At 47.5% G+C, this 107,432-nt stretch carries 123 protein-coding genes and 3 pseudogenes; 52 read left to right on the top strand and 74 right to left on the bottom strand.

Annotated elements, in window-relative coordinates:
* Positions 1-195: 195 nt before the first annotated feature.
* Together ACESSO_RS14465 and ACESSO_RS14470 are read left to right on the top strand one after the other, a co-directional pair.
* Entirely contained in the window at positions 196-2,265 is a 2,070-nt protein-coding gene (locus ACESSO_RS14465; protein WP_373166226.1) for a CapA family protein, read from the top strand.
* A 23-nt stretch (positions 2,266-2,288) separates the two neighbouring features.
* Positions 2,289-2,933 carry a YitT family protein gene (locus tag ACESSO_RS14470; protein WP_373166228.1) on the top strand — a complete coding sequence of 215 codons (645 nt, stop codon included), beginning with the start codon at positions 2,289-2,291 and terminating at the stop codon, positions 2,931-2,933.
* 48 nt (positions 2,934-2,981) lie between these two features.
* Here ACESSO_RS14470 and ACESSO_RS14475 read toward each other — a convergent pair whose 3' ends face one another.
* Positions 2,982-3,323, bottom strand: coding sequence for a phenylpyruvate tautomerase MIF-related protein (locus ACESSO_RS14475; protein WP_373166229.1), 342 nt, complete (start codon positions 3,321-3,323; stop codon positions 2,982-2,984).
* Between the two features lie 243 nt (positions 3,324-3,566).
* Between ACESSO_RS14475 and ACESSO_RS14480 the strand changes: the two genes are divergently transcribed.
* Positions 3,567-4,463, top strand: coding sequence for an alpha/beta fold hydrolase (locus ACESSO_RS14480; RefSeq protein ID WP_373166230.1), 897 nt, complete (start codon positions 3,567-3,569; stop codon positions 4,461-4,463).
* 39 nt (positions 4,464-4,502) lie between these two features.
* Here ACESSO_RS14480 and ACESSO_RS14485 read toward each other — a convergent pair whose 3' ends face one another.
* Both ACESSO_RS14485 and rpe read right to left on the bottom strand, forming a co-directional pair.
* Positions 4,503-5,126, bottom strand: coding sequence for an HAD family hydrolase (locus ACESSO_RS14485; RefSeq protein ID WP_373166231.1), 624 nt, complete (start codon positions 5,124-5,126; stop codon positions 4,503-4,505).
* Between the two features lie 61 nt (positions 5,127-5,187).
* Positions 5,188-5,871 (bottom strand): ribulose-phosphate 3-epimerase, encoded by a 684-nt coding sequence (rpe, locus tag ACESSO_RS14490; RefSeq protein WP_373166233.1) that lies wholly within the window; start codon positions 5,869-5,871, stop codon positions 5,188-5,190.
* Positions 5,872-6,167: 296 nt separating this feature from the next.
* On the opposite strand from rpe, the gene ACESSO_RS14495 reads away from it, so the two are divergent.
* From ACESSO_RS14495 to ACESSO_RS14525, 7 genes are all read left to right on the top strand, one after another.
* Complete coding sequence (locus tag ACESSO_RS14495) at positions 6,168-6,734, top strand: RNA polymerase sigma factor (RefSeq protein ID WP_373166234.1); 567 nt, start codon at positions 6,168-6,170, stop codon at positions 6,732-6,734.
* Positions 6,652-7,662 carry a hypothetical protein gene (locus tag ACESSO_RS14500; protein WP_373166235.1) on the top strand — a complete coding sequence of 337 codons (1,011 nt, stop codon included), beginning with the start codon at positions 6,652-6,654 and terminating at the stop codon, positions 7,660-7,662. The genes ACESSO_RS14495 and ACESSO_RS14500 overlap by 83 nt, the downstream gene beginning before the upstream one ends.
* A gap of 176 nt (positions 7,663-7,838) precedes the next feature.
* On the top strand, positions 7,839-11,570 hold the full coding sequence (locus tag ACESSO_RS14505; protein ID WP_373166236.1) for a phosphoribosylformylglycinamidine synthase: 3,732 nt from the start codon (positions 7,839-7,841) through the stop codon (positions 11,568-11,570).
* 145 nt (positions 11,571-11,715) lie between these two features.
* Positions 11,716-12,300, top strand: a complete 585-nt coding sequence (locus ACESSO_RS14510) for a helix-turn-helix domain-containing protein (RefSeq protein WP_373166238.1) — start codon at positions 11,716-11,718, stop codon at positions 12,298-12,300.
* A gap of 163 nt (positions 12,301-12,463) precedes the next feature.
* The gene (locus ACESSO_RS14515) at positions 12,464-12,904 is read left to right on the top strand and encodes an acyl-CoA thioesterase (protein WP_373166239.1); all 441 of its coding nucleotides are present in this window, start codon (positions 12,464-12,466) and stop codon (positions 12,902-12,904) included.
* 213 nt (positions 12,905-13,117) lie between these two features.
* Positions 13,118-13,993 (top strand): dipicolinate synthase subunit DpsA, encoded by an 876-nt coding sequence (locus ACESSO_RS14520; RefSeq protein WP_373166241.1) that lies wholly within the window; start codon positions 13,118-13,120, stop codon positions 13,991-13,993.
* Positions 13,990-14,580 (top strand): dipicolinate synthase subunit B, encoded by a 591-nt coding sequence (locus ACESSO_RS14525; protein ID WP_373166242.1) that lies wholly within the window; start codon positions 13,990-13,992, stop codon positions 14,578-14,580. The genes ACESSO_RS14520 and ACESSO_RS14525 overlap by 4 nt, the downstream gene beginning before the upstream one ends.
* A 104-nt stretch (positions 14,581-14,684) precedes the next feature.
* Here ACESSO_RS14525 and ACESSO_RS14530 read toward each other — a convergent pair whose 3' ends face one another.
* The 3 genes from ACESSO_RS14530 to ACESSO_RS14540 form a co-directional block, all read right to left on the bottom strand.
* On the bottom strand, positions 14,685-15,590 hold the full coding sequence (locus tag ACESSO_RS14530) for a diacylglycerol kinase family protein (RefSeq protein ID WP_373166370.1): 906 nt from the start codon (positions 15,588-15,590) through the stop codon (positions 14,685-14,687).
* A gap of 46 nt (positions 15,591-15,636) precedes the next feature.
* A complete protein-coding gene (gene htpG, locus ACESSO_RS14535; protein WP_373166244.1) occupies positions 15,637-17,544 on the bottom strand; it encodes a molecular chaperone HtpG in 1,908 nt (635 codons plus the stop codon).
* 164 nt (positions 17,545-17,708) lie between these two features.
* Entirely contained in the window at positions 17,709-18,878 is a 1,170-nt protein-coding gene (locus tag ACESSO_RS14540; RefSeq protein ID WP_373166245.1) for an AI-2E family transporter, read from the bottom strand.
* 280 nt (positions 18,879-19,158) lie between these two features.
* Here ACESSO_RS14540 and ACESSO_RS14545 point away from each other — a divergent pair, with 280 nt between their 5' ends.
* From ACESSO_RS14545 to ACESSO_RS14585, 9 genes and pseudogenes are all read left to right on the top strand, one after another.
* On the top strand, positions 19,159-20,697 hold the full coding sequence (locus tag ACESSO_RS14545; protein ID WP_373166246.1) for a D-alanyl-D-alanine carboxypeptidase family protein: 1,539 nt from the start codon (positions 19,159-19,161) through the stop codon (positions 20,695-20,697).
* 222 nt (positions 20,698-20,919) lie between these two features.
* A complete protein-coding gene (locus ACESSO_RS14550; protein WP_373166248.1) occupies positions 20,920-21,837 on the top strand; it encodes a CAP domain-containing protein in 918 nt (305 codons plus the stop codon).
* A gap of 106 nt (positions 21,838-21,943) precedes the next feature.
* Positions 21,944-23,488: an S-layer homology domain-containing protein gene (locus ACESSO_RS14555; protein ID WP_373166249.1), complete on the top strand. Its 1,545-nt coding sequence runs from the start codon at positions 21,944-21,946 to the stop codon at positions 23,486-23,488.
* A gap of 189 nt (positions 23,489-23,677) precedes the next feature.
* Complete coding sequence (locus ACESSO_RS14560; RefSeq protein WP_373166250.1) at positions 23,678-24,019, top strand: helix-turn-helix domain-containing protein; 342 nt, start codon at positions 23,678-23,680, stop codon at positions 24,017-24,019.
* Positions 24,020-24,042: 23 nt separating this feature from the next.
* Positions 24,043-24,171 (top strand): hypothetical protein, encoded by a 129-nt coding sequence (locus ACESSO_RS14565; RefSeq protein ID WP_373166252.1) that lies wholly within the window; start codon positions 24,043-24,045, stop codon positions 24,169-24,171.
* Positions 24,172-24,189: 18 nt separating this feature from the next.
* On the top strand, positions 24,190-24,375 hold the full coding sequence (locus ACESSO_RS14570; protein ID WP_373166253.1) for a hypothetical protein: 186 nt from the start codon (positions 24,190-24,192) through the stop codon (positions 24,373-24,375).
* Positions 24,376-24,497: 122 nt separating this feature from the next.
* Positions 24,498-24,890 (top strand): IS3 family transposase, encoded by a 393-nt coding sequence (locus ACESSO_RS14575; protein WP_373166254.1) that lies wholly within the window; start codon positions 24,498-24,500, stop codon positions 24,888-24,890.
* Positions 24,875-25,006, top strand: a pseudogene (locus ACESSO_RS14580) (IS3 family transposase); the annotation flags it as partial. The gene ACESSO_RS14575 and the pseudogene ACESSO_RS14580, both read left to right, overlap by 16 nt.
* A gap of 27 nt (positions 25,007-25,033) precedes the next feature.
* On the top strand, positions 25,034-25,261 hold the full coding sequence (locus ACESSO_RS14585) for an IS3 family transposase (protein WP_373166371.1): 228 nt from the start codon (positions 25,034-25,036) through the stop codon (positions 25,259-25,261).
* Positions 25,262-25,605: 344 nt separating this feature from the next.
* On the opposite strand, the gene ACESSO_RS14590 is transcribed toward ACESSO_RS14585, so the two are convergent.
* The 47 genes from ACESSO_RS14590 to ACESSO_RS14820 all read right to left on the bottom strand — a co-directional run bounded on the left by ACESSO_RS14590 (position 25,606) and on the right by ACESSO_RS14820 (position 47,220).
* Positions 25,606-25,947, bottom strand: coding sequence for a hypothetical protein (locus ACESSO_RS14590; protein WP_373166255.1), 342 nt, complete (start codon positions 25,945-25,947; stop codon positions 25,606-25,608).
* A 431-nt stretch (positions 25,948-26,378) separates the two neighbouring features.
* Positions 26,379-26,573 carry a hypothetical protein gene (locus ACESSO_RS14595; RefSeq protein WP_373166257.1) on the bottom strand — a complete coding sequence of 65 codons (195 nt, stop codon included), beginning with the start codon at positions 26,571-26,573 and terminating at the stop codon, positions 26,379-26,381.
* The gene (locus ACESSO_RS14600) at positions 26,570-26,803 is read right to left on the bottom strand and encodes a hypothetical protein (protein ID WP_373166259.1); all 234 of its coding nucleotides are present in this window, start codon (positions 26,801-26,803) and stop codon (positions 26,570-26,572) included. The genes ACESSO_RS14595 and ACESSO_RS14600 overlap by 4 nt, the downstream gene beginning before the upstream one ends.
* A 199-nt stretch (positions 26,804-27,002) precedes the next feature.
* Positions 27,003-27,170: a hypothetical protein gene (locus ACESSO_RS14605; RefSeq protein ID WP_373166260.1), complete on the bottom strand. Its 168-nt coding sequence runs from the start codon at positions 27,168-27,170 to the stop codon at positions 27,003-27,005.
* A 62-nt stretch (positions 27,171-27,232) separates the two neighbouring features.
* Positions 27,233-27,466, bottom strand: coding sequence for a hypothetical protein (locus ACESSO_RS14610; RefSeq protein ID WP_373166262.1), 234 nt, complete (start codon positions 27,464-27,466; stop codon positions 27,233-27,235).
* A 20-nt stretch (positions 27,467-27,486) separates the two neighbouring features.
* Complete coding sequence (locus ACESSO_RS14615) at positions 27,487-27,705, bottom strand: hypothetical protein (RefSeq protein WP_373166263.1); 219 nt, start codon at positions 27,703-27,705, stop codon at positions 27,487-27,489.
* 72 nt (positions 27,706-27,777) lie between these two features.
* Positions 27,778-27,924 carry a hypothetical protein gene (locus ACESSO_RS14620; RefSeq protein ID WP_373166264.1) on the bottom strand — a complete coding sequence of 49 codons (147 nt, stop codon included), beginning with the start codon at positions 27,922-27,924 and terminating at the stop codon, positions 27,778-27,780.
* Between the two features lie 142 nt (positions 27,925-28,066).
* The gene (locus ACESSO_RS14625) at positions 28,067-28,492 is read right to left on the bottom strand and encodes a hypothetical protein (RefSeq protein WP_373166265.1); all 426 of its coding nucleotides are present in this window, start codon (positions 28,490-28,492) and stop codon (positions 28,067-28,069) included.
* A gap of 202 nt (positions 28,493-28,694) precedes the next feature.
* Positions 28,695-28,967, bottom strand: a complete 273-nt coding sequence (locus ACESSO_RS14630) for a hypothetical protein (protein ID WP_373166266.1) — start codon at positions 28,965-28,967, stop codon at positions 28,695-28,697.
* 185 nt (positions 28,968-29,152) lie between these two features.
* Positions 29,153-29,512, bottom strand: coding sequence for a hypothetical protein (locus ACESSO_RS14635; RefSeq protein ID WP_373166267.1), 360 nt, complete (start codon positions 29,510-29,512; stop codon positions 29,153-29,155).
* 21 nt (positions 29,513-29,533) lie between these two features.
* On the bottom strand, positions 29,534-29,899 hold the full coding sequence (locus ACESSO_RS14640) for a hypothetical protein (RefSeq protein WP_373166268.1): 366 nt from the start codon (positions 29,897-29,899) through the stop codon (positions 29,534-29,536).
* A gap of 265 nt (positions 29,900-30,164) precedes the next feature.
* On the bottom strand, positions 30,165-30,629 hold the full coding sequence (locus tag ACESSO_RS14645; RefSeq protein ID WP_373166270.1) for a hypothetical protein: 465 nt from the start codon (positions 30,627-30,629) through the stop codon (positions 30,165-30,167).
* Between the two features lie 424 nt (positions 30,630-31,053).
* Positions 31,054-31,236, bottom strand: coding sequence for a hypothetical protein (locus tag ACESSO_RS14650; protein WP_373166271.1), 183 nt, complete (start codon positions 31,234-31,236; stop codon positions 31,054-31,056).
* Positions 31,233-31,466, bottom strand: coding sequence for a hypothetical protein (locus ACESSO_RS14655; RefSeq protein WP_373166272.1), 234 nt, complete (start codon positions 31,464-31,466; stop codon positions 31,233-31,235). Before ACESSO_RS14655 ends, ACESSO_RS14650 begins: the two co-directional genes overlap by 4 nt.
* A gap of 454 nt (positions 31,467-31,920) precedes the next feature.
* The gene (locus tag ACESSO_RS14660; protein ID WP_373166273.1) at positions 31,921-32,802 is read right to left on the bottom strand and encodes a GIY-YIG nuclease family protein; all 882 of its coding nucleotides are present in this window, start codon (positions 32,800-32,802) and stop codon (positions 31,921-31,923) included.
* A gap of 215 nt (positions 32,803-33,017) precedes the next feature.
* Positions 33,018-33,251 (bottom strand): hypothetical protein, encoded by a 234-nt coding sequence (locus ACESSO_RS14665; RefSeq protein ID WP_373166275.1) that lies wholly within the window; start codon positions 33,249-33,251, stop codon positions 33,018-33,020.
* Positions 33,252-33,271: 20 nt separating this feature from the next.
* Entirely contained in the window at positions 33,272-33,490 is a 219-nt protein-coding gene (locus tag ACESSO_RS14670; RefSeq protein WP_373166276.1) for a hypothetical protein, read from the bottom strand.
* A 169-nt stretch (positions 33,491-33,659) separates the two neighbouring features.
* The gene (locus ACESSO_RS14675; protein WP_373166277.1) at positions 33,660-34,103 is read right to left on the bottom strand and encodes a hypothetical protein; all 444 of its coding nucleotides are present in this window, start codon (positions 34,101-34,103) and stop codon (positions 33,660-33,662) included.
* Between the two features lie 173 nt (positions 34,104-34,276).
* The gene (locus tag ACESSO_RS14680) at positions 34,277-34,600 is read right to left on the bottom strand and encodes a hypothetical protein (protein ID WP_373166278.1); all 324 of its coding nucleotides are present in this window, start codon (positions 34,598-34,600) and stop codon (positions 34,277-34,279) included.
* Positions 34,601-34,676: 76 nt separating this feature from the next.
* Positions 34,677-34,859 (bottom strand): hypothetical protein, encoded by a 183-nt coding sequence (locus ACESSO_RS14685; RefSeq protein ID WP_373166279.1) that lies wholly within the window; start codon positions 34,857-34,859, stop codon positions 34,677-34,679.
* A complete protein-coding gene (locus tag ACESSO_RS14690; RefSeq protein WP_373166280.1) occupies positions 34,856-35,089 on the bottom strand; it encodes a hypothetical protein in 234 nt (77 codons plus the stop codon). Before ACESSO_RS14690 ends, ACESSO_RS14685 begins: the two co-directional genes overlap by 4 nt.
* The gene (locus ACESSO_RS14695) at positions 35,086-35,454 is read right to left on the bottom strand and encodes a hypothetical protein (protein ID WP_373166281.1); all 369 of its coding nucleotides are present in this window, start codon (positions 35,452-35,454) and stop codon (positions 35,086-35,088) included. The genes ACESSO_RS14690 and ACESSO_RS14695 overlap by 4 nt, the downstream gene beginning before the upstream one ends.
* Before the next feature lie 85 nt (positions 35,455-35,539).
* Positions 35,540-35,689 (bottom strand): hypothetical protein, encoded by a 150-nt coding sequence (locus ACESSO_RS14700; protein WP_373166283.1) that lies wholly within the window; start codon positions 35,687-35,689, stop codon positions 35,540-35,542.
* A 2-nt stretch (positions 35,690-35,691) separates the two neighbouring features.
* Complete coding sequence (locus tag ACESSO_RS14705) at positions 35,692-35,964, bottom strand: hypothetical protein (protein ID WP_373166284.1); 273 nt, start codon at positions 35,962-35,964, stop codon at positions 35,692-35,694.
* 23 nt (positions 35,965-35,987) lie between these two features.
* Positions 35,988-36,188 (bottom strand): hypothetical protein, encoded by a 201-nt coding sequence (locus tag ACESSO_RS14710; protein WP_373166285.1) that lies wholly within the window; start codon positions 36,186-36,188, stop codon positions 35,988-35,990.
* Positions 36,189-36,245: 57 nt separating this feature from the next.
* Positions 36,246-36,551 carry a hypothetical protein gene (locus ACESSO_RS14715; RefSeq protein WP_373166287.1) on the bottom strand — a complete coding sequence of 102 codons (306 nt, stop codon included), beginning with the start codon at positions 36,549-36,551 and terminating at the stop codon, positions 36,246-36,248.
* 93 nt (positions 36,552-36,644) lie between these two features.
* Positions 36,645-37,010 carry a hypothetical protein gene (locus ACESSO_RS14720; protein WP_373166289.1) on the bottom strand — a complete coding sequence of 122 codons (366 nt, stop codon included), beginning with the start codon at positions 37,008-37,010 and terminating at the stop codon, positions 36,645-36,647.
* A gap of 265 nt (positions 37,011-37,275) precedes the next feature.
* Complete coding sequence (locus ACESSO_RS14725) at positions 37,276-37,608, bottom strand: hypothetical protein (RefSeq protein WP_373166290.1); 333 nt, start codon at positions 37,606-37,608, stop codon at positions 37,276-37,278.
* Between the two features lie 19 nt (positions 37,609-37,627).
* Entirely contained in the window at positions 37,628-38,011 is a 384-nt protein-coding gene (locus ACESSO_RS14730; RefSeq protein WP_373166291.1) for a hypothetical protein, read from the bottom strand.
* 132 nt (positions 38,012-38,143) lie between these two features.
* Complete coding sequence (locus ACESSO_RS14735) at positions 38,144-38,389, bottom strand: hypothetical protein (protein WP_373166292.1); 246 nt, start codon at positions 38,387-38,389, stop codon at positions 38,144-38,146.
* 365 nt (positions 38,390-38,754) lie between these two features.
* A complete protein-coding gene (locus ACESSO_RS14740) occupies positions 38,755-38,937 on the bottom strand; it encodes a hypothetical protein (protein ID WP_373166293.1) in 183 nt (60 codons plus the stop codon).
* Positions 38,934-39,167, bottom strand: coding sequence for a hypothetical protein (locus ACESSO_RS14745; RefSeq protein ID WP_373166294.1), 234 nt, complete (start codon positions 39,165-39,167; stop codon positions 38,934-38,936). Before ACESSO_RS14745 ends, ACESSO_RS14740 begins: the two co-directional genes overlap by 4 nt.
* Before the next feature lie 2 nt (positions 39,168-39,169).
* On the bottom strand, positions 39,170-39,415 hold the full coding sequence (locus ACESSO_RS14750; RefSeq protein WP_373166295.1) for a hypothetical protein: 246 nt from the start codon (positions 39,413-39,415) through the stop codon (positions 39,170-39,172).
* Between the two features lie 20 nt (positions 39,416-39,435).
* The gene (locus ACESSO_RS14755; protein ID WP_373166296.1) at positions 39,436-39,654 is read right to left on the bottom strand and encodes a hypothetical protein; all 219 of its coding nucleotides are present in this window, start codon (positions 39,652-39,654) and stop codon (positions 39,436-39,438) included.
* A 71-nt stretch (positions 39,655-39,725) separates the two neighbouring features.
* Positions 39,726-39,965 carry a hypothetical protein gene (locus ACESSO_RS14760; protein ID WP_373166297.1) on the bottom strand — a complete coding sequence of 80 codons (240 nt, stop codon included), beginning with the start codon at positions 39,963-39,965 and terminating at the stop codon, positions 39,726-39,728.
* A complete protein-coding gene (locus ACESSO_RS14765; RefSeq protein ID WP_373166298.1) occupies positions 39,965-40,237 on the bottom strand; it encodes a hypothetical protein in 273 nt (90 codons plus the stop codon). Before ACESSO_RS14765 ends, ACESSO_RS14760 begins: the two co-directional genes overlap by 1 nt.
* A 6-nt stretch (positions 40,238-40,243) precedes the next feature.
* Positions 40,244-40,549 (bottom strand): hypothetical protein, encoded by a 306-nt coding sequence (locus ACESSO_RS14770; RefSeq protein ID WP_373166299.1) that lies wholly within the window; start codon positions 40,547-40,549, stop codon positions 40,244-40,246.
* A 94-nt stretch (positions 40,550-40,643) separates the two neighbouring features.
* Positions 40,644-41,009, bottom strand: a complete 366-nt coding sequence (locus tag ACESSO_RS14775; protein ID WP_373166300.1) for a hypothetical protein — start codon at positions 41,007-41,009, stop codon at positions 40,644-40,646.
* A gap of 32 nt (positions 41,010-41,041) precedes the next feature.
* Positions 41,042-41,206 carry a hypothetical protein gene (locus ACESSO_RS14780; protein WP_373166301.1) on the bottom strand — a complete coding sequence of 55 codons (165 nt, stop codon included), beginning with the start codon at positions 41,204-41,206 and terminating at the stop codon, positions 41,042-41,044.
* A gap of 68 nt (positions 41,207-41,274) precedes the next feature.
* On the bottom strand, positions 41,275-41,607 hold the full coding sequence (locus ACESSO_RS14785; protein WP_373166302.1) for a hypothetical protein: 333 nt from the start codon (positions 41,605-41,607) through the stop codon (positions 41,275-41,277).
* 163 nt (positions 41,608-41,770) lie between these two features.
* Positions 41,771-42,703 carry a translation elongation factor Ts gene (gene tsf, locus ACESSO_RS14790; protein WP_373166304.1) on the bottom strand — a complete coding sequence of 311 codons (933 nt, stop codon included), beginning with the start codon at positions 42,701-42,703 and terminating at the stop codon, positions 41,771-41,773.
* A 129-nt stretch (positions 42,704-42,832) separates the two neighbouring features.
* Positions 42,833-43,570 carry a 30S ribosomal protein S2 gene (gene rpsB / locus ACESSO_RS14795; protein ID WP_373166305.1) on the bottom strand — a complete coding sequence of 246 codons (738 nt, stop codon included), beginning with the start codon at positions 43,568-43,570 and terminating at the stop codon, positions 42,833-42,835.
* A gap of 171 nt (positions 43,571-43,741) precedes the next feature.
* The gene (locus tag ACESSO_RS14800) at positions 43,742-44,662 is read right to left on the bottom strand and encodes a DMT family transporter (RefSeq protein WP_373166307.1); all 921 of its coding nucleotides are present in this window, start codon (positions 44,660-44,662) and stop codon (positions 43,742-43,744) included.
* 92 nt (positions 44,663-44,754) lie between these two features.
* Positions 44,755-44,994 (bottom strand): YlmC/YmxH family sporulation protein, encoded by a 240-nt coding sequence (locus tag ACESSO_RS14805; protein ID WP_373166308.1) that lies wholly within the window; start codon positions 44,992-44,994, stop codon positions 44,755-44,757.
* A 4-nt stretch (positions 44,995-44,998) separates the two neighbouring features.
* Positions 44,999-45,856, bottom strand: coding sequence for a polysaccharide deacetylase family protein (locus ACESSO_RS14810; protein WP_373166309.1), 858 nt, complete (start codon positions 45,854-45,856; stop codon positions 44,999-45,001).
* An 84-nt stretch (positions 45,857-45,940) separates the two neighbouring features.
* Entirely contained in the window at positions 45,941-46,492 is a 552-nt protein-coding gene (locus ACESSO_RS14815; RefSeq protein ID WP_373166311.1) for a Fe-S-containing hydro-lyase, read from the bottom strand.
* A 2-nt stretch (positions 46,493-46,494) separates the two neighbouring features.
* Positions 46,495-47,220 (bottom strand): hypothetical protein, encoded by a 726-nt coding sequence (locus tag ACESSO_RS14820; protein WP_373166312.1) that lies wholly within the window; start codon positions 47,218-47,220, stop codon positions 46,495-46,497.
* A gap of 192 nt (positions 47,221-47,412) precedes the next feature.
* On the opposite strand from ACESSO_RS14820, the gene ilvA reads away from it, so the two are divergent.
* The gene (gene ilvA, locus ACESSO_RS14825) at positions 47,413-48,624 is read left to right on the top strand and encodes a threonine ammonia-lyase (RefSeq protein ID WP_373166314.1); all 1,212 of its coding nucleotides are present in this window, start codon (positions 47,413-47,415) and stop codon (positions 48,622-48,624) included.
* A 256-nt stretch (positions 48,625-48,880) separates the two neighbouring features.
* On the opposite strand, the gene ACESSO_RS14830 is transcribed toward ilvA, so the two are convergent.
* From ACESSO_RS14830 to ACESSO_RS14855, 6 genes are all read right to left on the bottom strand, one after another.
* The gene (locus ACESSO_RS14830) at positions 48,881-49,846 is read right to left on the bottom strand and encodes a DUF4179 domain-containing protein (RefSeq protein ID WP_373166315.1); all 966 of its coding nucleotides are present in this window, start codon (positions 49,844-49,846) and stop codon (positions 48,881-48,883) included.
* Positions 49,839-50,402: an RNA polymerase sigma factor gene (locus ACESSO_RS14835; protein WP_373166316.1), complete on the bottom strand. Its 564-nt coding sequence runs from the start codon at positions 50,400-50,402 to the stop codon at positions 49,839-49,841. The genes ACESSO_RS14830 and ACESSO_RS14835 overlap by 8 nt, the downstream gene beginning before the upstream one ends.
* A gap of 360 nt (positions 50,403-50,762) precedes the next feature.
* The gene (locus ACESSO_RS14840) at positions 50,763-51,641 is read right to left on the bottom strand and encodes a LysR family transcriptional regulator (protein WP_373166318.1); all 879 of its coding nucleotides are present in this window, start codon (positions 51,639-51,641) and stop codon (positions 50,763-50,765) included.
* Between the two features lie 63 nt (positions 51,642-51,704).
* Positions 51,705-53,696 (bottom strand): FAD-dependent oxidoreductase, encoded by a 1,992-nt coding sequence (locus ACESSO_RS14845; protein ID WP_373166319.1) that lies wholly within the window; start codon positions 53,694-53,696, stop codon positions 51,705-51,707.
* Positions 53,697-54,346: 650 nt separating this feature from the next.
* A complete protein-coding gene (locus tag ACESSO_RS14850) occupies positions 54,347-55,342 on the bottom strand; it encodes a DUF4367 domain-containing protein (protein ID WP_373166320.1) in 996 nt (331 codons plus the stop codon).
* Between the two features lie 95 nt (positions 55,343-55,437).
* Complete coding sequence (locus tag ACESSO_RS14855; RefSeq protein WP_373166321.1) at positions 55,438-55,896, bottom strand: RNA polymerase sigma factor; 459 nt, start codon at positions 55,894-55,896, stop codon at positions 55,438-55,440.
* Positions 55,897-56,140: 244 nt separating this feature from the next.
* On the opposite strand from ACESSO_RS14855, the gene ACESSO_RS14860 reads away from it, so the two are divergent.
* From ACESSO_RS14860 to ACESSO_RS14870, 3 genes are all read left to right on the top strand, one after another.
* A complete protein-coding gene (locus tag ACESSO_RS14860; RefSeq protein ID WP_373166322.1) occupies positions 56,141-56,773 on the top strand; it encodes a copper amine oxidase N-terminal domain-containing protein in 633 nt (210 codons plus the stop codon).
* A gap of 239 nt (positions 56,774-57,012) precedes the next feature.
* On the top strand, positions 57,013-57,510 hold the full coding sequence (locus tag ACESSO_RS14865; RefSeq protein ID WP_373166323.1) for a hypothetical protein: 498 nt from the start codon (positions 57,013-57,015) through the stop codon (positions 57,508-57,510).
* Between the two features lie 307 nt (positions 57,511-57,817).
* On the top strand, positions 57,818-57,964 hold the full coding sequence (locus tag ACESSO_RS14870; protein WP_373166324.1) for a hypothetical protein: 147 nt from the start codon (positions 57,818-57,820) through the stop codon (positions 57,962-57,964).
* 378 nt (positions 57,965-58,342) lie between these two features.
* On the opposite strand, the gene ACESSO_RS14875 is transcribed toward ACESSO_RS14870, so the two are convergent.
* Positions 58,343-58,468 (bottom strand): Arm DNA-binding domain-containing protein, encoded by a 126-nt coding sequence (locus tag ACESSO_RS14875; protein ID WP_373166325.1) that lies wholly within the window; start codon positions 58,466-58,468, stop codon positions 58,343-58,345.
* Between the two features lie 349 nt (positions 58,469-58,817).
* Between ACESSO_RS14875 and ACESSO_RS14880 the strand changes: the two genes are divergently transcribed.
* Positions 58,818-59,372 carry a helix-turn-helix domain-containing protein gene (locus ACESSO_RS14880; protein WP_373166326.1) on the top strand — a complete coding sequence of 185 codons (555 nt, stop codon included), beginning with the start codon at positions 58,818-58,820 and terminating at the stop codon, positions 59,370-59,372.
* 817 nt (positions 59,373-60,189) lie between these two features.
* Here the strand turns inward: ACESSO_RS14880 and ACESSO_RS14885 are convergent.
* The 7 genes from ACESSO_RS14885 to ACESSO_RS14915 form a co-directional block, all read right to left on the bottom strand.
* Complete coding sequence (locus ACESSO_RS14885) at positions 60,190-62,079, bottom strand: ABC transporter ATP-binding protein (RefSeq protein WP_373166327.1); 1,890 nt, start codon at positions 62,077-62,079, stop codon at positions 60,190-60,192.
* Positions 62,072-63,859 (bottom strand): ABC transporter ATP-binding protein, encoded by a 1,788-nt coding sequence (locus tag ACESSO_RS14890; protein WP_373166328.1) that lies wholly within the window; start codon positions 63,857-63,859, stop codon positions 62,072-62,074. The genes ACESSO_RS14885 and ACESSO_RS14890 overlap by 8 nt, the downstream gene beginning before the upstream one ends.
* A 122-nt stretch (positions 63,860-63,981) precedes the next feature.
* Positions 63,982-65,340: an MATE family efflux transporter gene (locus ACESSO_RS14895; protein WP_373166329.1), complete on the bottom strand. Its 1,359-nt coding sequence runs from the start codon at positions 65,338-65,340 to the stop codon at positions 63,982-63,984.
* Complete coding sequence (locus ACESSO_RS14900; protein ID WP_373166330.1) at positions 65,333-65,800, bottom strand: MarR family winged helix-turn-helix transcriptional regulator; 468 nt, start codon at positions 65,798-65,800, stop codon at positions 65,333-65,335. The genes ACESSO_RS14895 and ACESSO_RS14900 overlap by 8 nt, the downstream gene beginning before the upstream one ends.
* Before the next feature lie 317 nt (positions 65,801-66,117).
* A complete protein-coding gene (locus ACESSO_RS14905) occupies positions 66,118-66,363 on the bottom strand; it encodes a hypothetical protein (RefSeq protein ID WP_373166331.1) in 246 nt (81 codons plus the stop codon).
* Positions 66,335-66,463 (bottom strand): hypothetical protein, encoded by a 129-nt coding sequence (locus ACESSO_RS14910; protein ID WP_373166332.1) that lies wholly within the window; start codon positions 66,461-66,463, stop codon positions 66,335-66,337. The genes ACESSO_RS14905 and ACESSO_RS14910 overlap by 29 nt, the downstream gene beginning before the upstream one ends.
* A gap of 219 nt (positions 66,464-66,682) precedes the next feature.
* Complete coding sequence (locus tag ACESSO_RS14915) at positions 66,683-67,627, bottom strand: IS256 family transposase (protein WP_373166333.1); 945 nt, start codon at positions 67,625-67,627, stop codon at positions 66,683-66,685.
* Here ACESSO_RS14915 and ACESSO_RS14920 point away from each other — a divergent pair.
* The 14 genes from ACESSO_RS14920 (at position 67,621) to ACESSO_RS14985 (ending at position 81,399) form a co-directional block, all read left to right on the top strand.
* Complete coding sequence (locus ACESSO_RS14920; RefSeq protein WP_373166334.1) at positions 67,621-68,142, top strand: hypothetical protein; 522 nt, start codon at positions 67,621-67,623, stop codon at positions 68,140-68,142. The two genes, ACESSO_RS14915 and ACESSO_RS14920, sit on opposite strands and share 7 nt — an antisense overlap.
* Positions 68,143-68,519: 377 nt before the next feature.
* On the top strand, positions 68,520-71,174 hold the full coding sequence (gene mgtA / locus ACESSO_RS14925; protein WP_373166335.1) for a magnesium-translocating P-type ATPase: 2,655 nt from the start codon (positions 68,520-68,522) through the stop codon (positions 71,172-71,174).
* Positions 71,175-71,191: 17 nt separating this feature from the next.
* On the top strand, positions 71,192-71,689 hold the full coding sequence (locus ACESSO_RS14930; RefSeq protein ID WP_373166336.1) for a winged helix-turn-helix domain-containing protein: 498 nt from the start codon (positions 71,192-71,194) through the stop codon (positions 71,687-71,689).
* A 353-nt stretch (positions 71,690-72,042) separates the two neighbouring features.
* Entirely contained in the window at positions 72,043-74,808 is a 2,766-nt protein-coding gene (gene mgtA, locus ACESSO_RS14935; RefSeq protein ID WP_373166337.1) for a magnesium-translocating P-type ATPase, read from the top strand.
* An 18-nt stretch (positions 74,809-74,826) separates the two neighbouring features.
* Positions 74,827-75,003 (top strand): hypothetical protein, encoded by a 177-nt coding sequence (locus ACESSO_RS14940; RefSeq protein ID WP_373166338.1) that lies wholly within the window; start codon positions 74,827-74,829, stop codon positions 75,001-75,003.
* A gap of 134 nt (positions 75,004-75,137) precedes the next feature.
* Positions 75,138-75,281 carry a hypothetical protein gene (locus tag ACESSO_RS14945; protein WP_373166339.1) on the top strand — a complete coding sequence of 48 codons (144 nt, stop codon included), beginning with the start codon at positions 75,138-75,140 and terminating at the stop codon, positions 75,279-75,281.
* A gap of 443 nt (positions 75,282-75,724) precedes the next feature.
* The gene (locus ACESSO_RS14950) at positions 75,725-76,132 is read left to right on the top strand and encodes a hypothetical protein (protein WP_373166340.1); all 408 of its coding nucleotides are present in this window, start codon (positions 75,725-75,727) and stop codon (positions 76,130-76,132) included.
* A gap of 50 nt (positions 76,133-76,182) precedes the next feature.
* Positions 76,183-76,707: a hypothetical protein gene (locus tag ACESSO_RS14955; RefSeq protein ID WP_373166342.1), complete on the top strand. Its 525-nt coding sequence runs from the start codon at positions 76,183-76,185 to the stop codon at positions 76,705-76,707.
* A gap of 34 nt (positions 76,708-76,741) precedes the next feature.
* Entirely contained in the window at positions 76,742-77,077 is a 336-nt protein-coding gene (locus tag ACESSO_RS14960; RefSeq protein ID WP_373166343.1) for a hypothetical protein, read from the top strand.
* Entirely contained in the window at positions 77,074-78,381 is a 1,308-nt protein-coding gene (locus tag ACESSO_RS14965; RefSeq protein ID WP_373166344.1) for an FtsK/SpoIIIE domain-containing protein, read from the top strand. The genes ACESSO_RS14960 and ACESSO_RS14965 overlap by 4 nt, the downstream gene beginning before the upstream one ends.
* Positions 78,382-78,581: 200 nt before the next feature.
* On the top strand, positions 78,582-79,382 hold the full coding sequence (locus ACESSO_RS14970) for a Rep protein (protein WP_373166345.1): 801 nt from the start codon (positions 78,582-78,584) through the stop codon (positions 79,380-79,382).
* Positions 79,363-79,560 carry a DUF3173 domain-containing protein gene (locus tag ACESSO_RS14975; RefSeq protein WP_373166346.1) on the top strand — a complete coding sequence of 66 codons (198 nt, stop codon included), beginning with the start codon at positions 79,363-79,365 and terminating at the stop codon, positions 79,558-79,560. The genes ACESSO_RS14970 and ACESSO_RS14975 overlap by 20 nt, the downstream gene beginning before the upstream one ends.
* Positions 79,561-80,685 (top strand): tyrosine-type recombinase/integrase, encoded by a 1,125-nt coding sequence (locus ACESSO_RS14980; RefSeq protein ID WP_373166348.1) that lies wholly within the window; start codon positions 79,561-79,563, stop codon positions 80,683-80,685. It abuts the gene before it with no gap.
* Positions 80,686-80,700: 15 nt separating this feature from the next.
* Complete coding sequence (locus tag ACESSO_RS14985; RefSeq protein WP_373166349.1) at positions 80,701-81,399, top strand: metallophosphoesterase; 699 nt, start codon at positions 80,701-80,703, stop codon at positions 81,397-81,399.
* Positions 81,400-81,508: 109 nt separating this feature from the next.
* On the opposite strand, the gene guaA is transcribed toward ACESSO_RS14985, so the two are convergent.
* The gene (gene guaA / locus ACESSO_RS14990) at positions 81,509-83,053 is read right to left on the bottom strand and encodes a glutamine-hydrolyzing GMP synthase (RefSeq protein WP_373166350.1); all 1,545 of its coding nucleotides are present in this window, start codon (positions 83,051-83,053) and stop codon (positions 81,509-81,511) included.
* 203 nt (positions 83,054-83,256) lie between these two features.
* Here guaA and ACESSO_RS14995 point away from each other — a divergent pair, with 203 nt between their 5' ends.
* From ACESSO_RS14995 to ACESSO_RS15020, 6 genes and pseudogenes are all read left to right on the top strand, one after another.
* A complete protein-coding gene (locus tag ACESSO_RS14995) occupies positions 83,257-84,198 on the top strand; it encodes an S-layer homology domain-containing protein (RefSeq protein ID WP_373166351.1) in 942 nt (313 codons plus the stop codon).
* Positions 84,199-84,387: 189 nt separating this feature from the next.
* Positions 84,388-86,028: an S-layer homology domain-containing protein gene (locus ACESSO_RS15000; protein ID WP_373166352.1), complete on the top strand. Its 1,641-nt coding sequence runs from the start codon at positions 84,388-84,390 to the stop codon at positions 86,026-86,028.
* A gap of 270 nt (positions 86,029-86,298) precedes the next feature.
* Positions 86,299-86,721 (top strand): annotated as a pseudogene (locus ACESSO_RS15005) (S-layer homology domain-containing protein); the annotation flags it as partial.
* 118 nt (positions 86,722-86,839) lie between these two features.
* Positions 86,840-87,691, top strand: coding sequence for a hypothetical protein (locus tag ACESSO_RS15010; protein ID WP_373166353.1), 852 nt, complete (start codon positions 86,840-86,842; stop codon positions 87,689-87,691).
* A gap of 118 nt (positions 87,692-87,809) precedes the next feature.
* On the top strand, positions 87,810-88,451 hold the full coding sequence (locus tag ACESSO_RS15015; RefSeq protein WP_373166354.1) for a transposase: 642 nt from the start codon (positions 87,810-87,812) through the stop codon (positions 88,449-88,451).
* A 140-nt stretch (positions 88,452-88,591) separates the two neighbouring features.
* Positions 88,592-89,275 (top strand): transposase, encoded by a 684-nt coding sequence (locus ACESSO_RS15020; RefSeq protein WP_373166355.1) that lies wholly within the window; start codon positions 88,592-88,594, stop codon positions 89,273-89,275.
* A 56-nt stretch (positions 89,276-89,331) separates the two neighbouring features.
* Here ACESSO_RS15020 and ACESSO_RS15025 read toward each other — a convergent pair whose 3' ends face one another.
* From ACESSO_RS15025 to ACESSO_RS15045, 5 genes are all read right to left on the bottom strand, one after another.
* Positions 89,332-90,270, bottom strand: a complete 939-nt coding sequence (locus tag ACESSO_RS15025) for a hypothetical protein (RefSeq protein WP_373166356.1) — start codon at positions 90,268-90,270, stop codon at positions 89,332-89,334.
* A gap of 52 nt (positions 90,271-90,322) precedes the next feature.
* Positions 90,323-91,615 carry a leucine-rich repeat protein gene (locus tag ACESSO_RS15030; protein WP_373166357.1) on the bottom strand — a complete coding sequence of 431 codons (1,293 nt, stop codon included), beginning with the start codon at positions 91,613-91,615 and terminating at the stop codon, positions 90,323-90,325.
* Positions 91,616-91,763: 148 nt separating this feature from the next.
* The gene (locus tag ACESSO_RS15035; RefSeq protein WP_373166358.1) at positions 91,764-93,056 is read right to left on the bottom strand and encodes an S-layer homology domain-containing protein; all 1,293 of its coding nucleotides are present in this window, start codon (positions 93,054-93,056) and stop codon (positions 91,764-91,766) included.
* Between the two features lie 158 nt (positions 93,057-93,214).
* Positions 93,215-95,101, bottom strand: a complete 1,887-nt coding sequence (locus tag ACESSO_RS15040; protein ID WP_373166359.1) for an S-layer homology domain-containing protein — start codon at positions 95,099-95,101, stop codon at positions 93,215-93,217.
* Between the two features lie 86 nt (positions 95,102-95,187).
* Entirely contained in the window at positions 95,188-95,742 is a 555-nt protein-coding gene (locus ACESSO_RS15045; RefSeq protein WP_373166360.1) for a hypothetical protein, read from the bottom strand.
* A gap of 172 nt (positions 95,743-95,914) precedes the next feature.
* Here ACESSO_RS15045 and ACESSO_RS15050 point away from each other — a divergent pair, with 172 nt between their 5' ends.
* The 4 genes from ACESSO_RS15050 (at position 95,915) to ACESSO_RS15065 (ending at position 99,417) form a co-directional block, all read left to right on the top strand.
* On the top strand, positions 95,915-96,277 hold the full coding sequence (locus tag ACESSO_RS15050) for a BlaI/MecI/CopY family transcriptional regulator (RefSeq protein WP_373166361.1): 363 nt from the start codon (positions 95,915-95,917) through the stop codon (positions 96,275-96,277).
* Positions 96,277-97,980 carry a M56 family metallopeptidase gene (locus ACESSO_RS15055; RefSeq protein ID WP_373166362.1) on the top strand — a complete coding sequence of 568 codons (1,704 nt, stop codon included), beginning with the start codon at positions 96,277-96,279 and terminating at the stop codon, positions 97,978-97,980. Before ACESSO_RS15050 ends, ACESSO_RS15055 begins: the two co-directional genes overlap by 1 nt.
* 106 nt (positions 97,981-98,086) lie before the next feature.
* Positions 98,087-98,920, top strand: coding sequence for a transposase (locus ACESSO_RS15060; protein WP_373166363.1), 834 nt, complete (start codon positions 98,087-98,089; stop codon positions 98,918-98,920).
* Between the two features lie 71 nt (positions 98,921-98,991).
* Entirely contained in the window at positions 98,992-99,417 is a 426-nt protein-coding gene (locus ACESSO_RS15065) for a transposase (RefSeq protein ID WP_373166365.1), read from the top strand.
* A gap of 440 nt (positions 99,418-99,857) precedes the next feature.
* Here ACESSO_RS15065 and ACESSO_RS15070 read toward each other — a convergent pair whose 3' ends face one another.
* Positions 99,858-103,364 carry an S-layer homology domain-containing protein gene (locus tag ACESSO_RS15070; protein ID WP_373166366.1) on the bottom strand — a complete coding sequence of 1,169 codons (3,507 nt, stop codon included), beginning with the start codon at positions 103,362-103,364 and terminating at the stop codon, positions 99,858-99,860.
* 597 nt (positions 103,365-103,961) lie between these two features.
* On the opposite strand from ACESSO_RS15070, the gene ACESSO_RS15075 reads away from it, so the two are divergent.
* The 4 genes and pseudogenes from ACESSO_RS15075 to ACESSO_RS15090 form a co-directional block, all read left to right on the top strand.
* Positions 103,962-104,861 carry a DUF6017 domain-containing protein gene (locus ACESSO_RS15075; protein WP_373166367.1) on the top strand — a complete coding sequence of 300 codons (900 nt, stop codon included), beginning with the start codon at positions 103,962-103,964 and terminating at the stop codon, positions 104,859-104,861.
* A gap of 6 nt (positions 104,862-104,867) precedes the next feature.
* Complete coding sequence (locus ACESSO_RS15080; RefSeq protein WP_373166368.1) at positions 104,868-105,356, top strand: PcfB family protein; 489 nt, start codon at positions 104,868-104,870, stop codon at positions 105,354-105,356.
* Positions 105,353-107,215 (top strand): VirD4-like conjugal transfer protein, CD1115 family, encoded by a 1,863-nt coding sequence (locus ACESSO_RS15085; RefSeq protein WP_373166369.1) that lies wholly within the window; start codon positions 105,353-105,355, stop codon positions 107,213-107,215. The genes ACESSO_RS15080 and ACESSO_RS15085 overlap by 4 nt, the downstream gene beginning before the upstream one ends.
* A 2-nt stretch (positions 107,216-107,217) precedes the next feature.
* Positions 107,218-107,370, top strand: a pseudogene (locus ACESSO_RS15090) (Maff2 family mobile element protein); the annotation flags it as partial.
* Positions 107,371-107,432: the final 62 nt, after the last annotated feature.

The following is a 107,432-nucleotide window of genomic DNA, read 5'->3' on the forward strand; positions in this document are numbered from 1 at the left end:
ACAACTTTCCCATGAGGCCTCTGGGTTGGCTTTCTCCTTTTGAGTTCTCTGTCCAATATGTTTGACAAACCTACATCCTCAAAATGCATCGTGAAATAGAGAAATAAATGCTAAGGCCAGTGGAGGAAATGGCAAAAAAACAAACTTTGGTGCCACAAGGGTAAATCCAATTGACAGCTTTATACCATTTCCTGTATGATGAATAGACAAGGAGAAATACGGCGTTTTTTTGATGTATCTGCCAAAAGAAAGGTGAAAACAATGAAAAGTAGGCTTTGTGCTGCTGTTTTGATACTTGCATTCCTGACAGGCACCTGTGCCGGTGCGTGGAATGCAGGTGCAAACATTTACATGAGCAGTTGGGCGGTGAGCGAAGTGCAGGCAGCTTATGATAGCGGTGCTGTATCCCCAGCGTTTGATCTGGGCATAGACTACACCCGCCCCATCACTCGTGGTGAGCTTGCACGGCTAACGGTCGATCTTGTTGCGTATGAGCAGCAGCTTTCCATTACCGACTTGACCGCACAGCTTGGCATCACCTTGCAGTCTGTGCCGCTCACACCGGCGCAATCCGAAGGTGAATTAGCCGAGCAAAATTCCTCATCTGACATATCTGATGAATACACAGCAGACGATCCGGCCATTGAAGCTACAAATTCAACCGAACGGTTTACAGATGATACAGGGTTACCGGCCGCAGAATCGGAAGAACTAATATCGGATTCCTTAGATGAATCGGTAAATACCGGCACGAGCAGTGGCATTGAAAGCGTCTCAGATGATACCGCTGATTCGGAGCCATTGAATGATGATTTCTCGAGCAAAGCGGAGTCCGCCGGTGACGTGAGTGAAGAAACAGATATTCCGACAGATAACACAGATGCATCTGTAGAAGGTGTTGGTGAAGCAACAGGAACTGAAACCACTCAAATTGAGCCGAGCTTAGAGGAAACTGAGGACGAGGTATCTCTATGGAGCGATCCGCTTGACGGTGGTTTGCCTTATGTTGCATCCGGAAGCTTTAGCGATACCCAGAGCGTGTATGTTGAGATTGCCGCACGTCTTGGTATTGTCAACGGTTCAAACGGCGTATTTCGTCCAAGTGACCCTGTGTCGCGTGCGGAGGCGGCTGCAATGATGCAGCGCTGCATGAACACACTCGGTTTTCCCGAAGCCAACCGTCAACCTCAGCAGTTCTCCGATAATTATTTGATTCCCCGCTGGGCTGTTCAGGCGGTCAAGTATATTTCTGGCCGTACGGATAAAAGTGGACAGCCCATCATGGGCGGATCTGGCGGAAAGTTTTCTCCACTCGATACCTATACAGTTGAGCAGGCGATTCTGTCACTGCGGCGTATGCAGTCCTCGCTGGAAATCACTGAAGTAGCGGATGGCTGGCGTGAGGCTCCCGGCTATGATAATGTACAGCTGGCGATTACCTTTGGCGGGGATTGTACGCTTGGTCGCGGACACAATTTCTCGTACAGTGGTTCGTTCGACGAAATGTATGACCGGAAAGGACCATCGTACTTTTTCTCTGGTATTTCGGAGTTTTTTAATGATGATTTGACTATGGTCAACTTTGAGGGCACGTTAACCACTTCTACCGCCTATGCCAACAAGACTTTTGTGTTCAAGGGCCGTCCGGAGTATGCAAAAGTGCTTGACGAAGGAAGTATTGATGTGGTTTCGGTGGCGAACAATCATGCAATGGATTATCTGCAGCGTGGTTTCGATGACACGGTTCGGTATCTTTCTCCCTATGTAGCAGTATCCGGATATGCACGTATGCCGATTGTTACAGTAAAAGGAGTACGTATTGGTTTTGCGTCTAACGTCGGTTGGTCGTTTGATAATGCACAGAAAAACTTTATTGATAATGCAATTCGTGACTTGCGGCAGCGCGGCGCAGAACTAATTGTATTTAACTATCACTGGGGTATTGAAAAGTCTTATCACAGCGATGCGACACAACGGGCAATTGGACATTACTGTATCGATCAGGGCGCCGATTTGGTGATCGGGCATCATCCACACGTTGTACAGGAGGTAGAGGTTTATAAGGGTAAACCGATTGCCTATTCTTTGGGAAATCTGGTTTTCGGCGGCAACAATAATCCTTCGGATAAAAATTGTCTGATTTTTCGCCAGAATTATACCTTTGATTTGAACACCCGCAAAGTCACCGCTTCCTCTCATCAGGCGATTCCTTATAAGATTTCCTCTGTGTCGTGGAAGAATGACTATCGCCCAACCAAAGCGTAATCCGAACGAAAAGGATGAATTATATGAAACGCTTTCCCCATCTACCGCAAAGACTGTTTGTTTTACTAATCGGTGTGGCCGTAACCGAATTTGGCAGCCAGCTTTTTGTTGCGCTCAATGTGGGAGCAGACCCATTTATGATTCTTGTACAGGGAATTTCCCGGCAGATAGGTCTCAGTTATGGGCAAGCCAGCACTGTGCTCATGCTGTTTTGTCTGCTTGGCATCTTCTTGCTTGACAGACGATATATATATCCGGGCACTCTGTTTTGCATTTTCTGTCTTGGACCACTGGTGGATTTTTATGCCTTTCTGTTTGGACGTGTGCTGCCGCAGAATCGCTCCCTCCCCCTTACTATTCTGCTGATTGCACTCGGCTGCATCATTGTTTCTATTGGAATCGGTATTTCTGTTCGTTCCGAGGCTGGGGCCTGCGCCAATGATTTGGTGCCAGTGATTGTCCATGATCATCTACCGTTTCTTCAGCTTCGCTGGACGCGCATGATATGGGATTTTGGCTGTGTTCTGGTTGGCTTTGTACTAGGTGGCAAGTTGGGAATCGGCACTGTCATTGCGCTGACACTATATGGCCCGGGATTGCAGTTTTTTCTGCCGGTTGCCAATCGACTGGCCCATATTGTTGGTCTGCCGCAAAACAATATGGAATGACAAAAGGCACGTCGGAAACTCGGCGTGCCTCTTTCGATCTTACCAAATTTATTTCATGCTGCCCTTGGTACCCCAGTTGGCAAACTCGCTGTATGTCAGATAAATACTATCTTCGGACAGTCCGGTCGTTTGCTGCACTGCTGCAAAAGCTGCCTCGGTAAAAGCCTTTTGATTTGCAAACTCAGTTGAACCATAGCAGCGGACATCCAAAAATGCAAGCTCACGTTTTTCGCCTGCGAAATACATTGCATGTCCGTCTGCAATATCCACCATCAGCGCTTTTTCTGTTTTCCCCGGAATCACACTGATTTTTTCTCCCAAAGCAGACTTAAGCGCATCTTTTTGCGCATCTGATAATTTTTTAGATGTGGAAATTCCGATATATGGCATGCCTTACACCTCATTTTCTAACATTTTCTTTATTATAGCATGACGATTCACACTGCACAAGATGGACAATTTATAAACGCTTTGTTAATTTTGCTCAAAAACGGTGCACAATTGTCCGCTTGTGTGGTATGATATTAGCAGTGATTTCTATTGCCGAACGGATGTGTGCTTATGAATATCAAGTGTACGCAAAATATTTATAAAAGCGCCAACGGTGTATCTAATGTCACATACTACATTCTGGTGCCCGAAGAAACGGAAGTACGCGGCATTGTGCAGCTTTCCCATGGTATGTGTGAGTATTTTACCCGTTACACTGCGTTCGCCAAATATTTGTGCAGTCTTGGCTTCATTGTTTGCGGCAACGACCATATCGGACATGGCGCCTCGGTGGCCCGTGCCTCTGAACTAGGTTTTTTTGCTACACGCGACGGGTGGAAGTATCTGGTACAAGATGTCGAGCAGTTGACCGACCTGATGCAGCAGCGCTATCCGTCACTCCCCTATTTTCTGCTTGGGCATTCCATGGGCTCTTTGATTGCGCGGCTTTATTTGACCGAATACGGCGATAAACTGGCTGGCTGCATTCTGATTGGCACTGCCGGTCCAACTGCTGCTGCGGTTAGCGCCGCACATCTGGCTGATTCGATTGCTCGTTCTCGTGGTATGACATATCGCAGCGGTTTTCTGTCTTCGCTGACGTTTAAAGGATATAATCGTAAAATTAAACATCCGCATACGGTATTTGATTGGCTTAGTCGGGACGAAAATGTGGTATCGCTCTACCAATCAGATGAAAAGTGTAATTTTATCTTCACCGCAACCGGCTTTCGCGATTTGTACACATTGCTTGCTAAAGCCAATTCCACTCATACTTTCCGCCGCACACCGCGTAACTTGCCGCTGCTGTTTCTGTCCGGCGACAAGGATCCGGTGGGAAAATATGGAGAAGGGGTTCGTCGTGTCGTCAATCTTTATCGTGGCGCCGGGGTCAAAAACATTGAGGTCATCTTTTATAAGGATGCACGGCATGAAGTGCTCAATGAACTTGGGCGGCTAGACGCATTCGGAGACATCTCCCGCTGGCTGGAAAATCAACTTTCAGCGCAGGCAGGAGCGGAAGAAAAAGCGGTTAATTAATTATATGCAAAAAACGCGCTGCGTTCGCAGCGCGTTTTTTTATTGGTTTATCAGCTGTAAGATTTCACTCGGATGCGCCAGCCGTACGTCTGCAGTCAGTTTTTCCGGTTCATGACAACCCCAAAGTGCTAAACCACTTTTGATGCCGGCCGCACGTGCGCATTGCATATCATATGGGCTGTCTCCAATAAAGATCGCCTGCTCAGCACTGCCTCCCATGCGTTTGAGACATTCAAACAACTCATCAGGTGCGGGTTTAGGGTCCGCAACATCGTCAGAGCAGACAACGGCATCAAAAAACGCACTCAGTCCAAGCGGCTTTACACCATAGGTATATTGCGAACGATTGCGCGAGGTTGCAATTCCCAGCTTGTTTCCGCTTTCTTTCAACGCACGCAGCGTATCTGCAATTCCCTCATAAACCGTAACCCGTTCCAAATGACGGTAGGCTTCCTCCTCCCAGCTATGCATTACGGTATCAAATTGCTCTTCCGGTACACCGCAGTAGGCAAGCCCTTGCCAACCGGTCATACCAAATGCAGTTTGTATCTGCTCAGGAGACGGGGTGTAGCCGTGCTCGTGCAACGCCTGTCCGAGCGCAGGCAAATACACTGGTGCAGAATCAATCAGTGTACCGTCGATGTCAAAAATAATGAAATTCATTTTTCTATCCTCCCCAAATTACACACAAAAGCGGGCGGCAGGAACCGTCCGCTCTTATTTATTACTTCGTCCATCGCGCTTTGGAAACGCCTTCGGCAAATACTTTGTGGAAATCGCGAACATTGGCTGCAATATCGCCGCCAAATACAGCGGAGCCGGCAACAATGACATCTGCGCCCGCTGCAACAATATCTGCTGTGTTGGTGAGCTTGGCCCCGCCGTCAATTTCCAGCTCACAGTTGTAGCCGTTCTTCTGAATTTCTGCGCGTACTGCGCGGATTTTATCCATGCACTCCGGAATAAAGCCCTGACCGCCAAAGCCGGGTTCCACTGTCATAATCAGTACCATATCGCAATACGGCAACAGCGGGAAGAGCACTTCCGCCGGTGTTTTTGGCTTGATAACGCATGCGGCTTTAACACCTGCTGCGCGAATCTTTTTAAGCTGCTCGAGCGTATCGCCGTTTGATTCATAATGTACGGTGATGATATCCGAACCTGCCTTGATAAAATCATCCAAATATTGATCCGGATCAGAAATCATCAGATGTACGTCAAGCACGCTATCCGTTGCCTTCCGAAGCGATTTGACAACCGGTGCTCCAATCGTAATGTTGGGAACGAAATGTCCGTCCATCACATCCACATGCACATATTCTGCGCCCGCGTCAGTCGCGATTTTAATATCACGCGCCAAATTAGCAAAATCCGCCGAAAGAATGGACGGTGACAGTTTGATTTCCATGCTTGTTCCTCCTGTGACCGCGCAGCCGCGCACGGCATATTTTGATGATAAGCGGGCTTTGCGCGGCCATGCGCCGCCGCCGGCTTTTTCGAATACAGGGAGCGGCAGCATCTGCGCCGCTCCCCTTTTGTTTTCATTATACCGCATTTTTCCACTTTTTCAATCTTTTTTCCGATCAGGCACCGTGTATTTTTCTTGTACCCATGATAGAATGATAAAACTTCTTTATTTTTTCACTGTTCAATTGAGACGTTTGTCAGCTGTCAATCGTTTACCGTATGAGGAGGTGAAGAGCAATGCCACCGCAAAAAAGCCAAGAAGAACTGACTGCGCTGTATCATCGCAACATAGATGCAGTTTACCGCTTATGTTATGTATATCTGAGAAACCATGCGGATGCGGAGGACGCAGTGCAGTCGGTATTCCTGCGTTATTTACAAAAGCGGCCGGAGTTCCATGATATGTCGCACGAAACTGCATGGCTGTTGCTGACGGCTAAAAATTGCTGCCGTGATCAACTGCGTACCTGGTGGCGGCGGCAGCGTGTCGATTTGGACACACTCCCCGAACCTACCGCATGTACCGATGCTGAAACCCGGGAAACACTGCATATACTGCTTTCTCTGCCGGAAAAATATCGCGTCCCGCTCTATCTGCATTATATTGAAGGATATCCGGCAAAAGAATTGTCTCCTCTGCTTGGCTGTCGGGAAAGCACGGTACGAACAAGACTACAGCGGGGACGCAGCCTGATGAAAAGACAATTGGGAGGGATATGCGATGACACGCAACATACAGGAAATGCTCAATCCAACCGAACAACAAAAAGAACAGATACTATGCGGCATCCGGGAGAAACTTGAGCGGTCGAATACCTCGCGCCACTCTATGCTGCGTACCGCATTGGTATGTACCCTGGTCGGCGCCATGATCTGTACCAGTGCATTCGCTGCCGTTTCGTTCGGGCTGATGGACGGACTTTGCACTTTTTTGCAGCCTGCCACCCCGCAGCAGGAGGAACTGCTTGCGCAAGGTGCATATGCTGTCAATAAAAGCGACAACAACCAAAACGGTACGCTGGAGGTCAAACAGGTCATTGGCGACAGCAATCTGGTGTATCTGCTACTCGAATTTACTGCGTCCGAGGGTGTACGACTGAATCAGGATAACTACCGTTTCAGCGGTGCCCTGGAAGCAGGGCAGCAAACGACCGGCGCCGGATTTTTCAAAATCACGGATGAAAACGAAAATGATAACAAAATTACGCTTATCATGTGTGAGCCCACACGAGAACCTGCCGCAGGAAAGCGTGCAGTTCTGGAACTATACGATTTGGAGGGCGCTAACAAGGGGGAAAACTATCAAACAATCCTGTCTGGAAGCTGGCGTATCTCCTTCCCGCTGAATTTTGAGGACTGTTCGATTGTATACCCTGTGAAACAGACTCTGTCTGCCGAGGGTTATGACATCACGTTGCAAAGCATTTCGGTATCCCCGCTCTCAATCACGCTGCGCGCCAATAGTCCGTATACACATGAAATCATTCAGTCGCTAGACGACAAGTACGCGCCCTATTCGGATGATTCGCCCCGCTGGTTCCCTGTCACCATTCACTATGCCGATGGTGCCTTGGAAACTGCGCCCTGCAGCGGACGCATGGGACAGCTGACAGAAATACATCACCTGACTGGCGATATTCTGGATATCATCACCTTTGATAACCTGATTAACGACAAGGAGATTCAATCGATTGAAATTTGTGGCTATGAGATTCCGCTGGTACAAAATTAGAAAAGAAAAACGCTCGGAAATCCGGGCGTTTTTCTTCTGCCTGAAAGTCCACGCAAAGAATATACAGAGAAATTTTCGAATCCCCGGATATTTTGTCGCCCTCACCGATTGATTTATGTATATAAAACAGGTAAAATAAAAATATCTTTTATCTGATGAAGGAGAGGACACGATACATGAGCGTCAATCGTTGTTATTCCGAAAAAAAAACCGGCTTTGACGTCGAAGCACGCAGTCTGTTTTCCAGTCTGCACGATCTGCTTGAGATCAAAAGTCTGACCCATGTGCGGTATCTTTGCCGCTATGATACTGAGGGCTTGGCCCCTGAAGCCTATGAAAAGGCCAAGGGTATCGTCTTTTCCGAGCCGATGGCGGACGTGTGCTATGATGAAGACTTCCCCCGTCCGTCGGGCGCCCACACTGTGCTTGCAGTCGAGCCGCTGCCCGGTCAGTTCGATCAGCGCGCGGATTCCTGCGCACAGTGCATTCAGCTGTTGACTGGCGGTGAGCGCCCTGCGGTAGCTGCGGCGAAAATCTATGTGCTGGAAGGCGAATTGTCGGATGCCGATATGGACAAGATCCGCGGCTATCTGATTAACCCGGTAGAGGCCCGCGAGGCATCTATGGACAAGCCTGCAACTCTTAAGGTTGACTACGCCATACCGACGACGGTCGCATCGGTCACGGGCTTTATCCATATGGACGAGGCAGCACTGAATGACCTGCTGACCGGCATGGGCCTTGCTATGGATTTAGACGACCTGAAATTCCTCCAGGCATACTTCCACGATGAAGAGAAGCGCGACCCGACTATCACCGAGGTGCGCATGGTGGACACTTATTGGTCGGATCACTGCCGTCACACCACCTTCCTGACCGAAATTGACGGCACCAAGATTGAGGATCCGATGGTGCAGGATGCGTTTGATCGTTACCTTGCAGCACGTGTCGAGGTTTACGGTGAGGAAAAGGCATCCAAACGACCTGTGACGCTCATGGATATTGCAACCGCCGGTGCAAAGGTGCTCAAAAAACGCGGTTATTTGAAGAATATTGATGAATCCGAGGAGATAAACGCCTGCTCGATTAAGGTCAAGGCACTGATTAACGGCCATTATGAAGACTGGCTGCTCATGTTCAAGAATGAAACGCACAACCATCCGACCGAAATTGAGCCGTTCGGCGGCGCGGCGACCTGCCTTGGCGGCGCGATCCGCGACCCGCTCTCCGGCCGCAGCTACGTTTATCAGGCAATGCGTGTAACCGGTGCAGGTGATCCGACTGTTCCGCTGTCTGAGACACTTGAGCATAAGCTCCCGCAGCGCAAACTGTGCCAGACTGCTGCAGCGGGCTATTCGTCCTATGGCAACCAGATTGGTCTGGCTACCGGATTGGTGCATGAGATCTATCACCCAGGTTACGTAGCCAAGCGCATGGAGATCGGCGCGGTCGTCGGTGCAGCGCCGCTTGAGAACGTCATCCGTGAAGTGCCCGAACCCGGTGATATCGTCATTCTGCTCGGTGGCAAGACCGGCCGCGACGGTTGCGGCGGTGCCACCGGCTCTTCCAAAAAACACACAGAGGCATCGCTCGAAACCTGCGGTGCGGAAGTCCAGAAAGGCAATCCGCCTGAAGAGCGCAAGATTCAGCGTCTGTTCCGCGACGGCAACGTTACCCGTATGATCCGTCGCTGCAATGACTTCGGCGCGGGCGGCGTGTCGGTCGCTATCGGCGAATTGGCCGACGGTCTAGACATCAATCTGGATGCTGTTCCCAAAAAGTATGATGGTTTGGATGGTACCGAGCTTGCCATCTCCGAGTCGCAGGAGCGCATGGCGGTTGTTGTACGCGCAAAGGATGCGGATGCGTTTATCGCTGCCGCAGCGAAAGAGAATATCGAAGCGGTTGTTGTGGCGACGGTCACAAATAAGAACCGTCTGTGCATGACGTGGAACGGCAACACGATCGTGGATGTTTCGCGTGATTTCCTCAATACCAACGGTTGTGCAAAGCATGTCACGGCAGAAGTCACTTCCCTGTCCGCACCATCCATTCTCTGTGCACCGGAAGGCAAAACCGAGAAGGAAAAGCTGCTGAACCATGCCTCGACGCTCGGCATCTGTTTAGAGCGCGGACTGGTCGAGCGGTTTGACGGCTCGATCGGCGCAAACTCGGTGTTCATGCCGTTTGGAGGCAAGTACCAACTGACCCCGACACAGGTCATGGCGGCAACCATGCCCGCACAGAATGGCCAATGCGAGACGGCTTCCGTCATGGCGTTTGGCTTTGATCCCTACTATACTGAGCAGAATCCGTTCCTCGGTGCGTCAGCTGCGGTCATTGAATCGGTAGCGAAACTGGTTGCAGCAGGCTGCGACTTTGAGACTGCGTACCTCACCTTCCAGGAATACTTTGAGCGTTTGGGCAAGGACCCGAAACGCTTCGGCAAGCCGCTGTCCGCTCTGTTGGGTGCATATACCGCGCAGGAAGAACTTTGCCTCGGCGCGATCGGCGGCAAGGACTCGATGAGCGGTTCATTTGACGATATGGACGTCCCGCCGACGCTGGTTTCTTTCGCTATTGCTCCGCAGGATGCGTCCCGCTTGATTTCTCCTGAGTTCAAAGCAGCAGATCACCCGGTTTACTTCTTTGACGCGCCGTACTTCCAAGACGGATCAGCTGACTACCAGACTATGAAGCATGTCTGGAATGAGGTTGCAAACCTCATTGCATCCGGTAAGGCTGTGTCTGCATGGGCACTGTCTGTTGGCGGTATCGCCGAGGGTGTGTGCAAGATGGCGCTTGGAAATAAGATTGGCTTTGCGTTTGACGACTCCTTCCCGACCGAAGCGCTGTACCTCAAGAACTTCGGCGGCATCTTGATTGAAGCGGCAGAAGAACTGCCCGCTTACTGGCTGGTCGGCCGCACAACCGCAGACGAAAAGCTCACCGTTGCGGGCGAGTCTGTAACGCTGGACGAGTTGACGGGTGCTTTTGAAAACCGTCTGGAAAGTGTTTTCCCGACCAAGGCATCAGCTTCGGACGAACATTTGACCACGGTTTCTTGCACTGAGCGCAGCACCAAGGCACCTGCAATCAAATCGGCAAAACCCTTGGCTGTCATTCCAGTGTTCCCGGGCACCAACTGCGAATATGACACTGCTCGCGCAGTGGAAAACGCGGGCGGTGCGGCGGAAATCATCGTCGTGCGCAATTACTCTGCAGATGCTTTGGCGCAAAGCGCAGAGCAGCTTGAAAGCGCTATTCGTAAAGCCCAGATGGTTATTGTGCCAGGCGGTTTCTCGGGCGGTGACGAGCCGGACGGATCGGGCAAGTTTATTGCCTCGTTCCTGCGCGGCCCCGGTATCAAAAATGCCATTCATGAGCTGCTTGAGAAGCGTGACGGCCTGATGCTCGGCATCTGTAATGGCTTTCAGGCGCTTATTAAGCTGGGCCTTGTGCCCTATGGTGAGATCCGTGACGAGATGACCGGTGATGACCCGACGTTGACCTTCAATCTCATCGGCCGCCACCAGAGCCGCTATGTGACCACGCGTGTCGCGTCAGTTAAGTCTCCGTGGCTGTCCTCCTGCAATGTCGGCGACCTGCATTCGATTGCCATCTCCCACGGTGAGGGCCGCTTTGTCGCTCCGCAGCACGTGATTGACGATCTGGCGAAGAACGGACAGATTGCCTTCCAGTACACCGATCTTGCAGGCAATCCGTCCATGGATATTGATTGGAATCCGAATGGTTCAATGTGCGCCATTGAAGGCATCACTTCTCCAGACGGTCGCGTGCTTGGCAAGATGGGCCATACCGAGCGTTACAGCCCGTTTGTCGGCCGGAATATCTATGGAGAAAAGTATCAGCCAATCTTTGAGAACGGCGTGAAGTATTTCAAATAAATACAGATGGTCCAAACAAAGCGGCGGCACATGATGTGCCGCCGCTTGTTGCTGTCTCCCCTTCCCGTCCACCTACTCTACGCAGCGTAGGTTGTCCCGCGGTAAAAGTCATGGTATTCTGCTGTATGAGAGGAGAGAACCCAATATGAATCATTATATTACAGGCGCAGTCATCAAACGGCTGCGCGAAGCGAAACATCTGACACAGGCACAGCTGGCCGAAAAATTGTGCGTCAGCGATAAGGCTGTTTCCAAATGGGAAACCGGCAAGGGCTTTCCAGATGTTTCCCTGCTCGAATCGTTGGCAAGCGTGCTGCAGGTTTCCCTGCCCGAACTGCTGAGCGGCGAACAGGTCATCAATACCAATCGTGCTGCCAATCTGCTGCGTTCAAAGTTCTATGTCTGTCCTATCTGCGGCAATGTGTTGCACAGCACCGGACCGGCCGTGATTTCCTGCTGCGGCATCACGCTGCCCCCGCTCGAAGCAGAAGAACCGGACGAAACACACGCTGTTCAGTGTGAGGTTATTGAACACGAGCATTATATTACTATCGACCATCCGATGGCCAAGAGCCACTACATTTCCTTTATCGCATGCGTCACCGGAGATCGGTTCGATATGGTTAAACTCTATCCAGAGAGTAACGCACAGACGCGTTTTTTCATCCGCGGCCACGGAATGTTGTACTGGTATTGCAACCGTCATGGCCTTTTCTGTCAGCGTATTTGAGTTTGTCTGTTCGACGCTCGACAAATATCGGTTTTTATGCTATCATAAAAACATAAAACCGTTCACGCTCTTGTTTTCTGCCGCAGCCTGCGCGGCGGCTGTCTACGAGAATAAACTAAGGCGCCCTACGGGGCGCTTTCTCTTTCGGAAAGGAACGAACGTTATGACCCCCTATGAACACAAGGTGCAATACTACGAAACCGATGGTATGGGTATCGTCCATCATTCCAATTACATCCGATGGTTTGAAGAAGCCCGTGTCGAATTACTCGAGCAGCTTGGATATGGCTATGACCGCATTGAAGCGGAGGGCTTTGGCAGCCCTGTGCTGGAGGTGCACTGCAAGTATAAAACTATGGCACGTTTTGGTGATACGGTGCTGATTTACGCACAAATCACGGAATATAACGGTGTTCGTATGGCGCTGCACTATGAAATACGAGACGAACAAACCAATGCGCTGCGCTGTGAAGGCGAAAGCCGACATTGTTTCATGGGTCGTGACAATCGCCCAGTATCACTCAAACGCAGTTGGCCCGCGCTGGACAGGGTTTTTGCCGCGCAGCTCGAAGCGCAAAACGCAGCTAATAATGGTGAAGCCTGATAGTTTGTCGGCATTCAACTACAGCTTTCCAAACGGCAAGTAAATATCGTTTGAATCAAACGGTCAGCGACATAAGTTGCTGACCGTTTTTTTGTGGTATTCTTATTGCTTCTTCAAAGATTGAGATACACATCATTGGAGAACTGCACTCCTTTTCTCTTTCGCACAGCCGTTCAGCGTGTTGCATAGGATGGGACAAAGGAGGAATTTGTTATGAACCAATCGGCGACCCTTGCGGTTGTCGGCGGCGATATCCGGCAGGCATACCTTGCCGGACTGCTGTGTGCGGATGGGCACACAGTACGCACCTTTGCGCTGGAGCGCCATCCAATCGAGGGGTGCGCCGCTGTTAGTGACCCTCGAAGCTGTTTTGCTGATGTGCAGGCAGTGATTCTGCCTCTTCCTGTGCAGCATGGGAATTCACAGCTCAATGCTCCGCTATCCAATACGACATATCCACTCATCGATGTGCTGGATGCAATTCCCGCGGATACCATCACATTGGCTGGTTCTGTGCCGTTTTGGGTGCATGCTCGTGCCGTACAGAATAATCTGCATTTAATTGACTACTTAGCGCGCGATGAACTTGCCATACGCAACGCAGTTCCTACCTGTGAAGGTGCATTGCAGCTTGCCATGGAACAAACTGCGCATACCATCCAACAGTCACGGTGTCTGGTGATTGGGTATGGCCGCATCGGTGCGCTGTTGGCGCATAAATTGCATGCGCTCGACGCGCAGGTGACGGTATCTGCACGCTCGCCGCGCGATTTTGCACGCATTGAAACCCAGGGGATGCAGACATTGGATACTCGTCAGCTTACCGGTCAGCTTGCCGGATTTGATATCATCTTTAACACAGTTCCCGCACCGGTGCTCGGTGCAGCGGAATTGGCTGGGCTTACCCCTCCCTGTCTGGTGATTGATCTGGCTTCAATGCCCGGTGGTATTGCTCCGGAAGCGAAATTGCCCTCTGGGTGCTGCATCTTGCACGCACTATCTTTACCGGGTAAAGTCGCGCCGCTCACTGCGGCACATGCCATTTACGATACGGTTTGCAATATTTTTCATGAGGAGGGCATTCTATGACCCCGCCAATTCGTATCGGCTTTGCATTAACCGGCTCTTTCTGCACCTTTTCTGCCGTTCTGCCCATTGTCGAAACCCTTGTATCACGTGGATGCGAAGTCACGCCTATCTTATCTGCACATGCTGCAACATTGGATACTCGTTTTGGAACGGCTGATATGTGGCGCGGCCGTCTGATTGAAGCAACCGGACGCGAAGTCATTGACAGTATTCCTACGGCGGAACCTATCGGTCCGAAAAAACTATTTGATATTTTGGTGATTGCTCCCTGCACCGGTAACACGCTGGCAAAACTTGCACATGGTGTGACGGATACTACGGTTACCATGGCGGTCAAAAGTCACCTGCGTGGAGAAAAACCGGTCGTTCTGGCCGTTTCCACGAATGACGCTTTGTCCGGCAGTGCGGCGAATCTGGGTACTCTGCTCAACCGTAAACATTATTATTTTGTTCCCATGCGGCAGGATGCGCCATTCGTCAAGCCGCGCTCTCTGGTAGCGGATATGGAACGCATACCGGAAACCATCGGCGCGGCGCTTGAAGGCAGACAACTGCAGCCTATCTTACTGTGTCCAGGTGAACGCTGAGCCGATAGGCAGAAGACTTGCGCTCTGGCGGGTGGCTGCACAAACAGATACCCCCTGTATAGGTCTGAGCTGTTCCTATACAGGGGGTTCGCTTTAATAGGTTCTTATTGCGAAGGCTGTTCCAAATTTGCATTGCTGCCGGTTGCAAACGTGATGGCACGAGCGCAGTTAGTAATCTCTGCCCGCTGTGTTGCACCGCCGAATTCACCATCCAGCGTCCATGGCACGGCTTCATCTGCATCAAATGAAATCTGTGCAGTGCGGAAGTAAACAAAGCGTGTGGACTCTGTGTTGTGTGTCAGCAGATCATTTACCAGCCATTGCAGTTCCATTGGATTTTCGACAGGATAAACCAACAGCACCTCGTGCAAGCCGTCATCCAGTGCCACACCGTCCGGCGTGATGGCTTTAAAGCCGCCAACCGACACCGAATTGGAAACCATGCCAAAGATAAAGTCATCCTCCAGCGTCATTTCTGCACTGTTTACGCGGATGTGATGCTGTTTGATATTGGTTAATGCTTTCACACCTTCCAGAATATAGGCCGCGCGGCCAAAAATATTCTTGGATTGCTGCGGCGTTGCATAGGATACTTCGGTAAACACACCGAACGCGGCAATATAGTTGAAGTAACGATCGTTAAACCGTCCGATATCGAGCGCCTGCAAATTATTTCCGGCAGCAACTGCCGCGGCTTCTGCCGGTACTTTGGAAATGCCCAAACTGAGTGCAAAATCATTGGTTGTGCCGGCGGGGATGTAACCGAGCGGCGGACGAACTTCAGATTCCATCAAGCCTGTGACCACTTCGTTAAGCGTACCGTCGCCGCCTGCACATACAATGCGGTCAAACTCTCCGGCGCGTTCGCGAACCATGCGAGTCGCATCCTGCGCACCCTGTGTTACATATAACGTCACTTCATAGCCAGCTTGTTGGAACGCATTGACACAGCCAATAATTTTCCCGCTCATTGCGCCCCGTCCGGCATGAGGATTCAAAATCCATAGCATTTTTTTCACCGGGCGCGCCTCCTCACCTTCAAAATTTAAGATTGAGTTAAGAAATTAAATCGCAAACCGCATTTGCGTAAGCAACCGGATCATCTACCGGCAGACCCTCAATCAGCAGGGCCTGCGTATACAGAATATCCGCATAGGTCTTTAACTGATCCGAGCCTTCCTCCTGCAATCGGCACAGCTTCTGGAAAATCGGATGCTCTGCGTTCAGTTCAAGCACACGCTCTGCGTGCACGCGCTGGCTGTCGTCCATCGCTTGCTGGTTGAGCACCTTTTCCATTTCCAGCGTCACCGGGCCTTCTGCGCGCAGGCAGCATGGATGGCTCTTCAGGCGGCGCGTCAGCTCCACCTTTTTCACCTTGCCGGACAATGCATCACCCAGCGCCGTGAGCAGCGCGCTCTTCTCTTCAGTGAGCTTTTTGATTTCTTCCTTGTCATCTTCGCTGTCCAGCCCCAGATCCGCGTCGGCAATGGACTTGAATTCTTTCTCCTTGTAGTTTGCCAGCATCTTGATACAGAATTCATCAATGTTGTCATCCAGACACAGAACCTCATAGCCCTTGTCGCGCAGCGTCTCCATGGCCGGCAGCAGCTTGATCTTATCGACGGTTTCGCCGCAGGCATAATAGATATACTTCTGCTCTTCCTTCATGCGGGAAACATACTCATCCAGCGTAACCAGCTTATCCTCGGTCGAAGAGTAGTACATCAGCAGATCCTGCAGCAATTCCTTATTTGCGCCGTACTGCACATATGCGCCATACTTGATCTGGCGACCGAACGCCTGCCAGAACTTTTCATAATCCTCGCGCTTATCCTTCTGCATCTTGAGCAGCTCGCTCTTGATCTTCTTTTCCAGACTCTGCGCGATTGCCTTGAGATGGCGGTCATGCTGGAGCATTTCACGCGAAATATTCAGCGACAGATCCGCCGTATCGACCATGCCGCGAACAAAGCTGAAATGATCGGGCAGCAGGTCGGCACATTTATCCATAATCAGCACGCCGTTGGAATATAGCTGCAAGCCCTTTTCATAATCCTTGGTATAATAGTCCATCGGGGCATGCGACGGGATAAACAGCATCGCCGTGTAAGTCACTGCACCTTCTACACTGGTATGAATATGGCACAGCGGCGGCTGATAATCATAGAACTTGCTGGTATAGAAGGAATTGTAGTCCTCGTCCTTGAGTTCCTTCTTGGATTTCTTCCAGATCGGAACCATGGAGTTGAGCGTCACATTCTCTGTATATTCCTCCCACTCCGGCTGATAATCTTCACCTGCATCCGCAGGTTTTTCCTTCATGCGAGAGCGTGTCATATCCATCTTGATTGGGTAACGAATATAATCCGAATACTTCTTTACCAACGCCTGAATGCGATACGACTCCAGAAACTCATCATAATTTTCGTTTTCTGTATTTTCCTTGATTGTCAGTGTGATACGCGTGCCGTTTTCCGCTTTTTCGCAAGGCGTGATGGTATAGCCGGCTGCACCGTCCGACTCCCAGCGGTTGGCCTCTTCACTGTCGACCGCACGGGAGACAACCTCTACATGGCTTGCCACCATGAACGCTGCATAAAAACCGACACCAAACTGACCGATGATATCCACATCATCCATCGCATCGTTTTCTTTCTTAAATGCCAGCGAACCCGAGCGGGCAATTGTGCCCAGATTGCTTTCCAGTTCTTCTGCTGTCATGCCGCAGCCGTGATCTTCGATGATAAATTTACGGTTTTCCTTATCCAACGTAATTTCAATCGGCAGGCTGTCGCGCGTAATACCAGTTCGGCCTTCCTTCATTGCGTTATAGTACAGCTTATCCGTCGCATCCGATGCATTCGAAATCAATTCGCGCAGGAAAATTTCCTTATGCGTATAAATAGAATTGATCATCAAATCCAAAAGACGCTTGGATTCCGCTTTAAACTGCTTCTTTGCCATGTGTATGCACCTCTATTTTTTGGTATTAGCACTCTCAACATCAGAGTGCCAACACTGATATGATAATCCAGTATCAAGGAAAAATCAAGGGGCAAGCAGAAAATTCATGATTTGTTTATATTTGTGTAGAGCAAAGCGGCCCAAAATCCTTTGGGCCGCTGCACTTATTGAATTTTCTTGTCCGCAATGCCGCGTTCATGAATTCGGCCACGCACATATTCGCGCAGTAAGGTATACACCACAGACACCACAGGAATGGCAAACAGAATACCCAAGACACCTGCGATACTGCCTCCCAGCGTGACGGCCACCAGCACCCAGATAGACGGCAAACCCACCGAGCCGCCGACGACACGGGGATAAATCACATTGCCCTCTACCTGCTGTAAAACAAGGAACAGCACAATGAACCACAACGCCTGCATTGGGCTGGCAATCAGGATCAGAAAGGCGCCTACAATGCATCCGATGAACGCGCCGAAAATCGGAATGAGTGCGGTCACGCCAATCAGCAATGCAACGACCAAGGCATATGGCATTTTCAGCAAGGACATGCTGATAAAAAACATCATACCGAGGATGAATGCTTCCAGACACTGACCGGACAAAAAGCTGTTGAACGAAGCGGATGTCAGATCGCATACCTCAAGAAAACGGTCAACATGCTTTTCTGGGAATATCGCATAAAACAAGCGCCGAAACTGTCTCCCAAGATTTTCTTTTTGCAGCAGGATATAAATTGCAAACACCAGACCGATGATTGTATTGGCTACGCCGCTGACTACAGAGGTGGCAATATCTACCGTGCTGCTCAGGAAATTGCTGTTTTGCAGGAAATCCTTTGCCATCTGGCCAACTTCTTTCCAATCGACATTCAGAAGGTCATCCTTGAACTTTTCAATCTCATCCGCAAACATGGGCAAGCGCTCGCCCGCGTCTTCCAGAATCTGCGGGAGACGCTTGCTGAAACTGGTCATTTCACGCCCAATGGCAGCAAACGATTTATATAGCTCTGGCGCCACCATAAACAGCACAATGGATATAACGCCCAATACCACAACCAGGGTGAGAAGCAAACTGAAAATGCGCTGCATTTTACGCATACGCGTGCTAACCTTCCCCTTTTTCTGCATAAAAATCTTTTTCTCAAAAAAACGCATGGGAACATTCAAGATAAATGCAATGCATCCGCCGATTAAAAACGGCGCGGTCAGGCCTGCCAGATACCGCAGCACAGAAGATACCATTCTGGTATTCTGTAAACCAACATATAGCAAAATGGCAAACGCAATCAATCCCATTATTTTTTTCATTGTGTCACGATTCAAATTCACTGTCAAACCCTCATCTATCTATGCTACATCGATATATATATAATCATTTTTCCCAGTTAAAGTCAAGCAAATGCCAACATATTTTATATGTTGTTCAAAAGCAAAGTGCCGAGCATTCTTGTTTTCAATATTTTCTAAAGTTTTTACGTAAATCGCTTTCTTTTATTTGTCATATCTGATAAAATATAGATAATATTATATCTGTTTTTGTGCGAAACAGATATAATGTCTGCACAGGTTCATGTGATGACTTGCGTATACAAACAAAGGGGGCTTAAAAATGTACAAAAAAATACTTGCGGTGCTTCTTGCTGTTGTCATTTGTCTGGGCAGCAGTATTCCGTGTGCGTTTGCACTGAACTTTGAAGCGGCAAGCGCCTTTGTAATGGATGGAGACACCGGTGAAGAGCTCTATTCCTACAATGGTGATGTTGCCCGTGTTCCTGCCAGCATGACTAAGGTGTTGACCGCTTATATCGTATATCAGGAGCTGGAAGCCGGTACGATCACGTTAGATACTCCGGTTAAAATTAGTCACAATGTTGCGGTTAAATCGCGCGATAGTAATTATCCGACCGCCGTACCACTTACGGAAGGCGCAACCTACACTGTAGATACGCTGCTACATCTCATCATGATTCCGTCTGCCAGTGCGTCCTGTATCGCTATGGCCGAGCACATCAGCGGCAGTGAGAGCGCCTTTGTCACGCGTATGAATGCAACAGCAAAGGAACTCGGACTGAATGCAACCTATTATAACTGTCATGGTGCACAGCCCAACTATATCACACCTCGCTCTCAGGCTACGCTGACCAAAATTTTCATTGATACCTACCCGGATATTTTACGCATCACCAGTAAGAGCGGTTTCAGTTTTAACGGTACCTATTATAATAACACCAATCATATGCTGAACACCATGGCGCCATATGAAGGTTTGGATGGTTTTAAAACCGGTACGATTTCGCAGGCAGGCTATTGTGTTACCACAACTGCTGTGCGCAACGGTCGTCGTGTGATTGCCGTCGTTATGAAATCAACCAGTGATGCACAGCGCTTTGCCGACTCCCGTCAGCTGCTCGATTACGGTTTTGAGCAGATTCAAAAGCGTGATGCGTCCCGTGCATCGACTAGTGTGTCCGTGACAACGCAGCCGGATAGCGTTCGTCCCTATCAGCCCGCGTCCTTCACTGTACAGCTTAATGGTGTTTCTGCAGCTTATACTGCGAAGGCACAATGGTATGTCAACGGCGAAGCGGTGAAGAGTTACGGCAACAGCAATTTCCAAGTGACTGCTAACAAGACCAGCACACTCAACTATACGCTCCGTGAGTTGACTGGCGATACGTTGGAGGTATCTTTTGTATTAACCATGCCGGATGGCACGGAGAAACGTGCGGAAACCTCAGTGCCGATTGAACAGCGTCCGATTTCCTATACCGGATCATTCAATATCCGCAGTGCGCAGGTTTATCCCGGGAAAACTCTGACAGTTACGGCAGATGTAATGGGTGAAAATGAAATTTATCGTGTGCAGTTACCTGCCGGTTGGCAATGGGATGGACAACCGATTGCGGGTTATTCCAACGACGCGTTTACCATTTTAAACGATAAGGCCAGTAGTCAATACACAATCAAAATTCCTTCGGATGCACAGCCCGGCATCCATACCCTATCCTTTGTCGTTGGTCCGGCAGACAGTACAGGCGTTGAACAGTTAGTGCTTTCTGCCGATATCGAAGTCGTTCCACTGGAGAGTCTGGAAGAAGATACATTGGAGGAAACCATCGAGATCCCTAAAAATGCAGAGGCCGCTTAAGCGGAGTAAAGGGAATCCGTTGTTCGCAAAATAATATTGTGGGATACCGATATGATATCGTCAAGGCGTTTAGTCGTTTCACACAAGGAGGTATGCATCTTGAATAGGAATCGACAGCTTTAGCGTATCGGTGTGCTGTGCTGCGCCGCAGTTCTTCTGTTAACACAGACATCTGTCGCAAAGGCGGCAAACGGCAGCTACCGCGACAGCGGCAGTTTGGATATGACAAAACTCAGTCAGACTGAGATTGCCAATCTGTTATCGGAAAATCCCCTGACCTTGCCTGACGAGATCTTTGAGGATGAGCCTTCGATCACCGCCCCCTATCGTGCGGGTAAAGTTAAAACCGAGGCGTTGCAGGCAGCGACTGACCGTCTCAATGCACTTCGTCGCATCGCGGGTCTGCCTGATTCGGTACAATTGGATATGTCGCTTTCGGAAAACGCACAATACGGTGCGGTTATACAGGCTGTGCAAAACGGTTTGAGCCATACGCCTGCCAAACCGCAGGATATGGACGAGGCTTTCTACCAGCAGGCATATTCTGCATCCTCCAGTAGTAATCTGGCCTCCGGATATACATTGACCGGCGCAGTAGATGGTTTTATGGAGGATAGTGATGCCGGTAATATCGCTATGGTCGGTCATCGGCGTTGGCAGCTCAACCCCAAGATGGGTAAGGTTGGTTTCGGTACTGCCGGTCGCTTTGTAGCCGAAAAGGTATTTGATAACAGCGGCACTGGTTGCGATTACGATTTTATCGCGTGGCCAGCAAGCGGGAATTTCCCGGCAGAAGAGGAGCAACATACGCTCTTTGGCGGCCAATATGCGTGGAGTGTAACATTGAACCCGAAGAAATTTCAGAATCCCAGCTTGTCCAGTGTATCGGTTACGTTGACCCGAGAAAGCGACGGGAAAAGCTGGGAACTGAATCAAAGTACCCGCGATACCAGCGGCGATTACTTCAATGTAGAGCTTTCCGGTTACGGGGTTTCCAACTGCATCATTTTCCGTCCGTCCGGCATCGACCAATATAGCGGTACCTATACCGTCGAGATATCCGGTTTGCGAACATCCACTGGGCAACCAGTTTCGGATTTTTCCTATCAAGTAAATTTCTTTGACGCAACCAGAGCCTGAACCTCAGCCGCAACCTGAGCCAGAGCCTGATCCCGAACCACAACCGGATCCGGAACCAGAACCTCTGCCCGATCCGGACGATAACAAATATCCGAGCGATATAGCGATGTCTGGCAATAGCACGATTGCTTGCAACAATGGAATAACAGCAGTTGTACTTGAGGACGGCACGCTTGTCAGTTGGAAAGGAGAAGGCGAGCCTAAAGGTACGATCACAACATTGGGTACAGGCTATATAGCAGTTTCCTGCTCGGAAAACCGTTTTATGGCACTGAAAGATGACGGTACCCTGTGGATTTGGAATGATTGGGGTGCTATTCAGCCCGATATTATCACCACACCCACACAGATCATGCATGATGTTCGGCAGATTGCAGGCGATCTGGTGCTCAAGGAAGATGGCAGCGTTTGGAGTTATGTCAAAATGATTGAGAATGCGCCAACAGACGGCCCATTCTCACGGGTCATTGACAGTGGCATCGTGCAGATCACAACTTGCAGTCCGGACAATGGCTATGCGCTGACTGAGGATGGCACACTGCTCAGCTGGGCTTTGAACTATCAAATGTCTGTGATCGGACGCGAAGCAACCAAGCCCGGTGAACAGCTGCCCGCAAAAGTCATGGATGACGTTGTTTCGATCAGTGGGCATCTGGCAATCCGTTCGGACGGTTCGCTATGGAGCTGGGGCGATGATACCTGCGGCAGCGTTGGCAATGGCGGCGAAATACAGAAACAGGTCACACCGGTAAAAATTCTGGATAATGTAACAGCCGCATGGTCCGGCTACCAGGATTGCTGCTTTGCCCTGACCGGAGACGGCACACTATGGAGCTGGGGTGATAATCTATATGGACAGCTCGGCTACTCAGATAGCAATATGTGGGAGACATTTGGCGGTGCTATAGACGGTTTTAGTCCTTGTATGAGTGTCCCAACGCGCACCGGTTTTACGGATGCAGTGCAAGTCTATGTTGGTTCGGCTAATCTGGTGCTGAAGAAAGACGGGACGCTCTGGCAGGCTATCGATGGCGATTTCACCAAGCTGATGGATAATGTGCGACTGCCCAGCGCTGCTACAACTTCAGACGAAATCCCCGAAGACACACCATCCTCTTTTACCGATGTACCGGATAATGCATGGTATGCGGAAGCTGTCAACAAGGCGACACAAGCCGGCTTGCTCAAGGGCGTAGGCGGTAACCGCTACGAGCCGGACGGTACGTTCACAATTGCTGAGGCGATTACGCTGTCTGCTCGCTTGCACGCGGCGCGTACGGGCGATACGATCCCGACGGTGGATGGTCCGTGGTATCAGGGTGCTTTGGAATATTGTACATCGCACCACCTGTTTTCTGCTGCACTGTATCCGGACAGCGTCATGCTTAATCCGGCAACGAGGTTCCAGATGATCTTTTTGCTTGATTGCGCTATTCCGGAATCCGAAAAAAATGAAATTAAAGATGTACCGAATGGCGATATCCCGGATATAATGGAAGCAGATGAATATGGCGGTATTGTCTACCAGTGGTATCGTGTTGGATACATTGAGGGCGATGAAACAGGCCGTTTCTTAGGCACGACCAACATCAGTCGTGCGGAGGTAGCCGCAATATTGTGCCGTATAGCGGGACTGATGCCGCTCGCGTAAGATAGGAAATAGATATACGCTCAATACAAACAGTCTGCGGATTAAACTGAAGTATCTCCAAAAGTTAGATAATCTTTTGAAGAAAGAATTGTTCAAGACGTCAGAAGGGCTTGCTGCCTGTTTTTTGATATGCTCCCTCTATGAGAGACAGTGAAATAAAACACTGTCAATCATGGAGGGAGCATTGTTATGCCTCAAAAACAGAAACTTAGCATAGAGAAAAAGGTCGAGATTATACGGGACTGTTTGAAAGGACGGGTTGGCATGAATGAAGCAGCTCGTCGAGGAGGTGTTTCGAAAGAAACGATGAGACAATGGGTATGCAACTATGAAGCAGATGGCGCAGAAGCTTTTTTGCCGCACAAGAACCGTGTGTACAGCCCGGGGTTAAAACAACAGGCAGTAGAGGAATACTTATCTGGTAGGAAAAGCCAGTTGGATATATGTAAAAAATATCATATTCGGAAGCAAGCGCAGCTACGAAGATGGATTAAGGTGTATACTGCACAGGGAGAGAGTTCAAATCCTTAAAGTTTTCAGGAGGAGGAAGCTACATGAAGCAAGGACGAGAAACCACGCTGGAGGAGCGTATCCAGATTGCCAGGGAATGCATTGCCTGCGGGAAGAAGTACAGCGAGATGGCATTAAAATACCAAATAAGCTATCAACAGGTGCGTAGTTGAACGCTTCGCTTTGAACAGATGGGGAAAGCCGGCCTGGAGGATCGGCGTGGTCGTCGCAAGAAAGACCAAACGCCTCGTACTGAACTGGAGCAAGCCCAAATCAAAATTGAGCAGCTCAAACATAAGCTGTATCTGGCGGAATTGGAGAATGCTTTGCTAAAAAAATTGGACGAGATAGAGAGGAGAGATGCCTCTCGGAAGTAAGGCAGCACCATATTTATAGAGCGATTCAGGAATGTCATGAGGAACAGGGATTTTCCATTGAAGCCGCCTGCGAATTGCTTCATGTGGCGCGTTCCGCTTACCACAAATGGGCTTCCGGAAAATTGAGCCGTAGAACTTCGGAAAACGAACAGTTAGCTGACAAGATTGAAAAAATCCATGCGGAAAGCCCGGATAAAGGCTACCGGCGACTGAATGACGATCTGCGCCATGATTATGGTATTTATGTCAACGACAAGAGAGTGCTACGGATCTGCCGGGCCAGAGATATACGGTCTACTATGAAATACAATAACCACGGTTGTACCAGACAGGCCAGAAATCCTCAGTATCTTGCCGAAAACCTGTTGGGCCGCCAATTTTACGCTGACAGACCCAATGAGAAGTGGCTCACTGATGTGACGGAGTTCAAATGGTATGAGGGTATTGAGGTACATAAGCTCTATCTGAGCGTTATTCTGGACTTCTGTGACGGCGCATCGTGGCCTATGCGCTGAGTGAGCGCAATGACAATCCTCTCGTATTCAAGACCTTTGACAGGGCTGTTAAGCTCAATCCATACGCACGTCCTCTGTTCCACAGTGACAGAGGCTACCAATACACAAGCCGAGCATTCCACCGAAAGCTCGTACAGGCGGGAATGGTGCAGAGCATGTCCCGTGTGGCCCACTGTATTGACAATGGCCCTATGGAAGGTTTCTGGGGCATCCTGAAACGGGAACGCTATTATGGCAGGCATTTTACCAGTAAGCAGGAGCTTGTGCAGATGATTGTGAGCTACATCCGCTATTACAATACCAGAATAGTTCAGCGTAACCTGGGTGTGCTGACACCGATGGAGAAACACGAGTTGTGCCTTGCTGCATAAAAAGCGGCCAGCAACCTACAGGCTGCTGGCCGGGAAAACTTTATACTTTTTCACTGGCCTCTTGACGGGTAGCGGTTCACAAAGCAGGCGACAAGCCCTTCAGCTTTGCATTTATACGGCGATTGTTATAGATTCGTTTCCAATCCTGGAACTGTACTTATCATCCCGAATTGCCCCTATTTAGCGTCCCTACGTGCAAAGTTTATTTGCGCTTGTTTGGGCGGGACGCTTCACTCATCATTCAGATGTTTCCTACGGCTTGTAATAATCTGCATACCCTGCCGCGCGGATGCAATGAGCGCACGAGATATCATCTCGATCCAGATAGTCGCAACCGGCGCAGCTCAAGATTCCTCTTTTGAATTTGATGAGAGGATAGGCGTAGGCCAGCCAAGCCTTCCCATATTCGTACTCTTCAACGGGTCTAATATGCTCCAATGTGGCGGCGCGCTTCCTTCTTTTAACCCAATGTGCCAGTATGGTTTATTTACCATTTCTCGCATCTGTTCCAGCGAGAGCGGCTGATCCCCAGTTGGCTCAGCGCTGAGGGTTTTCATTGCCTCGATCCCCAGTCTCACCGCTTCCAGAAAGGCATCTGCTTTCTCGGAATCAATGCAGACCTTTCCGCTATTCGAATCTCTATACCAGTCATTCGCTAAGTGGTTTATTCCTTCTTCATTTATCATGGGGCATTCTCTCCTCATTACATTCCAATTCCCTTAACCGTCCGTATACAAGGACAAAAAAGGCCCGAAGGGTAACATTACGTTACTCTCTGAGCCTTGTTTTGCTCATTGTTCGTGGCTGAATTGATGTGTTTTCAGTTATTAATTACAACAAAATGTTGTTAATTCTAGAAAAAGCACCAATTCACCCACATAAAATGGCATAAGACCGAACTGTGTAAATGTCCGCATCACGCGGACACTCACCACGCCCTGCCGAGCCATTTCATATGTTTTGGCAAACTGGTAATGAATCAAAGAGCAATGATTTCAAGGGCGCAGCACGCGCCTTCCCTGTTCCAGGCAGTGAACAACACCTCCTTCTTGGTCAGTATCATATCTGTGCAGGCTCACCTCCTGTTCAGTTGAGGCATCTGTTGCACTATGCAGTTTCAGTTAACGCTCAGTTGAGCCATTTTTTTCTGGCATTGTAGGCACATCCGTCCGTTTTCCGGCATGGCCTCTGTAACATCGGCAGGCATGATCCACTTGCCGCAGGCAGCGTACCAGTATCCGTTGCATCCATTTCGGTTGTTATCTGCGATCACATGGATGATTTTCTCCTTTGTCATTCCATACAAGTTCACTTAGAATCCCTCCATTCCCTTTTCTGAAATGTATCTTTTCGAAACAAAGTATGCACATAGTCGATTTTGCCGATATCCATGGGAGCAGCCTCCCATTGTATACCGTCGAAGGAGTACATCCATCCTGCCGGCTTGCGCCAGATTTTTCTTAGAACTCGGATGTCGTCATCAGGGAAAACGATTTCTCCGTACAATTTCTGATATTTCCTCAGCAACTCTTCTGCTGTCATAGCTGTGATCCTCCGTTTTGGTCGTTTCTGGTCTGTCTATTATTGGTCTTTTTTCGTTCTCTGCACGCGCGGATACGCAGCGCATTGGGCGGACTTATTCCCACTGAGCTGATATCCACAATTATACGGGAGGTATGCCATGACCGCATTTCTGGTAATTTTCAGTCTTTCTGCGATCTGATCTGGAGAAAGTCCCTTTTCACACAGCCTGCAAATATCCTCGGCACGCTGACTGGGTGTAAAGACCAGCTTCAATAAGAACGCGCCATACGGTGCTATGACTAACATTCAGCTCACTGGCTGTGCGTTTAATTGATCCTGTCATGCTGTATTTCGCAATAATATCCGATTTCTCAATCGTTTTCACGGACATCCCCCTAATATTTTCACTGTCAAATCCATCCGGCGGACGATATGCTGCAAGGCCATTCACATGCTTTTCGCAATCTCATCAAGGTCAATACCGTAGATGTCCTTGATCCAGCCCTTAATTGTGCAGTCCCAGCCAACAAGCAGGCCATTCCATTCCAAGATCTTTGCAAAAACGTCTGACGGACTCATAGCCTGAAGCTGCTCATCGAGGCTTGTGTCGTCCTTATCCAGCCCTTTTCGCTGCCTCAGGTATCTGATTATGTATTCCGGGTATCTCTCTTTAGCTTTCATACATTTTCTCCTTTTCTCAGTTAATCATCAGCCATGTCCAAAAACGAATCATCAAAGCCTGCAATGTTCGCGATAACGTGATCTGCACCTGATTGAATGGATGTAACATCCTCTCTAATATCGTCGAGAAAGCTCTTTCTAAGGGCCATGACTTCTTCAGATGGATTATTTAGTTTTTGGAAAAAGGCTTGCGCCGCAGTTAAGGACAATAGCACTCTTCCGTTCTTATATTCTGACATTGTTCTTCACCTATCTATCCCTCCGGCGGGCCAAATCGCCGTGTCAGGATCCGGTTTTCTACAAAGTGAACCTTATATGATGATGTAGCCTTGATAATCCTCACCCTCATCATCATCGTCTTTCGGATACCAATGGTATTTGCAATCCAGATTTTCGCACTGACCATTCCACATCAATTCTCCGCAAAGAGGACACCGCGTACATTCGTACATCGACATGGTTATTCTCCTTCTTTTCAATTCCCAATCGATCCTGCTGACAGATCAATGAATCAACACCGGGAATAGATACCGGAAATGCGACTAAAATGCTTTTTGGGTTGCAATCTCATTCCCGGAACCAATATTTTAACTTTTCCTCTTACTTAAGATCTTTGCGAAGCTCATCCCATGCACCGTCAGGGTAGTTATTATTGAGGATTTCATAGATCTTCTCATCAACCTGCCGGTCGAGTTCCTTAAGTGTATCGCATAGGAACTGCGGGTCACGAGAAACCAGCATACCGTTCTGTTCAAATACCTCATCACCTGCAAGGTCGCCTGAAGAAACCTTTATCCTCTGTACATCTTCGGCAGTAAAAGTAAACAGTGCCGTACTTTGCAATTCAGTGCTGCTAATTAAAATGTGAACAGCTCGAAAACATGGAGTTTTTGCGAAAACGTGTTCTTGCAGCATCTTATGAATGCTCTGTACGTCATTGCTGTCGCCCAGAGAGAGATTGCAACCAAATGAACGATTCCATCCTCTCAAACTGTTCATATGTCGGGAGATTACCCATTTTTTCATCTACTGCTTGCGCAAGGATTTTTGTTATAAGTTTTGTCGAGTTGCTTTCGGGTATTACAAGAGCAGATGCCTTGATACGCATTAACTTCTTAACCTTTTGAATATAAATTCCTCGTTCTGCATCTGAAAAAGTTTTCCAGCATGCTTTCGGAGGCATATAATAGACAAGACAAGTATAGTTTCGTTTCTTCCAGAGCAATTTTTAAAACAGTTTCTCCTTTGATTCTTTCGCATTTTCGGGGAAAATCTGTTCGTTTGCAATGTCTATAAGCCATCCATAAATTCTATTCTCTTCACAGCATGTCACTTCCACGCCGATAGGCTCTGTTTCGCACTGAAGAGCTGGATGACCTTTACGCTCCAGCAAAGGGTAGCCCAGATAATGTTCCAAAACGTGCTTAGCATGGGTTTCAGACATTTGGTTCAGGGCCTCTGTCACGTTCTTTCGATTTTTTTCATCTTCCATTCTATTCATTTTTATTACTCCGTTCTTCTTATTGCCCCCTCAAAAATGCGTAAATCAAACCCCATCCGGCGGGCCAGTTCGCCGTATCAGGATCCGGTTTTCTATAAAACGAACCCTTCAAAGCCATTCAGACTTCCATTCATATATTTTTAGGCCAGCCTCAGGACACATTTGCTTGCCACAGCCATACGGTCCTATTCAGAGCCTACCATCTCTCCAGTTTCTGCTTTCGTATCGTTTTTTGAATCAACAAGAACGACATCGGATACATTGATCCAATCATCGTTCAGATAACAGACTTCCTCACCAATCGGCACACTCCCTCTTGGATGCCGAAGATACAGGGAATTGCAAGAGCGGCTGGCTTTGCAAGCACAGACCAATATCTTATCGAAAAAATCAGTCTCCGCCAGCCTGCATATATCGGAATACTTCATCGGCTGTTCCGTAGCCTCTGTATGAACAATATGATCCAGATTCAACCGCTCAGAGACTAATCGGATATAGGTCGGAGGTATCATATTGTCGTAATAGATAACCGGTTTTTGCTTCATATGAACACCTTCTCTTACATTTCAGCTTAGATCAAGGGAATCAGTTTTCACAAGCGCATACCGGACTTCAATGCAATCCAAGTAACCTTCGCCACTCATATCTACCTGTGCATCGCAATGTACGCATTGTTCTGTACCAGTCTCTTCTGCTCCATCTACCCTCTTGATGATGCATCCGCATTCGGGACAGCACAGGACATCATACTGTGCCAGAATCCCGGCATCAGCGAGACGCTCAAGAATTTCAAGGCTTTCCTGATAGCCGCAATTCAGATGCGACGCAACACGCGATATGGAGATCGTCTGTTTGGCTGTGTCGGTTAGTCCACCAATGTATTGCAGGACTGCCTTTTCCCTCTCGGATAATGCGTCATGGTTCGTTTGCATGTAAGCAGCTCCCTTCTTGTCATGTCATTCTATCACGGGCAATGATTGGGCCGGTAAAATAGCGGAACATATTGTGCTTTTTCATGTTGCACTTCCTGTATCTTGTGGTTTTTGGCTTTATTTGCAGCCATTTGCAGGCCACTATGGGGCCAGTGAAACAGCACCTCATATTGTGTTTGTTTCTCCGGGTTTCCCATATTTGGTGTCCTGCGCGTAAAAATTTACTTGCGCTTATTTGCAGCGCTCCGGCGGGACGCTTCACTCATCATTCAGATGCTTCCTGCGGCTTGTAATAATCTGCATACCCTGCCGCGCGGATGCAATGAGCGCATGGCACGCATTCACGATCCAGATAATCGCAACCGGCGCAGTTTAGTGTTTCTCTTTTGGTTCTGATGGGCGGGTGAGCGTAGGCCAGCCAAGCCTTCCCATATTCGTACTCTTCCGGGTGATACGCAAGCAGCGGGTCTAATATGCTCCAATGTGGCGGCGCGCTTCCTTCTTTTAACCCAACGTGCCAGTATGGTTTATTTACCATTTCTCGCAGCTGTTCCAGCGAGAGCGGCTGATCTTCGGTTGGCTCAGCGCTCAGGGCTTTCATTGCTTTGATCCCCAGTCCAACTGCCTCCAGAAAGGCATCTGCTTTCTCGGCATCAATGCAGATTTTTCCGCTATTCGGATCTCTGTACCAGTCATTCGTTAAGTGACCTATTCCCTCTTTATGTGTCATAGTGTGCTCACTCCCAATCTCTATTTCTCGTGTCCGTCACACAAGGACAAAAAAAGGCCCGGAGGGTAACTTTACGTTACTCTCCGAGCCATTTTTGCTCATTATTCGTGGGTGAATTGGTGCGTTTTTCAGTTAGGAATTACAAAAAATGTTATTCCTCTACGAAAAACGCACCAATTCCCCCACATAAAACGGCATCACATCCGTTTTCGAAATTGTCTGCACCACGCGGACACCAACCACGCCCTACCGGGCCATTCCATAAGTTCAGGCGAGCCAGTGATGAAATATAGAGCAATGATTTCAGGGGCGCAGCACGCGCCTGCCCTGTTCCAGACAGCAAACAACACCTCCTTCTTGGTCAGTATTATATCTGCGCAGGATCACCTCCTGTTCAGTTAAACCATGCAGTTTCAGTTAATGCTCAGTTAAGGCACTTTTTCTGGCACTGTAAGCACATCCGTCCATCTTCCGGCATGCTCTCTGTAACTTCAGCAGGCATGATCCACTTGCCGCAGGCAGCGTACCAGTATCCGTTACATCCATTTCGGCTGTTATCGGCGATCACATGGATGATTTTCTTCTTTGTCATTCCATACTTGTTCACTTGGAATCCCTCCATTCCCTTTTCTGAAATGTGGCTTTCCGGAACAAAGCATGGGTGTAGTCGATCTTGGCGATATCCATGGGAGCAGCCTCCCACTGAATACCGTCGAAGGAGTACATCCATCCTGCCGGATTGCGCCAAATTTCTCGCAGCACATTGATGTCGTCATCCGGGAAGACGATTTCTCCGTACACTTTCTGATATTTTCTGAGCAATTCTTCTGCTGTCATAGCTTGTCCTCTCCTCATTTTCCTGCACTTTTCCCCCATTCCATTGCAGGTCTTCCACATTTCATTGCAAGTCTGCCACATTTCAATGCAGCTTTCCCCCATTTCGATAGAGTTCTCACCGTTTCCGATAGAGTTTGCATCATTTCAAAGTCGTTCGATATTTGACAAATAGCAGAAATGTGTATATACTTATAGTAGCTCGTCTGCCATGTGTAGAAGGAGTTTCTGAAGACGTCTTGCTAAGCAAGGCGTCTTTTGTTTATTTGGCACCAAATACAACCTCTCGTTTCAGCTTTCCTACATTACGTTGCTGGTGTCCCCCCATTTGGTTGCAACCCCATTTTGATAGAGTTTCCATCACTTTTGATAGAAGTCCAGCGAAGCAGTTCGGAAGAATGATACCGGAAATGCGACCGGAATGCGATTAAAAGGCTTCTTGGGTCGCAATTTTATCTCAAGACGCTTCTGTTGTATTTCCCCGCGTGCGATTGTATCCGCTCTCATAGGCCCTGTACTTGCTTATCATATCCCTCTCCATGTCATTCAGATTGTTGTACGAACTACCTTCCAGCGGAATGAGATGGACGGTGAACGGATCACCACAACGGAAGTCGTAGTAGACATCCGGTGAACCTTTTCCATGAATATGCTGACCCACTCGTGCCAAAACATTTCGGCTCTGCCCTACATATGCCCTTTTGTTGAGCGTATTTTCCAAGACGTATACGCCCGGGAAATCGGAGTTAAACGAGTAAAGTGTGTTCTTTTCCCCTTTGAGCATCGCAGCAAAGGTATTCAGATCCAAAATCATTTCCTGCCGGTTCAGATCTGATTTATTCGTTGGTGTATCGTTTTCGTTACTGATATCAGACGGAAAGAGATAGCCATGCGCATTCAGTTGCCGTTTCAGTTCTTCAATCAAGCTGCGGTCTTCAGACTGAAATGAATAGCCTTCTCCATTGATGGATACGACTGCCTCCCACTTCTCAGGTGTACAACAATTGTGGTTATACCGCATATCACGGCTGCCATCTTTTCTCTCGTATGTCCAACGCTCTCGGTGGTGCAGCAGCTTATTCGTAGGTATTGGGTGTTTGTAGCGTGTAATTTGAAGCTGTTTTATCAGTTCTGGATCAACAGAGACAAGCTCACAAATTCTTTTACGTGTCGCAACTTGAGAACACTTCTTGACAATCGCTATTATATGCAAAGCAAGCAAAGCAGCAAAGCAAAGGAAAATAAGATTGACTCCTACAAACACTATTGGATTGCCATTCATGTAAAGCTCTGCCGTTTCGTTCATTAAATCAGTAAGATATTGAAAGATTTGTTCCATAACAAAAGCATTCCTTTCTATGGCATATCAGCCTTATTATCACCCCCCTACAAAATCTATTTCATCAGCCACACCTCAGGAGGAAACCTGTTTATCCTCCCGATATAGACTCACTCACTCTGGCGTACTGGGCTGCGGTATCACAGGCCCGTTTATCGGATCAACCGTTTTCTTCGCATTATATCCATCCGGCAGACGATATGCTGCAAGGCCATTCACATGCTTTTCGCAATCTCATCAATATCAATGCCGTAGATGCCTTTGATCCAGCCCTTAATCTGGGAGTCCCAGCCACCAAGCAGTCCATTCCACTCCAAGGTCTCTGCGAAAACGTCTGACGGACTCATAGCATGAAGCTGCTCATCGTGGCTCGTGTCGTCTACATTCAGCCCTTTTCGCTGCCTCAGGTATCTGATTATGTACTCTGGGTATCTCTCTTTAGCTCCCATACATTTTCTCCTTTTCTCAGTTAATCAGCAGCCACGTCTAAAAACGAATCATCAAAGCCCGCAATGTCTGCGATAACGTGATCCGCATCCGATCGAATGAATGTGACATCCTTGCTGATACCATCGAGAAAGCTCTGTCTATGAGCCATCACGTCCTCAGATGGATTATTCAGCTTTTGATGAAAGGCCATCGCCGCAGTTGAGGACAATAGCACCCTTCCGTTCTGATATTCTGACATTGTTCTTCACCTATCTATATTCATTGCAAGACCGTCCGGCGGGCCAAGTAGAGCCAGATTTATATAAAATGAATCCTCCAAAGCTATTCGGACTTCCATTCAAATACTTTTCAGGCCGCCCTCAGGACGCATTTCCTCATTCGCACCGGGAATGCCAAATCCCTTCGCTTTAATGCGCCCGTTTGTACGAAGCTGAGATCTCGCTCCCGTTTTGAGGATCCTTGGGAGTAGATACGGAAACCGTTCCCCAGTCCTGATAGTAGATGCTTTCATTGTCAATCCGGATGTCCGGCTCGCCAAGGTGGGATTTCAGCCAGCTTTCACAGAACTCACGCTGCATTCTCCGCTCCATTGCTGAATCGTTGCCTTTCGGATACTCTACACACGCAGGAGACAGTTCCCAGTCGAGAAGAACCTCATTTCGGAAAGAAAACCGTCCGACGAACACGCCATTTTCGTTTTGGAGCAGTCCCATTTGCGTCAGCAGAAGATACTCTTTGCCGTTTCCAATCCGTTTCGCTTTCGGAAATGCCTCAAACATCTCATGAAGTGTCGTTTCCGGCCCAATATCATATCCATTCAGATTGATAATGCCATGCGTTAAGTCAGTCATATTTCTGCCCTCCTGATCCCCAGTTTTTCTTCTGTCTGTTCGCCGTCCATCTGCCATCTGCTATCCCGGAACTGTCCGTACCACAAGGACAAAAAAGGCCCGGAGGGTAACATCACGTTACTCTCCGAGCCCTTTTTGCTCATTTTATATGGGTGAATCGGTGCGTTTTTCAGTTAGGAATTACAAAAAATGTTGTTCTCCCACGAAAAACGCACCAATTCACCCACATAAAATGGCGTAAGACCGAACCGTGTAAATGTCCGCACCACGCAGACACAACGGCCCTCAGACCGGGCCATTCCAGAGCAACGCAGCCCCATTCTGATAGAGTTTTCAGCGGATTTGATAGAGTCTTTGGCAATTCCGATAAAATCTCCACCATATTTGATACGAATTTTGATACGAACTCCCCCCATCTCGATAGAGTTCCATTCAATTCTGATAGAGTCCCCGCCATTTCCAATGCCGTTTCCGTCCATTTCAATGGCATCCCCCATTTCAATAGAGTTCTCCTCATTCTGGTAGTGTTCCCACCCATTCAGATAGCGTTTCCATCATTTTAGCTGGAAGCGCTCAGTTGGGGCATTTTTTCTGGCATTGCAGACACATCCGTCCATTTTCCGGCAGGGCCTCTGTAACATCGGCAGGCATGATCCACTTGCCGCAGGCAGCGTACCAGTATCCGTTGCATCCATTCCGGTTGTTATCGGCGATCACATGGATGATTTTCTTCTTTGTCATTCCATACTTGTTCACTTGGAATCCCTCCATTCTCTTTTCTGGAACGTGCCTTTTCGGAATAAAGCATGGGTGTAGTCGATCTTGCCGATGTCCATAGGAGCGACCTCCCACTGGATACCGTCGAAGGAGTACATCCATCCTGCCGGATTGCAACAAATTTCCCGCAGCACATTGATGTCGTCATCGGGGAAAACGATCTCTCCGTACACCTTCTGGTATTTTCTCAGCGATTCCTCTGCTGTCATAGCTGTGATCCTCCGTTTTGGTCGTTTCCGGTCTGTCCATTATTGGTCTTTTTTCGTTCTCTGCACGCGCGGATACGCAGCGCATTGGCGGACTTATTCCCACCGAGTTGATATCCACGATTATACGGGAGGTATGCCATGACCGCATTTCTGGTGATTTTCAGGCTTTCTGCGATCTGATCTGGAGAAAGCCCCTTTTCACACAGTCTGCAAATATCCTCGGCACGCTGGCTGGTGTAAAGACCGGCTTCAATAAGAACGCGCCGTACAGTGCTATGACTAACATTCAGTTCACTGGCTGTACGTCTAATTGATCCTGTCATGCTGTATTTCGCAATAATATCCGATTTCTCAATCGTTTTCACGGACATCCCCCCTAACATTTTCACTGTCAAATCCATCCGGCGGGCCAGATCGCCGTATCAGGATCCGGTTTTCTACAAAGTGAACTTATATGATGATGTAGCCTTGGTAGTCCTTACCCTCATCATCATCGTCTTTCGGATACCAATGGTATTTGCAATCCGGATTCTCGCACTGACCATTCCACATCAGTTCTCCGCAAAGAGGACACCGTGTACAATCGTATACACACGACATAACTATTCTCCTTCCCCCGAATTCCCAATCTGTTCAGCGCCAAAGCCCTTATCATCCATTTCCAATCCTGTCTGGTCATCCTGATTCAAAAACGCCTGATGCATGGCTTCCTGATTTATTGGAATCCCATTTTCAACACGGACACTTTGAGCATGAAACTGAATCCTGCGCAATTCGAGGTTCCGCTTTCCGGCTACTTTCGCTGCATTGTGCATTGCACCAATTTTTGAAGGCTTTCTCGTTCTTTTCCTGAATTCTTTCACGGAATATTCCATGGCAAATGCCTCCTTTTAGCGGGTCAGTTCACCGTATCAGGATCATCACTCTGGTGGCTTTCTTCGCTCATCCCAAACCACCGTACACCCCTTAGCGGAATTTGCCTGTTCTTGCCGTCTTCCAGCCTCATAAACAGCAAATCGCTGCCGAATCTAACCTCTGTCGCACGAAATTCTTCCAAATATCCATCAAACCATCTTACTGTGACTATGTTGCATTTCATCCCTTGCCCTCCAATTTTATATACAATGGGCTATTCAGACTTTCATTCATATACTTTTCAGGCCATTCTCAAGACACATTTGCTTGTCACAGCCTCACGGATCCTGTTCAGAACCTGCCATTCCTCCAGCTTCGGCCCGAAGATCCGTTTTGCTTCCGACACCGGCAGCTCAACGACTTGCTGCAATGAGTACGCCGGGATGTCCTTTCGCGTAATGGCATTCGATATCAGGCGTTCTATGGCCCGGATCTGCTGCTTCTCTTGATCCGAAAGGCATTGCTTCCGGTTCAGGGCGAAAAGATAGGCGTAGATGTCATTGATCTGTATGCGGATGGTGTCATCCGGCGAGCTTACGTAATTCATTGGTATTCCTGCTTTCTATAAAATGAAACTCATGCGTCGCAACCTCTTCTCAGCGCTGATGATAGGTCTATCTGCTTCTTACCCTGCTTGATGTCAACTCAGGTCAAGGGAATCAGTTTTCACAAGCGCATACCGGACTTCAATGCAATCCAAGTAACCTTCGCCACTCATATCCACCTGTGCATCGCAATGTACGCATTGTTCTGTACCAGTCTCCTCTGCTCCATCCATTTTCTTGATGATGCATCCGCATTCAGGACAGCACAGGACATCATACTGTGTCAGAATTCCGGCATCGGCGAGGCTCGACAGGATTGCAGCGCTTTCCAAGTAATCGTAATTCAAACGAGTGGCAACGCGCGATATGGAGATCGTTTGTCTGGCTGTGTCGGTTAGTCCATCAATGTATTGCAGGACTGCCTCTTCCCTCTTGGAGAATGTGTCATGATTCGTTTGCATGTAAGCAGCTCCTTTCTCATGATTTTATCCTATCACAGCCGATGATTGGGCCGGTGAAACAGTTGCACATATTGTGCTTTTTCATGTTGCATTTCCTGTATCTTGTGGTTTTCGGTTTTATTTGCGGTCATTTGCAGGCCACCATTGGACCAGCGAAACAGTACCTCATATTGTGTTTGTTTCTCCGGGTTTCCCATATTTGGTGTCCTGCGCGTAAAAATTTACTTGCGCTTATTTGCAGGTCCCCGGTGGGACAATCCACTCATCATTCAGATGCTTCCTGCGGCTTATAATAATCTGCGTATCCTGCCGCGCGGATACAATGAGCGCATGGCACGCATTCACGATCCAGATAATCGCAACCGGCGCAGTTTAGTGCCTCCCTGTCGATTGTGACCGGAGGATAAGCATACAATCCACGCTCTACCGCATTTTCCAATGAAGCGTAAGAGTTGGCGCCGATAATGCAATCTCCCCAAATTTTATGGTTTATGGAAACAATGAACCACTGTTTCATTTGCTTATACCAAACCGGTTGCCCGTCCATCCCCTGAGCCTGCTCCAGCGAAAGCGGCTGCATTCCTTCTATATTCATCATAGGTCATTCACTCCTTATTCTATTTCCGGTCCTCACCGGCGCAGTTTAGCGTCTCTCTTTTGGCTCTGATGGGCGGGTAAGCATAGGCCAGCCATCTTTTGCAGTATCCATAATCTTCAATATGTTGTGCGCAGAATGGATCAAGGATCGTCCAGTGCGGTGGAGGACTATCCTTTTGCAGTCCAACATGCCAATAAGGTTGCCCTCCCATTTTCTTCATCTGTTCCAGCGAGAGCGGCTGATCTTCGGTTGGCTCAGCGCTCAGGGCTTTCATTGCTTTGATCCCCAGTCCAACTGCCTCCAGAAAGGCATCTGCTTTCTCGGCATCAATGCAGATATTCCCACTATCCTGATCCTTGTACCAGTCATTCGTTAAGTGACCTATTCCCTCTTTATGTGACATAGCGTGCTCACTCCCAATCTCTATTTCTCGTGTCCGTACCACAAGGACAAAAAAGGCCCGGAGGGTAACATTACGTTACTCCCCGAGCCTCGTTTTGCTCATTATTCGTGGGTGAATTGGTGCGTTTTTCAGTTAGGAATTACAAAAAATGTTGTTCTCCCACGAAAAACGCACCAATTCACCCACATAAAATGGCGTAAGACCGAACCGTGTAAATGTCCGCACCACGCGGACACCGCAGCCCTCAGCCCGGGCCATTCCGGAGCAACGCAGCCCCATTCTGATAGAGTTTTCAGCGGATTTGATAGAGCCTTTGGCAATTCCGATAAAATCTCCACCACATTTGATACGAACTCCCCCATCTCGATAGAGTTCCATTCAATTCTGATAGCGTCCCCGCCGTTTCCATCCATTTCAATAGAGTTTCCATCACTTTTGATAGCATCTCCAGCATTTTAGCTGGCAGCCCAATGACGCACTCACTCCAACGTGCAGGGCTGCGGTATCGAAGTCCTGTTCATCGGCTCAACCGCCTTCTTTACACTTGGCATGGCACTGAAATGAACTCTCAAGGTACTCTCAACCGGCTCTTCCATGGACAGTGCTCAAAATGCAGATGAAATGTCATGGAACAACCGGAATATCACGAAAAAGCATAACATTATCGCAGGGTTTGAAAAACCACTCTCAACTTTCCACTTCCCTACTCTCAACTTTTCAGAGGCGACATCAAATGAGGAACATCAGTTGAGGCACTTCTTCTGGCATTGCAGACACATCCGTCCTGTTTCCGGCATGGCCTCTGTAACATCGGCAGGCATGATCCACTTGCCGCAGGCAGCGTACCAGTATCCGTTGCATCCATTTCGGCTGTTATCAGCGATCACATGGATGATTTTCTTCTTTGTCATGCCATACAGGTTCACTTAAAATCCCTCCATTCTCTTTTCTGGAACGTGCCTTTCCGGAATAAAGCATGGGTGTAGTCAATTTTACCGATATCCATGGGAGCAGCCTCCCACTGAATACCGTCGAAGGAGTACATCCATCCAGCCGGATTACGCCAAATTTCCCGCAGCACATTGATGTCGTCATCGGGGAAAACGATCTCTCCATACACCTTCTGGTATTTTCTCAGCAATTCTTCTGCCGTCATTGTTATAATGCGCCTCTTTCCTCTGCTGCCGCAGAATCAAGGTCAATACCGTAGATGTCCTTGATCCAGCCCTTAATTGTGAAATCCCAGCCACCGAGCAGGCCATTCCATTCCAAAATCTCCGAAAAGACGTGGGACGGACTCATGGACTGGAAGTGCTCATCGAGGTGCGTGTCGTCTGCATCCAGCCCTTTTCGCTGTCTCAGGTATCTGATTATGCCCTCCGGGTATCTCTCTTTAGCTTCCATACATTTTCTCCTTTTCTCAGTTAATCATCAGCCATGTCCAAAAACGAATCATCAAAGCCTGCAATGTTCGCGATAACATGATCTGTACCCGATTGAATGAACGTAACATCCTCTCTCATATCGTCGAGAAAGCTCTTTCTAAGGGCCGTGACTTCTTCAGAGGGATTATTTAGCTTTTGGCAAAAAGCTTGTGCCGCAGTTAAGGACAATAGCACTCTTCCGTTCTTATATTCTGACATTGTTCTCCACCTATCTATCCCTCCGGCGGGCCAGATCGCCGTATCAGAATCCAGTTTCCTGCAAAGTGAACTTATATGATGATGTAGCCTTGGTAGTCCTCATCCACCTCATCATCGTCTTTCGGATGCCAATGGTATTTGCAATCCGGATTCTCGCACTGACCATTCCACATCAGTTCTCCGCAAAGAGGACACCGCGTACAATCGTATACACACGACATGACTATTCTCCTTTCCCCCCAATTCCCAATCTGTTCAGCGCCAAAGCCCTTATCATCCATTTCCAATCCTGTCTGGTCATCTCTCATCATTAAATTCCGAACAAGTCTTTGCTTTTTTTATCCAAATCAGAAAGAGTGCGAATTTTCCGGTGTGTCAAAAGGGGATTTCCTGTTTCAGCAACCTCTTTCTTCCTTGATTCGTTAAAAAGAACTTTTTTCCTATTTTTTCGAATCCATTTTTGTGCCTCATCAGCAGTCATATTACCAAGTTGCCCTAAAGAAATTCCCAAAGATTTTTCAAGATTTCTTTTTGTAGTATCTGATAAAACAAACATAATCTCACCTATCAAAATACATTTCATATATTTTTAGGCCGTTCTCAGGACGCATTTGCTTGTCACAGCCTCACGAATCCTGTTCAGAACCTGCCATTCCTCCAGCTTCGGCCCGAAGATCTGTTTTGCTTCCGCCACCGGCAGCTCAACGACTTGCTGCAATGAGTACGCCGGGATGTCCTTTCGCGTAATGGCATTCGATATCAGGCGCTCCATGGCCCGGATCTGCTGCTGCTCCCTGTCCGAATGGTTTGGTTGCCGGTTCAGAGAAAAGAGATAAGCGTAGATGTCATTGATCTGTATGCGGATGGTCTCATTCGGCGAGCTTACGTAATTCATTGGTATTCCTGCTTTCTATAAAATGAAACTCATGCGTCGCAACCTCTCCTCAGCGCTGATGATAGGTTCTTTCTGCTTCTTACCCTGCTTGATGTCAACTCAGGTCAAGGGAATCAGTTTTCACAAGCGCATACCGGACTTCAATGCAATCCAAGCAACCTTCGCCACTCATATCCACCTGTGCATCGCAATGTACGCATTGTTCTGTACCAGTCTCTTCTGCTCCATCTACCCTCTTGATGATGCATCCGCATTCAGGACAGCACAGGACATCATACTGTGTCAGAATTCCGGCATCGGCGAGGCTCGACAGGATTGCAGCGCTTTCCAAGTAATCGTAATTCAAACGAGTGGCAACGCGCGATATGGAGATCGTCTGTTTGGCTGTGTCGGTTAGTCCATCAATGTATTGCAGGACTGCCTCTTCCCTCTTGGAGAATGTGTCATGATTCGTTTGCATGTAAGCAGCTCCCTTCTCGTGATTTTATCCTATCACAGCCAATGATTGGGCCGGTAAAATAGCGGCACATATTGTGCTTTTTCATGTTGCATTTCCTGTATTTTGTGGTTTTTGGCTTTATTTGCAGTCATTTGCAGGTCACCATGGGGCCAGTGAAACAATACCTTATATTGTGTTTGTTTCTCCAGCTTTCCCATATTTGGTGTCCTGCGCGTAAAAATTTACTTGCGCTTATTTGCAGGTCCCCGGTGGGACACTCCACTCATCATTCAGACTCTTCCTGCGGTTTGTAATAGTCTGCGTATCCTGCCGCCCGAATACAATGAGCGCATGGCACGCATTCACGATCCAGATAGTCGCAACCGGCGCAGTTTAGCGTCTCCCTGTCGATTGTGACCGGAGGATAAGCATACAATCCACGCTCTACCGCATTTTCCAATGAAGCGTAAGAGTTGGCGCCGACAATGCAATCTCCCCAATTTTTATGGTTTATGGAAACAATGAACCACTGTTTCATTTGCTTATACCAAACCGGTTGCCCGTCCATCCCCTGAGCCTGCTCCAGCGAAAGCGGCTGCATTCCTTCTATATTCATCATAGGTCATTCACTCCTTATTCTATTTCCGATCCTCTTAATTGTCCGTCCCACAAGGACAAAAAAAGGCCCGGAGGGTAACTTTACGTTACTCTCCGAGCCTCGTTTTGCTCATTTTATGTGGGTGAATTGGTGCGTTTTTCAGTTAGGAATTACAAAAAATAAATTACTTCGCCATGGAAGCAACTTCTGCCGCAAAATCGTCCTGCTTCTTCTCAATGCCCTCGCCCTTCTCAAAGCGTACGCACTTGACAAGCTTGATTTCGCCGCCCAGTTCCTTGGCAACTGCTGCAATGTGCTGCTCAACAGAAACCTTGTTCTCCTTAACAAAAGCCTGTTGCAGGAGGCAGTTTTCCTCGTAGTACTTGCCAATACGGCCTTCTACCATCTTGTGGATGATCTGCTCCGGCTTCGGCTTAGCAGCAGTCTTGTTCTCCTCGAGAGCCTGAATCAGCAGGATTTCCTTCTCCTTAGCCAGAGTTGCCTCGTCTACCTCGGACTTATCCATAAAGGACGGATTCATCGCTGCTGCCTGCATGCCAATATCCTTGCCCAGTTCCTTTACAGTTGCATTGCCCTTCAGGTTATCGGAAACCTGCAAGCCAACCAGAACACCAATGACACCGCCCATGTGCGTATATGCAACGTTAACAGTGGAGTCATCAAAACGAACAAAGCGACGGATCTGGATGTTCTCACCAATGGTGAGAACCTTCTCCTGCAGCACTTCCTGCACAGTCAAATCGCCCATCTTGCAGGTCTTGAGCGCTTCCACGTCAGCCGGATTTTCCTTCATAACAACGCCAGCCAGATCAGCTACGAACTGCTGGAAATCAGCATTCTTGGCAACAAAGTCGGTCTCCGAGTTAACTTCGATGATTGCACCTACGCCACAATCATCGCAGACAGTCGCGCAGACAACGCCTTCCGCCGCAATGCGATCAGCCTTCTTAGCAGCCTTGGCCAAGCCCTTTTCGCGCAGCAGTTCGATCGCCTTGTCAAAATCGCCGTCCGCCTCGGTCAGCGCCTTCTTGCAGTCCATCATGCCTACGTTGGTCATTTCACGGAGCTTCTTTACGTCAGCAGCAGTAAAAGCCATTTTATATTCCTCCAAATCAAGTTTTTTCATCAAAGCCACAGGGGCGCGACGGCCCGGCGCCGCTACACGGCCAAAACCGGACGGCGCGCCGGGGGCGTCGCGCCCTGCGGAAATATTACAATATCAGAATTACGCCTCAGCCTTGGCTTCAGCCTCGTCAGCCTTGGCCTCAACTTCGAGCTGCTCGCCCTGCTTGCCTTCCAGCACAGCGTTTGCCATGGTCTGGGAGATCAGCTTGATGGCGCGGATTGCGTCGTCGTTGCCCGGGATGACGTAGTCAATCTCGTCCGGATCGCAGTTGGTATCAACGATTGCAACGATCGGGATACCCAGCTTGCGAGCCTCTGCAATCGCGTTCTTCTCCTTACGGGAGTCAACCACGAACAGAGCGCCCGGGAGCTTCTTCATTTCCTTAACGCCGCCGAGGTACTTCTCGAGCTTGGCGATTTCGAGCTGGAGCTTGATAACTTCCTTCTTGGGAAGCAGATCAAAGGTGCCGTCCGCCTGCATCTTCTGCAGCTGGTTCAGACGGGCAATACGGGTGCGCATAGTCTTAAAGTTGGTCAGCATACCGCCCAGCCAACGTGCGTTGACATAGAACTGGCCGCAGCGCTCAGCCTCTTCCTTGATTGCGTCCTGCGCCTGCTTCTTGGTGCCGACAAACAGGATGGATTCACCAGCAGCTGCCATATCGCGCACGAAGAAGTAAGCTTCCTCGAGCTTCTTTACGGTCTTCTGCAGGTCAATGATATAGATACCATTGCGCTCGGTGAAGATGTAGGTTGCCATCTTCGGGTTCCAGCGGCGGGTCTGATGGCCGAAGTGCACACCGGCCTCCAGAAGCTGCTTCATAGAGATTACTGCCATTTTATTTTCCTCCTTGGTTGTTTCCTCCACCCCTGATCATCTGACAGCAGCAACCGATCAGAAATGATCCGTCACCGGCTGCTTTCATCACGAGGTGTGCGAATTCGTGCTTAAATAGTATACGCTTCAATACACACTTTGTCAATCAATTTTTCTGTTCTTTCAGAAATTTCACGTTTTTTCTATGTTTTTATCCGTCTCATGTCCTTTATCTTTTGCAAGCAAAACCATTGCCGCAACGATTAGTGCAATACCGCTCATATCCATACCACCAAGCGGCACACCCAGCCACACCACGCTCAGCACCGCCGATGCCACCGGTTCAATCGCCGCAAGAATACTTCCCTTGGCCGCACCAATCCGACGTACCCCCTCCAGATAACAGCAAAATGCGCAAATCGTGCCGAAAACAGTAATATACATTAATCCCGATACGGTCACAATATCCCACTGGCCTACTATATGCCACGGTTTGAATACCGCACACAATACGATTCCACCAATCAGCATGCCAATGCCAGTAATGGGCATTGTACCATATTGTACAATCATTTCACGAGGCTGCACACTGTATACCGCAAACGAGATAGCACCCATCATACACCAAAACAGGGCCTTATCAGACAGAACAAGCTGCGATGGGTCGCCATGTGTCGCCAGCAGGAACGCGCCTGCCATGGCGCATATTACCGCAAGTATCTCGCTTCGATGCGGTAAACGCCTGTCCCACAGCGCAAGCCACAACATGACAAGAACAAGGCCGGTATATTGGAGCGTGGTCGCGGTTGCAGCGTTGGAAAGCTCGATTGAGCGAAAAAAGGAGTATTGGCACATGGCCATACCAAACAAAGCAAACACGATTATTCCTGCAACGCCTTTTGCAGAACGGAAAATTGACAGCACATTCCCACGCCAACGCAGCAGCGAATAAACGGTAAGTATCAGACCGGCCAGTGTCAATCGGACTGATACCAGCCAGTCTGAACTTAAACCGCGGTTCTGAAACAAAAACTGTCCGCAAGCCCCTGAAAAAGCCCAACAGATCCCACCAAACATTGTTAGGGCATACCCTATTTTTTCCCGTCTGTCCATATCCTTTTCCTCTTTCCTTTCGCTTCGATTGTCCGATGACGGACTAATTGAAGTATACCATATTCTTTTCCATTCCGCTATCTTTTTTGCAATTATCGATGAAACTTCACCAAAATATAATCCTCCCCCAGTGTTTCAATACACTGCCATGGGATTTCCTGATCCTGCCGCGAAAACATTCCGAGCAATCCCCCCTGTCCGGGTACAACAATTGCCGTAATCTGTCCGCAAACAGGATCGAATACCAAATCGCATACTTCACCCAGCCGCGCCCCGTCGCACAGGTTGATTACCTCACGGCAATGCAGGTCGGAAAAACGTATCAGGCCCATGTTGTCACTCCCCCAGCGCTCTTGCGAGGAAGCTTTCTGTGCTTTCGCCCGCTCCACGGTTATACCTCCCCATTTCATACAGGCAGGCAGGGTCTCTTGTCACCAGGTTGATCCGCTCTTCGCAGCCCAGTGTGCACAAGAATCCCATACCCTCTAAAATATGTTCACTCTCTTCTGAACAGGCGCCAAACGGATAAGTATAGCAGGTCGGCGTTGGCAGGCCGGCTTCGCTCAGCAGCTTTTGTGTCTGCTCCGTATCTTCACGCAGCAGCGCTTCATAACTGCTCTCATCCTCCCCTCGCCGCCGCAGACAGCCACGGCGTTCGCCGTATTCATGCAGATTCCATGAATGGTTCTGCACTTCAAACACATCCTGCATTTCTGTCAGTCGTTCCAGCCGCAGATGCGACCAATACGCATTTTCCACTCCATTTTCTGTATACTGCGCCGTTTGGCTGCCAATCACTGAGATAACCGCACGCATACCGCGCTGCTGCAGCAATGGGTATGCGTATACATAATTATTATAGTAGCCGTCGTCAAAGGTAATCATGACCGGTTTTTCCGGCAACGCAACGTCATCATAAACATAGGCCAGCAGATCAGCCACCGTTACAGTTTGATATCCGCGCGCCTGCAACGCATCCAAATCTGCGGATAAAATATCCGGCGAAACGACATACTGTCCTTGTCGTGCGCTGTCTTTGAGAATGCTGTGATACATCAGCACCGGCAAGTGCACACCTTGCTGCTCCGCGAGCGCCATCTCTGCTTTGCCGCGACCTAACAAGGCCAAGGCACAGCAAAGCGCAAGCACCGTACACACCGCCTGTAACGCCGTATGCCGGAATCCTAACTTCAAAAAAATCCCCTCCCCGAACTGCTTTTCAGATCAGCTTATGTCCGGGCAGGGGCAAATATTCGATTCGTGCAGCAGAAGTGATGGTCAGCGCTTATACTTTTCTACGCCTTCGGTATACAGATTGCCGCCAACACAGTCTTGCGAAACGATGGCGGTGAAATTTTCAACCGTCAGTCGCTTGACCGATTCACAGCCGAGATCATCATACGCAATGACTTCAACCTTTTTGATAGAAGCCGCCTTTGCTGCGCCTGCGCCGCCGATTGCAACCATATATACCGCCCCATTGCGCTGCATTGCGTCCTGTACGGTCTGACTGCGTACGCCCTTTCCGATCATGCATGTGAGACCTGCATCAAGCAGACGCGGCGCAAACGGGTCCATGCGGCCGGAGGTCGTCGGTCCGACCGAACCAATCACCTGTCCAGGCTTTGCCGGCGTAGGCCCCGCGTAATAAATCGCAGCACCGTCCAAATCAAAGGGAAGTGCTTCACCTGCGTCCATCGCGGCCACGATTCGTTTGTGTGCTGCATCGCGCGCCGTATATACCACACCGGTCAGTGTAACGGTATCACCTGCGCGTAGCTTAGGCGCCCATTCCTTTAATTGTTCGGTTTTCAAATCATAATGTGCCATGATTATTCCTCCGTTTTCGGACGCAGATTGTTCAGCACATCCCGCAATCCGCTTTTGTTTTTCTCGGTCTCACCCTTGCTCAGCGCAGCGCTGATCCGATCTATCTCACCCAAGACCTCACCCGCTTTACGCGCCATCTCAGCTGACTCCTGCTGACTGCGCGCAAGCACTGTGCGGTAGTTTTCTTTGGTCGTGTCCAACTGCCGCTTCACCTGATCAATCATGTCAAGCGACTGGCGACGCAGCTTCTGCAGCTCTGCTTTGGCGTCCTCCTCGATTTGTTTGGCGCGGCGGTAGGCCGAAAGCTCCATCTCCGCAATTTTATCCTTGGATGCATCATACTCCCCGCACTTGGCCGAAAGCTCTGCGTTTTCCGCTGAAAGGCGATCATTTTCCGCAGCAAGCTCCTCTGCGCGAGCGTTCTGCGCCTCGATTTCCCCCGTTTGCATAGAAAATCCGCGCTCAATCTGGTCGAGCTGCGCGCGGATTTTATCAGTATCCAGCGTCATTTCGCCCAGTCGCTCCAGCAATTCGGCGTTTTTAGCGGTCAAAGTTTTGTTCTGCTCACTCAGTTCCGTCATGGCTGCCTGTGCCTCGGTTAGCTGACGGCGCAGTTCCTTGGTTTCGGAAAAATATTTACTATCCGTTTCCTCTATGTAATGCAGTACATCCTCCCGCCGAAAGCCGCCGAATATTGCCCCGCGGAAGCCCTTATTCTGCTCATCCATGCCTGTATTTCCTCCACATCTCTGTTCTCTATGATCAGTATTAGTATAGCAAAAAGCATTTCCAATAGCAACATAAACTGCATCAGCAGCCAAAAGGCGTTCATACCTTTCGACCTTTTTACTATTTTTTCTTGCAAAAAAAGCACGGTAGTGTTATGATAAATTCATCTTGCTAAATTGAGGAAGAATGCTATGTTAGAACTGAAAGATTTTGAGGCGGCAGCGGATCGTTTAAAGAATGTGATCCACAACATTCCGCTTTCCACTTCCTGCACGTTTTCCGGCATGACCGGTGCAGAAGTCTACCTGAAATATGAAAATCAGCAGAAAACCGGTTCCTTTAAAGTGCGCGGTGCATACAACAAGATTATGAAGCGTTATGCCGAGGGTGATCTGCATGCGGTGGTCGCCTCCTCCGCAGGTAATCATGCGCAGGGCGTTGCATTTGCGGCCAGCTCGGTGGGCGTCAAGTCGACGATTGTCATGCCGCGCTCCACGCCGATTGCCAAAGTATCTGCTACACAGGGCTATGGTGCTGAGGTCGTGCTGGCAGGAAACATCTACGATGAGGCCTATGCTAAAGCCTGTGAAATCTGTGAGGAAACCGGCGCAGAATTCATTCATCCTTTTGATGATGAGGATGTTATGGCCGGTCAAGGCACGATTGCGCTCGAAATCCTGCGCGATCTGCCGTTTGTCGACATGATTTTTGTTCCAGCCGGCGGCGGCGGACTGATTTCGGGCGTGGCTGCTTGCGCTAAACAGATCAATCCTCGTATTCAAGTGATTGGCGTGCAGGCTGAGGGAGCTCCGGCAATTGCCAACTCCTTCCGCGCCGGCACATTGACTCCCTCGGATAATGTGCGTACGATTGCCGATGGCATTGCGGTTAAGACGCCGGGCGAAAACACATTCCAATATATTCAGAAATATGTAGACCGCGTTGTTACCGTTTCGGATGATGAGATTGCTTCTGCCGTGTTGCTGCTGCTCGAACGCTGCAAGCAGGTTGTGGAGACTTCAGGCGCAGCCTCTCTTGCGGCTGTTCTGAATAACAAGGTTGATGTTAAGGGGAAAAAGGTTGTCTGCGTGTTGTCCGGCGGCAACATCGATGTGTCCTTTATCCATAAGATTGTAGAAAAGGGCCTTGTCACTCGTTGTCGTCACCTCAAGTTCTCGACCATCATGCCGGATGCTCCCGGTGCGCTTGAACGTTTTGCGCATTTGGTCGCGGAACAGAACGCCAATATCATTCGTTTTCAGCATGATCGTGTGCAGGCAGATCTGGATATCGGCGAGGCAATTATTCAAGTGGTATGTGAGGTTGGCGGTGTTGAGCATGCAAAGCGTCTGCTTGACGAAATGAGCCGTCAGGGGTATCAAGTATTCACCTCGCAAATTTGAACCATAATACAACCATTTGGTCAAAGAAATGACAAACTATGCGATAGATTTTCATCTTGCTGGTACGAAAGCAAGGAGCACCAGCATAATGAATGAACTGCTCCCCGTCAAGAGGACAGTGAGAAAATATAGAGTTTTCCGGCTGGCAGCCAATGTGCTGCCAGCCGCTTTTTATGCTGCCCGAGAGGAGTGTGACGGATTTGCTCCACCAGATTGGCATATCGTTTGGGACAGGTGCAAAGAGAATGAGCGGGCATTATTCTACGGGAACCTCTGTACCGCATATGATAACCGCTTCTATGTCGTTTATTGGAATTGGTTCTGGAAACATTGCTTCAAATCGGATATCTGCTGAAGTATCATTCTGTGCAAAACTGTATCCCTTACCTGAATTCTGCATATCAATAATGGTGCCGTTCTTTTTTCGAATAGATACCTTGAAATACTGGAGCGCATTCTCCTCCTCCCATACAGGATTAAAATAGATGCCTTGAATATGGAGTCCAATCGTGGACAGAAGAATCTTATTTACCTGATAGCTTTTTCCCGCTTTGTCTGTCACTTTTAGTTTCTTCACCGGAACGGATATAGTCGAATCTTTATATCTCAGGGTATAGTTCAATTTCCATGGCCCTTCTGCAATAACAGTGGAATCCTCCGACCCTTCATGACGAATGGAGAGATTGGAAAATGATGCAGTTACATAACGTCCAAATAATGGTGTCGAACAACTCCACGATTCGATAAAAGATATCTGGTCAGGATGCTCCTCATCAACAACCCAAGTTAACGATCCGCTACCGCTACCTGCAATCATGTTTGTTTCCCAATCATTAAAATAAAGTTCATCTGTGATGGGCTGTCCATCCTCTCTTTTCAGCGTATACACCACTGCCACGTTATACCGATCCCCAATCACAGCATCGGCTGTCAGTGTATAACCGTCGACAGAATCCGTTACCCCTATTGGTATGCCAATCTCATCGACAATTTCGGTTTGCGCAAAGCCAAAAAGCGGAGCCAGAAGATTGCTTACGCTCCCCCCTGCCGCTTCTGCTGTAAGTAGTGTTCCCACGATAATAACGATGCAGGCGGCCATTGTCGCAAACCGTGTCCAGCGGGGAGGCCTTTTTGAATCTGCCTTAGCATAAACAACTTCACTACGTTCCAGAATATCATCATCTACTTCATGGAAACTGCTATATAAGTCTTTGCTATTCATTGATAAGCCCCTCCTCTATAAGATAAATTTTTAATTTTTTTCGTATTCGACTCAGTATTACCATAATATTGTTTTCAGTCAATCCATATCGCGTTGAAATTTCTTTTACTGAATCTGTAAAGAAATAGCGACGTACAAACACATTACTATCTCGCTCTGACAGCGTTCGGACAAACAATCGGATATACTGTCCAAGCTCCTTGGTCTCGCATTCATTTTCTACATTCGATTCACTGGACAGGCATTCAGCCAACTCATCTAAGACGAGAACAAGCTCGCCGCTGCCACGCTTCTTCGCAGAGCGTGCATTGAATCGGTTGAACGCAAGATTGCGGGTTATTTTTGCAAGAAAGATCCGAAGTCTTTTCGGCTTCTGCGGGGGAATTGCGTTCCATGCATTGAGCCAAGTATCATTGACGCACTCCTCAGAATCCTCCTGATTGCACAGGATATTGTTGGCTATTTTAAAACAGTAAGCCCCATACTTGCTGTTGCTCTCTTTTATTGCATCTTCGTTTTTCTGCCAGTATAATTCTAAAATCTGGTTATCCTCCACAGCGCTGTCCCCTTTCACTGCTCTAAATACCCCTTTATTTGATAAGACAGAAAATGACGGCAAACCTTACACATTTTCAAATGATTATTTCATGTTCTTGTATTTAATGCTTAGATTTCACGGATAATAACGGTCAAAATATTGGATGCCATCCGACATTTTGACCGTACCTCTCACATAGCCGCCACTTTTCCGCTATATAAAAAGGAACGACAGTATTTTAGACTGTCGCTCTTATACTTGATTATGATTGCCTGATGCGTTTAACGAGCTGTACAACATCACTATGCCTTTAAACTGAAAAAATGGTTCACTTGTGCTGATCTTTGTTGATATTTCATGGGATTTCCCTCATTATGTCTATAAGACACAGTGTGGGAGCTGTTCATCCAGATATGTTTCCAAAAGATCGAGTTCGCTGCCGGTATTTAAATTTTTCTGGCGACTTCCATAGATTTCCCATGTGTAATCACCTGCCAGAGAAATCGCTTTTACATGCAAATAATTCTGAATGGGAAAAAGCGGAGTGACAGCGAGTCCTAATTTTTCTGTACAAAGTCTGTAAAGTGTACCTCCGTCCATGGTTTTTGCGATCACTTTCGGTGCAAAACCATGTATACGGCATGCGGCAGTGAAGTCATGATAGATCTGGAAAGATTCATTCATGAGGATCAGGTTTTCATTGCGTAACATATCCAGAGAAATAATTTTCTCGTTATATAAAGGATGGCCCTCATAGACGAGCAGAACAACAGGACACACACAGCGAAGCTTTTGTGTCAGGTTGCCGGTATGGGCATTTCCAACGACGAATCCGTAATCTATTTCAGAAGAAAGAATCTTCTGAATCAGAATCTGGTTAGAATATTCGCACCAGTGAATCTGGATTTCCCGGTGATTCTCAATGAACCGATAAAGAATATTTAATGGAAACAGTTGGAGTGTGCCAGTGGCGAAACCGATTCTCAGCGACCGGTCTTCTTCTATCCTCTCCATGCGGGATTGCAGAAGCTGCAAATCCTTACAGATTTTTACACACTGTTCATAAAAAAGATTTCCGCTTTTAGTAGCAAATACGCCGTTTTTTGTCCTGTTAAAAAAGGTTGTGCCGAATTCTGCTTCCAGATTCTGAATAATTTTCCCCAGCCCCTGGGGTGAGATAAACAGTTTCTTTGCCGCAGCATGGATGCTTTTTTCTTCATAAACGCTTCGGAAATATTCCAGATGCTTTGTATCCATTCCCCATTCTCCTGAAAAAAATAAAGTAGTGTACGTCCCGTACACTACTTTATTTTAGCAGATTCAGATATGGTTTGCCACTTCAAATGCGTCCCAAATTGCATACATGATGTTGGAAACTTTTTTCGCATCTCCAAGAAGATAGATTTCCGGCACTTCGAATTCTAGTTCCTGATACAGAGAATTTTCTTCCTTATAGCCCACTGACAAGATTACACTGTCGCAGGAAATCTGCTTTTCACCATCTTTTCCGACAGCAGTCAGGACACCGTTCTGATAACCTGTGACCTTTGCTCCGGTGATAATGTCGATTCCGTTAAATGGAAGTAAAGCCTCCAACATATCTTTGTTGGCATGGCAGAGTGGACCGTTTACTGCCATGATCTTGTCAAGCGTTTCTACGATTGTAACTTTTTTGCCGTGCATTGCGAGCCAGAGTGCTGTCTCGCAGCCAACCAAACCACCGCCGACAACAACGGTGGAATCTCCACAGTCCTTCTCTTTCAAGAGGACCTGAGAAGCAGTATACACATGTTCGTCATCGCCCAGAGAGAATACTTTCGGCGAAGATCCGGTAGCAATGATAAGCGTATCATAATCTGCATTTAAGACTTCTTCTTTTGTCAATGCAGTATTAAGATGGATGGGTACATTCAGGCGCTTTAGTTCTCTGGTATACCAGTCGGCCAATGCGATGTCATCTTCCTTGAATTCAGGTGCTCCTCCAGGAATCAGATTGCCACCCAGACGGTTTGCCTTTTCAAAGATTTCGGGTTTGTGGCCTCTTATGGCCAGTACCCTTGCAGCTTCGCATCCAGCGACGCCTCCGCCGATAATCAGCACTTTTTTGGACCGAATGATGGGTTCATAGGCTGTGACTCTTTCTCTTGCCGCTTGAGGGTTGACGGCGCAATTGATCATGGAATACTCTGCAACACGGCCCATGCAGCCCTCCTGACATGAGATACAGGGACGAATCTCACCAAGATGCCCGGATCTTAGTTTGTTGCAGTAGTCAGGATCGGCCAGGAGCGGACGTCCCAAATCAATCACATCACAGACCCCATTTTGGATTGCTTCCAACGCCATGTCCGGATTATCCATACGTCCGGCACAGAAGACAGGAATATTTACGACTTCTTTGACCATTTTACAGTATTTCCGATACAGCCCCTTTTCCTGATACATCGGCGGATGATTCCACCACCATGCATCGTAGGTTCCAACATCTGTATCCAGTGCATCGTAACCATAGGATTCCAAAAGTTTTGCGGCTTCCAGCCCTTCTTCGGTATCCCTGCCTTTTTCCTCGAATTCCTCGCCCGGAAGAGCACCTACTCTCCAATCCTTGATCATGCTCTTTACGCTGAAACGAAGAGTAACCGGGAAATCCTGTCCGCAGCGTTTCTTGATTTCTTCTACGACTTCTTTTGCAAAACGAAGGCGGTTTTCAAGAGATCCACCGTATTCATCTGTCCTCTGATTAAACAGAGAGATTGCAAACTGATCCATCAGATATCCTTCATGTACGGCGTGAATCTGCACACCGTCGAATCCGGCGCGTTTTGCGTGAAATGCAGCTTCTCCGAATTGTTTCACGATGGCATGGATCTCATCGACGCTGATTTCACGGCAGATTTTGTCCAGCCAGCGGTGCGGGATAGGAGAAGGCGCGATGGGAGGAATGTCACCCACATTGGTTGGAATCGTCACACGTCCGAAACCACCGCTTAGCTGCAGGAAGATCTTGCTTCCGTATGCATGAACTCGTTCCGTCATCTCGCGGCTTGTCCGAACGAAATGAACTGGCTTATAAAGCGGGTTCGGAACATTGGAAGGATCCTGTTTCTCCACAATCTGGTCAAAAAACGTAACTCCGGTGATAATCAGACCGGTGCCTCCTTTGGCACGCTCCACATAGTAGTCGATTCCCCGCTGATTCCAGCCGCCGTTTGCATCTGCAAGACCCAGAGGACCCATTGGTGCCATTGCGAAGCGGTTCTTCAATGTAATGCTTCCTACTTTGACAGGAGAAAATAGTTCTTTGTACTTCATGATAACTCCTTTCCTAAAATAGAGATTTAAACTGCGGAACACCTCTGCAGCACTTTATTTAATCATATATCAAAAAGATAAAGGAATGGTATCAGAAGATTCTTTCCACATGGAAACAAAATGATGTCAGTCGTTTTCATATTTTTCGGGTGTGAGTTAGACCTGGTTTGAAAAATAAAGGTTAACAATAGCAATGATGTGCAAAACCAAGAGTATGATACATTTTTGGAAAGTCGCTCCGCACACCGCCAGTCGTATATAACCTTCGTGGAAATGTCACACCGCGCTTACTCGGATTTCGTCGGCTAATTTCAGTACATCGGCCTTGTATGCTGTATTGTGTTTCGGCCCCATCTTTGACATCTTCTCTGCTTTTCATTATATCATCATCTTAGGTGTACGGTTTTATTGTATCACTTCAATTGTAGGCATAGGGTACGGATACTCCTAGTTCCTCGGCCACTTCATTACGCGCAAAAAAACTGTCCTGCCATAACACATGAGAGGCAACGAAATTTGTTGTCTCTCCTGCTTTGTTTTGCAAGAAAAATCGTTAAGAACTTGACTATTGCATATACCCCGATATGCTCCATCTCTTTCCATAAGTACTTGTCCTTATATTTATCGAGAATAACGGGATGCTCAACATTTTATTTGTACACAGAATCAATAATTTGTTTCATCTCATCAACAGATACATCGCCCCAGAAACTGACTTCACGGCTTCCAATCATGGCTACTGCATTTACACGGGATAAGTTATGCATGATATACCAGTCCACATTGTTTACGGTATATATTTCGACTGGTCGATCATCCTTTTCAATAATGGAACCGTCTTGCCCCTCCACCAAAGTGCGAGAGGAAACAGCAAATTCTTGTGTACCGTCTTTATGCAGATAGTTTGCCATAAAATCTGTCTGGTCATAGAAATAATCCCGCGTGACTTGAACGTAATCCAGCGCGAACCCCTCCGGCACCCAAGTTGGGAACATCTTTTCGTTAATACCGTAGGCTTTAACCGTATCGACGATGTTCATATTCAGAACATAGAAAGTTTCTATCGAACCGGATTCATCCCACTCTGATTCGGATTTTTCAATCCCCATTGCAGAGGTGTCCGATTCCTGATAACTGTAAAATGCACTGTTGTCTCCAGTAACGGAAACCGTGTCTTTATAGTCGTCCGGTTCAGCGTCACCATCACCGCGATCTTCGTATATGATACCGCCGATATTGTCGTTTTTGAAATCAGAGCGGAAGCTGAATGTTTCATCGCCCCATTTGGCGGCTAGCCCAAAAACGTTGCCGCTAAACGCGCCCACACACATAGCGCTAACCAGTATGGCTGCTACTGCTGCTACAGCCAATCGTTTCAGCAGCTTGCGTCCAGTGCTTTTTCGCGGAATAACGGTCTCTTCCGCACTCAGAGTGTCAATCAAAACCGCATGTTTCGATTTGAATAATGCCAAAGATTGTTCCACATTGATGGGGGTTGCAGGCGTGTTCTCCTCAGCGGTTGCCTCTAAATAGTCATCCAAAACCGCTTCATCAAAGCTGTATTCATCCATCTGTTCCAATTTTGCCTTCAAATCGTCAATATTTGCTTTGTCAGGCTGCTTGGGGGGATGACGCTTATTCTCCATTCAGAAGCACCTCCTCTACATGGATAACACATGAAAAGGGCGAATTGTGACAAGTTTTTTCAAATACCATGTTTCTTTCGCTCCTGTTCCATGAGCTACGCATAGTGCTTTTTTGCCCGGTGCAGTCGGGTACGGCCCAGCTCCTGACTGATTCCCAGCTGCTGCGCGATTTCGGCATAACTCATTTGCTCCTGATACCGCAGCAACAGGATATTCTTTTCCGCGTCTTTTAAACCGTTGGGCAAGCCGTCCTGAAAGGACAGCAAATCGATCTCTTCGCCCATTTCCGAAATATTGTCCAGAAGAATCTCCCCATGCCGCTGCTCCCTGCGCAGCTCATTGAGCGCCTGATTGGTCAGCACTTTATAGAGCCATCCCAATGGGTTGGGATGAGTTCGGATCTTTCCAATCTGCGTCAGCAGGATTACAAAGGTTTCCTCCACCAATTCCTCCGCAACACCATCTTTCTGGACGATTCCTTTCGCCACGCGAAACAATTTCAGATAATACGTTCTATATAGTTCCTCAAAAAAGGCGGTGCTCTCTTTTTCCAAGGCCACTCCCCCTCTGTACCTTCTGCGCTTCGGATGCGCGGCGCATATCGCTGCCGGCAAAGTAAAATATGCTCTATTAAAATAACACATAGCGACAGGCTTTCGTGACAAAAACTTTCAAAAAAAAATAAATTAATTTTCTCAGGCATTTTTGTCACGCACAGGCAGTTCCAATTGTTATATTTGATAGAGACCGTTCATATTGGCCCGCGTATACATGACCAACAGGATTGGAGGGAGTTTTATGAAAAAGAAAAGTTTGCGAGTACCTGTTCTATGCCTTATCTGCGGATTACTTCTATCTTCCGTTGCTTTTGCCGTCAGCAACCGCACGATTACCGTATCTTATGGTGATATCACGATCTACCTGAATGGTGAGAAAAAGGTCGCAACAGACGTGAGCGGCAAGGTTGTAGAGCCGCTGATTTACGAGGGGACGACCTATGTGCCGGTGCGCGCCATCAGCGAGTGGTTTGGCAAAACCGTTACCTGGCAAGGCAGCACAAACTCTGTGCTTATCAACGATTCTGCATTTTCCGATACAGAGGTTTCTACCGCCGAGGGTGTTATCAAAAATTTCTTTGACCTTTTCGGAGCTGGGCAATATCAGGAAATGAAAGCGCTGTGTACCGGCGATGCCGCGGGTTTTGACTATTCTTCCGGCGTTTTCGGAATGAAGGAGGCAAAGCTATTGTCCTGCACCTATAACGGAAATTACTCTGCAAGAGCTGATAAACTGGTGTTTGAGTGCGCCTTTGAAATGAAGCCGGCCGAGAACTCGGTTTATGATCCGGCGCAGACAAAGACCTCGTGCCTAATCTATGTAGAAAAGGCCGGCGACCGATTCCGGATCAGCGAGTTTGCCAGCGGTTTCTGAAAATTCCTGTCACACTTTGAAACTGTCAGGTGTTAACAGTTATAGAGGGGCAGATAAAATTCACGCTCATCCTTGTCGAGTGTTGTTAAAGGTTTGCCTGAATGCCGCCCCTCCCTATCACAGCAACATAAAGTTTTCTAATAGCTTTATGCAATATCACACTGAATGAGGTGAAGCCGGTGTAGTGAAATATGCGTAGGAACAAAAATATACGGCGTATCAATTTGGCGGTAAAAGACATGACAAAGATGAAGAAAATGCTCAGCGCTGGCTTGGCCGGCTGCATGGCGGCTTTGGCAATGATGATGGGTGTTGGGGCTGCGAATATTGACAACGTTCATTTTTCGGGCACAGAAGTTGCTATAGCTAGTGCGGCTGCTGATTCGTTCAATCCGTATCGTGCAGTGACCAATAGCACAAAGGTTAACTTAAATGAAAAGGAAACCTACCAGTACATCCCGTGGTCTGTATATTCCGGTTTTGGGTATTGGAAGATTCACGTCATTAACGATTCCAAGAGTACGATTAAAGTCAAGATCCATAAAGGCTCTCCGACTGGTACTCACGTAGGGGATACCATGATTATCCCTGCTGGTCAAGAGATTCCGTTTTACTGTGACGAGGACAGTCCCCTGTCGACTGGTGCATACTATCTGGATGTTTCTACAGATGGAAACAATAACCTGAAAGGAACTCTTTACTATAAGTTCGGAAACACTTACGAGGATATTCTGTAATAATAAGTGATTTCAGCTCATGATTATTTGATAAGAAGTGTAGTCAACTGGTCAAGCGTCTGAAAAACAGTGAAAAGACAAGTTTCTTTGACAAAATGGATTCGGATTTTATCAGTGATGCAATGAACAAAAATTACGAAGATATACCTCGCATCACGGAGTAAGTTTTCAGATAGCTTGCATTATCACAAGGCTAAGAAACGGCGGCAAACCCGCCGTTTCTCTATACAAAAAAACAAGGAGTAACAATGAATAGCATCTTGATTTACCTGCCGTCGCCACCGCCGCCAAAGTTGCTGCTACTGCGATGACTACAACCATCCACCTCATCGTGCCCTATGTACTGCATAAGCTGGGCGGCATTGCAACGGTCGGTGGACAGAACTATTGGGACTACGCCTCACCGCTTATCCAGCAAGGCTCGTTCAGTTTACTGAGCCATACAAACAAATGAAACAGTTTTCTGCAAGGCAGTTGCTCACAGGATAAGGCATAAGTGCTATCCACCAGCGCTTCAAAAAGCTCCTCCAAGGCTTTGCAGTCCAGCCGTTTTTATAGACGGAAAGATAAAAGAATCAGAGCCATCGTGATACATCTGCTTCTCAAATAGAAGGCTATACGCTCCATACAGCAGGACGAACTGGCAGATAAGAAAATCTTTATAATTGAATTAACACAGGAGAGGCGATATAACTCGTTGCCTCTCCTGCCCTATTTTGAAAGAAAAATCATGTGTCCTGCTTTATCCTTCATTTCTTTACGAGTAGAGATGAACGAAATTTTCAAAAGTCATGTTCAAATCGGCTGATTTCTGTTGCAGGAAATTTTGCTCTTACTCTAGGGCCTCGTGTTTGGTAGCAAAGCCGCGTTTCATTTTCTTTTCTTTGATACCCATCCAATTTTCATGATAAAAGGACGCATACCAAGTGCCTTTATTTTTATCTTTATATGCGGGCATCAAATTCCTCCTCGCTCGTTACTTTGTAGACCATAGATTCTTTCCTCCAAATAGCGTCTATTCATCTTGCCGGAAACGGTCAGAAATCCTTTTTCCTTGTTCAAGTCTCTCACCACCTTGTAGACATAGGTCTGCGAATCCTCAAGGCAATAGCTACTTCATCGGCATGAGTAAATAACTTATTTGTTAAGATAGTTCATCCTCCCTTTCATGCACATATGTGTTAATGTTTGCATTTTTATTATATATTCGCATTAAAGCGAATGCTAAGTATATTAGCATTTTTGCGAATTTAATTCTTGCTTTTTCATTTATTGTACGATACACTATCATAAAAGGCGGTGTATTTATGACTGTAGGGGATAAAATTAAGATAATCCGAACTTTTCGAGGCATGACACAAAAGCAGTTAGCTATGGCGGTCGGCCTCGGAAATAAAGGTGCAGATAATCGAATTGCGCAATATGAAATCAACTACCGAGCTCCTAAAAAAGAACTACTCGACCAAATGGCCAAGGCGCTTCATGTCAATCCGCAAAACTTCTACGACTATGCTCCTAGCTCTATGGAGGCGTTTTTCCATCATCTGTTATGGTTGGAAGAAGAATTTCCTGGTGTTCTTAATCTGTTTCAGATGCATCGGTATCCTGATTCCTATAATTTATACGACAATTTTGTGCTGTATCACGACAGCGATGATTGGCCTCCCCGTGAGCCTGTAGGAATCTACTTTGACTCTCTTCCAGTAAATGATTTTCTTAAAGAATGGCTAATCCGCAAACAGGAGCTGAAAGCTAAGGAGATTACCCCAGAGGAATACTTTGAATGGAAACTCAATTGGCCAGATACTTGTGACGATTGTGGGAAGCATGAACCTAGTATTCCATGGCGGAAGGATAAATAAAGACAAGCAAAAAAACCGCCCTACTGAATTTGTCATTCAGCAGGGCGGTTTTGCTTGTCCTTTGCAATGATGCCTAATTCAACTAGCAGATAGTTTTAGTAATATCTAAGTATCATTTAGCAAAGCGACAGGTCAAGAAGTCTGTATTTCTACGGTTTTTTGGTCTTTTGGATGTCATTCCCACTGCTCCTGTTAGAAGTTTTCTAAGCAGATTTGCTTATGGGATTTTGCTTAGAGTATCGGCATTATTTTCATTATTCAGATCATAGAGGCTATCTGACTTTTTGTTGCCAAAGTGTTGCCACGTTTATTTATAATTTGAATCCGTTAAAATCTAAGCCTGTTATCACCCGTTATAGGGTGGTATTAAAATCCTCCAAAAGCCTTGAAAACAAAGGATTTATCGCAGTCTGCGTACCCTATCCCTTTATACGATTTCACACACGATTATCCTTGCCCTGACAGCTCATAAGGACAAAAGCAAGGGCAAGAAAATCTGACAACAAGTTATAACAGCGTGTGGCAATCGGGGAACTGTGGCATATGTGTGAATATATTATACTGGAGGATTTTCAAATGGACAAGTACATCTATGATAACAATAACGGACTTTGGTATGAATTACAGGGAGTGGCTTGAGACGTTTGTGGAGCAGATGGAGCAAGCACAGGGCATTACAGAGCAGTTGAAGGCAGATGACCCCATTGCGTGAGTCGGGCGGATAAATAATATCCAGGCGTGTGCCATGGAAATCGTGAATGGCGAGATTATTTACGCATAAAAGGCAACTGCTATACAAAGATAAAAAGGAAAGCGCTTAATCCAACTCGAAGGCACCGGTGTAAAGCTGATAGTATTTACCTTTCTGTGCAATGAGCTGCTCATGATTACCCCGCTCGATGATCTCTCCGTGTTCCAATACCATAATGGCTTGACTGTTACGGACGGTGGACAGTCTGTGAGCAATGACAAATACCGTTCTTCCTTCCATCAGCTTATCCATACCCTGCTCAATCAATTTTTCGGTACGGGTATCAATAGAGGAGGTGGCTTCATCCAGAATCAGCACCGGACAGTTTGAAACCATAGCGCGGGCAATGGCAAGAAGCTGCCGCTGACCTTGCGAAAGATTGGCACCGTCGGCGCTGATCATCGTATCGTATCCTTCCGGCAAATGGGAAATGAAAAAATCCGCATTGGCAAGTTTCGCTGCCGTGATACATTCTCCATCTGTAGCATTCAGTCTGCCATACCGTATGTTCTCCATCACCGTACCCGTAAACAGGTGGGTATCCTGCAGCACAACGCCTAAAGAACGGCGCAGATCATCCTTCCGAATATCCCGAATATTCAGTCCGTCGTAGGTGATTTCGCCGGCTTGAATGTCATAAAAACGGTTGATCAGATTGGTAATAGTCGTTTTTCCCGCACCGGTTGAGCCTACAAATGCGATCTTCTGTCCCGGTTTCGCATAAAGGCTGATATGTTTCAGAATTACTTTTTTGTCTGTGTAACCGAAAGTGACATCGTTAAAACGAATATCGCCTTTCAAGGGAATATAGGTAAAATTACCGTCCGGCTCGGGTTTTTTCCACGCCCACACACCAGCCTCCTGTTCACCGCAGGTCAGGGTGATATTTCCACCTTTATCCTCCGGCTCGGTATCAGCCATTTCAAAGACACGCTCCGCTCCTGCCAGTGCCATAACGATGGCATTGAACTGCTGGGAAACCTGTTGTACCGGGGAATTGAGTTGCTTGGAATAAGCCAAAAAGGAAACCAGCATACCGGCGTAAACAGCGATACTGCCGCCTTTTGTAACGCAATAGGCAGACAGCAGTCCTGTTTTCCCACCGAACAGGATCATAAGTACGCCGACCGTTGCCACCAAAATGTATTGGAGATATCCGATATTGCCGTTGATCGGCCCCATGATGTTGGCATAGGTATTGGCGTTTCGACTGACTTCATTCAGAGAATCGTTTAAAACTTTGAATTGCTCTTTTGCTTTTTCCTCATGACAGAATGTCTTGATGACTTTCTGACCGACGGTCATTTCCTCCACATAACCGTTTAAACGCCCCAACGCTTTTTGCTGTGTTAGGAAACATCTTGCCGTTTTTCCTCCGATGCTGCGAACGAAAACGGTAATCACCGCAAGAACCACAATTGCAACCAGAGATAAGGTAACACTATAGTAGAGCATAAAGATGATTGCGATGATGAATGTAATGATTGCAGAGATGAGCTTCGGCATACCTTGCGTCATCAGATTTCTTATCGTATCAATATCGTTGGTATAAATGCTCATGAGGTCGCCATGGGTGTTCCGGTCAAAAAATCTGAGTGGCAGATGTTGCATCTTCTCAAATGTCTCATCTCGCATTTTCTTGATCGTACCCTGTGCAATATAAAGCATGATACGGTTATAGGCGAATAGAGACAACGTACCTACGGCATAGGTGATCCCCATAAAAAGAAGATTGGAATAAATGATGGACAGATCCGCCTGTGTGCCGTTTTTCATCAACTCCGCGGCAATAGGCGCAAGCCTTGACACGCTGACAATGTTTGCTGCTGAGGATAGAATCACAAATATCACAACGAAAAAAGTTGCCAGTTTGTAACGGGCAAAGGAATAGCTCAAAAGTCTTTTCAGCGTCCGCATTGGATTTTTGGCCGCCTTACCATTCGAAGAACTACGCATTTTTTGATACCTCCTCCTGAGAAGCATCGGCACTGCCTTGCATCTGAGACAGATAGAGATCCCGATAAATCTCACTGGAATGCAGCAATTCTTCATGTGTGCCGACGCTTACGATCCTTCCCTCATCCATAATGAGGATCTTATCTGCATCCTGAACGGAGGAGACCCGCTGAGCAATAATAATTTTCGTGGTCTGTGGTGCGTACTTTTTCAGTGCGTCTCGAATCAAAGCATCGGTTTTGGTATCCACGGCAGAAGTGGAATCATCGAAAATGATCACATCTGGCTTTTTCAGCAGTGCACGGGCAATGCAGAGACGTTGCTTTTGTCCACCCGAAACATTGACGCCTCCCTGCCCCAAATCATAGCCAAAACCTTCCGGGAAGGCATCGACAAATTCCTCGGCTTGCGCCTGCTTTGTGGCATGGCGCAATTCTTCATCCGTGGCGCCTTCATCGCCCCACCGCAGATTATCCGCAACTGAGCCGGAAAACAGCACATTGTTTTGCAAGACCATAGCAACCTTATTCCGCAGCGTATGGAGATCATACTTTCGAACATCTACACCGCCGACTTTCACCTCACCCTGCGTGGTGTCATACAATCTCGGAATGAGAGATACAAGGGTGCTTTTGCCAGAACCCGTACCGCCGATAATACCGACTGTTTCACCGGAAGCGATCGTCAGGTCAATATCTTTTAGCACACATTTCTCTGCGTTTTGTGTGTACGAAAACGCCACATGATGAAATTCGACCGAGCCGTCCTTAACTTCCGTCACCGGAGCATCCGGATTATGCAGGGTCGGCTGTTCCACGAGAACCTCATGAATTCTGCTCAGACTGCCTTGCGCAATGGACAGAGAATTCACACACATGGATATTAAAAGAACACTGGTCAAAATTTGCGTTGAATAGGCAATCAGCGTCTGCAAATCCGCCGCCGTTACCCGACCCGACAGATTCCCCACAACCATATGGGAGCCCGCCAACAGCACCAGAATATTCAATAAAAACATAACCCATGTCACACAAGGCGTCATAAAGGTAAGAATTTTCTCTGCCTTGATGTCATACTGATAGACCGCTGTAGTAGCACCATGCATTTTCTCAATTTCCCGCTCTTCACGCACGTAAGATTTTACCACGCGGATTGCCGTCAAATCTTCCTCCACGACCAAGTTCAGGTCGTCATATTTGGCAAACATTTTTTTGAAGTAGGGTATGGCTTTTTTCATGCACAGAATAACAATGATGCTGATAAGAATTGTTGCAACGAGAAAAGTCAAACTAATGGAAGGCTCGATAAGACAGGTCATGATCATGGCAACAATGACCATCATCGGCGAACGCACGATCGTCCGCAGACACATCTGATAGGCCGTCTGCACATTTGTCACATCGGTCGTCACACGGGTGATCAGGCTTGCCGTAGAGAAATGGTCAAGATTTGCAAAGGAAAAGGACTGAATTTTCTCATACATATCCTCTCTCAAATTGTGCGCAAGACCGCTGGAGGCTTTTGCAGCAAGATTACCGCCCTTGATACCTGTGAGCAGTGCAAACAATGCACACAGCAGCATAGCAATGAGCAGTCCCGCTATTTTTGCCAGATTCACTTGATAGGCGGCATCTTTGGATAATTGTTCTATCTCCTTGATAACGAATGTCATTAAAAACGGAATTACAATATCCATCGCCGCTTCGCTTGCCATAAAAATCGGGCAAAGCAAGGAGGACTTCTTATATTCCCGCAAACTTTTCAACAGAGTTTTAATCATGGATACGACCTTTCCTCGGCAAGGGTATGTCGCACATTAAGCTTATATTTCGTGTAGCATATCTCTGCCAAAATTTTATGTTTCAATTTATCTTTTGCCGTTCGAGTGCGCCCGTTCCCATTCTACCGCGCCGAAACAAATTTGCGGACAAAATTACGGTAGAGAATAAGGGCCACCAGCATCGTAACACCATCCGAGATGAGCTGCGTCCATGCAAGGCCATACAGTCCGGCAACCGCATTCATGACGAAAAGCATCGGAATTTGTACAAGCCCCGTGCGGCTGGAGGATATGAGCAGTGATTGCGGTCCCTTGCCCACGGCCTGAAACATGAAGCTGATGTGGAAGTTACAAATCATCAAGGGTGTGGCCAAACAGTTGATTCTCAGAAAAGCAGCGCCCATGGCAATCGTATCAGCATCGTTGATAAAGATCCGGATGGATGTATGGGCAAAAATTTCAAACACAATGACGCACAAGATGGCAAAGCCTATTCCGCTCAAGCTGGCCTTTCGAATGGTTTCTTTCATCCGCTTGAAGTTTTTGGCGGCATAGTTATAGGCCACCAGCGGCAACATTCCTTGACACAACCCCATGCCCACATTCATGGGCAGCATCTCAATCTTTTTGACAATGCCCAATGCGGCGACAGGAATATCTCCATAGCCGGATGCTAATTTGTTGATGACCAGATTAGAAACACAGGAAAGAAGGTTGCCGATAGCTGATGGGAAACCTACCGAAAAAATAACACCGATATAGCGCGTCCCCGGCACAACCCTTCGTGGCGACACGGAAAGCACAGTGCCTTTGCGCAGTTTAAAGAAGGTGAAGGCAAAGTAGCAGAGGGCCACAACGTTGGAGATCATGGTCGCCATGGCAGCGCCCGTCACCTCCTGCCCCTTGGGTAGAAGCACGAACATGAACAGCGGATCTAGTGCGATATTGAGAATCCCGCCCATTCCTAAACCGAAGCTGGCTTGATTTGCGTAGCCCACACTTCGGAGCAGGTGAGACATGGTCAGGCTCAGCATAGCAGGAATGCCGCCGATGACAACGACCCAGAACGTATAGCTGGAGGCGTAACCGATGGTGGATTCGCTGGCACCCAGCAGATTCAGCAGCGGTGTCATAAAAATCAGGCAGACCACAGAATACAAAACGGCGACAAAAATGGCGCCGAAAAAGCTAAAGGCACAGACCTTTTTAGCTTCTTCCGGCTTGCCGTCTCCTAGCATACGGGAAATCAGGCTGCCGCCACCAATGCCGAAAAGATTAGATAGGGCATTCAAAACGAAGAAAACGGTAAAAGCCAATGTCGCGGCGGCGACCTTGTATGGATCGTTGGTGCTGCCAATAAAAAATGTATCCGCAAGATTGTAAATCATGGTGATCAGTTGACTGATAATCGTAGGTATCGCCAACTTTGCCAGTGCCTTTGATACAGGCATACTTTCAAAAAGTTCTTTGTTGTCATCCATTGTGACTGTTCACTTCCCCAGTCCTTACAGAATTCATATTTACAAGCGCAGTATCCAGCAAACGGTTAAACTCTGCCTGCTCTGCCTTAGACATTCCTTGTAAAAGGATATGCTCTACCTGAATTGCAATCTCTTTTAGATATTCCTCCAAGGCAAGGCCTTCTTGCGTTGGCTGAATGATACTTTTGCGCCCATCGTCATTCGCTGTACGCCGCTCAATCAAATTTTTTTCCTCTAATCTCTTCAAAAGTCCCGCTATGGTTGACTGCGAAAGTCTCAACTGCTCCATGAGCGTCCCTGCGGTAATTCCCTCATCTCGGTGCCGCAGAATATAGCGAATGGCATCAGACTGGCTGGAGGTTAATCCTTTCGACTGCATTTTTTGATTGCGAAACCAAGCCAAGGCATTCCCAAGCTGAATAATTTGTCCGGCAGTTTTATAGTGTGGAAGATTTCTCATACTGGTTACACTCCCTCTTATATAAAAACAAATCGCAAGCGATATATCGCTTGCGATTTAATTATATCGTTTTTCTATTGATATGTCAATAACTCCGGAAGCATTTGTGGCGGAATGGGACTATGAAAACTCCACTTTGTGAACAGTTAAAATAAGCCTATCTTGGAGTATCTGGAAGGTTGTATATGGCCATCTTGCCCGGCCGGTGGGGTCATGATTCCGGGCCGCTCCGGGCCATAATCGGCGGCCAGCCAAAGACATAATCTCAGGCCAGCCGCCGGGGATGGTCGTTGTCTAAGCAGACTGTTTACAATCGTTCAACGTTCAATATGAACCGTGTAGCCAGTGGTGAGCCTACGGCGGATTCCGTCCAGCTTACCGTAGCAGCCTTCCTCATCACTGAGCTGCTTGCCCCATTCAGAGGGCGCATATTGGCAGGTAAACATGGTGGAGGTACCCAGATCTGTCCTGGTTTTTATCAGGTGGTACAGGATCTTAATTCCATCCACGGAATACCTGCTAATGGCAAAGTCATCAATAAACAGCAGCTGCAGCCGAGCCATAGTACTTCAGCCGTTTCCGGTATCGTTCCAATTTGTCCCGCTTGCTGAGGATCAGCAGCTCATCCAGCATGGTACTGAGATCTGTATTGCCGTTATTCACCTGTGGTCACCTTCTTCCTGGCGTTTGAGAAGGTTCTTCAGGGAATACTGGTCGTCGTCATCCTTGTAAGCGCCCGTGACCACGGAATCCCTGTTCACAGGCTTGAGAGAGCGGCTGGTCCTGCCTGCCACCTCTGTTGCAGGTTCTGCATACATGGAGACGGTGCATGTAGCCTGTGTCAAGGGATGTTCGCAAAAAGGGATCCTGTAAAATAAAAAGTCAAGCTGCAGGTTGTAGCATCGTCTGAACAGACTGTTCGCTGAGATAGGCTCTGGAGGCAGACCAATCTTCCGCGTATTCCATAAGGTAAGTAGTCATCAGTCTGGTGTAGGCGTCTGCGCTGGGGAATATCCCTACCACACCGGTACGGCGGCGGATCTCCCTGTTCAACCGTTCCAGCACATTGGTGGAAGAAATCTTTCTGGCATCCAATTGCGGGAACGCATAAAACGCCAGAGAGTCCTCCAAGCCGTCTTCCAGGCAACGGATTGCTTTGGGAAAGCAGTGCTCATACTGCCGGCAGATTTCTTGTGCCAGTTTGCAGGCCTGCTCTCTGGCGGGAGTCAGCCAGATGGTCTTAAGATTCTGGGCAAAGCCATCTTTGTCCTTGTGAGGAATATGCGCCAGAATATTGCGCATGAAATGTACCTTACACCGTTGCCAGTTTGCCCCCGGGAAGCCTTTACGGATAGCCGCAACAAGGCCGGCGTGTGCATCTGAAATGACCAGTCGAGGCGTGCAAAGGCCTCGTTCCTGCAACCCACGAAAAAGCAGAAGATACGTTTCTTCCGACTCTTCGAACATGGGCTCTATCGCCAGAATATCTCGCTGTCCGTGTTCATCTACACCGCAGACCACAAGTATCACCATACTTGCAATTCTGCCCTCCATACGAACTTTTTCGTACAGGGCATCCACCCACAAAATGGAATAGTTGCTTTGGGAAAGAGAGCGGCTGCGGAAAGCGTTTACCTGTTCGTTCAGCCCCTTTGTCATATCACTTACCTGGCTGCGGGACAGGTTTTCAATTCCCAGGCTCTTGGCCAGCTTTTCCATCTTACGAGTGAATACGCCCTGCACAAAGGCCTCCTGCACCACCTGAATCAGTGCTGCTTCACTGCGTTTGCGCTCAGTAACAAAGAACGGATGGTGTATTGATGTCACTGATCGAAGCAAATATTCTTTGTCTGAATGGCGATCGTCAAACTTCTCCACGGCTAACCACAGATAATTACAAAATGTTTCTCAACCCACATTTGAACTCCTTTCTCGAGTTTGAGACTAAAGATCATCAGATCATTCCGCTCAATCAATTAAAGATCAGGATTAAAGATCCTGAAATTTTGAAAAGGCTGCTTTCTTGGGATGGTATTCGTGCCGCTTGCTATTACGCCATGAAGCAAAACAACGACCAGCCCGCAGAAGAAGTTGCAGACTGGTGGTGCCAGAAGGAATTATCAGAACTGAATATGCAACTTGATAATATTCTGTTAGATTCCAGTCATGGAATGAAAGCGCGTATACTCCACAAAATCGAGAATCAGAAAAAGCGAACTCAATTTGTACTCAGTAGGCATAAAAAAACACCGGAAACCCTTGATATTGCAAGGATTTCCGGTGTTGATTTTTTTACTCCCACTCGCTCCTGTCAGAAGTTTTCTAAACAGATTTACTTATGAGATTTAGCTCAGAGTATTGGCATTATTTCCATTATTCAGATAGTGAGGGCTATCTGATTTTTTGTTGCCATGGTGTTGCCAGGCAAATCAAGGACAATATCTTTATCTTTTTATAAGGATTGTAACATATTGCGGAGTCTTTCTCAATTAACTCCGCTGTTCAACTGCTGTTTGCAGTACAAATCTTTTTCAAAAAAGCGGGGCTGTCAGCTTCAACTGTCCGCCTCAGTCCAATGGCTTTACTGCGGATGTGCACACAGACGAAGGATCCAACGACAGATCGGTGAGAAACAAGAAAAAAGCAAGGTTTTCGAAATAAGAGCCCAAATCATTTTGTGATATAATAAAAAATCAGAAAACAGATCGAGGTGAGGTCCATGCAAAACAGCCCCGTTGCTCATCAGCGCGTCCTTGCCTGCGCGTATATCGGCATAGATACATTGTATCAAGAATTTCATATTCCGCAGCAAGGCTATAACGAGAAGCAAGCCGAGGAAAGTCGTATCAAATACGGCAAGAACATCCTGTCAGGCAGAGCGTCGGATACTGCACTCTATCGTTTACGAAGAGCCTTTATCAATCCGTTTACGATCATCCTGTTTGTGTTGGCTGCCGTTTCTTTCTTGACTGATGTTGTGCTGGCGTCCAATTTCAGCCAAAACATTACAACCCCAGTCATTATTTTATGTATGCTGCTGTTGAGCGGCATAGTGCGTTTCATCCAAGAGATGCGCGCCAAACGCATTGCCGATCATTTGACCCAAATGGTCTCCTCCACTGTCTTGGTACTCCGTAACGATAGATGGCTGAGGATTTCATCAGAAGATCTTGTGGTTGGCGACAAGGTGCGTCTGTTTGCCGGAGAGCGTGTCCCGGCGGATATTCGACTGATATGGGCAAAGGATTTGTTTGTTTCTCAATCGGTTCTTACAGGTGAAAGTGCGATCCTTGAGAAAAATTCCGATACTCTTATCTGCGGACAGGCCCAGTCCTATTCCGATTACCATAATATCGCATTTATGGGCTCATCGATTACCGGCGGTACAGGGGAAGGTATCGTGCTTGCGGTGGGAAAAGATACGGTCTATGGAGGTTTTTCAGCGGCAGAAGCTCACCCCAAAAACGGGTTTGACCGGGGCGCAAACTCCATTGCATGGGTACTGATCCGATTTATGGCGGTTTTGATTCCTATCGTATTTGTTGCCTGTGGACTGACTAAAGGCGATTGGCTGGCCGCCTTTTTATTTGCGCTCTCGGTTGCTGTTGGCTTAACTCCCGAAATGCTCCCGATGGTCATCAATGCCTGTCTGGCAAAAGGCAGTGCAGCGATGGGCAAAAAGCAAACGGTGGTCAAAAACATCAATGCCATGCAGGGATTCGGAAGCATGGATGTTTTGTGCGTTGACAAAACCGGGACTCTGACCGGAGACAAAATTACTTTGGAATATTACATGGATGTTTTGGGAAACGAATGCCAATACGCCTTGGATCTTGCCTACTTAAACAGCCTTTACCATACAGGTGTGCAAAATCATCTGGATGATGCCATCCTGAGATATCGGGAAATCCCAGAACAAAAGATGCATTATATGGAATTAGAGCAGCAGCATCCAAAGCTGGATGAGCTTCCTTTTGATCACGAGCGGAGGTTTGCCAGTATCCTGGTTCGACATGGCGAAGAGAATCTGCTAATTATCAAAGGCAGCGTTGAGGAAGTCTACCAAAAATGCAGCTATGTTGAATACAAGAGCGAACGCCACAAGATTGATATTCATGGACATGCCAGCGTTCACGCCATTGTGTATGAGATGCTGGAAGATGGCATGAAGGTTCTGGCAGTCGCGTATAAACCGCTACGTCAAGAGACTATATCGCCCGAGGACGAAAATGGTTTGACTTTGGTGGGGTATTTGGCATTTTTTGATGCTCCCAAGCAAAGTACCGCCGATGCCATTGCGAAGCTGCAGAAGTTACATGTGAATGTGCGGGTACTGACCGGGGACAATCAGGATACGGCGGTTTCCATCTGCCGCAGATTGGGGATCGATACGGCGCATACCCTGACCGGCGCTGAGCTGGAGCGTCTGACCGACAATGAGATTTCGGTAAAGCTGGAGCATACAACAGTTTTTTCCCACTTATCGCCCAAGCAGAAGATGCAGGTGGTGCAGACACTCCGGGCCAATGGACACACGGTAGGCTTTTTAGGCGACGGCATGAATGATCTGCCGGCTATTGTGGAATCCGATGTAGGGATATCCGTGGACACTGCGGCCGAGACCGTCAAGGAAGCGGCAGATGTCATCCTGCTGAAAAAAGATCTGAATGTGCTGGAAGAAGGAATTCAGGAGGGGCGCAGAGCCTTTGCCAATGTTTCAAAATACATCAAGATTACGGCATCTTCTAACTTCGGAAACATTTTTTCCATCGTCATTGCCAGTGTTTGTTTACCCTTCTTCCCTATGACTGCATTACAGCTTCTTCTGCTGAATCTTCTGTACGACATTTTGTGCCTCGCCCTTCCCTGGGATCAGGTCGATGAGGAGGTCTGCTCAAAGCCGTTGGAGTGGTCGGGTAAAACGCTGGGGCGCTTTATGCGCTTTTTTGGGCCAATCAGCTCCATTTTTGACATCATCACATTTGCTTACCTGTTTTTTGTGCTGTGTCCTGCCGTCTGCGGGGGCACATTTGCTTCCTTGTCAGGCAGTGAAGAGCAGGCCCGCTTTATTGTTTTGTTTCAAACGGGATGGTTTTTGGAATCTATGTGGACACAGATCCTGATCCTGCATCTTCTGCGCACGCAAAGACTCCCACTGCTGCAAAGCCGGCCATCCCGCCCAGTCATGCTGGTCACTTTGCTGGGCACCATGATGTTTACTCTCCTTACATTTACCCCGATGGGAGCGTTGATTGGCCTGACGGCGTTGCCGCCTGTCTATTTCATATTTTTGGTGGCTATTGTCCTCTTCTACCTGCTGTGGGTTACATTGGCCAAACGGTGGTACATGCGACGGTATCATGAATTGCTTTAAGGAAGGAGGAATCCGCAATGAAAAAGAATATCGGTTTTATCTCTCTGGATTCCTCATTGGTCAAGTGGCTCCGAGACGTGCTCCGAACCTCTGCACCGCAGACATCCTCCACGCGGGAACTGATGGAAGGTTTTAAGGATTTGATGGATGGCACTACCGGTTCTCTTATGCTGGAACTGGGGGAGGGAGAATTTCTAACAGCTGGGAGTGAGATCATCTGCTGCGGCACACTTTCCATTGATTTGAGGTTGCGCAGAGTAAGCCGGGATGGGAAGGAGATCGCATTAACGCCCAAGGAATTTGATATTTTATGCTTTTTAGCCCGCAACCGCGGAGAGGTATTTACAAAAGAACAGATTTACCAGGCGGTGTGGGAAAATGATTACTTACTGGATGACAGTAATATTATGGCGTTTATCCGAAAACTGCGCAAAAAAATTGAACCAAATCCGGATTCACCGGAATATATCCTGACCATTTGGGGCATCGGCTACAAATTCAACGACAAGCTGTAATCTGAAATTCTTACCCAATCGCAAGAAAATCGCAAGGTTTTGGCCATGTGATTCTTCTTGCGATTTTTTTATACTGATCAGGATGATGGGTTCCATGGTTGCCTGGCTGATGGTCGCCTGGTTAGAGTTTAGGACATTACAAAGCGTGAGCGCTATATGCAATTATAATCCGCTCTGTAGTTTTATGCTGCAGACGACGGTTTTATATAGATCGTTCATAAAAAGAGAGGTGAGTGACATGGATTCCGATGGAAGTCCGCAAAGGCATCAAACGGTAAGCGCATGGAGACCGGAAGTCCGTGTCCTTCCTATACTCCTGCTTACCCCTATATCAATACAGGGAGGTAAGACCGATGAACAAGAAACAAAACCATATTTCTGTTCGCCAGGCTGCGGAAAAAGCAGTAATCCGCGATGAACAGAACCGCCGCATCGAATATGCGGCAACCAATCCCATTAAAGGTGTTTTGAAAGATCTGCACACCACACTTTGCGGCCTTGACGCAGAAGCAGTGTCTGCCAGCAGAGCAAAATATGGCAGCAATCAGGTAACCCACGAGAAGAAAAAATCTTTGGTAAGACGATTGGCTGATGCATTTATCAACCCGTTTACCGCCATTCTGTTCTTTTTGGCGCTTGTATCCACGATGACGGATATGGTTTTTCCCTACATGTCTCTGTTCGGAAGCGTACCGGAGGATTTTGACTGCCTGACCGTAGTGATTATTCTGACTATGGTGATCATTTCTGGCACCCTTCGCTTTGTACAGGAATCCAGAAGCGGCAATGCTGCGGAAAGACTTCTGGCTATGATCACCACCACCTGTACCGTCACCCGAAAGGGTCAGGAGAAGGTGGAGATCCCCATGGATGAACTGGTAGTAGGCGATATTGTGCATCTGTCAGCCGGTGATATGATTCCCGCCGATGTCCGCATTTTGGAGGCAAAGGATCTGTTTATCAGCCAAGCCAGCCTGACTGGTGAGAGTGAGCCAGTGGAGAGAACGCCTCATGTAAGCGACCAGAAAGGAAGCGTAACGGATTATCCGAATATTGCATTTATGGGGAGCAATGTAGTTTCCGGAAGCGCATCCGCTGTGACGGTGTGCGTCGGAGACAATACTCTGTTTGGCTCCATGGCCTCCGCAGTAGCGGGAGAGGCGGCAGAAACCAGCTTTACCAAGGGAGTAAACGCCGTCTCCTGGGTCCTGATCCGCTTTATGCTGGTGATGGTTCCCCTGGTTTTCTTCATCAATGGCATCACCAAGGGAGATTGGCTGGACGCCTTTCTCTTCGGTATCTCCATTGCCGTGGGACTGACCCCGGAAATGCTGCCCATGATTGTGACCACCTGCCTTGCCAAAGGTGCGGTATCCATGAGCAAAAAGCAAACCATCGTTAAGAACCTCAACTCCATCCAGAACTTTGGAGCCATCGATATTCTGTGTACCGACAAGACCGGAACCCTGACCCAGGATCAGGTAGTGCTGGAATACCACCTCAATGTAAACGGGGAGGACGACACCCGGGTGCTGCGCCACGCCTACCTCAACAGTTACTTCCAGACCGGGTACAAAAACCTGATGGATTTGGCAATCATTCGCAAGACCGAAGAAGCAGAAGCCGAGGATCCCCGACTGGTAGATTTGTCGGAACACTACACTAAGGTGGACGAAATCCCCTTTGATTTTACCCGCCGTTGCCTGACCACCGTTGTCCAAGATAAGAATGGCAAAACGCAGATGGTGACCAAGGGTGCTGTGGAAGAAATGCTGTCGATCTGCTCTTTCGCAGAGTGTGACGGCAGCGTTCACCCCCTGACGAACCAGGTGCGCCAGCGTATTCTTCAGACGGTGGATGACCTTAATGACAAAGGTTTTCGCGTGCTTGCCATTGCGCAAAAGAGTAATCCCTCTCCAGTGGGTACATTTGGCACAAAAGATGAATGCAGCATGGTTTTGATCGGCTATCTGGCTTTCCTGGATCCGCCGAAGGAATCCACTGCGGATGCCATCCAAGCTTTGAAGGATCACGGCGTGACCACCAAAATTTTGACCGGCGATAATGACAAGGTTACCCGCACCATCTGCAAACAGGTGGGGCTGAAGGTGCGGAATATGCTGCTGGGATCTGATTTGGAACACATGAGCGATGTCGAGCTGGCAAAAGCAGCGGAAACCACGGATGTTTTTTCCAAGCTGACCCCGGATCAGAAGGCCCGGGTGGTGTCGGTACTTCGGGAGAGTGGTCACACCGTCGGCTTTATGGGTGACGGCATCAACGATGCCGCTGCCATGAAAGCAGCCGATATCGGTATTTCTGTGGATACCGCAGTGGATGTCGCCAAAGAGTCTGCGGATATCATCCTGCTGGAAAAAGATCTGATGGTTCTGGAGCAGGGGATCATTGAAGGCCGTAAGACCTGTGCCAATATGATCAAGTACATTAAGATGACCGCTTCTTCCAACTTTGGAAATATGTTCTCGGTGCTGGCTGCATCGGCGCTGCTTCCCTTCCTGCCTATGATGAGCGTGCATCTGATTTTCCTGAATCTGATTTACGACTTGTCCTGTACGGCAATTCCTTGGGACAATGTGGATGAGGAATTTATTGCGAAACCCCGAAAGTGGGATGCCTCCAGCGTGGGCAACTTTATGCTTTGGATCGGACCCACCAGCTCCATCTTTGACTTTACTACCTACCTGTTCATGTACTTTGTATTCTGTCCGCTCTTTATTTCGGGCGGCGTGCTGTTCAACGACCTGTCTGCCCATTTCAGCGGAGCAGAACTTGCCATGATGCAGGCAAAGTACATCGGGCTGTTCCAGGCCGGCTGGTTCGTAGAGTCCATGTGGAGCCAGACCCTGGTCATTCACATGATCCGCACCCCCAAGCTGCCCTTTATCCAGAGCAGAGCCTCTGCGCCGCTGACTCTGCTGACCATGACCGGAATCGCAATACTTACGATTATTCCGTTTACGCCCCTTGGAACAGTGCTTGGTTTTGTAGCCCTGCCTGCTGCCTATTTCGTTTACTTGATTCCGTGCATCCTGCTTTATATGGTGTTGGCTACCAGTCTGAAAAAAGCCTATGTCCGGCGCTACGGTGAGCTGCTTTAAAGATTGGAGGTGTTTCCTATGAATTGGGCAACAATTTGGATGAACCTGTTTGGCGTTACATCTTTTTTAGGGATCAATATGGGCTTTTGGATTGGAATGGCTGTTGTTTTATTGATTGTTGTCTTGATGAATGTGGTGTTCTGGAGCATGAAGTCTCAAAGGCCAGATCAGATTGGCACTGGTGGCAAAGTGTAGGGAGCTTGTCCCATCCACACCGAACATACGGAACATCTGGTGCTGTAAGCAGCTCTCGTTATTTTCCAGAGCCAGATAGAGGTCTGCTTGAAAGTCGATGTGCGGAAGAACGGGACGCTTCTCGGCTGCATGAGATGCTCTGTTCCTGGCAGCAGGCCGCCGCCAGGTTGGAGGCGGGTGAGATTTCCAAAGAGGATTACGACAAATGGCGCTACCACTACCCAGAGTTTGATAAAGCTCAGGCCTATGTGAAGGTGCCTCCCCAGGATCTCTTTTGACCCTCTCATTGTAGGCCACGGGAAGGACCGTTGGTTGCACAAAATTATAATAAAAAGAAAAAGAGAGCTAACTGACGAATCAAAATCGGTTAGCTCTCTTTTTATGAATAATGAAAAAATGTTACCAAATCGTTGCCACAGAGGGCGTTAACCCCTCAAAGCCCAGCAAAATTAGGCTTTTCCGAGCCTCTGAAATTACTCCCACTCCATACCGTTTGCAAGTAATTTAAGTAAATCTCCTTATCTAATAAGGGTTTGAAATAATTTGACAACAGATTATTTAGTTGTATTTTCTTGTATTGGTTGCAAAAAGGTTGCAAAGCTAAGGTGGAATTCTTAACCGCAAAAAGAGTTGACAGATGTCTTACCTTTTGCTATACTAATTTTAGTAAGACAGTTGTATTCGGTAGATTTTAGTATACGTTAAAGAAAGGAGTATTTTAATGAGAATTCAAATGAGGTTGAGTAGACCAACAGTGGTGGCTATTCAGGAATACAAACAAATTAAATTCGCTGACCCTAAAGCGAAAGTTACCAATGGTTATTTGGTAGGAATGGCCTATAAAGCTATTCAGAACGACTTAGATAGAATAGATTGGCAAGCAATCAATTCTATGGATATTCCTAATGTTACTAAAAATTATGATGACAGTATATCTGATTTGCAGACAGCCTTAAACTTAGAAGCAGCTGTATTGGATGGTATCGAGAAGTTACAAAATAAATTTATGAGCGTTTTTTCTACCAAGAAAATGTTTAAACCATTTGTTATTAAACTTATATTGTTTGCCGCTATTCTTAAAGAAACAGACAATCTCACACTTTTAAAGGAGGAAAACAATAATGAATAAACTAAAAAAACATAATAGTGTTGTTTCGCTATGAACAGGAGGAAAGTAAAATGTTAGCAAGTGAAATGATTGCAACTATTAAGCATGTAGAAAAGGAACACTATGGAATTACTCAGATGTATGCTAAACGGATTGCTATCTTTCAGTCAGAAAACCTGCCTATGACCCAAGGTGTGGAATACGATAGTGCTTTTTATGATTTTGTAGCTGAAATGGAAAGTGTAAAAAAATGTAAGATCTATATTCCTACCGCTAAAAAAATCCTAAATAACTGGTATTTATGGGCGAAAGACAATTTACAAGCGTTAAGTAAAATTGAGCCTTTTACATATGACCCTGACCCAATTCAGCTTCTTATTAAAAATGATTTTCGTGTAGACTATAAGTGTTTTGCCGAAAGCGCAACGGAAGAATCTATCGAAAAGATTAAAGGGCGTATGCCGCAAAATTCTGAATTGTTTGCAAAACTTAAAGCCGTAGCAGATAAACAATATGCAGAAACAATCGGAGAACGCGGCTTTTCCTATCCATATTTAGTGAAGGTAGTGGCCGGATTTTGTGAAGTTTGGAACTAATTAAGTAAATGGGCAACCAAGAGGAATTAAAATTATGCCATTAAAGATTACAGATTTACGCATAGATCCCACCAGCCTTGGAGAAACTTTTCTCCTTGCCGACATTACGCCTAGTTATGAGTATAAAGACGGGGCAAGAACTGATAAGCTGGACGGATACCGTTACTCGGTAGTTTTGCCGGCGCATAAAATGGAAAAGTTGAGTGTAAAAGTTTCAAATAAAATTCCTCTCGTCGATATTGGAAATAGCGAGGGAATACCGATTGGGACAGCGGTGAAATTTTCAAATTTGGAAGTTGGCTCATATTACTCCAAGACACAGGGAATTTGTATTACGGCTAAGGCCGACAGTGTGGATTTTGCCAAATGAAAAAGAAGAAAAAATTCAAAAACGTATCCTTATACTGTAAACCTGTCAATAGTCCGTTGTATTTCTGCATAACTGCTACCCTTATTGGAATTATCGGGAGAGGTTTTCTGGTGGAGAACCTCTCCCCTTCTTTTTTATATTCGTTCTTTTCCTACTTGTGGTCTGCGGTTATATTATTCGGCATAATAAGGCTGTGGCTATGGTATCGAAAGCAGCGTTTTTACATTAAGTTAGAGAAAAATTTGTATTTTTTCTTGCAGTCTTATAATTTATGCCAGACAGAAATCATTGATAGAGAGAAGGTGGTTTCCAATTCAGCAGTATTCGGCTACCTTTTAAACGATACAGAAATTATCATCAGAGCATACAAACAAGGGGATATCTATACTGACAAAATGAACCAGTTCGATACTTCCTTATCTGCTTTACTTGGTTTACCGCTGGAAAATAAGATTGATACAATCAGTTATTGCGATTATATTTTCAGCAGATATAAAGACAGACGCATCATTATCAATCATTCAAACGCCGCTTATAACAATACAACCATCCTGCCTTTGAGCAATAATTTAGCGTGGAATATTTTGAAGCAACCGCACTTATTATTAGCAGGAGTCACGGGTTCAGGCAAGACAACATTTTTAAACTACCTCATTATTGAGATGAAGAAAATGCAAGCTGATATTTATATCTGTGACCCGAAACGTTCAGACCTTGCAAGCCTTAAAAGTATTCTTGGGGCTGAATATGTGGCAAGTGACGTAAACAACATTGCCAAGCTATCCCGCATTGTAAAAGAAAAAATGGAACAACGGTTTATTGACTACAAGGAAAACGCAGATCATTTTGTATATGGATATTCTTTTGTTGATTACAAGCTAAATCCAATCTTTATTCTGTTTGATGAATTGGGAGCGTTCCGAGCCAGTGCGGATAAAAAAGTATTTGCAGAAACTATGGCAAACTTGACCGAGGTGATTTTGAAAGGGCGGGAAATGGGTGTATTTTGCGTTTTAAGCACACAACAGCCAAATGCCAATAATATTCCCACCGAACTGCGAGATAATCTTTCTGTGCGGATTGCCCTAGGGAATATGAGCAGCGAAGCATATCGAATGGTATTCGGTGAGGATATTAAGGATTTATCTTCCATCAGTGCTGTGGGAGGCGGTTATATTTATTTGGATGGTTTAGGTTGGTCAAAGCCGAAATCATTTGAAGCGCCGTACTTGGACTACAAAAAATTTAATTTCATCGAGGAGTTGAAAAAATATCAGCAAAATATATCAGACGGAAATCATTAGACCTCATTTCTTTTGTGTTTTCACAGTTTGCGGAGCATAACTGAGCGGAGCGATAAAAACACAAAAGAATGAGGTGTCACAAGCCCGCAGGCTTGTGTAACTTAACTTGATATATAGGACAACATCTGGAGAATTTTCAATGTATTCTCGAAGTAAACTATGAGGGTTTTACTTTGAAAAGCAAGGTGGACTATTACAATGTGAAAATCATTGAAACACCTACAAGCATTGAAGTTTGGGAGTATCTGGACAAGCCGGTCATTCACACAGTTAAAACGGAAAAAGAAAAGAAAAAAGAATTAGATATTCAAGAATACAAGGAAGAAAAAAACGCTTCGGAGCATTATGACGCACTAAAACGCAAACAGAAACATTATGAAAATATGCGCTGGGTACTTGCAAGAATTATTGATTGTAATTTTGATGATAAAACAAAATTCATGACCTTGACATTCAAAGAGAACATTGACGATGTAGCATATACAAATTACGAATTTAACAAATTTATTAAAAGATTAAATTTTTATCTATATAACAGCAAAAAACAGCAACTAAAATATTTGGCGGTATGGGAAAAGCAGAAGCGAGGGGCAATTCATTACCATGTGATATTTTTTGATTTTCCATATATTAAACACGAGATTTTGCAAAAGGTTTGGGGGCATGGCTTCATAAAGATCAACAAGGTCGATGTAGATAGTAAAGATAACAGAGGAAGATATGTCAGTAAATATTTTTCAAAGAACATTGACGAAAGAGATTATAAGCAGAAAGCCTTTTTTAAGTCACAGAATTTGAAAATGCCCCAAATTGATTATTTGAAAGTAGAAGGCTGTTTGGACTTTTCTAATGACAATGTGGTGTTTACCAAAACATATTCCTGGAAATCCCCGGAGTTTAATCCGTGGGATTTGGAGAATTACCTATCGTTTACAGAAAGCACTGTACGATACACCAAAATTAGAAAGGAAATCGGTTCTTATGACGATAACCAAAAATGAATTGATGGCACTTGGATTTGGTATCAGTCAATCTTCTGATATTATCCGTAAGGCTAAAAGACTAATGGTAAACAAAGGATTTGCCTATTATGACAACAAACGTCTGGGACGGGTTCCGGTAGAAGCCGTTGAAGAAATCCTAGGATTAAAAATAACACCACCGAAAGAGGTGGTGTGAATGCCAAAAATTTCAAATGTCTATCAGGATAAGAAAAGCGGAAAGTGGTATTTTGTAGCGAATTTAGGGTATGACGAAAAAGGAAACCGGATTCGCCATTGGCAGAGAGGATTCAGTACGCAAAAGGAAGCCAAAGCCGCTTATGATGAGTATATGAACAATTACTCTAAAACAGCAGTCAAAACCAATAGCACCATGAGTTATAGAGAATTTTATGAAACATACTTTGAACCGGATTATAAGCGTTCTGTTGGAAAATCCACTTTTGAAAATCGCAAGTCTACTATGAGATTGCATTTCACATTCTTTTATAAAACAAAATTAAGAGATATTAACGCTGTTATGCTGAAAAAATGGCAAAATAAATTGTCCGAAAAATATTCCAACTCTTATATCAGGAATATATACGGCATTTTTCAAATGAGTTTGGATTTGGCTGTAAAACTTGGATTGCTTCAAGTAAATGTTGCGAAGCAGGTTGGAAATGTAAAAAAAGTTTCACAAAAAATTGATTTTTGGACTTTCGAGGAATTTCAAAAAGTAATCGCAATGATTGACAAATCAGATTATTACCAGCATTTTTCTTTTATATTCCTTTGGCTTATGTTTATGACTGGTTTGCGGATAGGAGAAGCGCAGGCATTGTTATGGGAAAAAGATATTAACTTTACAGAGAAAACCTTGTCCGTCAGCAAATCCATGTACTATAAAAATGCGAATGAGTTTTACATCAAAGAACCAAAAACAAAAGCTGGAAATCGGGTGATTGCGTTAGATGATACAACGATTCAATATTTATTGGAATGGCAGGAGGTGCAGCGGAAAAATGTCCCTTCAAAATATGTCTTATCGTATAACGGACTGCCCACTAATAAAAGTACTGCAAGGCATATTTTGGAACGACATTCTAAGCTTGCGGGAGTTCACAGGATAAAAATTCACGCATTAAGGCACAGTCACGCCAGCCTTTTAATATCTCTTGGTGAAAACGCTTTGGTTGTACGTGACAGGCTCGGACATGAGGACATAGAAACCACATTAGGCACTTATGGGCATTTATATCCAAATACAAACAGAGAGGTCGCAGACAGGCTCTCAGGCTTACTTACAGAGAATACAAAATAGAAATGGGGTAAATTTATGGCTACATACGTTATGAGTGATATTCATGGAAATTACGAGAAATACCAACAGGCATTAAAGGCAATCAAATTGCAGGAAAATGATACTTTGTATGTACTTGGCGATGTGGTTGACAGAGGGACAGGCTCTTGTAAAATCCTTTTTGATATGATGTGCCACTTTAATATCATTCCCCTGCTTGGCAATCATGAATTCATGGCTCTGTCTGTATTGTCCAAATTGGTGGAAGAAATAACAGAAGATACGCTTGACAGTTTTAATCAGGACTTTGTGACAGGTATGCTCACATGGTTTGAAAACGGGGGACAAAGCACATTAGAGGAATTTAAAACGCTCTCACCAGAAGATAGACAAACAATATTAGAATATTTGGAAGAATTTGAACTCTATGAAGAAATTGCAATCAACGGTCAGGATTACATTCTGGTTCATGCAGGATTAGATAATTTTAAGAAAACAAAGAGATTAAGTGATTATCAACTGTATGAAATAATATGGGCAGAAACCAACTATGATAAAGTGTATTTTGAAGATAAAATTTTGATTACAGGACATACACCCGTACAGCTTCTATCCAATGGAAGAAATGAAAAAATCCTCAAAATGAACAACCACATCGCAATCGACTGTGGTTGTGGATTTAACGGAAAATTAGGGGTGTTATGTCTTGATACTATGGAAGAAATGTACTTTTAAAGAATTTGATTTACTATCAAAGAATATGTGTTGGTTGCAAAATGGTTGCTACATATAAGGAAATCCCCTTGAAAGCCTTATAAAATCAGGCTTTCAAGGGGACTATACGTTACTCCCACTCAATGGTTGCCGGGGGCTTAGATGTGATGTCGTAAACAATACGGTTAATATGCGCGACTTCATTTACAATACGGACCGAAATTCGATCCAGAACCTCATACGGAATACGGGCCCAATCCGCCGTCATAAAGTCTGTTGTTGTAACAGAACGTAGTGCCAGTGTGTAGTCATAGGTGCGTCCATCCCCCATGACACCAACCGAACGCATATTGGTCAGTACCGCAAAATACTGGTTCATCGTGTGTTCCAAACCTGCCTTCGCGATCTCGTCGCGGAAAATAAAATCTGCTTCGCGCAGAATATCCAGTTTCTCTTTCGTGATATCACCGATAACACGGATCGCCAAGCCCGGACCCGGGAACGGCTGACGCATCACAAGATACTCCGGCAGGTCAAGTTCACGACCGAGTTGGCGTACCTCATCCTTGAACAGCAATCGCAGTGGCTCAATGATTTCCTTGAAATCCACAAAATCCGGAAGACCACCTACATTATGATGACTCTTGATGACCGCGGCATCGCCTGCGCCGGACTCAATGACATCCGGGTAGATTGTACCCTGTACCAGATAGTCGACTTTGCCGATTTTTTTGCCTTCTTCTTCAAAGACACGGATGAATTCCTCACCGATGATCTTGCGCTTGGTTTCCGGATCGGATACACCTGCCAGTTTACCAAGGAAACGAGCCTCTGCATCAACGCGAATGAAATTAATATCCCACTTTGCAAATGCAGCCTCAACCTCATCGCCTTCATCCTTACGCATGAGGCCATGATCGACAAAAACACAAGTCAGCTGGTTGCCGACAGCTTCGGCCAGAAGCGCCGCAGCAACAGAAGAGTCCACGCCGCCGGACAGTGCAAGCAGAACCTTACCGGTTCCAACCTTTTCGCGAATGGTGCGAATCGAGTTGTTCTTGTAGTCCTCCATGGTCCAATCGCCCTTAGCGCCGCAAACCTCATAGAGGAAATTCTTCAGCATCAACGAACCGTTTTCAGTATGGTTCACTTCCGGATGATACTGTACACCATAAAAGCCGCGCGCCTCATCTGCAATTGCTGCGGTCGGGCACATTTCCGTATGCGCTACCAAGGAGAAGCCTTCCGGCACCTTTGCCATATAGTCGCCATGGCTCATCCAGGAAATCCCCTGCTCCGGCAACCCTTTAAACAGCTTGCAGGAAGTGTTATAAAATGTTTCCGTTTTTCCGTACTCACGCGCAGTGTCCTCCTGCGCCGCAGTCACTTCGCCGCCGAGCGTATGCGCCATCAACTGACAGCCATAGCAGATGCCCAGCACAGGGATACCCAGCTCAAACAACGCAGGGTCACATTTTGGGGACTTTTCATCATACACGCTGTTGGGGCCGCCGGTAAAAATAATGCCGATTGGATTCATTGCACGAATTTCATCAATCGAGGTTTTATACGGCTTCACCTCACAATACACATGATGCTCACGCACACGGCGTGCAATCAGCTGATTGTACTGACCGCCAAAATCCAGCACAAGAACAAACTGATGATTCTCCATCGTCGAACTCCTTTCTATTCCTTGCTTTCCTGCTTAAAATTATGCCACATTCCTGCAATTTCGGCAAGTATTTTCGTATGATTTTCCTTCATTCAGCAAGCCTTCCGAAACTTCGCCGAAAGTTCTGGCAATTTTATGCATAAAGCCCTTCAATTCGGTGCATACTGCCCATCAGAAACACCGTTCGGAAAGGGTGAACAAATTTGAAAGCAGATAAAAAACTGTGGACTGCTGTGATACTGCTTCCTGTCACCATTTTGATTATGGCGGCAGCCATTGCCTCCAGCCTGTCAACCGCATCAGCTGCAGGAAATATCCCCGTAGCGCAGGTGGTCGAAGCGGAAACATACGTTGAAATTCCTATCGAAGTAGAGTTGCAAGCCATGGATACGGTCAATGATATTGTGTTATATCAGCTCACCGAAGAGCCTCGTCTCGGAACGGCCAACATACAGGGTAATATATTATCCTATTCTCCGGGTGCCAAAGCAGGAAAAGACAAGTTTTCCTATACTGCAGTCGACGCGGAAGGCAACACCGCGCAGGCAGCAAGCATCACCATCAATGTACAGAAGAATCGTGCGGGCCTCACCTATTCGGATATGGTCGGTAATCCTGCCCATTATGCCGCCATCTATCTTGCAGAAAACGGCGTCATGACCGGCGAAAGCATTGGCGGATGCTCCTTTTTCCGCCCTACTCAAACCGTAACACGCAGTGAATTTATTGCGATGGCAACATCCATCGCGGACCTCCCTGTCGAGCCTACAGAACAAACTGATTTCGCAGACGACGGAGGACTGTCTGCGTGGGCAAAGCCCTTTGTGAGTACGGCTGCTGCCAACGGACTGGTTAACGGCTACCAAACCTCCGGTGGACTAAACGAAATTCGAGGTCAAAACCCGATTACGCTGGCCGAAGCAAGCGTGATTATCAACAATCTTCTGTCCGAATCCATGGACGGTCTGCAATATACGCTAGCGGACACACACAGCGATATGGATTGGGCGCGCAGTGCCATCAGCAGTCTGGACCGTTTGGATATTCTGTCCCCTCTTGCAGCTATGCAGAGTGATGACAGTCCCATCACACGGCAGGACGCCTGTGAAATGCTGTATCGAGCCATGTGTTTGATGCGAAAATAAACGCCCTTGCGCGTTAAGAGCCCGGTTTAGGAGAATTCTAAACCGGGCTTTATGCTGTTTGCTCCTCCCTTCCCTCTGAATGCAGTAGCAAGTCTGCCACCTCCTGTAAACTTGTGGCATGCCAGAAAGCGTGATAAAATGTAAGCAGTTCTTTTCCTGTCGTGCTGTCACAAAAAAAGGAGGATATTTATGAAAAAGCTGTTTGCCATGCTATTGACGGTCAGTCTGCTGATGGTATCTGCCGGCGCTGCATCCACACAGTCCAGCAACTGGGCACAAGAGGCTGTGTGGACCGCACAAGAAGCCGGGCTGGTGCCGGAAACGCTGAACACGTCCTATGATACTGCCATCACACGAGCAGAATTCTGTTCACTTGCCGCTTCCCTGTATCGCATTTGGGAAGCAAACGGCCAACTCAAGGACATTACACCTAGTTCGGTTTCCTTCACCGACTGTACAGACGAGGATGTTCTGCTGTGTGCATCCATCGGTGTGGTAAACGGTGTTGGCGACGGACGGTTTGCCCCCGACTCCCCGATTCAGCGGCAGGAAGCAGCATCCATGCTGCATCGTTTGGCCGCACTGCGCACCGACTATGCTGGCAGCACGAAAAATAAGATGCCGCACGTTTTTTTCGACGGTGAAAACATTCGCTCATGGGCGCGCAGCGACGTGTATTGGGCATATAATAGCGGGGTGATGACCGGTACGGGAGATAATGCATTTGACCCAACCGGACAGTACACGCGCGAACAATCCATCGTCACTATCCTGCGGCTCTACGATGCGTCGTATGCTGCTTTGCCTGTGCCAAATACGGAAGCACCTTATCATGCTGTCCTTGATTACTCTGGTGCAGGTGTATCCCGTATGCATCTGGAGGATAAAGACGGCAATCACCTGCTGACCGATTTTGAAGATACCGACGGTTATTTCTATGACATCACCGTATTCGGCGACTGGGTTGGCCTGATGTGGAACGACAACGCTAATGTTGCGCTGTATCAGCCTGCAACCGGCAAACGGATCGATGGTTATATATTCGATGGCATCGATGAGAAAAACGGGGTAGCATGGGCATGGGCCTATGATGATGAAAATGCTTTGGTTGTTTATGCCGACGGTACAACGGGAAAAAAATTTATCCCTAAAACTGTATGGAGTGAAGGGCGCGCCATTGTATGGGCGAATGCCAATACGTTGGCCGCCATTGATAAAAACGGCAATACGCTTTGGCAGTATAAGACCTCCTTCAATCAGGATACTCTTGTCTACGGCTTAGGAGATCGAGTGGTGATTGAGCAAGACAATACCAATACGCTGCTTGCAAACGGCAAACTGGGCACCGCTCAGACCTATACTATCATCCCCAATAAATGGAGCGCCAACTATATTGGCGGCGATAACGGATACTACACGCTTTACGACCAGAATGGTAAAGCACTGACCGGCAGCTATGCCAATGCACTTGATGAGGTTGGACAGGATATTTACTGCCGCTGGGTGAGTGACACCCAGTACGAGTACTTTCATTGTGCGGCAGGCGGCAACCCGACCACATTGTTTACAGTCACGGTAACGAATGGTCGTCCGGGCGTGTTGCCGACCGATGGAGCGGGCGTATATGCGCTGCAAACCAGTCAAAATACGATTGCTTGCTTTGACCGGTTTGGCACTATAATCGGCACAATACAAACGCCATTCACTTTAGACAGTCTGGCTGATATCACGTTTGAAAATGGCTGCATTCGTGTTACACGCATGGACATAGGTGCAGATACCTCTACACAGACAATGCTGTATCTTCCCACTGGCGAACCCATTGCATGATGCGCTGGTGCAACTACTTAAAAACACGGTACATGATGTCCACGAATGATAGATGAACAAGTATTTGTGTGGTATAATATGGTAGCGAAATAAATAGAGCATTTCTCAACGCACGTGAACGATACTTGATTGGAGGTACTTTGCAATAAAATCTGCTCGAAAGCGAATTCTTTCCCTGCTCCTTAGCATGACAATCCTGCTTGCCCTACTGCCTACTTCCGCTTTTGCGGCCAGTTTGTCGGATTATCGCAGAACGCTTATTACAACGACGCGGTGAACTGGGCAGTCGAAAATGATATCACTTCCGGCACCGGCGGAACCTATTTCTCCCCTGCCGAATCCTGCAGCCCCGCTCAGACGGTAACCTTTCTCTGGCGTGCAGTCGGACAACCCAAAGCAAGCGGCACCAGTCCGTTTGTAGATGTTGCGGCAAATGCCTATTATTTCAGCGCTGTTCGCTGGGCAGTCACGGAAGGAATTACCGCCGGCACTTCTGCCAGCACCTTTGCACCCGATCAGCCTTGCACCCGCGCAGAAATCGCAACGTTCCTGTACCGTGCTTCGGATGTTTATGTGGCGCCTGATTCGGATACCGATACCACAGTCGTGGTACCGGAAAAACCGCAGGAGTTAACAGATGAGGAGATACAGACGCTGCTCGGTCAACCGGATATTCAGGGCGCAACCGCCTAACTGGAGCGCAACTCACGCCTGCACAAGCACTAAATATGACAACATAACCATCCCGACCCCCGAACAAGAGCAGCAGGCGCAGGAGGATGCCGAAAAGCAGGCTCAGGAAGAAGCTTTGATGACAAAACTACTTGCTGTCTGCCATGAACAAATCGATTCTTTCCCCTACAATACTATAGAATCGCTGCAAGCCGCAGAAAGCATCACCTACGATGATGTTAAAAACTATATTTACATTCCTGCAGACCAATACATGTATTTAGATGTCCTGAAAGCCGAGAAACAGCTGATTATCGAATGGAAAAGCACCCATCCCGAATATGCAATGTCCGGTTTTGACCGTAATTCTATCAAAGACGGAAAATGGTATCTGACCGTAATCCGAAATGATATTTTCGATGAGATTGCCCGCCGCGAGGCACTGGCTCAGGAAGAACAGGCCGTTCATGCAGATGAGATTGAGCTGATTCTGCAGAAAGCCATCCAAGATGCCACATATTATGAATATCAGGTAGATGGCTATACCTATGAAGCGCTCCAAGATGCTTGCGATGATATGCAACAAAACGGATATGCTTTCGGAGATTATACCAATAAGGATTACAGTCTCAGCCCACAGTCCAACGGTAAGGTATTCATTGTCAACTACAAATGGGGTGAAGACGAAACTGAGCGTCAGGCTGAGATCATCCGCACGGCTATCCGCAACGGACAAACAACCGTAACATTGAGTGGTCAGTACGATGATCGCAAAGTCAGCGAATATTACTATGCTTATAACGCTGCTGAACGGGTTGGTAAAAATGGTTATTCATTCGATGGCCTGACCGCCGGGGTGGACTATACTTTGGATACCTCAATCCGCCATGATTCGAATATGGAAACTGAATGGTTTGAGGTGCGAATCACCTATCCTGCCCGCGAAGCGACACAAACTACAACAGAAACACAGTCCACGCCTGCAGCCTGATACTGTCCACAGCACACCGTAAGTGCGCGCGACAGCAAATAACAATCTGTCCAAAAAGTCCAGCGGTAGCTGGGCTTTTTCATTTGTATGAGGTAAAATATTATAGGTGGTGAGTGAGATGTTGGAACGCGGAAAAATGGACCGTGACGTAGTAGAGATTGTAGGGATAGACAGTTTGGTGCCGAAAGATCATCTGCTGCGAAAAATAGATCAGGCAGTGGATTTTAATTGCCTGTACGAAATGGTGGATCCATTATACTGTGAAGACAATGGCAGGCCGAGCGTAGACCCTGTGGTGCTGTTCAAAATGGTACTGATCCAGCATCTGTATGGTTTTCCCTCACTACGTCGGACAGCGGAGAAGATAAGCGGCAGTATTTATTACCGCTGGTTTCTGGGGTACACTTTGCAGGAGGAAACGCCTCATTTCTCCACGGTGAGCTATAATTTCCGTCATCGCTTTACCGAAGAGACGGTAGACCGTGTCTTTGCGTGGATTCTGGAGGAAGTGGCGCAGGCAGGATACCTTTCCCCTAAGGCGGTATTTGTGGACAGTACTCACATCAAAGCGAACGCCAATACCAAGAATCAGGTGAAGGTCCAGATTCCCGCGGCGTCCAAACACTATGCCAAGGAACTGATGGAAGAAGTAAACGCAGATCGAGAGGCCCATGGAAAGAAACCATTTGATGACGATGATGAACCACCGGCTCCTACCAAAAAGCACAGAGACAATACCTCTAAGAAAAAATTGGCCTGACGGAAGAAGAAGAAACAGCGTACCGTAACCCGAAGCGTAACCGATCCAGACAGCGGATTATTTGTAAAGGGAGACCACAAACGGCAGTTTGCGTATGAAGCCCACACCGCCTGTGTAAGCATGGATTTGTTCTGGAAACAGTGATTACCCCCGGAAATGTACATGACAGTGTTGCATTTGACGAGGTCTGCGACCGTGTGACCGAAGCTTTTCCCGAGGTGGAGACCATTGTTGCCGATTCTGCCTACAAGACCCCACACATCTGCAAAAAGATATTTGAAGATGGACGTGTGTTGTCCATCGCATATAAGCGGCCTCAGACCATGAAGGGCGGCCACGAGTGGTGGAAGTATGTGTATGACGAGTACTATGACTGCGTGCTCTGCCCGGAGTACCAGGCGTTGGCCTACCGCACCACCAACCGGGATGGATACCGGGAGTACAGGAGTAATCCGAATATATGTGTCAACTGTCCCACCCGACATTTGTGTACCCAATCGAAAAACTGTGTCAAAACGGTACAACGGCACATCTGGAGAGACTACGAGGACTTAGCCGATGACGCCCGCTATACTCCAAAATACCAGAAACTGTATAAACGGCGGAAGGAAACCATTGAGCGGGTCTTTGCCGATGCCAAGGAAAAACACGCTATGCGTTATACGCAGTACAGAGGCTTGGCTCAGGTGTCCAACTGGGTGAAGCTCAAATTTGCTGCCATGAATCTCAAAAAACTGGCCAGATGGTTGTGGAAGGAGAAGCTCTCTTCATTTGTTTTTATCCTCTTTTTCCCTCTATATGCAAGAAACCCGGTCCATGCTTAATGCATGAACCGGGTTTCTCGACAGACTGGGCTTTCTGTTGCAACTATTGGTCAGTATCAAATAGATTGCGCCACAAAGCTGATAGATGTAATCCGGCCGTCTTTTACTTCGATGGGCATCTTGTCTTTTGATACAGTCAAGGTTGTTCCATACAGATCTTCATACCGCTCCATGCTGTCGCCGACCCGCAATCCCCGGATCGAGGAATAACGATCTGTAACCAGCTTTACGCTCCGTATCTCCTTTCGGGATGCCGACCATTCGCGGTATCCGGAACCCAGAACCAGTTCGATATCGCCATCCGTATAGGTCTGCTCATAATACCCATCCAATCCAAGCGCGGGATGGGCATCATCTACTGGGTAAAATCGTTCTTGAACCGCAGTATCCAGCCCACTGAAGTCGCTTCCGACAGCAAATCCCGGTATGCCATTTTCGTTTCTTGCCATCGTAAGGATGACGCGCTGGTCATCCGGCTCCCAAATCACCTCGATCTGCCCACTCATCTGTATCACATGAACCGGAACAAAAATTCGTCCATTGTGAAGCTGCGGCAGAAGCGAAGCCTGTTCCACCCCGTAATCCCTGCGATAATTATCATCCGTGTGATGGGGCATCATGCTTCCATTTAGCATGTAATCTGTATTGTCCATCCAGATTTGTGAAAAGCACCAGTTCTCCGGATCGTTTCTTTCTGGCAATGCATAAAGTGCCCCGGAAATTCTCTTGCCGATGTACGTTGGCGCAATGATACCGCCAAATCGCTCAACCGTTTCCCGAAGCGGCAAATACGGGACACGATCCAGTAAAAACGGTGCGTTTTCCAAAGCAACAGGTTCACCGTTTATCAGGGCCGATGGCTCGGAAATTTTCATACTGATGGACAGGCCGGACACTTTGGGTACATCATTTTCCGGTTCTGCTGCAAACGCTGTGGGAAGCACAAGAGAGAGTAGCATGCAGCAAGCGATCATGCTATATTTCAGTCTTCGCATAGGCCCTTCCCTCCTATCATCCTACCCTTAACAGCCCTACCTTCATCAACTTTTACGAAACTCTCATATCCGGTACAGTTTCGCGGGAAATGATGATGGCCGCTTCCAGACGGGAAATCGTATCATTCGGACGATATCCTTTTTCATCTCCGATCACGATGCCGGCCTTTTGCAGTGCTAAAATGCTTTCAAAATAAGGGGTTTGGTCCGTGATATCCGGAAATGCGGACATATCACTGATCTCTGCCAGTTCCTGCTCCGGCAGTGCATTTGCAAACAGGTATGCCATCTGTGCGCGTGTAGCCGGTTGGTTATAATCGTCAAATTCTGTCCCGGTCATGATTCCCAGCGCAACACAATAGTCTACATAAGGCTGATACCACGCGGCACCCTGCGCCCGAACCGGAAATACACCCTGAAAGCCGTTATAAGTATTATGCACCATCGCCGCCATTTTTACCGCTTCGGCCACGGTCAGCGAACCGGACGGCGCAAAGCGGCTGTTGGACTGGCCATTCATGATGCCGAGCTCGCAAACGGTTTTGACCGCAGACTCTTGCGATGCAGCAATATCTTGGAATTTCCCGGCTGGATATTTGGCCTGCTCACGGAAGAACGTCAGGCTGGGAGTTTCTGCACGAGCGACAAACGGAATGCCAATCTCCTCACACCCTTGTTCTGCAGAAGAACCTTTTTCTCCATACACTGTCAAATCTCTGAACGGATAGTTGCCATGGATGTCGGCAGACATATAAAAGGCTCCGGGTGATACTTCTGTATCCGCAGGTATCCATACTGCCTTCAAACTAGAAGACCTGAATCCCCAATACCCGATCGAAGCCGACCGGTCAGGAAAATATAAAGCCGTCAAATCGTAATTTTCGCTAAAAACCAATGCGTCTATTGATGCTGGCCCCTGAAATGTGACCGAATGAAGATTATAACAGCCGGCAAAAACTGAATCTTCAAGATGAATGGAGCCAGGAAAAACGATTTGCGTGATGTTAGTGTCAAAAAATGCGTATCTGCCGACCGAAGAGACGCTTCCCGGGATTTCGACCGAAGTGACTGATTTCATATTGAAAAAGGCATAGTCGCCGATGCGTGTGACGCCTTCCTCAATGATTACTTTTTCAATATCCATGCCATACCAAGGGGCTATAGGCTCGTTTTGGAAGTTATAACCGGGGGCAGTATAGTTCGGCATAGCCCCTTCGCCGCTGATGGTCAGCGTTGTCCCGTCGACCGACCATGTGATCCCGCTGTTTTGCTCCGTAGTCGCTGCATATGCCGGCGATAGGCAGAAAAATAGCGCAACCAGAAAAATAACTGTGAGTCTTTTCATGTTACCAACCTCCTCTACTACATAATTACATGTCAAAAAGCAGCGGGATGCCAACATGCAAGCAATCGCCACATGCTGCTTCACACCAAACAGTTTCAGTTCACTCCGCTTCTGCTCATCCAGCTTGTAGCCCTACCTTCATCAACTTTTACGAAACTCTCATATCCGGTACAGCTTCACGGGAAATGATGATGGCTGCTTCCAGACGTGAAATCGTATCATTCGGACGATATCCTTTTTCATCTCCGATCACGACGCCGGCTTTTTGCAGTGCTAAAATGCTTTCAAAATAAGGGGTTTGGTCCGTGACATCCGGAAATGCGGACATATCACTGTTCTCTGCCAGTTCCTGCTCCGGCAGTGCATTTGCAAACAGGTATGCCATCTGTGCGCGTGTAGCCGGTTGGTTATAATCGTCAAATTCTGTCCCGGTCATGATTCCCAGCGCAACACAGTAGTCTACATAAGGCTGATACCACGCGGCACCCTGCGCCCGAACCGGAAATACACCCTGAAAGCCGTTATAAGTATTATGCACCATCGCCGCCATTTTTACCGCTTCGGCCACGGTCAGCGAACCGGACGGCGCAAAGCGGCTGTTGGACTGGCCATTCATGATGCCGAGCTCGCAAACGGTTTTGACCGCAGACTCTTGCGATGCAGCAATATCTTGGAATTTCCCGGCTGGATATTTGGCCTGCTCACGGAAGAACGTCAGGCTGGGAGTTTCTGCACGAGCGACAAAGGTTATATTATCTTTTTCGCATTCTCCTTCGATAAATGAATCTGCTTCCCCATACACCGTCAGATCTCTGTAATTCCATGTGCCGTCAGCACTTCCCCATGACATGAAGATATCTTCGCCATTTTGTACGCTATCAGGAATCCAGACTGCTTTCATAGAGCCGTTATAAAACGGAGCCCAACCTAAATCCGTTGTACCATCCGGGAAATGTAATGCAGTTAAACTGGGGCAATTTGATAAGGACAAATTCGAAAAGGTAGCAGGACTTTCAAATATAATGGAATGTAATTCCTTGCACCCTTCAAAAACATTATTTTCCAAATATACAGGTCCAGAAAAGGTGATAGAAGTAATTGGACACTGTGAAAATGCCCAACATCCAACTTCAGCAACCGTAGAGGGAAGTTCCACAGTTTTCAGATTTTTCATTTTCAAAAATGATAGTTGTCCGATGCGTGTAACGCCTTCCTCAATGATTACTTTTTCAATATCCATGCCATACCAAGGAGCCGTAGATTCGTTGTTGAAGTTATGGTTGGGGTCGGCATAGTCCGGCATAGCCCCTTCACCGCTGATGGTCAGCGTTGTCCCGTCGACCGACCAAGTGATACCGTTGCTTTGCTCCGTAGTCGCTGCATATGCCGGCGATAGGCAGAAAAACAGCGCAGCAAGCAAAATAACTGTAAGTTTTTTCATACAATCAACCTCCTCAACTACATAATAGCATGGGATAAGACCGTTTTTTTCGCCAATGTACTGCTCCTACCCATCTGATTATCATCCTTTGTATTTGTAAGCAAAAGCCACTGTCCTCGCCGGTGGCTTGCAAAGGATTTGCTTTTTGCCTCGATTCCCTAACCGATATATAGGCGGTAAACCGTGGCTGCGGCCTGCTCCCGTGTATAAGAACCTTTTGGCGAAAAACGGTTATTTCCTGTTCCTTGCATGATAGGTCGGCCGGCGCCGCTGATGGAAGAAATAGCGTTTACCGATTCCAGCGCCCAATCAGAAATCTCATTTTGATCCGCAAAGGCCAGCGGCTCATCCGTGGCTTGGTAACCCAGCAAAACGGCTGCTTTCCAAAGCATTTTGGCCGCTTCCTCCCGGGTGATGGACTCGTCCGGGGAGAACCGCCCGTTTCCCACACCGTTTACGATTCCCAGTGCATAGGCTTCCACCACATCCTCATGACTGGTATCTGTAAACGGATCGGAAAGCAAAGCCTCGTCTGCCGCAATTCCTTTCTGGTGCAGCGCCTGCATCACCAGCACGCAGAAGTCCTCCCTGCTGATCGGCATATCCCAGCTCACTTTTAGAGCATCCGGCAGTATCCCGGCGCTCTCTGCCGCATTAATCTCCGGCTCAGCCCATGCAGAAGGCAACCCATCATAGGGATGGAGCATCGCAACTTGCCACTTTCCGTTCCGCTGGATGTAGATCGCATTCCCAGACCACTCGGTACGCAGGAGATCTGCCTGCAGGATGCAATCACTATCTGTCGTATAGATGCGATCCCCCGCTGAATACAAACCAAGCTGCGACCAATAATAACCACCATCGTACGCGCAGTCCTCTATTGGGATTGGTGCAGTCGCAATTTTACGCCCTTGCTTGTCGTAAATGGCACACAGTTTGCCATCATGAAAGCACCAGACCGCCTCATCATCTGTACCGTAATCATAGGAAAACCGGAGTTCCTCGTACCGTCCTGCGGGGACCATGACTTCTGCATTTTCCGAAACGACCGTATCATAGCGTCTTTCTTTTGTGGATCCGTCCCCCTGCACATACTGCGACAGAACCAGAAAATCGATCGATGGGTCTATGGTGGGACCACTATCATAAATACACGGCAAAATTTCCCGACCACTGCAATCAATCACACCATATTTTCCGTTGTTTTGGATCTCTATTGCATTGCCAAGCCATTGGGTAACATCATCCACACCAGCAGTCAAGAGAGTTCCACCCGGTAAATAATAGTCTTTTTTCTCCCCATTGTTTCGATATACCAGCACACCCGATTCACCGCCGTAGAAGCCATCATACTCTATCGGGCACACTTCCTTGCCGTTGCGGTCGATCAGCCCCCATTTGCCGGCTTTTTCCACCGCGAATTCATTCCAGCCATATGGATTGTAGATATCATCATATTCTGCCGGAATAATAACCGTCCCGGAAAGATCCCGCACGCCTTCTTTTCCGTTTGCGCTGAAAATCAAGCGGTCCGGACCTGCGGCACTCACATTTTCACCGAACGATGCCAGAGGAGTACCGTCATATGCATAATACTGATCGTCTATTTTGACTGCATGCAGACCAAAATCATAAGCTGCATGATTTGCTTGCTGCAGCGGTATAACCCACTTCCGCTCCTGCAGAGAATACAGCCCATATTGCTGATCTTTACATACAAATGCAACCTCTTCTTCCGCATCAATCTGAATTTTATCATATTCAACCGGCAAAAGAAGCGCACCTGTTGATGAGTAGACGCCGCTGCCTGACGCATTGGAAGTGACATAATAGCCGTTGTCCCAAGAGATATTGGTATACTCCTGCGGTATAATGACCGTTCCATCCAGCGCGTATACGCCAAACCACCAGTGCGCTCCAGCGATCACCGCATCATCCGTCACGATTGCGTGCTGATTGTCTGTGTAGACCTGTTCGTATTGCGTCGGGTATACCTGCACCAGCGGCGAATCTACGGCCCCTGCCGCCGGCAAGCATGCTAACATGAGCGTGCAAACCGCGATCATCTTTCCTGTTTTCAACATCCGGGTCCACCCCTTTCATGTTTTTCCCTCATGAGTAAGAGACATTTCTATGACTGTTGATAAAAACGCAGCTTTCGTCGCATTATCCGAAAAATTTTATCATATGGCATCCACAAAAAAATAACCGGAAGAGACAAAATCGCAAGGTACACAACAGTTGATTCGTGTATTCGACGGCCATACTTTCTAACCAAATCCGACAATTTTAAATCCTTTGCATCATTATATAGCGTAAACGCTATCTCTTGATTGGATTGATCGATATTGCCGATGAAGAAAGTGCCGTCATTTTCTGCAAGATGCTTTTCTAACTCCTCCATGATACTTTGTTTGTTCTCATCGTTGCGAATTGTTAAAACAAATTTATGATACTTGAGGATATTTAATTGGTAAGTCGGCAAATAGTACCGAATTTGCTTTATGTCAATTTCACATGGAAAGGAAACAGGAAGAGCGTCTTCGACAAGTGTTTTTGCTTCAGATTTTGTAGGCTCCCAAACATATTCATAAAAGGCTCCGTTACTAAATCCAAAGTAAAGAAACCCAAAGGGAATAAATATAAAAATATAGATAATTGTTATAATGATGCGAATGACCTTCATCCCGCTTTTCTCCTTTTTATTCCCTTGCATTCATACTACCACAGTAGTATAAACGTGTCAACCGCCGTAGCTGAAACATTTTTCATGAACTGATACAGCAAAAATGTAACTTGCTTTCTACCGTTTTATGTTATAAGATAACAATATACTACTGTAGTAGTAAGGAGGGCTTATGAAACATTATGAATTGCAGCCAAGCGAATTAAAAATAATGAATGTTATATGGGATCATCACCCCATCAGTGCCAGTGAAATAGCATCAATATTGATGAAGGAAACTGCTTGGTCGAAAAATACCATTTATACTTTAATCACACGGGTTGTTAAAAAAGGATTTGTAAAGAGAACTGATCCAAACTTCGTTTGTGAACCGATTATCACACGGAAACAAATTCAACAGCAAGAAACCAAAAGTCTTGTGGACAGGCTCTATGCCGGCTCGCTCAATATGCTTTTTGCAAGAATTATAGAAGACGAAAACCTGTCAGATGCGGAATTAGAAGAACTGCGAAAACTTCTGGATCAGAAGAGGTGATGGAAATGAGTTTATTGGCTGCTGTCATTCGTTTGTCAATAACGGGAACTTTTCTGGCCTTCATTATCGCGATTGTGAAAAAGGTTTTGAAAAATCGCATCAGTGCTCAGGCACATTATTTGATCTGGTGCATCCTGCTATTGAGATTATGTATCCCTTTTTTCGGAGAAATTTCCGTTCCTGAAAGAATTGCAGTAAGTGAATCCAGCAGCATAACCAACGATTCTCAATCCGATCTGTTTCTTGATGCACCCGTTCCAACAGACATAATCGATTACGAGAGCGGGGAGCTGAATGAGCCGGCCAGCGACACCGGCTACATCTTTCGGGTTTTCGTTAGTATATATGTTTTGGGAGTCATCACATACTATTTGGGCTTGTTTTTGATTGTATTGCGCAATAAATATAATGAAAAAGCTTCAGTCCCACCAGAAAATTTACAACAGATTTTTTTACAAGTTAAGGCAGAATTTTCTCATCTTGATCATGTACGGTTAGTCGTTGGTGAAGCAAATTGCGCATATGCCAAAGGAGTTCTTTTCCCTACAATTGTTTGGCCGAAAGCATGGAGTGATAAATTACCTTGTTATTTCTCAACTGCTATTTTCCGTCACGAATTATCCCATATTGCAGGCCATGATTTGCTTATCCGCGGTGTTATGGTGATTTTACAGGGAATACATTGGTTTAATCCATTCATCTGGATAGCTTTTGCTTTTGCGCGCCGAGATGCAGAATACGCTTGCGATGAACGTGTGCTAAAACATAGCACAGAAGAGGATCGTTATCATTACGGCCATGCGCTGATTACGGCAGCTCAACTTTCCAAAAGACATACATCTCCCATTATAATAGGCTTTGCCAATGCCCCGCTCAAAAAAAGGATACAGGAAATCTCCAGTTATCCTGTGTGCGTTAAAAATCGGATCACTCTTATCGCTGCCATCGTTTTCGTCCTTATCTGTGCTTGTATGATTGGCATTCGTATCAATTACTCTCCAAACAACCAGACTGATCAGACATTAACCTATTTCGAGGAATCAGATATCAATAATTTGTATTATTCATTTTCAAATGCATGGGACAGCCGCGTTACAAAAAAGACGCAGTACTTTCTTAATAACCAAGAAGATCTACAAAAAATATCGGATACATTACTTCATGCCGAAGCAATCAATATCTCGCCCCCTCAGCATGATGAAAACAACATACCAATGATTGTTCTTTACCTTTCAGGCAGTGACTCGTTTAGCCTTAACTTGTTCTTTGATAACACTATGCAAAATGGAGATTCGTGGGTACAGCTTCCTGAAGGCACTTTCGATAAGATCTCTCAGCTTTTATATCGCGATAGGGGCAGCTATTTATCCTCTAACTTTGATAAATTCTTTTCCGGTGAATCAATCCACGTTATGAATAATGCATTTGACTACTATATGGATACAAATAAGGTATCACGCATCAAGGAAATTATATATAATGTGGCATGGATCAGTGTGCCATCAGAGCAAATTCCTGATTTCGTGTACTCGAAAAATAGTTTCAGCCTTTATAGTGATACGCAAATTGAACTGCATTTTGAATGCGATCGGCGTTTTTTATGCGTATCATTAATTAGTAGTGGAGAACAATATTGGTACACTGCCGATTCCGAAATTTTTAACTCATTATATAAACTAGTTTCAGACTCAACTACCGCATAAGATTTTATAGAGGGGCTAAAGCCCCCTCTCAGCCTGTCGAAAAAGTCCAGCAAAAGCTGGGCTTTTTTCGTTTGTATGAGGTAAAATGTTATAGGTGGTGAGAAAGATGCTGGAACACGGAAAAATGGACCGTGACGTAGTAGAGATTGTAGGGATAGACAGTTTAGTACCGAAGGATCATCTGCTTCGGAAAATAGATCAAGCAGTGGATTTTAATCGCCTGTACGAAATGGTGGAGCCATTGTACAGTGAAGACAATGGCCGGCCGAGCATAGACCCTGTGGTGCTGTTAAAAATGGTACTGATCCAGCATCTGTATGGCTTGCCATCCCTTCGGCGAACGGCAGAAGAAGTGGGCTTAAATATAGTATACCGCTGGTTTTTGGGGTACACCTTGCAGGAGGAAACACCTCATTTCTCCACGGTGAGCTATAATTTTCGGCATCGCTTTACCGAAGAGACGGTAGACCGTGTCTTTGCGTGGATTCTGGAGGAAGTGGCGCAGGCAGGATACCTTTCCCCCAAGGCGGTATTTGTAGACGGCACGCATATCAAAGCGAACGCCAATACCAAAAAGCGCAGAGACAATACCTCCAAGAAAAAATTGGCCCGACGGAAGAAAGAGAAACAGCGTACCGTAACCCGAAGCGTAACCGACCCGGACAGCGGATTATTTGTAAAGGGAGACCACAAGCGGCAGTTTGCGTATGAAGCCCACACGGCCTGTGATAAGAATGGATTTGTTCTGGAAACAGTGATTACCCCCGGCAATGTACATGACAGTGTTGCATTTGACGAGGTCTACGACCGTGTGACCGAAGCTTTTCCCGAGGTGGAGACCATTGTTGCCGATTCTGCCTACAAGACCCCACACATCTGCAAGAAGTATTTGAAGATGGACGTGCGCTCTCCACCGCCTACAAGCGTCCGCAGACCATGAAGGCTGGGCACGAGTGATGGAAGTATGTATATGACGAGTATTACAACTGTGTGCTCTGTCCGGAATACCAAGTGTTGTCCTACCGTACCACCAACCGGGATGGATACCGGGAGTACAGAAGTGATCCTCGCATCTGTATAAACTGTCCTACCCGCCACCTGTGCACCCACTCCAAAGACTGTGTCAAAACGGTACAGCGGCATATCTGGAAAGACTATGAGGACTTAGCCGACGACGTCCGCTATACGCTAAAATACCGGAAACTCTACAAACGGCGGAAGGAGACCATTGAACGGGTCTTTGCTGACGCCAAGGAAAAACACGCCATGCGTTATACGCAGTACAGAGGCTTGGCCCAGGAGTCCAACTGGGTGAAGCTTAAGTTTGCTGCCATGAATCTGAAAAAATTGGCCAGTTGGTTGTGGAAGGAGAAGCGTTCGCCTTTCGCTTTTATTCTCTTCTGGCCTCTATACGCCAGAAACCCAGTCCACGCTTGATGCATAAACCGGGTTTCTCGACAGGCTGAAACGACGTTCCAATTTGGAACGTCGTTTTTATAATTTATCCTTACTTTACTTTTCAAACTAAAATATACTAAAATTTCTAAAAGTATAAAATATGACTGCAAAGCGGGATAGAAATGCCAGAAGCTCTGTTTAAAATCGTCAAAAGCGGGTATCAGGGACGCGAGGCTCCTTCTCGGGAGAAAACAAATAATGTAACAGCACCGATGTATTCACGCCGGATAATTGTTTGTTATCGCTAATTAAACAGCTCACACAGATACAAAATCGAGAGAAGAAGCATTTTTGTCGATTTGGTATAAAACCAACGAAACAGTGCAACACTATAGATATTGCAATTTTGCTGTTGTGCATGATGCAAAGCGCAATTAACATTCCAATTGACAAGTCCTGAAAGCGCTTGTAACATGGAATTAAACGGTTTGGTGGAAACGCATCAGCATTGTCGCGGCCTGCGCACGGGTTGCCGTGCCGTCGGGAGCGAGTGTTGCGGCATCGATGCCGTTGACAATGCCAGATGCGTGTGCCCAAGCCAGTGGAAGTCGTGCGTACGCACTGATTACATCTGCATCGGCAAAACTGCTCAGATCTGCCTGTGCGGATATGTCATAGCCCTTCTGTCCCGCATAGCGATATAGCGTAACCGCCAGCTGCTCACGGGTGATCGGGTCGTCCGGACCAACGCGGCCACCGCCATACCCCGTCAGGATGCCGGACTTCATGGCCCAGCTGATCGCCGCAGCATACCAAGCGTCCTGAGAAACATCCGTACACTTTGCCTGTATGGTTTGGGGACGGCCTTCCAAATTATATACAATCTGCGCCATTTGCGCTCGGGAAAATCCGCTCTCCGGTGCAAATGATTCCGCAGATGTACCGTTCATCATACCATAGTAGCATACATAGCGCACCGCCGGATAATACCATGCCTGCTTGTCTACATCTGCAAAGCTGCCCGACCATGCCATAGTATCGTCATAGCCAACAGTAAACACACAGGGAGCAGCAGCTACAAAGCGAGCCATTTGGTGCTGGATATCGTAGCTGGTCTGTGCTTCGGACCAGCCGCCGGCCGTATTCTGGGTGCGAATGATGACACACGCTGCGTTCTGCTGCGCACCCAGTGTATAGGGTATGCTCACCTCTGCGTGGCCACCGTGCAGCTCTGTCAGTTCTTTCTCATCGCATAATATCCGCCACGCCCACAATGATTGACTGGTGTCACCAGCTCGACGAGACTGCGCTGCCTCGGTCAGAGTTATGGTTATCATACGGTTTTCCGCCCAATTCGCAACCGAAACCAGTGCTGCAGCATCTAGCGAAATGGAACCAATCGACGTCTCCATCACGAACGTAGCTTGTTTGTGAGCCCCCAATTGCGCCAGCGCATTTGTTGACAGGGCCAGCTGTACGGTTTCAGCGGCATCCGACATTACCGCAATGTGAAGCGCTGGCGCTGTACCGGCAGCCTGTGCCGCTTGCAGCGCGGTCTGCACAGATTTACTCAGGCTGTCGGCAGAGAGCTGTGCATTGTAAATCTTGCCTGTGCTATCCATGGTTCCTGTGACCGGCAAGTTGAGTATACTGTCGGGCAGTTCTTCCGGTGGTGTTGGTGATACATCGTTGCTGCCGCTGGTAGAGCCGCCACCACTGGTGGAACCGCCTCCGCCGGTAGAGCTGCCACCACCGTTATTATTGTCTCCATCGTTACCACCTGCACCACTATCCGGCGGGGTCTGGGGACTGTTATCCGGCACTGTCCGCAAGTCCTCTTGCGCACGGGTCAGCAATGCCTTCACGTCATATACTGAGCTTGCCTGTTCGATGGCGGCAATCGCGGTATGCAGAATGTTGTCCAGCTGCTGAATCCCTTCCTCCGTGTAATGAGATGGGTCGTAGCTGCTGTGATCCATATGTAATTGGGCGACTGCCTGCTGCTTCTGCTGTGACAGTTCGGCGCGCTGCTGCAGTGCGTCCAGTAAGGTGGCCTGTAGCTGTGCGGCATACATCTGGGCTTCCGCTATAGCATTTTCATAGACCGGCAGCCATGTGGCAGTGACTTCGCTCATCGTGCGGGTAGAGAGACCGTTGAGTGCGGCAGCCCACTGTGCCGCCGCCGTCAAGCAGCGCAACCCCTGCATGACTTCCTCCACCTGCTGTACTGTGGACGCCGCTACCAACTGACGATCTTCCTCATCCTTAAGATCGGTCTGCGCCGCGATAAACTCCGCCGTCAGACCTTCTAAGGCCTGCTCTGCCGCTGTACCGATGGAAACAGCATTGGCTTCGCTGATCGCCTGCCCGTCAATTTGTCCGATGACTTCACCATATGTATTGCGCCACAGCAAGTCAGCCTGCTTAATCCGCTTGGTTAGTGTCGAAACTTGAGCCATCTCACTTTTAGCCTGCGAAAGGAGTGTTCCCAACTGTTCCTCATCTGCGGCCGCCAGCTGCGTTCGCGCCGCTTCATATCGAGCTGCCAGTTCTGCCCAATCCTGCGCTGTGTAGTTGGTCGGTACATAGGCGAAAAACGCCTGATCTAGTTGCTGCAAGTACTGATTGACTGCCGGCTCACGCCAGACTGCATACAGCGTAACCATGTCGTCCTCCTGTGCCGTCAGATTACGGACGGAGGCTTGATTCTTGTACCGCACGGCTCCGCCTTGCGTCAACGACCAGCCAGCGAATTCCATGCCTTCCGGCGCGGTGAAGGTGCAATCCGGCAAATTCTGCACCTGATCATAAGCGGCAGTGATGGTATCCATCTGTCCGCTGCCGCCATTTTCGGCAAAGGCAATGTGGTACTGGATAGGCTTCCATTGGGCATACAGCGTAACGCGATCCCCCTGTATCTCTCCGCCAAGATTTTTGACCGTCTCCTGCGCGGGATAGATTTTTCCGTCTCCAAACGTGTTTTTCCAGCCGGTAAACTGGTAGCCCAAACGGGAAAACCCATTATTCGGCAAAATCAGTTCGGTATCCCATACTGCGGCCTGAGAGGGCATCGATCCGCTTCCGCCGTTAGCTGAAAAATAGATAGTGTAATCATTCGGCAGCCATTTAACATACAGTGTTTGTCCATTTGCAGGCAGTTCATCTGGTACCGGCTGTGTAAAATCCGCATCCAGATACCACGCTGTGCGCTCATAGCCCGGCTTAGGGTCCTGCTCGTCATAGACCGAAGCCTCTACCACAAGTGAGCTGCTGACTGGCAGCGTGAGTGTCTCCAGCCAGTTGTTGCGTGCGACAAAACCGCTGCCGATGGGGCTGAGATTGGTATTATGGCTTAGATCCAAATGGGTCAGGCGGTTATGATCGAGATGGACAAACTCCAACGCCGACAGCATGGACAAATCCACGTCAGTCAGTTTATTATCAAAGGTTTCAATAAATTTCAGCTTAGTGTTGGTGGAAAAATCCACAACAGGGAGATTGTTATTGCGGCAATAGATAATCTCTAGCGCAGAACAACCCGTCAGATCCAGCTTCGTCATGCCATTGCTCTCACAGTTGAGCGAGATCAGCTCTTTTAATCCGGATACATCCAGCGATGAAATCCGATTAAAGGCGCAGTGCAGATACTTCAGCCCGGTGTTCTGACTGACATCCAGCGCAGTCAGAACATTGTTTTTACAATTCAGGGATTCCAGTGCAGAAAAGACTTCTATACCTTGCAGCGTCGTCAGATTCTGATTCGTTACATCAATGGAGCGGATGTCAGCCAACTCCCCCACCGTTAGTACACCATCTGCACCGTATCCGTTGATATGGTTTGGATTTTCCAGCCATTCCCGGAAAGCCGCATCGGGGAATATCTCCTCGGTGATGGCGATGGCTTCTCCCACCGTCGTATCCTCTGGAGCAGCCAGAGCTGCCGGGGCACATTGCCCTAGTAAGATCGTTGCCAGTAAAGCTGACATACCTCGTCGCAATTTGTGTTTCATCATGTTTGCTCCATTTCTGATTGCTGTTATCTTTGCGAGTTCCGTTAGGTGATTGTAGGGAACAAATCGTGGTTTTTCCATTATAGCAACCTGTTGCGCGTATAGTAAATAGAAAATAAATCCAGAATACGCATAGAAAAAGCGTATTTCGCTCCTTTGTCATACAAATAAAATAGCCGCAGCGATACTGTTGCGGCTTAAACGTATGGTATGACCTCTGGAACATAAAAAATTGACAGGCCAGCCTCTTGGCGGTCTGTCAACTTAGATTGGTACGAGTGGCGATACAGAACTTTTTGAAAAACCCAGTAATATCAATGGTTTTCAGGCATCCGAACAGAAAAATATCTTGTATATCCCCCCACATTAGGGCGACTGTTTTAAGGCAGCCGCCCTTTTTTACGCCTAAAATTTAGTGTGCCAATTAGGGGCGAAAATCCCTCTATTTTCTTCCTGTGCTGCCTGTTGGAAAGCAGGCGCAGGTGATTTGTCCTTCGGGTATCCGTTGGATACAGAGGTCATCTTTTCCCCGCAAACGAACACTTTTCCAGACCGCCGGAGGGAGGTGAGATTATGGCGGTATTTCGCATTGAGAAAACCCGCGACTACACGGTGATGGCAAACCATCATCTGCGGAACACGGCGCTGTCGCTGAAAGCGAAGGGGCTACTGTCCCTCATGCTGTCTTTGCCGGAGGATTGGGACTACACCACCAAAGGCCTTGCCCGGATATGCCGGGATGGAGTGGACAGCATTTGTGCTACGGTCCGGGAGCTGGAGGATGCGGGGTACATTATCCGTGAAAGAGTCCGTAACGCCAACGGGCGGCTTGGCAGCATCGAGTACACGATCTTGGAGCAGCCCAGACCGCCGGAACCTAAGCCGGGAAAACCTGAACGGGAAAATCCAGTTCAGGTAAAACCAGTCTTGGATTCTCCTGTCTTGGGAAAACCTGAACAGGAAAAACCCGCACAATTAAATACTAAAGAATCAAGTAACCAAATATCAAATACTGATTCATCAAGTACGGAAGGATCAAATCCTATCCAATCAAGCCCCCAAACCCCCGCAGGGGCCAAACGGACCGGACAGGACTGGATGCGGGAGCGAGAGAGCTATCGGGAACTGATTTTGGAGAATATCGAGTATGACTATCTATGCCGGGATGACCGGCTGGATCGGGATATACTGAATGAGTTGGTGGAGCTCATGGTGGATACCGTCTGTTCCCGCAGGGAGACAATCCGCATTGCCGGGGACGACTATCCGGCGGAGGTGGTCAAATCCCGGTTCCTGAAGCTGAACAGTTCCCATATCGAGTACGTGTTGGACCGTATGCGGGAGAACACCACATATGTCCGCAACATCAAGAAATATTTGCTGGCTGCCCTGTATAACGCCCCGGCCACCATCGACAGCTACTATGCGTCCCTGGTGAACCACGACCTGTACGGCAGCGGAGAAAGGAGGTAATCACTCATGCAGGAAGAAGTCACCCAGCGCACCGTTGCCCTCTGTGTGGAGGCCGCCAAACTCTCCGCCGGTATGCTGCAACAGGCCATGAAAAAAGTGTTGGACGAGATGCAGAAAGGAGTGACCGGCCACAAGACCAAGCTGCACCACGGAAAACAGACCCTCCGGCAGCTTATGAAGCACAACACCGGTGTTTCCAACATCGAGATCACCGACCAGAACATCCGAGCCTTTTCTGCCACCGCCAAGAAGTACGGCATTGACTTCGCGCTGAAAAAGGATACCAGCGGCGAGATACCCCGCTACCTGGTGTTCTTCAAGGGTCGGGATGCCGATGTCATCACGGCGGCCTTCCGGGAGTTTTCCGCAAAGAACCTGGAGAAAGAGAAAAAGCCCTCCATCCGCAAGGAGCTGGAGCAGGCAAAGCAGCAGTCCAAAGCCCAGCACCGCCAGCGGGAGAAGGTCAAGACCAAAGACCGGGGTGTGGAATTATGACGGTTGACTGGAAGAAAAAGCTGCTCCCCAACCTCCCGTATCTGCTGTTTGTGTATCTCTTTGAAAAGCTCTGCCAGGCGGTGCGCCTTGCGCCCGGCCTTGACGCCTCTGAAAAGTTCCTGCATTTGAGCCAGGGCTTTACGGAGGCGTTTTCTTCTGGGCTGCCCAGCCTGCATCCGCTGGACCTGCTGGTGGGCATCGCCGGGGCGGTCATTGTTCGGCTGGCGGTGTATGCCAAGAGCAAGAATACAAAGAAATATCGCAAGGGCATTGAGTACGGCAGCGCCCGGTGGGGCACAGCGGCGGATATTGCCCCCTATGTCGATCCGGTCCCCGACTGGAACATTCCTCTGACCCAGACGGAAAAGCTCACCATGTCCAGCCGCCCGAAAAATCCCAAGTACGCCCGGAACAAAAACATCCTGGTTATCGGCGGCAGCGGCAGCGGCAAGACCCGGTTTTTCGTCAAACCCTCCCTGATGCAGATGCACAGCAGCTATGTGGTCACCGATCCCAAAGGGCAGCTTTTGTCCGAGGTGGGAACCATGCTGCGCCGGGGTGGCCCCAAGCTGGACGAGAACGGAAAACCCCTGCGGGATGCCCGCGGGAAGGTCATCTATGAGCCGTATCGCATCAAGGTCCTCAACACCATCAACTTCAAAAAGAGCATGAAATACAACCCCTTCGCCTATATCCGGTCGGAGAAAGACATCCTCAAACTGGTCAATGTCATCATTGCCAACACGAAAGGCGACGGAGAAAAATCCTCGGAAGATTTTTGGGTGAAGGCCGAGCGGCTTTTGTACTGCGCCCTGATCGGGTACATCTGGTACGAGGCGGAGCCGGAGGAGCGAAACTTCCTCACTCTGCTGGAGCTCATCAACGCATCGGAGGCCAGAGAGGACGACGAGGAATTTCAAAGCCCCGTTGACCTGCTCTTTGCCAAACTGGAGAAGGAGCACCCTGACCACTTCGCCGTGAAGCAGTACCGCAAATTCAAGCTGGCCGCCGGCAAGACCCTGAAATCCATCCTGATTAGCTGCGGCGCCCGCCTTGCCCCCTTCGATATTGCGGAGCTGCGGGAGATCATGTCGGACGACGAACTGGAGCTGGATACCCTGGGCGACCGGAAAACGGCGCTGTTCCTCATTATGAGCGACACGGACACCACCTTCAACTTCGTCATCGCTATGCTGCAAAGCCAGCTATTCAATCTCCTTTGTGACAAGGCGGACGACGTCTACGGCGGCAGGCTGCCCGTCCATGTACGGTGCCTTCTGGACGAGTTCGCCAACATCGGGCAGATACCCAACTTCGACAAGCTGATTGCCACCATCCGGAGCCGGGAAATCTCGGCTTCTATTATTTTGCAGTCCCAAAGCCAGTTAAAGACCATCTACAAGGACGCCGCAGATACCATTGTGGGCAACTGCGACACCACCTTGTTTTTGGGAGGCAAGGAGAAATCCACCCTGAAAGAAATCTCGGAGCTGCTGGGCAAGGAGACCATCGACAGCTTCAATCAATCCGAGAACCGGGGCAGTCAGGTTTCCCACGGCCTCAACTATCAGAAATTAGGAAAGGAGCTGATGACTCAGGACGAAATCGCAGTGATGGACGGAGGCAAGTGCATTTTGCAGCTTCGAGGGGTGCGGCCGTTTTTCAGCGACAAGTTTGATATAACCAAGCATCCCCGCTACAAGTACCTTGCCGACGCCGACAAGAAAAACACCTTTGATATTGAACGGTACATGAAACGCAGACCGGCCATCGTAAAGCCGGATGAGCCTTTCGATCTGTACGAATTGAAAGCCACCGACCTTCAACCAAACAATTCAACTGAACGAAAGGAACTATGAATATGAGCTTTTTTACCAGTGCTATCGACGTTTTGCAGACTTTGGTCATTGCCCTGGGCGGCGGCCTGTGCGTGTGGGGCGGCATCAACCTTCTGGAAGGTTACGGCCAGGACAACCCTGCCTCCAAGAGTCAGGGCATCAAGCAGGTCATGGCTAATTAGAGGTAATCAAAAGAGGAAAGGAAAAGCACAATCCAGACGGAACCGGCGATACCGTC

It is taken from the genome of Agathobaculum sp. Marseille-P7918 (assembly GCF_964248325.1).
Lineage (GTDB): Bacteria > Bacillota > Clostridia > Oscillospirales > Butyricicoccaceae > Agathobaculum.

What these genes read in the sequence shown, in the direction of transcription:
- ACESSO_RS14465 (WP_373166226.1), top strand. Translation starts at nt 196, where the DNA reads ATGATGAATAGACAAGGAGAAATACGGCGTTTTTTTGATGTATCTGCC.
- ACESSO_RS14470 (WP_373166228.1), top strand. Translation starts at nt 2,289, where the DNA reads ATGAAACGCTTTCCCCATCTACCGCAAAGACTGTTTGTTTTACTAATC.
- ACESSO_RS14475 (WP_373166229.1), bottom strand. Translation starts at nt 3,323, where the DNA reads ATGCCATATATCGGAATTTCCACATCTAAAAAATTATCAGATGCGCAA.
- ACESSO_RS14485 (WP_373166231.1), bottom strand. Translation starts at nt 5,126, where the DNA reads ATGAATTTCATTATTTTTGACATCGACGGTACACTGATTGATTCTGCA.
- rpe (WP_373166233.1), bottom strand. Translation starts at nt 5,871, where the DNA reads ATGGAAATCAAACTGTCACCGTCCATTCTTTCGGCGGATTTTGCTAAT.
- ACESSO_RS14495 (WP_373166234.1), top strand. Translation starts at nt 6,168, where the DNA reads ATGCCACCGCAAAAAAGCCAAGAAGAACTGACTGCGCTGTATCATCGC.
- ACESSO_RS14500 (WP_373166235.1), top strand. Translation starts at nt 6,652, where the DNA reads ATGACACGCAACATACAGGAAATGCTCAATCCAACCGAACAACAAAAA.
- ACESSO_RS14505 (WP_373166236.1), top strand. Translation starts at nt 7,839, where the DNA reads ATGAGCGTCAATCGTTGTTATTCCGAAAAAAAAACCGGCTTTGACGTC.
- ACESSO_RS14510 (WP_373166238.1), top strand. Translation starts at nt 11,716, where the DNA reads ATGAATCATTATATTACAGGCGCAGTCATCAAACGGCTGCGCGAAGCG.
- ACESSO_RS14515 (WP_373166239.1), top strand. Translation starts at nt 12,464, where the DNA reads ATGACCCCCTATGAACACAAGGTGCAATACTACGAAACCGATGGTATG.
- ACESSO_RS14520 (WP_373166241.1), top strand. Translation starts at nt 13,118, where the DNA reads ATGAACCAATCGGCGACCCTTGCGGTTGTCGGCGGCGATATCCGGCAG.
- ACESSO_RS14525 (WP_373166242.1), top strand. Translation starts at nt 13,990, where the DNA reads ATGACCCCGCCAATTCGTATCGGCTTTGCATTAACCGGCTCTTTCTGC.
- ACESSO_RS14530 (WP_373166370.1), bottom strand. Translation starts at nt 15,590, where the DNA reads ATGCTATGGATTTTGAATCCTCATGCCGGACGGGGCGCAATGAGCGGG.
- htpG (WP_373166244.1), bottom strand. Translation starts at nt 17,544, where the DNA reads ATGGCAAAGAAGCAGTTTAAAGCGGAATCCAAGCGTCTTTTGGATTTG.
- ACESSO_RS14545 (WP_373166246.1), top strand. Translation starts at nt 19,159, where the DNA reads ATGTACAAAAAAATACTTGCGGTGCTTCTTGCTGTTGTCATTTGTCTG.
- ACESSO_RS14550 (WP_373166248.1), top strand. Translation starts at nt 20,920, where the DNA reads ATGACAAAACTCAGTCAGACTGAGATTGCCAATCTGTTATCGGAAAAT.
- ACESSO_RS14555 (WP_373166249.1), top strand. Translation starts at nt 21,944, where the DNA reads ATGTCTGGCAATAGCACGATTGCTTGCAACAATGGAATAACAGCAGTT.
- ACESSO_RS14560 (WP_373166250.1), top strand. Translation starts at nt 23,678, where the DNA reads ATGCCTCAAAAACAGAAACTTAGCATAGAGAAAAAGGTCGAGATTATA.
- ACESSO_RS14565 (WP_373166252.1), top strand. Translation starts at nt 24,043, where the DNA reads ATGAAGCAAGGACGAGAAACCACGCTGGAGGAGCGTATCCAGATTGCC.
- ACESSO_RS14570 (WP_373166253.1), top strand. Translation starts at nt 24,190, where the DNA reads ATGGGGAAAGCCGGCCTGGAGGATCGGCGTGGTCGTCGCAAGAAAGAC.
- ACESSO_RS14585 (WP_373166371.1), top strand. Translation starts at nt 25,034, where the DNA reads ATGGTGCAGAGCATGTCCCGTGTGGCCCACTGTATTGACAATGGCCCT.
- ACESSO_RS14590 (WP_373166255.1), bottom strand. Translation starts at nt 25,947, where the DNA reads ATGATAAATGAAGAAGGAATAAACCACTTAGCGAATGACTGGTATAGA.
- ACESSO_RS14600 (WP_373166259.1), bottom strand. Translation starts at nt 26,803, where the DNA reads ATGACAGCAGAAGAGTTGCTGAGGAAATATCAGAAATTGTACGGAGAA.
- ACESSO_RS14610 (WP_373166262.1), bottom strand. Translation starts at nt 27,466, where the DNA reads ATGAAAGCTAAAGAGAGATACCCGGAATACATAATCAGATACCTGAGG.
- ACESSO_RS14615 (WP_373166263.1), bottom strand. Translation starts at nt 27,705, where the DNA reads ATGTCAGAATATAAGAACGGAAGAGTGCTATTGTCCTTAACTGCGGCG.
- ACESSO_RS14620 (WP_373166264.1), bottom strand. Translation starts at nt 27,924, where the DNA reads ATGTCGATGTACGAATGTACGCGGTGTCCTCTTTGCGGAGAATTGATG.
- ACESSO_RS14625 (WP_373166265.1), bottom strand. Translation starts at nt 28,492, where the DNA reads ATGAAAAAATGGGTAATCTCCCGACATATGAACAGTTTGAGAGGATGG.
- ACESSO_RS14630 (WP_373166266.1), bottom strand. Translation starts at nt 28,967, where the DNA reads ATGAATAGAATGGAAGATGAAAAAAATCGAAAGAACGTGACAGAGGCC.
- ACESSO_RS14635 (WP_373166267.1), bottom strand. Translation starts at nt 29,512, where the DNA reads ATGAAGCAAAAACCGGTTATCTATTACGACAATATGATACCTCCGACC.
- ACESSO_RS14640 (WP_373166268.1), bottom strand. Translation starts at nt 29,899, where the DNA reads ATGCAAACGAACCATGACGCATTATCCGAGAGGGAAAAGGCAGTCCTG.
- ACESSO_RS14645 (WP_373166270.1), bottom strand. Translation starts at nt 30,629, where the DNA reads ATGACACATAAAGAGGGAATAGGTCACTTAACGAATGACTGGTACAGA.
- ACESSO_RS14655 (WP_373166272.1), bottom strand. Translation starts at nt 31,466, where the DNA reads ATGACAGCAGAAGAATTGCTCAGAAAATATCAGAAAGTGTACGGAGAA.
- ACESSO_RS14660 (WP_373166273.1), bottom strand. Translation starts at nt 32,802, where the DNA reads ATGGAACAAATCTTTCAATATCTTACTGATTTAATGAACGAAACGGCA.
- ACESSO_RS14665 (WP_373166275.1), bottom strand. Translation starts at nt 33,251, where the DNA reads ATGGGAGCTAAAGAGAGATACCCAGAGTACATAATCAGATACCTGAGG.
- ACESSO_RS14670 (WP_373166276.1), bottom strand. Translation starts at nt 33,490, where the DNA reads ATGTCAGAATATCAGAACGGAAGGGTGCTATTGTCCTCAACTGCGGCG.
- ACESSO_RS14675 (WP_373166277.1), bottom strand. Translation starts at nt 34,103, where the DNA reads ATGACTGACTTAACGCATGGCATTATCAATCTGAATGGATATGATATT.
- ACESSO_RS14680 (WP_373166278.1), bottom strand. Translation starts at nt 34,600, where the DNA reads ATGGGGGATGCCATTGAAATGGACGGAAACGGCATTGGAAATGGCGGG.
- ACESSO_RS14690 (WP_373166280.1), bottom strand. Translation starts at nt 35,089, where the DNA reads ATGACAGCAGAGGAATCGCTGAGAAAATACCAGAAGGTGTACGGAGAG.
- ACESSO_RS14700 (WP_373166283.1), bottom strand. Translation starts at nt 35,689, where the DNA reads ATGTCGTGTGTATACGATTGTACACGGTGTCCTCTTTGCGGAGAACTG.
- ACESSO_RS14705 (WP_373166284.1), bottom strand. Translation starts at nt 35,964, where the DNA reads ATGGAATATTCCGTGAAAGAATTCAGGAAAAGAACGAGAAAGCCTTCA.
- ACESSO_RS14710 (WP_373166285.1), bottom strand. Translation starts at nt 36,188, where the DNA reads ATGAAATGCAACATAGTCACAGTAAGATGGTTTGATGGATATTTGGAA.
- ACESSO_RS14715 (WP_373166287.1), bottom strand. Translation starts at nt 36,551, where the DNA reads ATGAATTACGTAAGCTCGCCGGATGACACCATCCGCATACAGATCAAT.
- ACESSO_RS14720 (WP_373166289.1), bottom strand. Translation starts at nt 37,010, where the DNA reads ATGCAAACGAATCATGACACATTCTCCAAGAGGGAAGAGGCAGTCCTG.
- ACESSO_RS14725 (WP_373166290.1), bottom strand. Translation starts at nt 37,608, where the DNA reads ATGATGAATATAGAAGGAATGCAGCCGCTTTCGCTGGAGCAGGCTCAG.
- ACESSO_RS14730 (WP_373166291.1), bottom strand. Translation starts at nt 38,011, where the DNA reads ATGTCACATAAAGAGGGAATAGGTCACTTAACGAATGACTGGTACAAG.
- ACESSO_RS14735 (WP_373166292.1), bottom strand. Translation starts at nt 38,389, where the DNA reads ATGGAACTCTATCGAGATGGGGGAGTTCGTATCAAATGTGGTGGAGAT.
- ACESSO_RS14745 (WP_373166294.1), bottom strand. Translation starts at nt 39,167, where the DNA reads ATGACGGCAGAAGAATTGCTGAGAAAATACCAGAAGGTGTATGGAGAG.
- ACESSO_RS14750 (WP_373166295.1), bottom strand. Translation starts at nt 39,415, where the DNA reads ATGGAAGCTAAAGAGAGATACCCGGAGGGCATAATCAGATACCTGAGA.
- ACESSO_RS14755 (WP_373166296.1), bottom strand. Translation starts at nt 39,654, where the DNA reads ATGTCAGAATATAAGAACGGAAGAGTGCTATTGTCCTTAACTGCGGCA.
- ACESSO_RS14760 (WP_373166297.1), bottom strand. Translation starts at nt 39,965, where the DNA reads ATGATGAGAGATGACCAGACAGGATTGGAAATGGATGATAAGGGCTTT.
- ACESSO_RS14765 (WP_373166298.1), bottom strand. Translation starts at nt 40,237, where the DNA reads ATGAAATGTATTTTGATAGGTGAGATTATGTTTGTTTTATCAGATACT.
- ACESSO_RS14770 (WP_373166299.1), bottom strand. Translation starts at nt 40,549, where the DNA reads ATGAATTACGTAAGCTCGCCGAATGAGACCATCCGCATACAGATCAAT.
- ACESSO_RS14775 (WP_373166300.1), bottom strand. Translation starts at nt 41,009, where the DNA reads ATGCAAACGAATCATGACACATTCTCCAAGAGGGAAGAGGCAGTCCTG.
- ACESSO_RS14780 (WP_373166301.1), bottom strand. Translation starts at nt 41,206, where the DNA reads ATGGGAAAGCTGGAGAAACAAACACAATATAAGGTATTGTTTCACTGG.
- ACESSO_RS14785 (WP_373166302.1), bottom strand. Translation starts at nt 41,607, where the DNA reads ATGATGAATATAGAAGGAATGCAGCCGCTTTCGCTGGAGCAGGCTCAG.
- tsf (WP_373166304.1), bottom strand. Translation starts at nt 42,703, where the DNA reads ATGGCTTTTACTGCTGCTGACGTAAAGAAGCTCCGTGAAATGACCAAC.
- rpsB (WP_373166305.1), bottom strand. Translation starts at nt 43,570, where the DNA reads ATGGCAGTAATCTCTATGAAGCAGCTTCTGGAGGCCGGTGTGCACTTC.
- ACESSO_RS14800 (WP_373166307.1), bottom strand. Translation starts at nt 44,662, where the DNA reads ATGGACAGACGGGAAAAAATAGGGTATGCCCTAACAATGTTTGGTGGG.
- ACESSO_RS14805 (WP_373166308.1), bottom strand. Translation starts at nt 44,994, where the DNA reads ATGGGCCTGATACGTTTTTCCGACCTGCATTGCCGTGAGGTAATCAAC.
- ACESSO_RS14815 (WP_373166311.1), bottom strand. Translation starts at nt 46,492, where the DNA reads ATGGCACATTATGATTTGAAAACCGAACAATTAAAGGAATGGGCGCCT.
- ACESSO_RS14820 (WP_373166312.1), bottom strand. Translation starts at nt 47,220, where the DNA reads ATGGATGAGCAGAATAAGGGCTTCCGCGGGGCAATATTCGGCGGCTTT.
- ilvA (WP_373166314.1), top strand. Translation starts at nt 47,413, where the DNA reads ATGTTAGAACTGAAAGATTTTGAGGCGGCAGCGGATCGTTTAAAGAAT.
- ACESSO_RS14830 (WP_373166315.1), bottom strand. Translation starts at nt 49,846, where the DNA reads ATGAATAGCAAAGACTTATATAGCAGTTTCCATGAAGTAGATGATGAT.
- ACESSO_RS14840 (WP_373166318.1), bottom strand. Translation starts at nt 51,641, where the DNA reads ATGGATACAAAGCATCTGGAATATTTCCGAAGCGTTTATGAAGAAAAA.
- ACESSO_RS14845 (WP_373166319.1), bottom strand. Translation starts at nt 53,696, where the DNA reads ATGAAGTACAAAGAACTATTTTCTCCTGTCAAAGTAGGAAGCATTACA.
- ACESSO_RS14850 (WP_373166320.1), bottom strand. Translation starts at nt 55,342, where the DNA reads ATGGAGAATAAGCGTCATCCCCCCAAGCAGCCTGACAAAGCAAATATT.
- ACESSO_RS14860 (WP_373166322.1), top strand. Translation starts at nt 56,141, where the DNA reads ATGAAAAAGAAAAGTTTGCGAGTACCTGTTCTATGCCTTATCTGCGGA.
- ACESSO_RS14865 (WP_373166323.1), top strand. Translation starts at nt 57,013, where the DNA reads ATGACAAAGATGAAGAAAATGCTCAGCGCTGGCTTGGCCGGCTGCATG.
- ACESSO_RS14870 (WP_373166324.1), top strand. Translation starts at nt 57,818, where the DNA reads ATGACTACAACCATCCACCTCATCGTGCCCTATGTACTGCATAAGCTG.
- ACESSO_RS14875 (WP_373166325.1), bottom strand. Translation starts at nt 58,468, where the DNA reads ATGCCCGCATATAAAGATAAAAATAAAGGCACTTGGTATGCGTCCTTT.
- ACESSO_RS14880 (WP_373166326.1), top strand. Translation starts at nt 58,818, where the DNA reads ATGACTGTAGGGGATAAAATTAAGATAATCCGAACTTTTCGAGGCATG.
- ACESSO_RS14885 (WP_373166327.1), bottom strand. Translation starts at nt 62,079, where the DNA reads ATGCGTAGTTCTTCGAATGGTAAGGCGGCCAAAAATCCAATGCGGACG.
- ACESSO_RS14890 (WP_373166328.1), bottom strand. Translation starts at nt 63,859, where the DNA reads ATGATTAAAACTCTGTTGAAAAGTTTGCGGGAATATAAGAAGTCCTCC.
- ACESSO_RS14895 (WP_373166329.1), bottom strand. Translation starts at nt 65,340, where the DNA reads ATGGATGACAACAAAGAACTTTTTGAAAGTATGCCTGTATCAAAGGCA.
- ACESSO_RS14900 (WP_373166330.1), bottom strand. Translation starts at nt 65,800, where the DNA reads ATGAGAAATCTTCCACACTATAAAACTGCCGGACAAATTATTCAGCTT.
- ACESSO_RS14905 (WP_373166331.1), bottom strand. Translation starts at nt 66,363, where the DNA reads ATGGCTCGGCTGCAGCTGCTGTTTATTGATGACTTTGCCATTAGCAGG.
- ACESSO_RS14920 (WP_373166334.1), top strand. Translation starts at nt 67,621, where the DNA reads ATGTCACTGATCGAAGCAAATATTCTTTGTCTGAATGGCGATCGTCAA.
- mgtA (WP_373166335.1), top strand. Translation starts at nt 68,520, where the DNA reads ATGCAAAACAGCCCCGTTGCTCATCAGCGCGTCCTTGCCTGCGCGTAT.
- ACESSO_RS14930 (WP_373166336.1), top strand. Translation starts at nt 71,192, where the DNA reads ATGAAAAAGAATATCGGTTTTATCTCTCTGGATTCCTCATTGGTCAAG.
- mgtA (WP_373166337.1), top strand. Translation starts at nt 72,043, where the DNA reads ATGAACAAGAAACAAAACCATATTTCTGTTCGCCAGGCTGCGGAAAAA.
- ACESSO_RS14940 (WP_373166338.1), top strand. Translation starts at nt 74,827, where the DNA reads ATGAATTGGGCAACAATTTGGATGAACCTGTTTGGCGTTACATCTTTT.
- ACESSO_RS14945 (WP_373166339.1), top strand. Translation starts at nt 75,138, where the DNA reads ATGCTCTGTTCCTGGCAGCAGGCCGCCGCCAGGTTGGAGGCGGGTGAG.
- ACESSO_RS14950 (WP_373166340.1), top strand. Translation starts at nt 75,725, where the DNA reads ATGAGAATTCAAATGAGGTTGAGTAGACCAACAGTGGTGGCTATTCAG.
- ACESSO_RS14955 (WP_373166342.1), top strand. Translation starts at nt 76,183, where the DNA reads ATGTTAGCAAGTGAAATGATTGCAACTATTAAGCATGTAGAAAAGGAA.
- ACESSO_RS14960 (WP_373166343.1), top strand. Translation starts at nt 76,742, where the DNA reads ATGCCATTAAAGATTACAGATTTACGCATAGATCCCACCAGCCTTGGA.
- ACESSO_RS14965 (WP_373166344.1), top strand. Translation starts at nt 77,074, where the DNA reads ATGAAAAAGAAGAAAAAATTCAAAAACGTATCCTTATACTGTAAACCT.
- ACESSO_RS14975 (WP_373166346.1), top strand. Translation starts at nt 79,363, where the DNA reads ATGACGATAACCAAAAATGAATTGATGGCACTTGGATTTGGTATCAGT.
- ACESSO_RS14980 (WP_373166348.1), top strand. Translation starts at nt 79,561, where the DNA reads ATGCCAAAAATTTCAAATGTCTATCAGGATAAGAAAAGCGGAAAGTGG.
- ACESSO_RS14985 (WP_373166349.1), top strand. Translation starts at nt 80,701, where the DNA reads ATGGCTACATACGTTATGAGTGATATTCATGGAAATTACGAGAAATAC.
- guaA (WP_373166350.1), bottom strand. Translation starts at nt 83,053, where the DNA reads ATGGAGAATCATCAGTTTGTTCTTGTGCTGGATTTTGGCGGTCAGTAC.
- ACESSO_RS15000 (WP_373166352.1), top strand. Translation starts at nt 84,388, where the DNA reads ATGAAAAAGCTGTTTGCCATGCTATTGACGGTCAGTCTGCTGATGGTA.
- ACESSO_RS15010 (WP_373166353.1), top strand. Translation starts at nt 86,840, where the DNA reads ATGACAAAACTACTTGCTGTCTGCCATGAACAAATCGATTCTTTCCCC.
- ACESSO_RS15015 (WP_373166354.1), top strand. Translation starts at nt 87,810, where the DNA reads ATGTTGGAACGCGGAAAAATGGACCGTGACGTAGTAGAGATTGTAGGG.
- ACESSO_RS15025 (WP_373166356.1), bottom strand. Translation starts at nt 90,270, where the DNA reads ATGCGAAGACTGAAATATAGCATGATCGCTTGCTGCATGCTACTCTCT.
- ACESSO_RS15030 (WP_373166357.1), bottom strand. Translation starts at nt 91,615, where the DNA reads ATGAAAAGACTCACAGTTATTTTTCTGGTTGCGCTATTTTTCTGCCTA.
- ACESSO_RS15035 (WP_373166358.1), bottom strand. Translation starts at nt 93,056, where the DNA reads ATGAAAAAACTTACAGTTATTTTGCTTGCTGCGCTGTTTTTCTGCCTA.
- ACESSO_RS15040 (WP_373166359.1), bottom strand. Translation starts at nt 95,101, where the DNA reads ATGTTAGCATGCTTGCCGGCGGCAGGGGCCGTAGATTCGCCGCTGGTG.
- ACESSO_RS15045 (WP_373166360.1), bottom strand. Translation starts at nt 95,742, where the DNA reads ATGAAGGTCATTCGCATCATTATAACAATTATCTATATTTTTATATTT.
- ACESSO_RS15050 (WP_373166361.1), top strand. Translation starts at nt 95,915, where the DNA reads ATGAAACATTATGAATTGCAGCCAAGCGAATTAAAAATAATGAATGTT.
- ACESSO_RS15055 (WP_373166362.1), top strand. Translation starts at nt 96,277, where the DNA reads ATGGAAATGAGTTTATTGGCTGCTGTCATTCGTTTGTCAATAACGGGA.
- ACESSO_RS15060 (WP_373166363.1), top strand. Translation starts at nt 98,087, where the DNA reads ATGCTGGAACACGGAAAAATGGACCGTGACGTAGTAGAGATTGTAGGG.
- ACESSO_RS15070 (WP_373166366.1), bottom strand. Translation starts at nt 103,364, where the DNA reads ATGTCAGCTTTACTGGCAACGATCTTACTAGGGCAATGTGCCCCGGCA.
- ACESSO_RS15075 (WP_373166367.1), top strand. Translation starts at nt 103,962, where the DNA reads ATGGCGGTATTTCGCATTGAGAAAACCCGCGACTACACGGTGATGGCA.
- ACESSO_RS15080 (WP_373166368.1), top strand. Translation starts at nt 104,868, where the DNA reads ATGCAGGAAGAAGTCACCCAGCGCACCGTTGCCCTCTGTGTGGAGGCC.
- ACESSO_RS15085 (WP_373166369.1), top strand. Translation starts at nt 105,353, where the DNA reads ATGACGGTTGACTGGAAGAAAAAGCTGCTCCCCAACCTCCCGTATCTG.